Raw genomic sequence first — 115,343 nt, forward strand, 5'->3', positions numbered from 1 at the left:
CAAAAGACAGTGCCCATTCCTGATTCTGTAAGACAGAAGCTCATGCCTTACGTGGAAGAGAATGCAGTTGAGGGGAAGAAGGGATAAATTCAGCCACGGTGAAAGCTTGTATTGTACAGGGAAGAGTTATGGTTATACGGATAAGATTAAAAGGATCGTCTTTGGAAAGGAGACGATCCTTTTTAAATATTGTTCAGCAATTACAGAAAGCGGATTTGTGTCTTTTCAGAAGTATCCCCTTTAGTGATAGATTCCGGTCTCTCTCAATTTAGAGGAGGAGTTTGGAAGCATTGATAGAAGAGGTCACTGTAAATTTTGTTATCCATGATACAATAGATGAAAAGTTTAAATATGGAGAGGATATTATGCTGACTGATTATCATGTACATATGGCGGAAACCGGAGAATTTACAACCGATTACTTGAAGGAGTATTTACAGAAAGCAAAGGAGAAGGGAATTGAAGAATTAGGGATATCTGAACATGCTTATTTTTTTCATGAGACGAGTGATATTATTTCCAACCCCTGGATTGACAACCGTCGAGGGTTAAATTTTAAAGATTATCAGCAGTTCTTTGATCAGGCCAGGGCTGAAGGGCTGAACATAAAAATGGGGATTGAAATGGATTATAGACCCGGAAAGGAAAAAGAGATGGAGGCCTTTATTAATGCCCGTCCCTTTGACTATGTGATCGGCTCAGTTCACTGGATTGGCGACTGGGGAATTGACCTTGCGATTCATCGGGAAGAATATGAAAAACGGGATATTAATAAAGCTTATGAGCAGTATTTTGATCAAATCGTTACATTAGCCGAATCTGAGCTATTTGACTTTGTTGGACATATCGATTTAATTAAAATTTTCTCTTATAAGCCAGACGATCAGAATTTTGTTGAAAAGCAGTATGACCGGGCTGTGGAGGCTTTAGCCAAATCAGGCACATGTATTGAAATCAGTACAGCCGGGCTTCGTAAGCCTGTAGGAGAAATCTACCCGGACCCTATTTTGCTGCAAAAGTGCTATGAAGCCGGTGTTGGCATTGTGACATGCTCCGACGCACATGCACCAAAGCATGTGGGTTATGCCTTTGATCAGTCCCTTGAATTGGCCCGATCGATCGGGTATAAGGAAATTCAGGTGTTTAACCAGCGGAGGAGAGAGACGTATCCTTTAGGTTAATTGACCGGTAGACAAAAATCTGGTCATAAGAAAAGTCATACACCATGAGTATGACTTTTCTTTATAGATCCAGGTTTTTGGAATGCAGCCTGGTAATTGTGATTTAGTTGTACATCCTAAATATCATGCCATCCTACAAATCAATTGGCTTTACCTGGTGAATATCGGATACTTCCTGTAATTTTTGGAGGACATCTTCATCTATTTGTCGATCAACGGTTAGCATCATAATAGCATCTCCACCTACGTCGGAACGTCCGACCTGCATGGTTGCAATGTTGACGTCAAACTTTGCGAGCAGGCTTCCGACACGTCCGATGGCACCTGGCTGGTCTGTGTGACGGATGAGCAAAAGGTGACCTTGTGGAACGACGTCTACGCTGTAGGCATCTACTTTAACGATTCGTGTGCCAAGGCCGTTCAATAAGGTTCCTGCCACTTTGGAAGCGCCGGATTTTGTACGGGTTTCAACGGTAAGCAGATTGGTAAACCCTTTGGTGGATGTGGTCTTCTGTTCATTGATGGTAATCCCTTTTTTCTCTGCAAAATAAGGGGCATTCACATCATTTACGTGATCACCAAGGTGGCGTTTTAAAATGCCTTTTACGGTGTTGCGGGTTAATGGTGTCACATCCAGATCTGCTAAATCGCCGGAATAGTAGATACTGACTTCTTCAATCGGCTCCTGGGCAAGATGAGCGCTGAAGGTTCCCAGTTTCTCAGACAGATTAAAGTATGGTTCAATTCGTTTCATGACCTCAGCAGGTAAGGATGGCAGATTAACAGGGTTTTTGGCTGCACCGCCGTTTAGAATCTGAATAACATCACGGCTGACATCGATGGCTACGTTTTCCTGGGCTTCCACCGTACTTGCCCCTAGATGCGGGGTAGCCACTACTTCAGGGAGCTCAACTAATTTATAATTCTGAATAGGTTCTTCCTCGAAAACATCAAGGGCAGCTCCAGCAACTTTTTTCTCTAAAATAGCTTCGTACAGAGCATCCTCGTCAATGATACCTCCTCGGGCGCAGTTAATGATTCGTACACCTGGTTTCATTTGGTTAAAGGCATCCCGACTAATTAAATGCTTGGTTGCCGGCATTAAAGGTGTGTGTACCGTAATGAAGTCGGCCTGCTGAATCACTTCTTCCAACGTTCCACACTGTATGCCCATTTTTTCTGCCTTTTCTTCTGTTAAATAAGGATCATAGGCAATGACATTTAACCGCTGTCCTTTGGCCCGATAGGCAACCTCGGCTCCTATTCGTCCAAAACCTACAACGCCCAGGGTTTTTCCTTTTAGCTCCACACCTACGTATGCTTTGCGGTTCCATTCATGCTGTTTTAAAGAATGATAGGCCTGAGGAATTCTTCGTGCCAGCGACATGAGCATGGCCATGGTATGTTCAGCGGCAGAATTTGTATTCCCATCTGGTGCGTTTACTACGATTACCCCATGCTCAGTAGCGGCGTCCAGGTCGATGTTGTCAACTCCGACACCAGCACGGCCAATCGCCTTCAGATTTTTTGCTCTTTCTATTATGTCTTTGGTTACCTTCGTCTGGCTTCGTACAAGTAATGCATCATATTTTTCAATGGTCTCCAGAAGCTCTTCATGAGACAGACCGGTATGAACGTCAATTTTCAGATGTTCTTCCTGCTTAAGAGGCTGAATTCCTTCTTCACTTAACGGATCACTGACTAAAATATGGAACGTCATTTTAATTCCTCCTGTTTTCATGTTCTGTATAAACCGTTTGGGCCGCGGCTACACCTTTTCCAAGCTCGATTTGTTTTCCGGTTTTATATAAGCCGAGTTCTAATAAGCTAATGGTTTGTAAAACATCGGCAGGAGAGGAATACCCCATATGACCGATACGAAAAATTTTTCCTTTCAGATGCTGTTGCCCTCCCGCAATGGATAATCCGAATTCCGTTTTTAAAATACTCCGGAGCTTTTCCGGGTCAAAATCATCAGGCTGTATGGCTGTCACTGTTGGTGATGCATCCTGGTCCAGAGTTAGTAGAGGTAAACCAAGCGCACGACAGGCAGCCCGTGTCATACTCTTCATGGTTTCATGTCGTTTTACAACGTTGTCAATGCCTTCTTCTTCCATAAGATTCAGTACCTGATTCAGTCCAAATAATAAGGATAAAGCCGGAGTAAAAGGAGTTGAATCCGCGAGTAATTTATCATGATAGGTTGTTAAATCTAAATAGAAACGGGGCTGCGGATTTTCCTTCATTGTCCTCAGTGCTCTTTCACTGACTGCAATCAAGGTCAGTCCTGCCGGCAGCATCATTGCCTTTTGAGAACCTGTAACGAGAACATCTATCCCCCAGTCATCCATTTTACTTTCGACACCGCCAATACAGGATACGCCGTCGACAACAAACAGCGCATTTGACGTTCTGTGTACGATTTCCCCGATCTGTCTGACAGGATTTAATACGCCTGTTGAAGTTTCGCAAAAGGTGGAAAACACAACTTTTATATTTGGATGCTGCCTCAGATATTCCTCAATTTCCGCCGGATCTGCGGCACTTCCCCAGGATACTTCGATGACATGGGTTTGATAATCATAGCTGTTGCATATTTTTTTGAATCGGTGCCCAAACGCGCCTGTAGCAATGACGAGGACTTCATCACCGGGCTTAGCACTGTTTACAACCGCAGCCTCAAGGCCGGCAGTACCGCTTCCGGCAACAATCATAATCTCCTGTTCGGTTCCAAAGACGGGCTTCAGCCTTGGGCGCAGTTTCTGAATTAATTCCTTTGCTTCACGTCCACGGTGACCAATCATCGGCTGAGTCATTGCATGCTGCACACTAGGTGGAATTGGTGTTGGTCCGGGGATTCGTAAAAATGCTTGATCCTGTAGCATGTGTAAACACTCCTTTATGGGATTGTTTTTTTTTCATATAAAAAACCTTTCACCCCTTAATTAAGAAGGGGCGAAAGGTTATTCTTCCGCGGTACCACCCTTATTCACTGCTTCCAAACACTCCTGAAGCAGTCTTCATTGGTCCTCATGCGTAACGTGCATGTACCGGGCAGACCTACTGGCGATTCAACCTGCCAACTCCGAAGGGCTATCCATCACTCTCACCACTGGTTTACACCACCCACCAGCTCTCTGACGTATGAGCAATCATGGACTTGTCTTCTTCACCGTATTAACGTATAACCGTATTAAATGAATTTTAATCTATCATAGCAGACTTATAACGAATGTCAACCTGCAAATTTGCTTTAGCGCTTTAAAGCGTGTGGGGACAGTCCCGAAAATTTTGTAACAAAATGATAGGCTGATTCGTAGTCAGGTTGAAGGGGGAGAGAGGATGTCGCATAAAAATCTTGATGATATTTACCGTTCACATATGCCTGAAATATTTCGCTATTTGCTCTCTCTTACCCGTGATGGTTATTGGGCAGAGGACCTGGTACAGGAGACTTTTGTCAGGGCTTACCTACATATTGAAGAGCTTGATCCTCCCAGAATAAAACCTTGGTTATTTAAGGTTGCTTATCACGTATTTATTGATGCTGTACGGAAAAATAAGCGTCAGATTGTGAAAGATCAGCCGTTTTTCCAGCAAATAAAAGGAAATGCATCCACCGAAGAAGAGGCTATTACCCGGAATCAACTCCAGGAGCTGGAAGAAGTGCTTAAAACCTTACCAGAAAAGCAAAAGCACGCAGTTTTATTAGCTGATTTCCATGATCTATCTTATAAAGAATCAGCGAGTATCATGGAGGTTTCCATTTCGTATTTTAAAGTATTGTTATTTCGAGGCCGTCAAACTCTTCGTCGTTTAAAAGAAAGGAGTGATTCAGCGGATGAGAGATGATTTCAAGGAAAAGCTTAAGGCTTATTCAGAAGGGAAGCTATCAGAAGAAGAAACGCTGGAGGTAGAAAAAGAATTAGAAAAGATGGAAGTCTACCAATCCTATTTAGATGAGCAGCTGGATGACGAAACAGAAAATCGATTCCAGCCAAATGATCAAAAAATCATTCGAAAAGGAAAATGGAAGGCAAGAATCAGCAATGCTGTAACGGCAATTTCTATACTTATACTTATTGCATTTTGCAGCAGTCTGGTAAACAGTATTTTTTATTCCTGGGGTGAACCAGATCGTATTGAAGTATATAACGACGTAATTGAATCTGCTATTGCTGTAACCAATCCCAATATTGAGGTTGGCAGTAGAGGCTCAAATACAGGCTTTTTCTTTTTTAATAATAAAAGTGATCTCAAAAAAAGAATAGGGAATAAGAATGAAAAGGTGGGAAGCTTTGAAATGAATTTCTTTTATGGATTCCCTTTCTCTCCAACTATTGAAAAAGATATCGAGCAAAATTCAATGTTCATTTATCCTGTGGCTGAAAACAAGAATATTTCTGATGATCATGAATGGGAGCGACTCAATCATTTACCAGAGGGAACAGTAGCAGAAGCTTATATCTCTCTGGACCAGCTCTATTCAACAAAAAAACTTTTATCATTGCTTGAAAATTACCAGACCGTAAAGCCTGCTTGGTTCGCCGTTGATACCGGAATTGAGAAAGAGGAAGCAAAACAGAGAGGACCAACTCCCACCGATTCTATTGGTTTTCCAAGTTTGCCGATTTGGCATCCTGAAGATTTAGAAATCACTTCAAGGGAAACCGAGGATAAAGGCTTTTACAGTAATGTGACGATTGAGGAGGGGACGTACCCTAATGTTTCAGATTATGGAAGTGCAGAGCTGCGAAATGAAAATTTTATTCGCACACTGGAGATTATGAATGAGCATAAGCGGATTTCGAACCGAGTCGCCCAATCTTCAGACCTTAGACTAAATAAACGGATGGATTATGTAAAAAATCATGGGGTCCACATTTATGGAGTTGTGATAACAGGGCCTTCCAAAGAAATTTTAGCATTAAGGGGTGAAGATTGGATTTCCAGTCTTTCTATTGGAGAAGTAAGATTGTGGAATTAAAGAGAAGTTCAAGATTTATAAATTTATGTAAAATGTATCTTTTGCATTTTCTAAATTATGTTAAAATAACAAGAGTTGGATAACATATATTTCCTATTGGAGGTAAACATGGAATCAAGTTCAGTACTAGAACTAAGAAATGTAACAAAAAAGCTTGGAAACAAAAATGTAGTTGATGATTTATCTTTTTCCATCCAATCAGGCGAAGTGTTTGGATTGCTTGGTCCGAATGGGGCGGGAAAAACGACAACCATTCGGATGATTGCCGGGTTAATTTCGAAATCAAATGGAAAAGTATTCATTAATGGGGTAGACGCTGATGAGAATTTCAAACAGGTCATGTCTGAAATGGGCGCGATTGTCGAAAATCCGGAAATGTATAAGTTTTTAACGGGTTATCAGAATCTGCTTCATTTTGCCAGAATGGCCCAGGTTTCAATTACAAAAGAACGTATCAAAGAGGTTATTAAGTTAGTAGATTTAGAGAAAAACATTCATCGGAAGGTCAAAACTTACTCGCTCGGAATGAGGCAGAGGCTTGGGGTTGCTCAGGCGATTCTGCATAAGCCTTCCCTGCTCATTTTTGACGAGCCTACAAATGGATTGGATCCACAAGGAATTTATGAATTTCGTACTTATTTAAAAAAGCTGACGGAACAAGGAGTTGCCGTGATGGTATCAAGCCATTTGTTAGCTGAAATGCAGCAGATGTGCGATCGTGTCGCCATTATTCAGGAAGGCAAGCTTATTGACATCAGTTCTGTTCATGAGTTAAGGGAGGACCATGGTGCAGACACACTGGTCCAATTTGAAGTCGATCAGCCAGAACTGGCAAAGGAAAAACTAACGGATTTTGAATTTGAAATTGTTGACGGATATCTGCAATGCCCCGCAAAACGCAGTGATATACCGTCTATTAATAAAAAATTGGTACAAGCCAATATTCAGGTTTTTGGAATTTCCAGCAAAAACCCATCACTTGAGGAGAAGTTTTTAGCCATAACGAAGGGAGGAGAGGAAGTATGATGAAATTGTTCTCCCTTGTTTATAATGAAAATATAAAAGTGTTTAAACGCATTCGTACGTGGATTATGTTTGGTATTATGGCTTTCGCTGTTCTTCTTATGGCTTTCTTAATGCACCAGGGCGGACAGAACCAGGATTGGGAGCAGCGTGCGCAGGATGAAATTCAAAGGTATGAAGATCAGATTGAGGCAATAAATGAATCCATGCAGCAGGCTGAAAATCAGGAGAATTCCGAACAGGCACAGCAGGTCATGCCCAACGCCGAGGAGGAAATTTCCAGTATTCAGGGTCAAATTGACAGACTTGAGTCCCATCTGGAGGAAGGAAAAAACCCTTATGAACGGAATGTATGGACTTTTATGTCTGATTCGACAGGCTTAATTGCCCTTATATCCTTATTTGTGGTGATTGTCGCAGCAGATATTGTCGCAAGTGAATTTTCCTGGGGAACTATAAAAATGCTGATGATTCGTCCTTTTACCCGGGGAGAAATTTTATTATCCAAATTTACCACAGTGGTTCTTTTTCAAATCATTATTCTGGCGCTTCTGTTAATGACTTCCTGGCTTATCGGGGGAATGTATTTCGGCTTTGCACCACTTGATTATGAAAGTATAACTTTTACAAATTCAGGGCAGATGGAAGCGGAAACGGTTAGTATTGAAGTATTGAAAATTTACGGAGTGGAATTTATCAGGTTATTAGTGATTGCATCGCTGGCCTTTATGATCTCCACTATTATGAGAAGTAACACATTTGCGATTGGAATTGGCGTTTTTATTTTGCTGTCTGGAAATATTATAACCGGTTTGTTAAGGCAGTACGAATGGGGGAAATATGTGCTGTTTCCGAACTTGAATTTGACTCAATATATCCATAATTTGTCCCCGCCATTTGAAGGAATGACTCTTCCTTTTTCCATAGGGGTAAATGCAGTTTATTTTGTCATTTTCATGGGACTCACCTGGTATATATTTAAAAAACGGGATATTGCCGGGTAAAAAGTGTGGAAGAGCCAGGTTCCGAATGGAAGCCTGGCTTTTTAGTTTGTGACTGAGGCCTGCAAAAATGTTTAGAGAGGTTCGAATGTTTTACAATCTGTTTCTTTCTGATGATTGGCTTCTTTCCCGCTGTGGCTTACGACGTAAATTGCCTCGGCTGTACATTTATTGCCTACTGCCCAATATTTACAGTTTTTCACTTCGCAAATACGTCCTGAGCCAAGCTTTCCACCCCCTGTTTTTATAAGGATACCTCTCGTTTGAAAAAATCATTCAGATTCAGAAAGGATGATTTTGACCAGGTTGGAGAGGGTCATTTAGTTACCGGGATGTGTTTGTCAACGCAGAGGATTTAGCTGGAAACGAAATGATAAGGCCAAAACTAAAAAATCACGAACTTGTTTATCATAAAATCATAAAATGTGAATAAAATTTTTAAAAACTGTTGAACCATTGTCCATTCCCTGTTATAATTTCAAATATCAGTTCAACAACGAATGTTTTCGACAAAATTTGCGGGTGTAGTTTAGTGGTAAAACCTCAGCCTTCCAAGCTGATGTCGTGGGTTCGATTCCCATCACCCGCTCCAGCAATTATAATACATGTTACCAACGCAGTGTTTCGTTTGGCTCGCCACGAAGCATTGCGTTTTTTAATGGAATCATATATTTTAATCCTTCTGGTTAGTATGGAAACGGGATTGCGTCTTCATTTATGCTGATTTGCTGTTTTTTTAAAGTGAATCAGTCACGTTTTTGCTTTTATCTGTCGTTTTTCTGATTTTATCCGTCGCTAGGAGCGAAAACCAAGTCAGTATCGACGCTCAATCGATCGGCTGAGTTTTACATCGATTGGTTCTGACGGGGAATCGGTCACATAAGGACGTTTATCAACCGAATCTGGAGTTTTATCAGTCACCTCGAGCAAAAATCAAATCAGTTTCGGCCGTCAATCCTTCAGTTGATTTTTTATCGACCAAAGTGGGCTGGGAATCAGTAGAATATCCCGGTTTATCAATCGAATTCCTGGTTTTTTCAGTCTGAATTCTTGTTTTTAAGTCTGCCAGTTCGTCCCCCGTTAAACCATCCCTGTCTGACTTGAATTTCCGCCACTTGCCTTGTATCCTTGGATTGTTAAGCAAAAAGTTCGATTCTTAGTAGATGAGGTGTTTGGATTTTATGCAAAAGTTGCGATCTCAACTGCGAAATATTGATGGAAAAAGCTATAAAGGTTATAAATCCTTGCAGGGAAGCTATCAATTTCAGCAATATAAACTTGCAATTGACTATGTTCAGGGGGATCCGTTTGCTTCCCCGTCAAAAATCAGACTGATTATTCCTGATAAGGATTTTCCAATTAAAAAAGAGTGGATTCAGGGAAAACAGCGGAAAATATACACTGAGGATGTGATTGCCCGCCATGTTGCCCGGGCGATTCGGAAAAATCAGGCCACTGTACGGGGTTCCGGAAAAAGTGGACTTTTAAGCATTGATGTGCCCGGACAGGAAATTCTGGAGCGGACGGCTGTAACCACAGATGGGTCTCACACAACCATTTGTCTTTCAGTAGGTTTGCCTGCAAATGGCCGTCGTATTAATGGTCGGGAAGCCGAGAAATTATTTTTTCAAATCATTCCGGACATTTTAAAGCAATCGGTATTTTCGATTAAAGATCACGATATTGAGGCTGTTGTCCAATTGGCGGATCAGCAGGAAGCGATTCGTAAAAAGATGAAAGAGAATAATTGGATTGCCTTTGTTGCGGATGGGGCGATTTTGCCTCGTGAAAGCGGCATTAGCAATCGTCCGTTGAAAAAGGCTGTACCTTTTCAGAGTCCAGAGGAAAATCGGGTTTCCATCGAATTGCCGCATCGTGATGAACCTTTAACAGGAATGGCCCTGAAGCAGGGAATTACGGTCATTGTTGGTGGTGGCTATCACGGAAAAAGTACGCTGCTTACGGCCATTGAACGTGGCGTTTATCACCATATTAAGGAAGATGGGCGTGAATATGTTCTTACCGACCCAAATGCAGTGAAGGTTAGAGCTGAGGATGGTCGTAAGGTAACCAATGTGAACATCTCTCCTTTTATTAACAATCTCCCACATGGGGAAGATACTGGAGAATTCAGCACGGAAAATGCCAGTGGAAGTACATCACAGGCGACAAATGTGATGGAGGCTCTTGAAGCAGGGGCTTCCACCTTATTAATTGATGAGGATACGAGTGCAACCAATTTCATGATTCGTGATCAGCGGATGCAGGAACTGGTTGTGAAGGAAAAAGAGCCGATTACACCGTTTATTGATAAAATCAGTCAGCTGCGGGATGAGCTTAACGTTTCCACGGTGCTCGTGATGGGTGGATCCGGTGACTATTTTGATGCTGCGGATCAGGTGATTATGCTTGATGAGTATATTCCGCATAATGTGACACAAAAAGCGAAGGACATTGCGAGTCAGTTTCCAAGTGAACGAAAGCATGGAGATGAGTCATTTGGGACGATTTCAGACCGGATCTTTTTACCTGAAAGTTTAGATAGTCGTAAAGGGAAAAAGTCCAAAGTACAGGCAAAAGGTCTTGATAAAATTTTGATGGGCAAAGTGGATATTGATCTCCAGCAGGTTGAACAGCTGGTAGACGTTTCCCAGACCCGTATGATTGCACAGATTCTGCATCATTTAGAGCAAAAAGGCTGGCTGAAACAGAAAAAATCTTTGAGTGAGCTGTTGGATGAAATTGAAAAACAAATGGACACAAGAGGACTTCCTTCATTTACCCCAAGACCACATGAACATCCAGGGGAACTCGCAAGACCAAGAAGATTCGAAATAGCCGCCACACTTAATCGATTACGTACAGCCAAGGGACTGTCCCCACATGCTTTAAAGCGCTAAAGGGAAAGGAGGGGAATGGTTTGTTTGATGAATTGAAACAGGATGTGATTGAACAGAGCAGGGTGATAGGGATTGATAAAATAGGCTTTGCTTCAGTTGATGTATTTTCCACCCTTAAGGAACGTCTGAAGCAACAGCAGGAAAATCAATACCAGTCCGGCTTTGAAAAGGGTACCATTGAGGAGAGAACCACCCCTCGTAAATTAATGCCTGAAGCCCAGTCGATCATTTCGATTGCGCTAGCCTATCCATCCAAACTGGAGAACGCTCCCCGCAGCACGAAAGGAGACCGGCGCGGACAGTTTTGCCGGGCCTCATGGGGAACGGACTATCACGATATTTTACGGGACCGGCTTGAACAGCTGGGGCAGTTTTTAAAAGAAAAACATCCGGATGCCCAATATAAAATTATGGTGGATACCGGAGAATTGGCCGATAAAGAGGTTGCTGTACGCGCAGGACTCGGATTCACCGGGAAAAATACAGTTCTGATTACCCCTGAATTTGGCTCCTATGTTTATATAGGTGAAATGATAACGAACATCCCGTTTGAGCCGGATCAACCCCTGGAAGAGGACTGTGGGGATTGCAACCTTTGTGTAGATACCTGTCCGACAGGTGCCTTGATTCAGGGTGGACAGCTGAATGCTCAGAAATGTATCGCCTTTTTAACACAGACTAAGGACTATCTCCCTGATGAATATCGGGCTAAAATTGGTAACCGCCTATATGGATGTGATACGTGCCAGGTGGTTTGTCCGAAAAATAAGGGGAAGAACTTCCACTTCCATGAAGAAATGGAACCGGACCCTGACGTGGTCAAACCTCGTCTTAAGCCACTATTACGTATTTCAAATCGAGAATTTAAAGAAACATTCGGACCGATGGCAGGCTCATGGCGGGGGAAAAAGCCCATTCAACGTAACGCCATTATCGCTCTTGCGAATTATAAGGATCAGACAGCCGTTGATGAACTCATTCATGGCATGAAGCATGATCCACGGCCAATGATACGTGGTACCGCGGCCTGGGCTTTAGGAAAAATAGGCTCTGAGGCTGGAAAGGTAGCCATTCAGGAAGCGCAGGAAAAAGAATCCGATGAATCTGCATTAGCAGAAATGGAAAAAGGGCTGAACTATTTCAGAGCCCCGCAAAGCTGAGAATGAATGATGGCCGCATGTGCACATGCGGCCATTTTTAAAATTTTCTTAAATGAGAATAGAAGCTGTTTGTCGAAATCCTTAAATGATATTCATTTTTTCCATTAAGCACTTACAAATTTAAAGGGGGATATGATGAACAATCAATTGCTGTATTATGATGAAATGATGACGAATCTTGGTCCTGTCACATTGATGATGAAGGATGAGGCATTGCTGGCGATACAGTACGGAAAGCTCAATCAGTTGAGGGCATCTTTTCAGAAGTGGCTCGGCAGGCATTTTGAACAGCCTGTTTTTGAACGTAACCCAACGAAGCTTTTGAAGGTAACGCAGCAGCTTGAAGAGTACTTCAATGGAACACGCACAAAATTTGATCTTTCCTATGAAATATACGGTACTCCATTCCAGAAACAGATCTGGAAGGCTTTGAGTGAAATTCCGTATGGAGAAGTTCGTACATATAAGGAAATAGCTCAGCTCGTTCAGTCGCCTAAAGCGCAGCGGGCGGTAGGCGGTGCCGTTAATCGGAATCCTCTGCCCATTTTACTTCCCTGTCATAGAGTCGTGGGCAGTAATGGGGCCATGACGGGATATGCCGGCGGGATCGGAAAAAAGGAATTTTTGCTTAGTTTGGAAGGGTATTCAGTCGTCACACAATAGTCTTATTCAGGTTTCATGCTTCTCCCTTTCGTTACATACATTGAAACGGAAGGGAGGCTTTTTTATGGACGATTCTTTTCTTCAAAATGAGTGGGAACATATTATTCGGGAAAACACGGATTTTGAATGGTGGAGGAAAAAAATAGAGGCTTTCAGGGGAAGGGGAGTTCAGGTGCTGCAGGTTACAGGTGAGGGACGTCCCTATCATCAGATGAACCGGAATCATCGCCGTGAAATTCAATATCATCTTCATTTGTGTTATTTACTTAAACAAAATGGCAAAACATATCTGGAGGAAGAAATCATACCTGGAAGTCTCCTTTTTGATGGTGAAGCCTTAGCCCGACACGAAATTAGTCCGGCCCCAACGGACAATCATACTGAGCCAATCGTTCCTTCTTTTGAATCTGATACGAGATCAGAACAGCGATCCTTTTCCTATGACCGCAGAGCAGCTGTCCGCTATGCGGAGCGCTGGTGGAATGACTATAATCCGGACTATCAAAAGTTTGAGGTGGATTGTACGAATTACATTTCCCAGTGTCTGCGTGCTGGAGGAGCACCGATGTGGGGATCACCCAATCGTTCGAGGGGCTGGTGGTACTCAGGGAACAACTGGAGCTACAGCTGGTCGGTTGCCCATGCTTTTCGCTGGTATTTAAGTGGATCAGATCAGGGATTAACGGCAAAAGAGATGGAAAATGCAACGGATCTTATGCCTGGCGATGTCATTTGCTACGATTTTGAGGGGGATGGCAAATGGAACCACACAACCATCGTCGTAGCTAAAGATGGCAATGGAGAGCCCCTCGTTAATGCCCATACAGCTAATAGCCGTAATCGGTACTGGCGTTATGAAGACTCGCCCGCCTGGACGCCGAAATGTCAGTACAAGTTTTTCCGTATAGGGGAGTAACCTATGATATAATAACTACTGTATGAAGCAATAACAGAGGTGATAAATGTTGGGAATACATGTCGTCTTATATCAACCAGAAATCCCAGCCAATACAGGGAATATTTCACGTACCTGCCTCGGCACGAATACCACTTTGCATCTGATTCGACCTCTCGGGTTTTCGACAGATGATAAAATGGTACGTCGTGCAGGGCTGGACTATTGGTACAATGTTGATATCAAATACCATGATTCCATTGATGAGCTATATAACAAGTATCCGAATGGAACCTATTATTATATAGAAAACTTTGGAACTAAATATTATACTGATTTTGATTACAGCAATCGGGATGAGGACATCCTTTTTGTTTTTGGAAAAGAATCTTCCGGGATTCCAAAGGATTTGCTTGAGGGAAAAGAGGATCACTGTCTTCGCATTCATATGAATGATCAGATACGCTCCCTCAATCTATCAAATACAGCAGCCATTATTATTTTTGAAGCTCTCCGTCAGCAGGGATTTCCCAATATGAACTAAAAAAGCCGCCATCCAATAAGGTGGATGGCGACTGACAATCCTTTTAATTTTTGGAATTATAGCCGGCAGTGAAAATGGAAGTAAGGAAAGCAACTGTGACTCCTAAGATAAGTATAATCTTCATGAAAATTCCTCCTTTTTTAGCATCAGCATCTCGTATGTAAATGTAAGCTATTTCTTATTATACCAAATTATACGTGTTTTTAAATATCCTTTCTTAACTTGCACAGATAATTCATGATTTGACAACAAATTTCCCTTTCTTTTCAAAACCAAAAACGTGCACCATGTTTAACAATTTACATAGATTTTATAGTGGAGGTGTTCATAATGAATGTTGTCGTGATTGGAGCAGGAGCAGTCGGGGGTTATTTTGGCGGAAAGCTTGCCAAAAACGGGGAATCTGTTTATTTTTTAGTCCGATCCCAAAGGTATGAACAGCTGAAACAGCGGGGGATGAACATTAAAAGTATCCATGGTGACTTTTCCTTTGAGCCCAATCTCATCAGGGAACCAGAGGAAATAGCAAACCCTGATTTAGTCATTATCGGGTTAAAAAATTATCATCTTGAAGGCGCAATGCCGCAAATTGAAAAGCTTGTTGTGCAGGGGGCTAAACTACTGCCGTTATTAAATGGAGTGGAGCATCTGGACGTACTTATTGAAAAGTTCGGCAGAGAAAAGGTCCTGGGTGGACTTTGTTACATAGAATCAACTTTAAATGACAAAGGGGATATTATTCAGAAAAGTCCCATTCAGGAAATTATTTTTGGCCCTTTAACAGCACAGGATTCTGCTTTCCTCAAGAAAATTGAGAAGATGCTGATGGATGCTGAGTTACAAGTTACGTATACGGATGATATTTTGGAAGAAGTGTGGAAAAAGTTTATTTTCATCACCTCTTTAAGCGGGATTACATCAGCTGTTCGGGCACCAATTGGAGTAGCCCTTGATGATGAGGTGACACAGAAATTTTTACGAAGTCTTATAACTGAAGTTTATGAAATTTCCCGAGCAAGAAAAATTGGATTACCAGACGATACCGTTGATGCTGTATTGGAAAAGTTAAAAATGATCTCGCCAGAATTAACCTCTTCTATGCACAGGGATTTGCAAAAAGGACTGCCGATGGAATTAGACAGTATGCATGGGTATCTGTTAGAGCAGGGTGAAAAGTATCAAATTAATCTCCCTTGTTTAAGGGCAGTTTATGCGTTACTACATCCCTATAAAAACGGTCAGAATTGAGTTGCTGCGGCAGCTCAATTTTTTGTTATACAGGTACAACCCCCTGACCAACCACTCCCCGCTATTCTATTATGGCCAAAAAGCGGACCAATTCACGTATTTTGCTTATGCGTCGGAGGTTAACGATCCCTTCTGCTTTTCCATATCTCTTGACATTCTTTTCTGCAGGTTTTATACTTTAGTTCGAATTAAAGATAAATGAATTAATAACAATTGAATGTGAGACATGGATATAAGCTGTGATATAAATAGATTTTTAATAAATGGAAATAATAGTTTGGAATTCATTATGGAATGGAGCGGGCGTTATGGCAAAGGCTACAAAGGGAGTTCATCATATTACGGCAATTGCCGGTGATCCTCAGGAAAATATGGATTTTTATGCGGGAATATTAGGCTTGAGATTTGTAAAAAAGACGGTTAATTTCGATGATCCTGGAACCTATCACTTTTATTTTGGTGATGAAAATGGATCACCCGGAACGATTATGACGTTTTTTCCGGTACAGGATGCTCTTAAAGGCAGAGTAGGCAGTGGCCAGGTGGGAGTGACTTCATTCGTAGTGCCACCTGATTCTCTGTCTTTTTGGGAAAAACGGTTAGCTAAATTTGATATCCATACAAAGAAAACAGATCGGTTTGGAGAGCGTTCATTGGAATTTGAAGATGTTCACGGCCTTCGTTTAGAACTTGTAGAGCGTGAGGAAGGCCCATTGAACGATTGGAGTTTTGGCGAAGTGACTCCGGATGTTGCCATTAAGGGATTTGGAGGGGCCACACTTTATTCCCGCCAGCCTGGGAAAACGGCAGAACTGTTAACCGAATTAATGGGGCTGGAAAAGACAGGCGAGGAAGAAGATATCATTCGCCTACAAGCTGATGGTGATATAGGGAATGTGATTGATATAAAACAATCAGCGGTTATTAGAGGTCTGCAAGGAGCAGGGACCATACATCATATTGCTTTTCGGGCGGATGATGACGATGACCAGCTGGAATGGCAGTCCCTTTTGCAGGAAAATGGCTATCAGGTAACCCCTGTCCAGGATCGTAATTATTTTAATTCTGTGTATTTTCGTGAGCATGGTCATATTTTATTTGAAATAGCCACTGATTCTCCTGGTTTCATGATTGATGAGAAGAAGGATCAGTTAGGGGAATCTCTGCACCTGCCTGAATGGTATGAACCTCATCGGGAACGTATTGAGAATATTTTATTACCAGTAGAAGTCCGAAAGCTGGATTAATTGAAGAGGAGGAACACTTTTGAAGCATATTTTTAATAAAGGATCAAATCCAGAGAAACCAACATTTTTACTACTTCACGGAACCGGTGGAACAGAGCAGGACTTATTACCGCTGGCCGGTATGATTGACGATGATGCCTCTGTTCTGAGTGTACGGGGGAATGTTTCCGAGAATGGAATGCCAAGATTTTTCCGTCGATTAGCTGAAGGTGTATTTGATGAGGAGGATCTTATCAATCGTACAAAAGAGCTGCATGAGTTTTTAGATGAAGCCGCTGAAAAATATGAGTTTGATCGAAATAACGTTGTAGCTATAGGCTATTCAAATGGTGCGAATATTGCCGGCAGCCTATTATTCCATTATCGACATTCGTTAAGAGGAGCTATGCTGCATCATCCGATGGTGCCGAGAAGAGGTATTGAGCTGCCGGATTTAACCGAAGTTCCGGTGTTTATTGGTGCCGGGAGTAATGATCCCATTTGCTCTCCCGAAGAATCCAATGAGCTTCAATCCCTTTTAGAAAAGGCAGGAGCTGATGTGGAACTGCACTGGGAAAATTATGGACACCAGTTAACCAGAGGTGAAGTGGAAAAGGCAGCAGAGTGGTATAGGAAACACTTTAGTTAAGACAATAATAAATGATTTTGGTCTAATTTAAGGAGGTGGTTCCGGAAATTAGATTAAATGTGAAAGAAAGGTGTTTAAATGATGGGACTTTTTAGCAGACTATTTAATAAATCAGAACAAAAGGAGTCGAGTCAAATGGCAGATGTAAATTTAGCAGTTATTTATTACAGTTCAACCGGAATTAATTATCAGATGGCTAAATGGGCTGAAGAAGCAGGAAAAGAGGCAGGTGCAAACGTAAAAGTTGTCAAAGTTCCTGAGCTTGCTCCTGAGGAAGCGATTGCGTCCAACCCGGCCTGGAAAGAGCACTATGAAGCTACAAAAGACGTTCCAGAAGCAACTTCAGATGATATCGAGTGGGCAGATGCTATGCTATTCAGTATGCCTACACGTTTTGGTAACCTTCCTGCTCAAATGAAGCAATTCCTTGATACTCAAGGGGGTCTTTGGGCAAATGGTAAAACAGTTAATAAGGTTGTAAGCGGGATGACTTCCGCACAAAATCCACATGGCGGTCAGGAAGCAACTGTCCAGTCCCTTTATACATCCATGGCACACTGGGGAGCGATCATTGTCCCTCCAGGATATACAGATCAATCCATTTTTGCAGGTGGCGGAAATCCTTATGGTACAAGCGCTACTCAAGGTGAAGATGGGAAAATTGCCGGAGACGGAGTAGAAGGCGCCGTTAAGCATCAGACGAAGCGACTTGTAGATGTGGCTACCCGGGTGAAAAACGGCCAGTAATATATGTACTTAATGAAGGGAAAGAGCTGACCTGTTGGGTTGGCTCTTTTTTATCACGCATTAACTGGCCGTAACCCCCCTACTTGTTTTGAAGGTAACTTAACAAGATTAAGTGGGGGAAAAGGCCAGTAAATCCCTGATAAGTTCAACTAACCATCAGTGGAGGTGAAGAACCCCCCCACTGATGGAAGTTTCACTTTATAATTCATGATTAGCTCGTCCTCGACATATATTTGTAAAAATCGTACAAAACATCGTAAATGGACTTCACTAAATAGGAGGGCGATGCATGAGCATCTTAAACAAAATTGAGGAGCATCGGAGAGAAGAGGAAGAACTCCGATGGGAAGGTACGTTTAGGGAATACCTGGAACTTTTAAAAGAAAAGCCTTATTTAGCACAGTCTGCACATTCAAGAATTTATCAAATGATTAAAGAAGCAGGCATTGAAGAAAAGGATGGGCATAACGAATACAAGTTTTTTAGTGATGAGCTTTTTGGTCTGGAGGAAGCGCTGGAAAAACTGGTCGAGGAATACTTCCATCCGGCAGCAGAACGGCTGGATGTCCGTAAGCGGATTTTATTATTAATGGGACCGGTAAGCGGCGGAAAGTCAACCATCGTTTCATTGCTTAAGAGAGGCCTGGAGCGTTTTTCCTATACGGATTATGGTGCGGTATATGCGATTAAAGGCTGTCCCATGCATGAGGATCCTCTGCACCTGATTCCGCAGCATTTACGTGATGATTTCTATGAGGAATACGGCATACGAATTGAGGGCAATCTATCCCCGCTTAACATGATGCGGCTTGAAGAGGAATATGGAGGCAGGATTGAGGATGTGAAGGTAGAGCGGGTCTTTTTATCCGAAAATAAACGTCGGGGTATTGGTACCTTTAGCCCATCGGATCCGAAATCACAGGATATTGCTGACTTAACGGGTTCCATTGATTTTTCGACCATCGCAGAGTATGGGTCTGAATCAGATCCCCGTGCCTACCGTTTCGATGGGGAGTTAAATGTGGCCAACCGCGGTTTAATGGAATTTCAGGAAATCTTAAAGTGTGATGAGAAGTTTTTATGGCACCTTTTATCTCTTACTCAGGAAGGTAACTTTAAGGCCGGACGCTTTGCTTTGATCAGTGCTGATGAGCTGATTGTTGCCCATACGAATGAAGCGGAGTACCGTTCATTTATTGCCAACAAAAAGAATGAAGCCTTACACTCCCGGATGATTGTCATGCCGGTCCCTTATAACCTAAAAGTCAGTGATGAAGAACGGATTTATCAGAAAATGGTGAAGGAAAGTGATATGAAGAATGTCCATATTGCGCCACATACCTTAAAAATAACAGCCATTTTCACCATCCTGACGCGGTTAAAGGAGTCAAATCGGCAGGATATTGATCTCTTAAAGAAGCTCTATTTATATGATGGGCAAAATGTAGAAGGATTCAGTGAAGTGGATATTGATGAGTTCAAAAAGGAATTTCCGGATGAAGGAATGGAAGGCATTGATCCCCGTTTTATTATGAATCGGATTTCTTCTGCCATCATCAGAAAGGATACCAACTCCATTAATGCCCTTGATGTGCTGCGTTCTCTAAAAGAGGGATTAGACGATCATCCTTCGATTACGAAAGAAGACAAAGAGCGTTATTTATCCTTCATTTCCGTTGCCCGAAAGGAATACGATGAGATTGCGAAAAATGAAGTGCAAAAGGCGTTCGTCTACTCATATGAAGAATCTGCGAAAACGCTGATGGATAATTATCTTGATAATGTTGAGGCCTACTGTAATAAAACGAAAATTAAAGATCCTCTAACTGGCGAAGAAATGCCGCCGGATGAAAAGCTGATGCGTTCTATTGAGGAGCAGATTGGAGTATCGGAAAATGCCAAGCGCGGTTTCCGTGAAGAGATTTTAATCCGTATTTCGGCTTATGCCCGTAAAGGTAAACGTTTTGATTATCAGTCCCATGAAAGGCTGCGTGAAGCCATCCAGAAGAAGCTGTTTGCTGATTTAAAGGATGTCGTCAAGATTACCACTTCGACCAAAACCCCTGATGAGCAGCAGTTGAAGAAAATCAATGAGGTGATTGCCACCCTCATTGATGAATATGGATATGATTCAACGTCGGCCAATGAATTGCTGCGCTATGTCGGCAGTCTTTTAAACCGCTAAGAAAAGCCGTTTCAATGGTGAGTCCATTGGAACGGCTTTTTTTATCTCTGTATGGCTGATAAAACTGCAGATTTTCTGGAATCAGTTTTTAATAGCGGGAATAAAACCCAAGAAATAACCATAAGTATGTACAAACATTAAAGGTTCCGGAGTTTACATGTTCTAAGGATTTATTTTATGTTGCATTCCTTTTGTCTTAAGACGAAACAAGCCTATATATAATTTTCAGGGGCCTTCTGAAAAACAGTGTTTACAAAATATTAAGGGGGAGAATTTGAAATGAAAAAAATTGCTGTTTTTTTAGTGGTATTGCTATCACTGGCAATGCTGGCAGCTTGTGGTACCGGTAATTCATCAGGCAACGGAGATGGTGGTGATACAGATAGTGGTTCAAATGGTGATTCAGAAGTTTATCAGGTTGCAACAGATGCCAACTTCCAGCCATTTGAATATAAGAATCCTGAGACAGGGGATATGGAAGGGTTCGATATTGATTTACTCAATGCGATCGCAGAGGAAGCTGGATTTGAAGTGAATTATAATACCATGGAGTTCGATGGATTACTGGGTTCCATGCGTACTGGCAAGCATGACATTGGGATTGCCGGCATCTCCATTACTGAAGATCGCAAAGAGGAAATAGATTTCTCGGATAAATACTATGACTCTGGTTTAATTTTGGCTGTTCCCAAGGATTCGGAACTGGAATCCATAGAGGATATTGACGGACACACAGTAGGGGCACGTCAGGGATCCACAAGTGAAGACTATCTTAAAGAGAATACGAATGCCGATGTGAATTCGTTCCCTGAGATTGTAACAGCCTATCAGGATTTGCAGGCTGGTCGTCTGGATGCGGTGCTTTATGATTTACCAAACGTTCAATATTACATCAATCAAAATGCATCCGATGAACTGAAAACAGTAGGAGATGTTCTGCAGGGGCAGCCATATGGCATAGCGTTTCCAAAAGGATCTGATCTGGTTGAGCCTGTAAACGAAGCATTAGCGACGATTAAGGAAAACGGGACCTATGCAGAAATCTATAAGAAATGGTTTGGTACGGAGCCGCCACAGGAATAAACATCTTTAATAAACCATATTGTATAGAGCAATCAAGCGTAACAAGCAAAGCTTGTTACGCTGTTTTTTAAATTAAGGGGGAGATTTTTAGAATGATAGATGCTATTATGGATACACCGTATATAAAATCCTTACCCTTTCTCTGGGAAGGATTGCAATTAACTGTAGCCATTACCCTTATCGGGCTTTTTCTGGGTATGATATTAGGAGCTTTGGCCGGACTGGGGAAGCTATCAAAAATAAAGTTTATTCGGGGTTTCTGGACTGTTTATATTGAAATGATCCGGGGCACGCCGATTATGGCACAGGCTTTATTTATCTATTTTGGTCTGGCAGAATTACAGTTGAATTCCTTTGCTACAGGTGTTATTGCTATTGCATTAAACGCGGGTGCCTACATTGGTGAGATTGTCCGCGGTGCAGTATATTCCATTGATAGTGGACAGACAGAGGCAGGGCGGTCTTTAGGGTTAACAGAGAGACAGACGATGCGTTATATTGTCTGGCCACAGGCGTTTAAGCGTATGATTCCTCCATTGGGAAATCAGTTTGTTATCAGCTTAAAGGATACATCGGTATTTTCCGTTATCGCTGTTCCTGATTTAATTTATCAGGCTCGACAGTACTATAACGCTACCTTTGAGCAGTTTGAAACGCTTGTCATGGTCTGTATATTTTATCTTATTATAACGATTCCTGCTGCTCTTTATTTACGAAGAATAGAAAGGAAGATGGATGTCTAAATGATAACAGTAAAAGATTTGCATAAATCGTTCGGTGATTTGGAAGTTTTAAAGGGAATTGATGCCCAGGTTGAAGAGAGTGAAGTGGTCTGTGTGATTGGCCCTTCAGGATCCGGGAAAAGTACCTTCTTGCGTTGTCTCAACCTGCTGGAGGATATCACCTCAGGTACAGTAACGATTGACGGAGATGAACTAACTGCTGCTGGTACCGATATAAATGCCCTTCGAACAAAAGTGGGGATGGTTTTCCAACATTTCAATCTGTTTCCGCATAAAACAGTGCTGGAAAATGTGACGCTGGGCCCCATTAAAGTAAAAGGATTATCTGAAAAAGAGGCAGAAGAAACCGGACGGGCCCTGCTTGAAAAAGTTGGATTATCTGACAAAGCCCATGATTATCCGGACAGTCTTTCAGGCGGTCAAAAACAGCGTGTAGCCATCGCCCGTGCTCTTGCCATGGAGCCAAAAGTGATGCTTTTTGATGAGCCTACATCTGCCCTTGATCCTGAGCTGGTAGGGGATGTCCTGCAGGTTATGAAGGATTTGGCAAAGGAAGGTATGACTATGGTCGTCGTTACCCATGAGATGGGCTTTGCCCGTGAGGTTGGAGATCGGGTCATCTTTATGGATGAAGGCATCATCCAGGAGGAAGGAAATCCGGAAGATATTTTTGATAACCCGCAAAACCCTCGTACACAGTCTTTCTTGAGTAAAATTTTATAATCACATAATGAAAAAGATTTTATATAATATTGTAAGCGGAGTGTATTCTATAAATATAAGGAGTACATTTCGCTTTTTCTTTATTAATATATGTATGTTTGTTAATATGAACATATGATCATATATCAAGAGGTGAAAACAATGGGGCACAATCATAATCATGATCACGGACATAGCCATGGACATGGTCATCACCATAATGCAAATAAAAAAGCGTTACTGATCAGCTTTTGTCTGATTGCCGCTTTTATGGTTGTGGAAGTCATAGGCGGGTTTTTGACAAATAGTTTAGCGCTTATATCTGATGCAGGGCATATGTTAAGCGATGCCGCATCCCTTGGATTGAGTCTTGTCGCTTTTAAGATGGGAGAAAAAGCTGCTAATGCCAGTAAAACGTATGGATATAAACGTTTTGAAATTTTAGCCGCTTTTATTAACGGTATTACCTTGCTGGCTATTTCCCTATATATATTCTGGGAAGCGTATCACCGTTTTCTGAACCCCCCTAATGTAGGATCGGGTATGCTGATTATTGCTTCTATTGGCCTGGTTGTTAATGTTGTAGTTGCCTGGATTCTTATGAGGGGAGATACAGAAGAAAACCTGAATTTACGCAGTGCTTTTTTACACGTACTAGGTGATTTGCTTGGTTCTGCTGGAGCCATGGTTGCCGGTCTATTGATTATTTTCTTTAACTGGAATATAGCAGACCCTATCGCCAGTGTGATAGTGGCTATACTGGTTCTTATCAGCGGTTGGAGAGTGACCAGGGATTCTGTTCATGTGTTGATGGAGGGAAAACCATCTCATATTGAAATGGATGTTGTTGAGGAAACATTGTGCAATATATCAGGAGTTAAGGAAGTTCATGATTTGCACGTTTGGGCTATCACTTCAGATTTTCCAACTTTAACCTGTCATTTGATTGTTAAGGATGACGTAAACCGTGACTCGATTTTAGAAAAAGCATCAAATCTTTTACATGACAAGTTCGAACTGCATCATACGACGATACAGATAGAAGGAGCCAATGCCAAATTCCATAAAAAAGAAGATAATTGTAATTAAAGAGGCGATAAATATGGAAAAAAATAAAAATGAGGGTTATAAAGAACTGGATGAGGATACACTCTTTATTGTTTCTCAAACATTTAAAGCATTATCCGATCCAACAAGACTACGGATTTTATACTTGTTATTTCAAAACGAATATTCTGTTAATCAGATTGCAGACACGCTCCAGCTAAAGCAATCCAATGTTTCACATCAGCTTCGGTATTTGAAAGGACTGCGATTAGTAAAGTTTCGCAGAGAGGGAACGACCATTTATTATTCTCATGATGATCAGCATGTGATGAAGATGCTCGACCAGACAATCCATCATGCTTTACACCAATAAATGATGTCTTAGACTTAAAAATGCTCACTCATTCCATAAACTTTCGAAAAACTTGAAATTTCTTTACTCACAGACTTTTCTGTACAGGATTTTTTTTATATACTAAATGAGTATGGTACATGATTAGGACCTTGCACCTGGCTCAACAAATTCATGGAATATAAATGAATGAGTTGAGTCAGAAGCGGTGTAATCCTATAATAAAAAGAGTAATGTATACGTTTACGAAATTCTAATGGGGGTAGTGAAAAGTGTCAAACAAAGGGTCAGAAAGTATTTGGGATCAGTTTCACGGCCCAAACATGGGTTACGTTGAAGAGCAATATGAACAATTTTTGGAAGACCCTGATTTGGTAGATCCGTCATTAAAGGATATCTTTCGTGAATATGGAGCACCTGAATGGATATCCCCTGGCGGAACCACACAACCAGGAGAAGCACAGGAATTATCAGATGGTGACGTACAAAAAATCTCTGCGACTATGAAGCTAGTAGAGGCCATTCGTCGCCATGGACATTTAGAAGCGAATATTTATCCAGTAGGCAGGAAAAAAGATCGCTATTCTCCACTTGTTGATCCAAAGACTTATGGTTTGTCGGATGAGGATTTGCGTTCGATTCCGGCAAGATGGGTATGGAAAAACGCACCATCCAATGTGAACAATGCTTTGGATGTTGTTAAAACGCTAAAATTGCGGTATGCCGGTAAAATCTCTTTCGAATTTTACCATGTACATGATGATCAGGAACGAGAGTGGCTTCAGCAAAATGTTGAAACCGGTAATTTCAATGTCACTCTTAATCCTGACGAAAAAAAGGAATTGCTGCAAAACATAGCTGAAGTAGAAGGGTTTGAGCAATTTCTCGGAAAAACATTTGTAGGGCAAAAGCGCTTTTCTATAGAAGGTTTGGATGTTATGGTTCCAATGCTTAATCGTCTCGTTCATGAAGCAAACAATGATTCAGTTGAGCATGTACTTATGGGAATGGCTCACCGCGGTCGTCTTAATGTATTAGCCCATGTTCTTGGGAAGCCATACGATTTAATTTTTTCCGAATTCCATTCCTCACCTGATAAAGAGCTGATTCCATCTGAAGGTTCAACCGGAATCAACTATGGATGGACAGGTGACGTAAAATACCATTTTGGTGCTGATCGTGATATTAAAGGAAAGGATGAGAAAAGCACACATGTAACGCTTGCACATAACCCATCTCATCTGGAATTTGTAAACCCTATTGTGGAAGGGTATACACGTGCAGCACAGGACGACCGCACACATAGTGGCTATGCTGAGCCTGATCTTAATAAGGCGTTTACCATTTCCATACATGGAGATGCAGCCTTTATCGGTGAAGGTGTGGTTGCTGAAACATTAAATCTTTCCCGTTTAAGGGGCTATCACACAGGTGGAACGATTCATATTATTGCTAATAATCTCGTCGGCTTTACGACAAACAATACTGATGGTCGCTCCACAACCTATGCAAGTGATTTGGCAAAAGGATTTGAAATCCCGGTTGTTCATGTTAATGCGGACGATCCTGAAGCTTGTTTAACAGCTGTTAATCTCGTCTACGAATATCGTAAAAAGTTTCATAAAGATATTTTAATTGACTTAGTTGGCTATCGTCGCTATGGACATAACGAAATGGATGAACCAAGATCCACTCAGCCATTTTTATATCAGAATATTGATGAGCATGACTCAGCACTTCACGTTTATGCCCAAAGTCTGGTGGAAGAAGGTGTGATTTCAGAAGAAGAGTTTAATCAGTTGAAGAAGGATGTTTCGAAAAAGTTCAAGTCCATTTATGAAAGTATGAAGGAGGACGAACAGGATGAACCTGAAGAGGCTGAGGTACCTGAGGCTCTGACAAATGGACTCGAAGAAATTGAAACAGCTGTACCTTTGGAAACCCTAGAAGAACTTAATGAGAACTTGCTTAAACGTCCTGAAGGATTTAACGTCTTTAAAAAGTTAGAGCGAATTCTTAAGAAGCGCGCAAAAGGATTTGAGGAAGGGAAAATTGACTGGTCATTAGGGGAAGCCTTGGCCTTTGCCACTATTTTAAAGGACGGAACCCCGATTCGTATCACTGGTCAGGATACAGAACGCGGAACATTTGCACATCGTCACGCGGTTCTGCATGATGTTGAAACAGAAGATACGTACAGTCCATTTCATGATTTAGCAGGTGTTCATGCATCCTTTGATGTTTATAACAGCCCTCTATCCGAAGTGGGGGTGCTTGGATTTGAGTACGGATATAGTGTTCAATCCCCGGAAACTTTAGTGTTCTGGGAAGCACAGTTTGGCGATTTTGCCAATACCGGTCAGGTGATTCTTGATCAATTTATTGCTGCCGGACGTGCCAAATGGGGACAAAAATCAAATATGGTGCTACTCCTTCCGCATGGCTATGAAGGACAGGGACCAGAGCATTCCAGTGCACGCTTGGAACGCTTCTTACAGTTATCTGCTGAAAATAACTTTACGGTTGCGAATGTAACGTCATCAGCACAATTTTTCCACTTGCTGCGTAGGCAGGCTGCAATTGGCGGCAAAGATTCGGCACGTCCATTGGTTGTCATGACACCTAAGAGTCTTTTAAGAAATCCAAGAGTCGCTGCTGCACCAAGTGAGTTTACGGAAGGGAAGTTCAACCCGGTTGTTGAACAGAAAAACCTCGGGACGAAGAAAACAAAAGTGAAACGTGTCGTTCTGGGCAGTGGGAAGATTATGGTCGACTTGGATGAAGCACTTGATGAAAGAAAAGGGGAAGATTTCGATTGGCTTCATGTATTACGTGTTGAACAAATCTATCCATTCCCTGCGGAACAAATCAAGGATATTTTAGCTCGTTATAAAAATGCAGAGGAAATTGTATGGGTTCAGGAAGAGCCTAGAAATGCCGGCAGCTGGGACTTCGTTAAGGAGGAGCTGCAGACATTAGTGAAGGACAGTCAGACGGTGAAGTATATTGGCCGTCCTAGACGTTCAGCGCCTTCCGTAGGTGAACCTAATATTCATAAAGCAGAACAAAGTAAGATTATAAACCAGACGCTTAAGCTTTCTAAAGGAGGAGATTCCCAGTGAAAGAGATAACAATTCCTGAACTAGCTGAATCCATCACAGAAGGTACGATTTCAGAATGGCTTGTTAAAGAAGGGGACAAAGTCGAAAAGGGTGATCCAGTTGTAGAACTGGAAACGGATAAAGTAAATGTTGAAGTGAACACGGAATTTGAGGGTGTTTTAACAGAAATCGTTGCCGGTGAAGGAGAAGATGTTGAAATCGGCGATGTGATTGCCAAAGTAGACGAAAATGGAACAGCAGGTGGTGGAGTGTCAGCTGGGGAAACGAAGCCGGAAGAAAAAGAAACAGAAGCACCTGCAGAAGAGAAAAAAGCAGAGTCAGAACCAGCTCCTGCTGCTAAAGAAGAGCCGGCAGCAGCCAGTGATGAACAGGATCCAAACACGGCACCTGTGGCTTCACCAGCAACAAGAAAGCGTGCTCGTGAGCTTGGTATTGATTTAAATGAGCTGTATCCTAAAGATCCATTAGGCCGTGTACGTGTAGAAGACGTAGAACAGGCTGCAAGAGAAAAAGTGGAAAGCAGTAAAAAAGCAAAGGATTCCGGTAAGTCTTCCAAAGACGCGGAGAAAACAGAATTTGATAAACCTGTTGAGCGTGTCCGGATGTCCCGTCGTCGTCAAACCATTGCCAAGCGTCTTGTAGATGTTCAGCATACGGCTGCTATGCTCACAACCTTTAATGAAGTTGATATGACCGCCGTGATGAACCTTCGTAAAGAACGCAAGGAAACATTCCAGGAAAAGCATGGGGTGAAGCTGGGATTCATGTCCTTCTTTACAAAAGCAGTCGTTGGTGCACTTAAAGAATTCCCGCTTCTGAATGCAGAAATTCAGGGAGACGAAATTGTTAAGAAGAATTTCTATGATATTGGCATGGCCGTATCTACAGAAGATGGTCTTGTGGTACCGGTTGTAAGAGATGCCGATCGTCTGGACTTTGCCGGTATTGAGAATAAAGTTGGCGAGTTGGCGAAAAAAGCCCGGGATAAAAAGCTTGCCGTGGATGACATGCAAGGTGGAACCTTTACGATTACAAATGGAGGTACATTTGGATCCTTACTATCCACGCCAATCCTGAACTCACCACAGGTTGGTATTCTCGGTATGCACAAAATTCAAAAACGTCCAATGGTTATGCCTGACGACAGCATCGAGGTTCGTCCTATGATGTATCTTGCCCTTTCCTACGATCACCGTATTGTAGATGGTCGTGAAGCCGTTCAATTCCTTGTAAGAATAAAAGAGATGCTGGAAGATCCGTATAGTCTCTTGCTGGAAGGATAATAGAATAAGATTATAAAAAAGGCACTCAATTCATGACTTGGGTGCCTTTTTGAATTTAGATGGATTTGGCTTTAGTCTAGTGAAGGCCATAACCAGCTCGTGAGTTTTTTATAATGGTCTTCATCTTAATAAAGTAATGTAAAGACAATGGAATCTCATCAACTGCACTATATTTTCAAAAAATTCAATTTTTAGTGAAGAGAAGTCCAATTTCTGCATAAGATAACATTAATAAATCTTATGGGGGGAAATTCATGAGTGATGATAAGAGAAGCTTTGTGATATCAGAAGAAGATTGGTCTCTCCATAAAAAAGGATATGATGATCAGCAAAGGCACCAGGAGAAAGTCAGAGAAGCCATAAAAAACCGGTTGCCTGATTTGGTGACAGAAGAAAGTGTGATTATGTCAAAAGGAAAAGATGTCGTGAAAATCCCTGTTCGTTCTTTAAATGAATATAAAATCAGGTATAACTTTGATAAAAATAAACATGCCGGCCAGGGGCAGGGAGACAGCAAAGTAGGAGATGTTGTAGCTAAGGACGGCAAGCCTGAGCAAGGGCAGGCAGGTAATGGTCAACAGCCAGGGGATCAGCCCGGTGAGGATTATTATGAAACCGAAGTATCCTTTGAAGAACTGGAAGAGGCTTTCTTTCAGCATCTGGAGTTGCCTAATCTGGAAGAAAAAGAGAAGGATGACATTGTAACCACAGATACTGAATTTAGAGATCTTCGTAAAACAGGTCTCACCGGAAATATTGATAAGAAGAGAAGTCTAAAAGAGGCGCTGAAGCGAAATGCCCAGGAAGGAGAGGCATCTTTTTCACCCATTTACCCCGACGATCTTCGCTTTAAAACCTGGGAGGACATCGAAAAGCCAGATTCGAAAGCTGTTATCATAGCCCTGATGGATACCTCAGGAAGCATGGGAATGTGGGAGAAATATATGGCCAGGAGTTTTTTCTTCTGGACGACGCGTTTTCTTCGCAGAAATTATGATACGGTTGATATTGAATTTATTGCCCATCATACAGAAGCTAAAGTAGTTTCAGAGGATGAATTTTTTTCAAAAGGTGAAAGCGGGGGAACCATTTGTTCATCAGCCTATCGCAAAGCTTTGGAGGTTATAGAAGATCGATATAGCCCATCACGTTATAATATTTATCCTATTCATTTTTCTGATGGAGACAACTTAACTTCTGATAATCGAAACTGTGTGAGCCTTGTTGAACAGTTGATGGAGAAGTCCAGCATGTTCTGTTATGGAGAGGTGAATCAGTATAACCGGCATTCCACATTGATGTCTGCTTATCACAAGTTTGAGGATCCGAAGTTTAAACACTATGTTTTGAAGCGAAGAGCAGATGTTTTCCATGCCATGAAGGAGTTTTTCAGAAAAGAAGACACAGAAGCAGGCTAGGGGATGGGAGGCTTTCCCGTCCTCTTTTTTGTATAAAATGGCGATTTCCTTTGTTAAAGAAGGTGCTTTAGAAGAAGCCCGCTTGAATGATATGTTAAAATGACAGTAAATGAACGGGAAAGGAGTCTGAATGTGAAAAAGGGATTAATGGTAACCCTCATTTTCTTTATGACTACTCTGCTGACAGGCTGTAATTTGTTTAATGAAGTGAATGACTCCCTGGATTATGCTAGTGAAGCGACAGAATATATTCATACACTAAGTGAGTTTAATTCCGATCTGCCGCAGCTTATGGAAGAGGCAGCAAATAATCCTGAAGTTGAGCAGCAGCTGAATGAACGCTTGAATAATATAGAAGAGCAGATTAATGAATTTACACAGCTTGAACCACCAGCTGTAGCTGAAGATCTTCATCAGCAATTCATTAAGCATAGTGAAAACTTAAATCAAACCATCCAGCAGGTCACCGAACAAGGGGATGTTGCGATTGAACAGCTGCAAAATTCCGAGATTGTGGATACCATTCGTGATATCACGAGTTTATTAAACCAGCTTGAAAACTTAGGCTTATGAAAGTTGCCGTAGCTTTTCAGTATTAGAAAACTCATGTATAATACATTTAGACTTACGCATATATTATAAAAGACCGTTGGCGATTCACCAACGGCCGTACAATAGCCCAATTGGGGGCGACTCACACGTTAGAGCGTCAAAATGGTAACTACCCTAACTTGCTTGCCAGGCTTACAGGGTGGTTACTTTTTTATTTCAGACAGTATCGTCGCGACGAATGTTCCAAAAGAAATCATTAACATCAGCGATTCGAATACTGTTATAAGCATCACCCCCTTTCATAAAGGGAGTGAGCCACCACCCAAACCAGCCTTATTGTACAAGAGTATTGTAACAAAAAATTGGAATCATAAGAAAAGGTTGAAACGTTTTCGTTCTTTTTTCGTATATAGAGATAGGAAAGGAGAACTATCCATGAAGAAAATTGCATCTATATGTATGATTCTTGTTCTTATAGTATTATTTCCGATACAGGTCTTTGCTGTTGATTTTACCATCGAAAAGACTAGAATTGATGCGTACTTACAGCAAGATGGAACTGTAGAAGTTACGGAATCCCATACGTATCAATTTGATGATGATTTTAATGGGATTACCCGGACGATTATTCCTAAAGAAGGTTCAACCGTTGAAAAGTTTTCAGCATCTGAGAATGGTTCTTCACTGGAATTTGAACTTGAGGATGGAAATACATACAAGGTATATCGTGAAGGCGATTCCGGAGAAACGATTACATTTGATCTTACTTATACCATTCAGGATGGGATGGAAATATACAATGATGTAGCCCAATTTTACTGGCCATTTTTTGATAAAAGTAACGAATCTGATTATGAGGAGCTCGATGTATTTATTCATCCGCCTCAAACCACATCAAATGTGATTGCTCTTGGTTATGACGAGGCACAGCAGACTGCTGAAACAGCAAATGATGGAGTTGTTCATTTTGATATGGGCAGAGTTAAGAGTGACAGAAATGGAGATATTCGTGTTGCTTATCCTCAGGAGCTTTTTCCGGCAGCATCGTTAACAGACAATCAATCCGTGCGAGAGGATATTTTAGCCGAACAGCAGAGACTGAAAGATGAACGAGCAGCTTTTCAAGATAGACAGGAAAAGATATCAGATTTTGCTCCTTACATTCTTGGGGCTTTTGCCATCCTGTTTCTGGTACTCATCTGGTCAGCCTGGCGTAGTCATCAGGTCAAAAAGATAGAAGCAGAGCGTATGTATCCTGAACACACATTGGTTCCAAAAGAAGTGATGAGTACACCTGCTACGATACTTTATATGCAATCCATGCCACAGAATGCCTATTTGGTTACGGCAGCACTACTGGATCTTGTTCGTAAAAAGTATGTAAAGCAGGAAGATCAAAATACTTTCACGGTTCAGCAACGAAACACAGAACATTCCCATGAGGCATTTTTAATCAGCTGGCTGTTTGATAAAATCGGGAAAAATGGAACCTTCCACACAGAGGATTTAGAAGCCTATACAAATGAAAAGTCGAATCATAAAATCTTCCATGAAGATATGCAAACCTGGTCAGGAATGGTTGCCAATGAGATGGAAGGCCATAATTTGAAGGAGAAAAAGACAAAGCAGAAATGGGCGACAGGATTAGTCGCTCTGTTAATGATTCCGTTTGCCATTATTTCAGGTATCCACCAGCTGTTTGTATGGATGTTTGCAGCGATTACCTTATTCATTTCCCTCGAAGCATTCGCTTTGTTTTATTCACCAAAAACAGTGAAAGGGATTGCTATTCAAAATAAGTGGAAGGCCTTTCAAAGAAACTATCCTGACACCGATGTTAGTAAGGTAAAGAAATGGAAGGATAACGATCAGTTAAGAGCTATCATTTACGCAATTGGATTAAATGATAAGAAAATGAATAAGAAAAGTGAACAAATGATCAATCATTTGCCTGCAGCACAGGATTCCAGCCATAATATATCGGGTCTTCTTGTACTATCGGCTTCTGTTCAGCAAAGTTTCAGCCAAGCTGAACAAACGGTCTCTGCTACTACAGGAAGTGCCGGTACTGGAGCAGGAGCAGGCGGTGGCGGTGGTGGATCTGGAGCTTTTTAAGTAAATATAAATACCTTTGGGAATCCCCTGGATATCGATGTGGAATATCCAGTTTTTTTGTGCATTAAGCGTGTAATCATGGGTGACAATCAAATTCAACTTTCAACCACTTTTTTGTTTAATTTACAAAAATCGGCATAAACTAAGGGTGATCTTTAAGAAAGGAGTGTTACCTGTGAATGTAAAAAGGGTTCTCGTCGCTTTTGGCATTATGCTACTTTTATTCACAGTGCAAAACGTGAATGTTTCAGCACAGACGGATACATACACGGTTCAACCGGGAGATACCTTATGGAAAATATCAGTAAGGTATGAAGTCGGGCTCTCAGAAATTATTAATGCCAACCCCCAATTCAGTAACCCTGATTTAATTTATCCAGGAGATAAAGTTTCTATCCCGCTTGGAGAAGGTACTCAATCGGTTGAAGAGGAAGTAGCCAGAATTACAAATGATTATCGTTCCCAAAATGGGCTAAGTCCTCTGAAGTTTGATTGGGAACTGGCAAGGGTTGCCCGATATAAGTCAGAAGATATGAGGGATAAGGGATATTTTTCCCATACTTCTCCAACCTATGGCTCTCCATTTACGATGATGCAGAATTTCGGAATCTCCTACACCAGGGCAGCAGAAAATATTGCAGCCGGACAGCGAACCGCGCAAGAAGTAGTGCGTTCCTGGATGAACAGTCCCGGCCATCGGAAAAATATACTGGATCCCAATGTAACCCATATAGGGGTAGGTTATGCCAAAGGCGGGAGCTATGGACATTACTGGACTCAGATGTTTATAAAGAAATAATACTTAATAAGAAAAAAGTCCCTGTTATAAAACGGGGACTTTTTTCTTATTTTATACAAACTAAAATTGCTTTATTGGTTCGTAATGACGATGATTTCAGCAAAGGGGCATTGCAGTTGCACTTATTCTCCTTTAAAAAAATTGTGGAAACATGTATGGGCTTTCCGTTATAATGTTTAAATGTGTGAAGATTTTCGGTAAATCGCTTTCAATCGTTAGAATTTCAAGACAGTATTCAATCATCATAATAGGATATTTCGACAAGAAAGTCTTACTGTATGAAAGTCTTCCTGTATTCAAACAATAAAACCAGCAGGAACAAGGAGGTATAAATTGTGGATGTTGTAGGAATCTTATTTGGAATTTTAGCTATTTTAATAGTCATAGGAATCGCCTTTTTAATGTCTAATGAACGGACAAGTATTAATTTTAAAGGTATTCTGGTTATGATTTTGTCACAGCTGATCATTACCTACTTTTTATTTAAGACCGATATTGGTCAGGATATCATTTTAGCTATATCCAATGGCTTCAACAAGCTGATTGAATTTGGTATGGCAGGTGTTAACTTTATTGCTGGAGGATTAGGCGGGTTTGAAAATGCATTTTTCTTTAATGTTCTGTTGATTATTGTCTTTTTCTCTACGTTATTAGCGGTATTAACCCACCTGAAAATCCTGCCGTTAATCATTAAGTATCTTGGCTGGGGGATTTCGAAAATCACTGGTCTGCCAAAAGTTGAGTCTTTTAACGCTGTAAACAGTATCTTTTTTGGACAGTCAGAGGCATTGCTGGCCATTAAATCACAGTTTCATCATTTAGATAGCAATCGTTTATATATTGTAAGTGCATCAGCCATGGGATCTGTTTCGGCTTCCATTGTAGGAGCCTATATGCAGATGATTCCAGCAGAATATGTGTTAGTGGCTCTTCCTTTGAATATGTTCAGTGCCCTAATTGTTTCTTCTATCATCGCGCCTGTTGAGGTAAAGGATGAGGACGATGAGGTAGATATTAAAGATGTATCAGAAGCCAAAAGCTTTTTCGAAGCGATGGGGAATGGTGCATTAGATGGTGGACGTATTGCTCTGATTGTTGCAGCAATGTTAATTGCCTTTATTGCTGCTCTGGAATTCGTGAACTGGATTATTCAATTTGCCTTTGCAGGTGTAACTCTGCAGCAAATCCTTGGCTATATTATAGCTCCTCTTGGAATTCTGATGGGTATTGCGCCAAGTGAGGTTATAGAAGCAGGAAGTATAATGGGTACAAAAATTGTCACCAATGAATTTGTTGCGATGGAGCAATTTACCAATATCATGGGTGGCATGAGTGAGAAAACTGTCGGAATTGTATCTGTATTCCTGACCAGCTTTGCGAACTTCTCATCCATCGGCATTATCGCAGGTACTGTTCAGGGAATTGATCCTGAAAAAGGAAAAACAGTTTCCAAATATGGAATGAAGCTATTGATTGGTGCAACTCTTGCTTCAATTTTATCTGCAACCATTGCCGGACTAATTATTTCTCTTCCATTCTAAAGAGAAAGCTCTGAATGGGTCTATAATTGGAATCTTAAGGATTGCGACTTTTACAAATGTAAGTTTATGTGAATATGGTAAGAGGTTTTAATACCCCCCCAATCCCTGCATGGAAAGCGCCTGGGATTGGGGGGGTGTTATTTATTAGGGGAATCTTGAAATGGATAATTTCAGGATAGGTCTTTCTTTTATCACGCATTAACTGACCGTAAAACCCCCACTTATGGAAGTTTCACTTTATCACGCATTAACTGGCCGTAATACCCCCCTTCAAGTTTTGAGGGTACACCCACAAGGCTAAGTGGGGATAAACGGCCAGTAAATTCCTGATAAGTTCAACTAACCATCAGTGGGGGATGGAAAACCCCCCACTGATGGAAGTTTCACTTTATAAGAGATTTCTTTTACGATAGAATAAGTGATAAGAATGGTTTACAATCGTTTGAATTGTACATATAGAAAGGACGACAGCATCAAATGAAAAATCAATCAATTGTTTTTACCGGGGGCGGAACAGCTGGTCATGTAGTCGTCAATTTAGCACTGATTCCGGAGTTTATAAATGATGGCTGGGATGTTCACTACATCGGTTCGCATCAGGGAATTGAACGGGAGCTTATCAGTGGTATGGACGGAATTACGTACCACGCTATTTCTACGGGAAAACTCCGTCGATACCTTGATAAGGAAAATTTTAAAGATCCATTTCGGGTTTTAAAAGGAACCTGGCAATCGTTACGAATTTTATCGAAAGTGAAACCACATGCGGTTTTTTCAAAGGGTGGGTTTGTTTCGGTTCCGGTTGTAACCGCCGCCAAACTAAAAGGGGTGCCTGCGATTATCCACGAATCGGATTACACCCCGGGACTTGCGAATAAGCTTGCTTTCCCATTTGCCAGAAAAGTGCTGGCTACGTTTCCGGAAACGATGAAATATTTACCGGAAAAGAAAGCAGAATGGGTCGGAGCGATTATTCGTGAGGAACTGTTTGAGGGAGATGAAACAAAGGGTCTGAGGCAATGTGATTTCGTTAAGGATAAACCGGTTATTCTCATCATGGGTGGAAGTTCTGGATCACAGAAATTAAACGACATTATCCGGAATCATCTGGATACGTTATTGGACAGATTTCAAATCATTCACATCTGCGGGAAAGGAAAAGTGGATTCTTCCATTCATCGATTTGGGTATGAGCAGTTTGAGTATGTACAGGATGAGTTGAAAGACCTGATGGCTGCAGCTGATTTAGTGGTCTCTAGAGCTGGCTCCAATTCTATTTATGAATTTTTGGCTCTTAAAAAGCCGATGCTTCTAATTCCCTTATCCCGGCAGGCAAGCAGAGGGGATCAGATTTTAAATGCGAATTCCTTTAGAAAACAAGGGTTTGCCCGCGTCATTGAGGAAGAGGAATTACACGAAGAACGGTTCCTGAATGAGCTTGAACAATTGTGGGCAGAAAAGGAAACTATTATCGACAAAATGAAGGCCTATAAAAGTGAGAAAACGAAGGAACAGGTTATACAAATGCTTAAGCACATCAAGTGAACAGTTTTTCAGGGAGGAGATAAAATGACAGCTATCCATTGCCATTACTGCAGCAGAAAGATTCGTGACCGGGATGAGCTGGTTACGGCATCAAAGTGGTTTCGGTTGAAGGCTTTTCATTACCAATGTTATCAGGACTTAGAGCAGGAAGCAGTATTGGTTAGCAATGTCTGGGTTCCTGTAAACGGAATGTCAGGTAATATCTCCTCTGGTTTGATGCTGCTATTATCGATTTCGATGCTGACGGCAAATACATGGGGATTTATAGGGGATGCTATAGGTGTTATTGCCCTATATCAGGTGATTTTACGAATTCTCTCCTTATTGATTATTGAAATTCGGCTGCCTAACTATGTTGAAAATAAAAAACCTCTGGATAGAGGATAATAGAAGTCCTTGAGTTTGCGTTTCTTTTCTGAAAAAATTATGATCAAATTAGAAGCTAAGAAAGGAGATGTTGGCATGAGCCTAACCAGTACTTCAACATTAAATAATGGTGTTAAAATTCCGTGGGTAGGTTTAGGTGTTTATAAAGTTGATAAGGGTGAAGTTGCTCTGGACACCGTGAAATCTGCTCTTGATCTTGGTTACCGCAGTATTGATACAGCATCTTTTTATGAAAATGAAAAAGAGGTAGGCCAGGCGATTCGTAATAGTGGATTGAGTCGGGAAGATATCTTTGTTACGAGTAAAGTGTGGAACACAGAACAGGGATATGAAGAAACATTAAAAGCCTTTGATGATAGTCTGAATAAGCTTGGGCTGGACTATCTGGATCTGTATTTAATTCATTGGCCTGTACCAGGTAAATTTAAGGATACATGGCGAGCGCTTGAAGAGGTTTATGAGCAGGGTAAAGTGCGCGCGATTGGTGTGAGTAACTTCCAGATTCATCATTTAGAAGACTTAATGAAGGATGCCAAAATTAAACCTATGGTCGATCAGGTCGAATTTCACCCGCAGCTTTATCAAAAGGATTTATTAGATTTCTGCAAGGAAAATGAAATTCAGCTTGAGGCTTGGGGACCTTTAGGCAGAAGTCGTTACCTGGATGATCCTGTCTTAAATGAGCTTGCAGATAAATACGGGAAAAGTCCCGCACAAGTGATGCTTCGCTGGCATCATCAGCATGAGATTGTCATTATACCAAAGTCGACAAAGCCTCATCGCCAAAAAGAAAATGCGGACATATTTGAATTTGAGCTATCGGAAGAAGATATGAGAAAAATTGATGAGTTAAATCAGGATAAGCGAACAGGCAAGCATCCTGATGAATTTCCTTATTAAGATCAAAGACATCAGCTCCAATTAAGGGCTGATGTCTTTTTATGTAGAAATTTCCCGGGAAATATACAAGACTTAGTAGCCGTTGACAACAAGATCCAGTTTTCCGGTATGAGGATCAATGACCAATCCATGCACAGGTATCGTTTCCGGAATCAGTGGATGATTGTTTAGAATATCGACACTATTTTTTACATTATCCTCTACATTTGTAAAGCCTTTTAAGAATTCCTTTGCATCTGTATTTTGATTATTTTCAAATGCTTCAATCTGCTCCCTGGATATTCCTCTGGTCTCCAGTTTTTTAACTAAATCATCCGGGTTTACCTTTCCCATGCCGCAATCATGATGACCAATCACCATTACTTCATCGGCATTTAAGGCATGAATACCGACTAAAATACTTTTTACCGCACCGTCTGTAGGGGATGAAACCATAGCTCCGGCATTTTTTACTAACTTCACATCTCCATTTTTGATATTAAGTGCCTGGGGTAGAAGCTCGACCAGTCTGGTATCCATGCAACTTAAAATCACAACTTTTTTATCAGGCAAACCATCCGTTTCATAAGGCTCATATTGCTTGTCCTGCACAAAACGATTATTAAATTCAAGAATTTCATCTAATAACATAGTAAATCCTCCTTATCGTTTTCATACTTATTAAGGTACTATGAAAAACCATTGCTTTAAAGTCTTATTCTTAAAATACCCCCAAAGGACTCATTGAAAACCCTGATTATACTTTTACATACAGAAAAAGCAGGAGTAACATCGGCTCATGTGATCAATAAGTTTTACTAAATATGAAATGCTGGAAAGGGAAATGGGAATAGTAAGGAAGAGTATAAAGAAAAAAGGAAGCATATATACGATGAAAATGCAGCTGATTGAGGCTTATATCCCTAAAAAGCATTATGAAGAGACCAATCGTGCTTTACAGGAGTTTCCCCATCTTTCTTACAGGACATTTAAAGAAGATGCGGACATGATGCTCGTCCGTATCATCACGGAAAGCGGCCATGTTGAAGATATTTTAAACTATCTGGAAAATGAAACAAATGTGGATGAAGGCTTTGAAACGATATTACTACCGGTTCAAACCTATATCTCGAAGCAAACGTTAGAAGATAAGAATAACGAAAAAGAAAATGAGGAAGATTCAAAGCTGGTGAGAGCAAGTCGTCAGGAATTGCTTCAAACGATTGAAAAGAACAGTTCGGTTACTCTGAACTATACATTGCTCATTATTCTATCAGCCATTGTGGCCACAGTGGGATTTATTAAAGATAGTGAAGCTGTTGTTATTGGAGCGATGGTGATTGCACCGATGATTGGTCCGATAATTTCTGTAGCATTTTCTGCTATACTTGGGGATTACCCAAGGGTAGGGCGTGCATCTCTGACCTTTATACTTGGTTTTGCAATTGTTATTGGCATTTCGATAGGGTTTAGTTATCTGTTTGAAATGGGTACAGAAAACAATCAATACATTGCCCGAACGGAGGTAACCCTGTCTGATTTTTTTCTTGCGCTTGCTTCTGGTGCAGCAGGTGCATTATCCATTTTAAACCGTCTTTCTGGTAATCTTGTGGGTGTGATGGTTGCAGTTGCTCTGCTTCCACCTACGATTGCTATTGGCATATCAATCGGACAGGCACTGTGGATGGATACACTCGGTGCGTTATTGCTCGTGACCGTAAACACAACTTGTATCCTGCTGTCAGCGATTACCATTTTTTCAATCAGCGGGATCCGTCCTGTCCGATGGCGTGAGGTACAAAAGGCTAATGTGTCCAGAACATTTTCATTTATTTTTGTCGGAACTATTGTAGGAATTCTCGTTCTGGTTATCCTGGTTGGTCAGGGGATAAAATTTGAATAATCCCCTGCTCTCAGGAGATGCGGCAGAAAGGATTTTCTAACAATAAGATGAACTGGTTATTGAGGAAGGTCAAAGTCTGTTACAATAAAGGAATCAAGATACTTATTACAAAAGAGGTGTAGCTGCATGACATTAAAGATTACGAAAGAAGCTGCTAATTGGTACATAGATGAAATGGATCTGGAACAAGGAGATTATCTTCAATTTTTTGTTAAGCTTTATGGGGGAATTCCTACCATATTTCCAAGTTACTTTTTAGGTGTAGCTGAAGGCATAGACGGAGAAATAGCCATTCAGGAAGATATGGAAGGCATTCATTTTTACATCAACAATCAGGATAAATGGTTACTGGACAATCATGATTTAACGATAGAACTGGATGATGATGAACCTAAATTTATATTTGAGGAGCGGTAATCATACACCTTTCAAACTCTTGTTTGAAAGGTGTTTTTTTAGTGACCTGGGAAAATATGAATTATTAGCGAAACTTTCTTCAACTCCGTCTTTCTTCCTATTTTTATTTTTAATGGAAATTTCTTTCTTTTTTACTGTTGACTTAACTTTTTGAAAACTATATAATTTATTAGCAATTAAAATTTTTAGGAAAAGGAGGTCACGAGAGATGATTAGGAAAATGAAAATGGATGTCTGTCATTTAAGTATGCGACAACAGCGTTATGATTTCAGTACTTTACGAACTCAATATAACCGTAAAACCGTGACCTCTTTATTATCGTGTATAAAGGGATAGGATATTTTTTGTCTTTTTTGGATGTACAGGATGGGTAAATAATATCAGGTCACGGAAGGTCCGTGATTTTTTTATGCAGCTTATTTTAAAGTGAGCAGAAACACAAATGTTCAGATGATGTCAGGATTCTGAATATTTGTCTGCGCATACGTCACGGCGTATGCGCATTTTTCATTTTAAATACCTGTTTCATTTATCACGATAATGGGTTTTATGCAGGAAGGAAGTGGAGAAATGATTAAGTTTCGATTACAGCTATTTATGAAACGAGAAGGAGGCAGACTGATGATTCAATTGTCCTTTCAATTGTTAGGCAAGGAACGAAAGAGGATAGAAAGTGGATAGCGGAAATGGCTAAACTCTTTAGTAAACAACAATGAAGGGATGAGTGAAATGTTTAGTGTATTTAAGAAATTATCCTGGTATTTTAAAGAGCAGTGGCTCCGGTACACAGTTGCTATTATTGCGCTAATGATGGTGAATCTGCTTGAACTATTGCCGCCTAAGATTATTGGGCTGGCCATTGATGAAATTCAGTATCAGACCTTAACCAATGGCCGTTTAGCTGAGTTAATCCTATGGTTAATGGGAGTTATTCTAATGAGTTATCTGCTATCATTTTTTTGGGATTATACGTTATTCGGCCGTTCCATATTGCTGGAAAGAAGGCTGCGGTCCAATCTAATGGGTCATTTCCTGAGAATGACCCCACGATTTTTTGGTCATTATCGCACCGGAGATCTGATGGCCAGGTCAACCAATGATTTGAAGGCGATTATGATGACCGCAGGCTACGGCATTTTAACGTTGGTGGATTCAACCGTTTTTATGAGTTTTATTATTGTGATGATGTTTTTTACAATCAGTGCCAAGCTTACCTTGGCTGCTCTGATTCCTTTGCCAATTATGGCGTACATCATCCATAAATATGGAAGACGAATTCATACCCGATTCAGAAAGGCTCAGCAATCCTTTAGTGATTTGAATAATTATACGCTGGAATCCGTAAAAGGGGTTCGTGTGACAAGGGCCTTTGTACAGGAACGGGAGGATGAAAAGCGATTTGCCGACATGACTGAGGATGTTTATCAGAAAAATGCGGATGTAGCCAAAGTGGATGCATTTTTTGAACCAACCATTAATGTACTTGTAGGGCTGTCCTACACGATTGGAATTGGTTATGGAGCTGTTATGGTGTTTAATCAGCAAATTTCCTTTGGTGATCTGGTCAGTTTTAACGTGTATTTAGGGATGCTGATTTGGCCTATGATTGCAGTGGGTGATTTGATTAATGTTATGCAGAGAGGAAATGCTTCCATTGATCGTGTGGAAAATATCCTGGACCAGGAGCCCGATGTCCATGATCCTCCGAAGCCAAAGGTTATCGATGTACCTGAAAAAATTGAATTCAAAGATGTTTCATTTCAATATCCGGATACAGAAAGTCACCAAATCCGTAATATGAACCTGACAATCAATCGTGGACAGACCATTGGTATTGTTGGAAAAACAGGCTCAGGAAAAACTACCTTAATGAAACAGCTCCTCCGTCAATATGAGCCGCCAGAGGGACAGGTGCTGATTAATGGAATCGACATACAGGACTTCAGCCTGGACCAGACAAGGGCATGGATAGGCTACGTGCCACAGGATCATATGTTATTTTCTAAAACGATCAGAGAGAACCTGTTGTTTGGCAGTGAGCCAAAAACAGATGACGAAATTTATCAAATGCTGGAGCAGGTAGACTTGAAGGAGGACTTAAACCAATTCCCTCAGGGGCTGGATACCCTTGTAGGGGAAAGCGGGGTCACATTATCAGGTGGCCAAAAGCAACGGGTTTCGTTAGCACGGGCCTTACTTATGGACCCGGAAATTTTAATTCTGGATGATACGCTATCTGCTGTTGATGGGAAAACAGAAGCTACGATTATTTCACATTTAAAAGACGAACGTAAGGGAAAAACAACCATCATATCAGCTCACCGCTTATCCGCGGTTAAGCATGCTGAAGAGATCATTGTACTGGATCAGGGAAGGATTATAGAACGAGGGACCCATGAAGATCTTATCAAGCAAAACGGCTGGTATAAAACTCAATATGAGATTCAGCAGATGGGGGAGGTGTAAGGAATGAAAGGTTCTACGGAAAAACGACTCTTTCAATATGCAATGACAAGTAAGAAGACGATTACCATTGGGATCATCTGTTTAATCATTTCAGTAGGTTTGGAGCTTACAGGGCCATTTATAGCAAAAATCGTTATTGATGAACATATTGTAGGCATTTCAAATCCAGACATGGAGCCCGTCATTAAATGGCTGAGTCTGTATATGGGGCTTCTTCTCTTTGCTGCTTTTTTTCAATACTTTAAAACGTACTTATTACAGATCTCAGCTAACAAAATTATTCAGAGAATGCGTAATGACGTGTTTGGTCATATCCAGGAATTGCAAATGGACTACTATGTTAATCGACCAGCAGGAAAAACGGTAGCCAGAGTGACAAACGATACAGAAGCGATAAAAGAACTTTATATGAAGGTTCTTGAAACCTTTGTAGATGGTTTTGTCTATATGGCGGGAATATATGTCGCTTTATTCCTGCTAGATGTCCGATTGGCTGCCATCTGCCTAATTCTCATTCCGCTTATTTATATATGGATGCGTCTCTTTAAGGTTTACGCCGGAAAGTATAACCGGGTGATCCGCTCAACCGTCAGTGAAATTAATGCCAATATTAATGAACTGATTCAGGGAATGCCTGTTATACAGGCCTTTCGTCGTACAAAAACTGCAAAGAATGAATTTGAAGAGTTAAATGAGCGAAATTACCGTTATCAAATAAAAATGAATACATTGACGGCTCTGACATCATTTAACCTCGTTAAAATTTTACGGGGTGTCGCTTTTATGAGTATTATATGGTACTTCGGCAGTCACTCCATGTCAGGAACAGCAATGGTTTCAGCTGGGGTTCTATATGCATTCGTTGATTATATTACAAGGCTGTTCGAACCTGTAAACCAGATTGTCAGCCAACTGCCGCAACTGGAGCATTCTCGTGTAGCGGGGGCAAGAGTATTTGAATTAATAGATATACCGGGAGAAAAAGTTGAGGATAAGCCGATGCCGCCACATTCGGGGGATGTGAGATTTCGCGATGTATCTTTTGCTTATAAAGATGATGAATATGTTTTAAGGAATATTGATTTTTATGTGAAGGCGGGTCAGACTGCTGCATTTGTCGGGCATACCGGTTCAGGGAAAAGTTCGATTATGAATTTATTATTCCGATTCTATGACCCTCAGTATGGAAGGATTGAAATTGATGGCAATGATACAACGTCATTTTCACGGCAGCAAGTCCGTCGTTCAATAGGAATTGTGCTGCAGGATCCGTTCATATTTACCGGTACGATTCTTTCCAATGTAACCTTGAATGATCCTTCCATTAGCAGGCATAGAGCAATTGAGGCTTTAAAAGCTGTTGGGGCTGATACATTTATTGAGAAGCTCCCTAATCAGTATGATGAACCTGTCCGGGAGAATGGAAGTGAATTTTCAACTGGACAGAGGCAGCTGCTTTCCTTTGCGAGAGCATTGGCATTCGATCCGGCTATTTTAATTTTGGATGAAGCAACAGCAAATGTTGATACAGAAACGGAAGGCCTGATTCAGGAGGCCATGAAGGTGGTACAAAAAGGGCGAACAACGTTAATTATTGCCCATCGTTTATCCACCATTCAGCATGCAGACCAAATTTTTGCTCTGGAACGTGGTAAAATAGTAGAGAAGGGAACTCATGAAGAACTGATTCAGCACCGTGGGAAATATTATGAAATGTACCAGATGCAGCATGGAAATCAAATGTTACCATCGATATCCTAAGTCAAATTTGTCATGCAAAGGGGCATTCGCATGGATGATGAGAAACAGAAGCCTGAGACGTTAGATGAGAAGGATTTATACGAAGAGCTTGAACCTGAAGAGGTTTATGAGATTTTACAGGAAGAACGCAAAAAAGCCTATCAAAGGGAAAAGCAGGAGGAAAAGCCAAAACGTCCATTTCCGAAATGGGCGTTTTGGATCATTGCTGTTTTCATGCTGATAAGTGCTTTGCAATTTTTACCAAAGACTTTTTCCTTATCCATTATTGACTTTCTTCAGACATCTGCTAAATTATCTACAATGGATGAAATAGATACGTACCAGGAATCCGTGGTTGTTGTAGAAACCGGAGAAAGCAAAGGTACAGGATTCTCTGTTTCACCAGACGGCTACATCTTAACCAATCATCATGTCATTGATGAAGGCCCTCACTTAAATGTTGGATTTCCCAATGCAGGAGTATTTGAGGCGGATATTGTAAAAGCCTATCCTGAAATTGATCTGGCCCTATTAAAAGTGGATGGGGAAAACCTCCCTTATTTGGAGTTAGCGCCATCCGCATCATGGAAAGCCCAGGATCATATTTATTTTATAGGAAACCCTCTTAATTTTAATGGGATTGCGAATGAAGGAAAGATACTTGGACGAACGTCATCATCCAGTATTGAGGGTGATGCTATAATGCTGCAGGCCCCTGTATACAATGGGAATAGCGGAAGTCCTGTCATTTCAATGGACGGGAAGGTGATTGGAGTCGTTTATGCAACTACAAATAATACCAATTATGGTAAAGTAGGACTGGCGATACCGATCGAAAAGTTTTATCAGCAGAAAGAAGCACAATACTTTCTTAAATAAATAAAAGATTACGGTCATTTAGTAACGGTGTTTATCGAATATTTTATTAGGTCTGGAGGTGATAAAGGTTGATCGAACGCGTATTCAACAGGAAAAGAAACATCTCCTTGGAAGACCAGGTACTATCTGCTCAAAAAGGAGATGAACAAACACGAAATGACCTTCTTAAAAAGTATCAACCTTTTATCGCCAAGACGGTTTCCCAAGTTTGTAAAAAATATATCGACCCTAAGTCAGATGATGAGTTCAGCATCGGTCTAATTGCCTTTGATCAGGCCATACAGACCTACTCCACTGACAAAGGAAGTTCCTTTCTCTCCTTTGCCAAGGTTGTTGTGAAAAGAAAGGTAATTGACTATTTACGCAGTGAACAACGAAAGCAGACGGATTTGTCCATTGATCAGGACTATGAAGATGAAGAACAAATGGAAAATCAACTGGAAGTTCAGGTTGCCACGAATGAATACATTCAGCAATCAGAAGCATGGCAAAGACGTGAAGAAATTTTGGAATTCCAGAATCAGTTAAGGGAGTATAAGATTTCGTTTGATGAATTAACCAACCACTCACCCAAACATGCAGATGCCCGACAGTCAGCGATTGAAGTTGCTAAGATTATTTTTTCTGAAGAACCTTTAAGGAACTATGTTTTTGAAAAGAAACGGTTACCGATGAAGGATCTGGTCGATTATGTTGAAGTAAGTCGAAAAACCCTTGAGCGAAACCGGAAGTATATTCTGGCTATGTTTATCATCCTGTCCGGTGATTACATTTACTTAAAAGATTATTTAAAGGGGGTGGATCTATGAAAAAGGGCCTGATTGTACAAAGAAAACGCAGACATGTCATTGTAATGGGGGCTGATGGCAGCTTTCATAAAACACGTACTAAGGAACATTATGAAATTGGAGAAGAAATTGAGTTTAACGATCGCTCTATTCCTTTTTTGGATTCGATCCAAGCACTCGTTAACATCCGTCGTGTGTCGGCGGCAGCTATCATTTTATTGCTAATTTTTGTGCCTGTCATGATGATGAATCAGCCCCAGGAAGCCTATGCCTATGTTAATGTAGATATTAACCCGAGCATTGAGCTGTCCGTTAATGAAGATCTTGAAGTAACGGATTTGACCCCAATTAATCAGGAAGCCAGGCAGGTTTTGGATCAGTTAAAGGGTTGGAAAGGTCAGTCTGTAGAATTGGTTACTCACATGATTATTAACCAGACTCGGACAATGGGATATCTGAGTACTAATCACGATATCTTTATTGGAATCAGTTATCTGAAAGACCATAAAAAGGAAAATCGGGATATCTCTGCAATGATTCGTTCCTATGTCAGTGATCAAAAGGACGATGAGGTAACATTAAATACATTTGAGGTTCCGGAGCAGATCCATCAGAAAGCTCAGAAAGAAGAGGTATCGATGAATGAACTCTATGCACAGGAAATTGCCAAAAAGCAGAGTGAAACCTCGAACACATCAGACAGTGAAAATGAGCAAAGCGATCCAATGGAATCAGCAAATACCAGTGATCATGAAGAAAATAAGAGAGACGATCAGCAGAATAACCGAGAATCTCAAAGCAATAAAGTCCATCAAAAATTAATTGAAAGGTTTATTGAGGAAAAAGACTTCATTCCTCCTGGTCTTAAGAAGAAGATGGACGACGAATCCACGGATAAAGGAACAGATAAGGAATCAAGAGCTTCTGATTCAGAAAACCACAAGGAAAAGGATTCAGATTCCAAGCCAAAGGACCACGGGGAAATCGATTCAGAGGAAAATGAAGATTTCATACCACCAGGCCTTAGAAAAAATGATAAAAAGGTCCCACCTGGTCATCAAAAAAATCCTCCTGGTTTAGAAAAAAAAGAGGAGAAGAATCATCGTGGTCCCCCACATCAGCATAACAATGAGGAGGATCAGGAATGGACTCCCCCTGGATTAAGATAACGGAATATAGGTATAAAGTCCTATTATTTTCATCCGACATCCTTACTACATTTTAGTAGGGATGTTTTTTTATTTTTATTTTTATAATATTTATCTTCCACTAGTATTATTTGCGTTATATAATAATGGGGAATTTAAAAAAAGGGGAGTGCGAGATGGAACAAACACAATCAAGCAAAAAGAGGGTTATTCTTATTACCTCTATTGTACTCGTTGTAGTGATTGGCGCTATAGTGGCTTTTGCTTACAATAAAGTTACGCAAAACCCGCTGGTTCAGTATGCCAATGCAGAGAAGAAAACCTTTAATGAGGTGTGGGACTACTATGAAGAGTATTATGGAGATTCACAGAAATTAAGTGAACGATTACTTGAAGAAGCCTATGAGTCTTCATCTGAATTTACTGCCAGTGTCGAAGTGCCTGCTCAACTGACAATGGTTCAGCCGCAACTGGCTATGGTTCAGCAGCTGATCGATTCAGCAGCTCTATCTACGGATGTTAAGGTGAATCCGGATTCCAATGAAACCTATGCTGGTCTGGATGTTACGATGCAGGGTGAAAGTTTATTGAATGGTCATTTATATCAGAACGAAGAGAATACTTCCCTTCAGGTACCGGATTTGTATGATCAATATTTTTCCGTAAACAACAAATCATTAGGAGAGGAACTCGAAAAGCAGGGGATTCAGGACTTCCCTTATGACGAGGTACCTAACTTTACAGAAATTATGAAAAATTCGATGACACCTGAAGAAGTCAAGGAAATGGCAAAGGAATATTTGGGATTAGTCACTGATCAGCTCTCTGAAGAAAAGGTCAATGTAACGGAGAACGAAGAGTACAAGGATTCTACTTACACAAAGCTTGCGGTTCATTTCACAGAGGATGAAGTTCGTCAGATTTTAACGGATATCCTGACCAAAATGAAGGATGACGAACGCTTCAAATACCAGTTTGGTTCGACAGAGCTTCAAAAGGAAGAAGTTGACCGTCTGATAGGAGAAGTAGAGAATTTAAGTCTGCCTGATGGATTGGATTATGAAGCTTATATGTCAGGAGATACGGTGGCTTACCGTAATCTTTCCTTTAATGCTGCCGATCAGGCTGAAGTAACCATCAATATGGATACAATTGTGAAGGATAACAATGAATATGAATTTAACATTGGTGTTGAAGGTGTTCCGGATAATGGAGAAGGAGAATTCCTCGTTCAGTATACAGAGGATGGAAAACCTGATGGGGATGCCTATAATGTACACCATGTCTTTAATATTACGGCATCTGATGCTATGCAGGATATAGATGCTTCGATTGAGGCTGATTCTGTACTCAAAGAAAATACATGGGAGAGTCAATTTCACTTAGTTGTTAATCAGCCGCAAATGACCCAGATTCCTGATATCAGCGGTCATATCAATACTAGCAGTACGAACGAAGAAAACGGTGGAAACAGCGATTTTGAATTTGGGCTTGATTTCTCTATGGAGGATCCAAATGCCGGAAACATCACAGGTGGAGTAACGATTAACGGAGAAACAGAATATTCCTTTACGGATGATTTGGAATTTCCAACCGTTGATGAAAATAATTCGGTTAATGTTGTAGAACTGTCCGATTCAGAGTGGCAGCAAATCGGTATGGAAATACAGCAAAATGCAATGGAGCATTATCAATCCCTATTAGGTGGTGGATTTGGCAGCGGAATGATGCCTGGTAATTTCTAAAAATTTGGATTAAAATTAGAATATTGAATTAGTATCTAAAGGAGCGGGTTGTATTGATCTGGACATTGTTTCGATATAAATGGAAAAGGATCATGAAGCAACCTGCTCTTTTTTTATCTATTATGTTTTTTCCTTTTTTATTTATCGGCTTCTTTTTATTTTTCATTGCTCAAACCATAGATGAAAGTACAGATAAAATTCACGTTGCTATTGTTGATGAAGATCAGACATTCGAAACGAAAACGTTAGCGAATCAGTTACAGGCGGAGGATGCTCTGTCTGAGGTGCTGCGGATGAAATCATTAGATGAGGAACAGGCCAAACAGGAACTTGCTGCCAATAAAATAACAGCTGTCATCTATATACCTGAGGGATTCACTGCTGACCTCAGAACAGGAATAAATACACCTATTCAAGTGACGACGAATAACCAGAATCTATTCTCATCCAGTATGGTCAGACTGCTTTTAAATAGTGGAGCACAATATATATCAGCGGCTCAGAGTGGTATAAATACACTGTATGATTTATATATACAGGATTTGCCGCCGGAAGAAGACCCGCAGAGTATGCTGCAGCAGATGATTGTGAACTATACACTGTTTGCGCTTAATCGCAATGACTTATTTGAAACTGAACAAGTGGAGTCAGGGGCACATATAGGATGGGAGAATCATGGTGTTATTGCTTTTTTATTAACCAGTATACTTATTTCTGCACTATTTCTTCAGATTTTTACACACAGAGAAAGTAGTCAGGGATTGGAAGACCGTATGCGAACGCTTGGATCAACTTCCTTCACTTTTATGTGGAGTCAGTATATGTATTATGCCGGGTTTCTATTTGTAAATGTGAGTATACTCAATGGTGTCGTTTTTGTTCTGACCGATCTCGACTGGCTTCTTCATGGCTTAACCCTTATCACATGGCTGATTGTCAGTCTTATTACAGCTCTTTTCCTCTGTTTCCTGGAATGGTACCTGGCCAACCAGACTACCCGGACCAATATTTTTTTATTGCTGGTTTCTGCCGGACTCCTAATAAGTGGTGTCTGGATTCCCGTTATCTATTTGCCTGACTGGATTGAGCAAATTCTTTCCATCTCACCATTTCATCATATATACCAGGCATTTGCAGGAATGATCAATTTTGGGGAAAATCCCTTTGACCACTGGGGTTATCTGCTTGCAGGGTGGCTCGTTTTTACAGTTGTACTTATGACTGGAATATGGAGAAGGGAGCAGAAAAATGGGTACATATCTTTTCCTTTTAAATAAGCTAATTCATCAGAATAAATGGCGATTCTTTTTTATTATCTGTTTTCCCTTCTTTTTATGGTTTATTGTGCTTCCCTTCGTAACAGATACACTGGATGAAAGTGATATTCCCATCGGCTGGGTGACGAAAGAGGATTCGGAAACCTTAACAACCATTGCTGAAAGAATCCAGGAACACCCCAGAATAACCATTATTCAAATGACGGAAGAGGAAGCCTATCGGGGTGTGAAGCGTAAAGATATTGAGGCAGCATTTATTCTCAGTGACAATTTTCAGGAACAGATTAAGGCTGGTAAAGTAGATGAGTTAATCACCTGGATTCGTTCAGAAGAGTCTTTTTTTGATTCTTTTGTTAAAGAAAAAGTCGCATCGGAGGTTATGCGATTCGCCTTAAGCAGCAAAGCAGCCAATGATGTGATGATGTATAAAGGATTAACAGACAAGCAGCATTGGCAAACGGCTTATCAGCATGCAGAGCAGTATTGGGAACCGGAACCCTTGTTTCAAATGAAATTCACGCCATACTCATCTGAAGAAGCTGCTTCCGGGAATGAAAGTTCTGTTCTGCCAAAAGGATATGCGGCTCTTTTTGGCTTCTGGATGTGGTATGCATGGATGATTTTTGCTGTTTTACTGCTCTCATTATATAAGTGGAAGAAACAGGGAATTTTAGCCAGACTTCGCATACACCATGGGAGTCTCGTTCCTTTTTATACGCGTTTTTATTTTCTCACTGGCGGATTTGTTCTATTTCTCTTTTTGGCGTTAAGTTATCTTTCAAGTCGGTCACTGGAGGCATACGGTTATTCCTATACAGACTTATTATTCCCTTCTGTTATAATTCTGGCTCTCATTTTGATTTTAACCATTAGTATTACATATATAGTAAGGAAACCGTCTGTATTTTTGCTGATTTGTATGTTGTTTTCCATGATGTCTTTATTCTTTTCATTTCTGACATTTGTCTCAAATGAACCAAATACCTGGAGGATTATTTTTCCTCATACATGGCTTTATCAATTAATGTCTCAATAAAGTTGCTCTGGTAACGATTATGAAAAGGTGCGGATGTAATGTGATTGAAATAGAGCAAGTGGATTATTCTATAAAGAAAGAGGTCATTCTAAAGGATGTGTCGGCAACCATCCAGCAGGGAGAATCCATTGGTGTTATAGGTCCCAATGGTGCCGGAAAATCAACCTTTTTGAAAATTATCGCCTCCATTGTAAAACCTTCCAGTGGTAAGATTTATTATCAAGTAAATGCTTATGAGGAAAAAATAAAAGAACTAAGGAAAAATATAGGGTATATTCCACAGGATATTGCTTTATTTGAAGATTTAACTGTATATGAACAAATTACATTTTGGCAAAAGGCTGCGAGGCAAAAGGTTTCGCGAAACAATGTGAGCCAGGTGGTGGAGGCTCTTCACTTGAATGAAGTAAAGGATCAAAAAATAAAAGCATTATCCGGTGGATGGAAGCGAAAGATAAATGTAGGAATTGGGCTCCTGCACCAACCTGAATTTATCTTATTGGATGAACCAACGGCAGGTGTCGATCTTGCTGCAAAGGACGATTTGATTCAGTGGCTAAAGCTGTTACATAATGAAAGGAAAACCTTGTTAATCATTAGCCATGACTGGGATGTTTTAAATCGTCTGTGTGATAAGTTGATGATTTTTCAGCAGGGACGATTGTTATTTTTTGATGAAGTTTCAAGACTGAATGAATTTGAACAGCAGGCTATAAGGAATGGATCCTCTGAAGAATTGAGGAAAATATTAAGGCTAAGATAGTTGAGACAATAGGAGTGTTTGAACATGGAAGGACAAGTGGCTATTGTTACTGGTGCATCCAGAGGAATTGGAAAGGAAATCGCAAGGCAACTCGCTGAACGGGGAGTTAAACTGTCTATTTTGGGCAGTTCAGAACAAATTCATAAAACCCGAAAAGAGTTAACCGATCAGGAGCTGGAAAATATTCTCTCTTTTAAGGCAGATGTTGCAAAAGAATATGAAGTTGAACACGTAGTTGAAGCAACGAAAAACGCTTATGGAAGAGTCGATATGTTAGTCAACAATGCGGGAGTAGGACTGTTTAAACAAGTCGAGGATGTAACCCTTGAAGAGTGGAAAAAGACCTTTGAAGTTAATGTGCAGGGTGTGTTTCTGTGCACAAAAGCAGTACTTCCTTCTATGAAAAGACAGCATTCAGGAACGATTATCACAGTTTCATCAGATGTTGCAAGATATACAATTCCAAACGGCTCACTCTATACGGCCACAAAATATGCCGTTCAGGGCTTCATGGGTTCTATTTCCCAGGAAGTACGGGAGCACAGGATTCGTGTGGGAACCGTGAATCCCGGAATGGTGGATACATATTTTGCCGATAGCAGACAGGGTGACCCATCCAAAGAAGACTGGCTCAAAGTTCAGGATATTGCTCAGGCGGTTCTTTACATGGCCGAGGCACCCGACCATATGATGATTGATGAATTGCACCTTCATCCATTTGCGCAGGATTATCCACGTTCGTAATTTTAGAGCAGGTGTCTGAAGTGAAAAATGTAAAATAAAGAGAGGGGATATCCCCTCTCTTTATACATAATAAACAGGTGTATCCTGTGTGATGGCGTGTTCTAAATAATGAATCAGATTCTGATGGGAGCCAACAATCGTTGTTTCATCATACCCATAATGATAGGCATGTAAGAACGTTTCAATTTTTTTCGATAAAAAGTCGTCATCGGTTCTTACCATTAAGACGAGCAGGTCATCCCATTGCCCCCACAAAGTAAAATACATCGCTTTATCGTAATCGACCATATTCATCACAAATTCCCCCCGTAAAAAAGGGTTCGGTTTTAGTGTGACACAATAACCACCTTCACTTACATGGCCTTTTTTGGATATAGAACCAATTATGGTTTTGGAAAATCCTGAATCACATAAACTCCGGAAGTGCACAAATAATAAGTTTGTACCATCCAAAAAAGGAGGCCATTCCATTGAATAAAATAAAGTTAATGGGAGCAACTTTGCTGACAGCTGTAACCATTACCGGATGTCAGGGTGGCGATGAAACCGGTCTTGGCAATAATGGAGATAATGGACTTCAGCCAGTAAGATATAACAACACAACAGATATCGCTCCTAACCGAGAGCGTATCAATATGGATGGTCGTGATTTAGGTCCCCAATACAACAATGATAATAATGAGAACATTGATAACGGAAATCAGGACAATATTAATGGTCAGTTTAATAATAACGACAATAACGACACAGCCCGTAATATGAATAACACTAATGATAATAACAATGGCAACAACAATAATACAAACGATCATGACCAATTCGATGTAGCGGACCGGGCAGCAGACAGAATTACTGATGAAATTCAGGAAGTGGACCAGGCATACGTTTTTGCCGGTAATGAAAATGCTTATGTAGCGGTAGCCTTAGAAGGAAACCAGAACGAACAGGTTTCTGATCAGCTGAAACGCCGCGTATCCAAGGTTGTAAAAGCAACAGATGAGGATATTAACGATGTATTTGTTTCCGCAAACCCTGAATTCTTTAACCAGGCAGGAGATTATGCTGACCAGATCGAAAATGGGGACCCAATTGAAGGACTATTTAAAGAAATGGGAGATATGTTCCAACGTATTTTCCCAACAGATAATGATCAATAATGATAAAGCGAAGGGCTATACGCCCTTCGCTTTTTCTTACCCAAATTTCGCCAATTTCATAAAAAACTTCGAAAGCTAAGACTCCCTTCTTCATATACTGTAGCAATCATCGATTAAGGGAGAGGTTTCATGTTGAAGACGGAATATACAAGTTTAGAGAGGGCAATCGATGAAATTACAGAGATAGCGGAAGGGTTTGGCCTGGATTTTTATCCGATGCGGTATGAAATTTGTCCAACAGATATTATTTATACGTTTGGTGCTTACGGTATGCCCACGCGTTTCTCACATTGGAGCTTTGGAAAACAGTTCCATAAAATGAAGCTGCAGGAGGAACTGGGCTTAAGCAAAATTTATGAATTAGTCATTAATTCCAATCCATGCTATGCATTTTTATTAAATTCGAATAGTTTAATTCAAAACAAGCTGATTGTTGCTCATGTTTTAGGGCATAGTGATTTTTTTAAAAATAACTTACGGTACCAAAATACTGGGGAAGATATGGTGGAAAGTATGGCGGCAACTGCTGATCGTATACAGGCGTATGAAAAGCAATATGGGAAGAAGGATGTGGAAGCTTTTTTGGATGCGGTATTAGCGATTAATGAGCATATTGACCCGTCCTTACTTAGATCAGAAGGTGAAACAGACGAATCTCCGGAGCATGTTTTCCAGCCTAGACAAAGAATAGAAAATGACTATGATGATTTGTTTGGGATTGATCCCAATGAAGAGTCTTTTAAAGAAGAAGCAGAAAGTCGTTATAAGAAAATCCCGGAGAAACCGGAAAAGGACCTGCTATTATTTATTGAAGGTCACAGCAGGGAGCTTGACGATTGGCAGCGTGATATTCTAACCATGATGCGTGAAGAAATGAAATATTTCTGGCCCCAGCTGGAAACGAAAATCATGAACGAAGGCTGGGCTTCCTACTGGCACTCCCGAATTTTACGTGAATTAGATTTGTCCAGTGATGAAACCGTTGAATTTGCCAAACTTCATTCAGGGGTTACGGCACCCTCTAGTACATCTATAAATCCTTATCGCTTAGGGATCAAAATATTCGAGGATATTGAACAGAGATATAATCATCCAACCGAAGAAATGAAACATCGGGGCGTTAAGCCAGGTTCAGGCCGGGATAAACTATTTGAAGTCCGGGAGATTGAGTCGGATATTTCCTTTATTCGTAACTATTTAACAAAAGAAATTGTGGAAGAGGAGGATTTATACCTTTTCCAAAAGCAAGGAAGAGAGTATAAAGTCGTGGATAAGGACTGGACAGAGGTCAGGGATCAGCTGATTGCTATGCGGGTAAACGGAGGCTTTCCTTATATTACCGTAGAAGATGGGGACTATTTACGTAATGGTGAGCTTTACCTCCTTCATCATTATGAAGGAGTCGAATTGGATCTTAATTACCTGGAAAAAACGATGCCTTATATTTATCAGCTATGGGGCCGTACCATACACATGGAAACCATCGTAGACGATCGCATCACTGTATTCAGCTGTGAAGGCGAAAAAGTCAAGAAGCGCTATATATGAAGAAAAGCGGAAGCGCCCGTTTGCCCAGTTCCAGGGCCTTCCGCTTTTCTGTGTCCAGCTGCGGCTCCCAGGCCCAAGCGGTCATAAGCAGAATACCCTGCATGGCCAAAAAGCGGCCACTCCGGATATTCTGCTTATGCCGTCGGACCTAAACAGTCGCCTCCGCTTTTCCTGGCACCTAACTTGATTTTCTCCAGTTTTCTTCCTGATCTTTTGTGGTTTTTCTGATATTTGTGATCCACGCTTTATCCTCATCCATCATTTTCTTGGCTGCATAGATTGTAAAAAACTGAACGATAATAATTGGAATTCCCATCAAGCCGGACAGAACTTCCAACGGTGGTAATCCACCAATACGCATTAATACCAGGGCAAAAATAGTAACCACGGCGGCAACGATGAGACGTAAATATTTTGATGGCTCAGACTTACTCATATTCCGCAGACCTGTGTATGATGCAATGGTATAGGTTGTTGAATCAAGGGTTGTGGTCATAAATATGATAGCCACAATCATGAATACGGTTATAGTTACGGTTGATAATGGCAAGGAGGATAAAATGGCCGGTATGGCTGCCATTGCATCCTCTGTCACAATGTCCAGCACGGCAACTTCACCGGTTAAATACCGATGTACACCCAGTCCGCCCAGTACACCAGTAGCGACCCAGGAAATAAGCATAGGTGCAAAGAAATATGTCAAAATCATCTCTTTAATCGTTCGGCCCCGGGAAATTTTTGCGGCAAACACACTGTGCAGCATCGCCCATGTAGCACTGTATGCAAACCAGAATACGACATTACTTTCAATATACGTCGTTCCTTCTAAATCCAATGCATTTGTGTAGAAGGACAAGTCTATATAATGAGAGAGTAAAAACCCGACACTTTCCGTGAAATAATTCAGGATAAAAACTCCCGGACCTATCATCATAATAAACAGGGCAAGCGCACCCGCAAGATAGATATTTAATGTACTTAACCGTTTAATTCCTTTTTCAATTCCCAGATAAGCACTTAAGGAAAACAAGACGACCCATACAATGGTTACCGTTAATGTAAGGCCGTATGACTGTTCAATATTCAATAATGCAGCTAAATTGTATGTGATAATCGGGGCCCCAAGCCCAAGGGTTACAGCAGCTCCGGCCAAAATACTTACGAGAAAGATGATATCCAGAATTTTTCCGCCAAGCCCATCGGTAAACTTATCTCCAAAAATACTCCGGCAGGCCTCTGAAATCCTCATTAACGGTTTTTTTCTTACGTGAATGATGTATCCAATTGCAGGTGCTGCCATTACGAAAATCGCAAATACCTGTATGCTCCACATGAACATACTGTAAGCATTTCCCCACAATAAGGCTTCTGAAGAACGAGGATCAACACCACTCGGTGGATCGATTGCAACCTGTGTCCATTCAATCATTCCGGTACGCATAATCGTCGAACCAAGCCCCATAGCAATCAGAATTGAGGCATATTCAAATAAAGAAAAACGGGGCTTTTCCATCGGATCTCCTAGCACTACATTTCCATACTTGGAAAAAGCAAAATAGAAACCAGCAGCGGCCAGGATGATGGCATACCAGATGTAGCCCGATTTAAACACACGGACAACCTGATCAAAAATCTGATTTAATAGTTTAAGAGATTCGTCTTCATATAAAGCAAAGGGAATAGAAATCAAAACCATAATAACGATTGATGGAATAAAAATTCGATGATCAATGAGCTTAAGGTTTTTGGTCTTTTTATTTTCCATATCCATACCCCCATTACTGTGTTGAATGATTATACAAACAAACTCGTATGGGCGTACATATAAAAAATATTAGACAGACGAATCTCTCATTAAAGAGAGGGAAAAATTCACTTATTTTCCTTAGGGCCGTTTGGGGTAGCTTCCTAATTTGACTAACAGCACCACCCCTCATATAAATATGCACGCCCATCATACAAGTCAAAATTTTCCCGCAATTGATATTTTAACATATATTTAAAAAGAACTGCCTGTAATCTGCAGTTAAAGCCACCACAGATGATTCTGGAAATACATACCAATTATGTGAGGTGCTTTCATTACGTTACACATGTTTACATTCTGCTAACATTTCAATTACTTATGGTGAAGCGTCCTGTTTTACTGGTATAATGATTTTTGTCACTGTTTAAATTACGCTAAAGTAGGTGTTCCTATGGCAAAAATCATCGTATTCATCACCACCTTTGTGACCATGAATACCCTTTTTCTTTTACCTGTTTTTGCTCAGACGAGTCCTTCTGCTCCAGTTGTCTCCAGTCAGTCAGCAGTTATGATTGACGCTGATAATGGAAGCATTCTGTATGAAAAAAATAGTACGACTCCTATGTATCCGGCAAGCCTGACCAAAATTGCAACAGCTATTTATGCGATAGAAAACGGGGACCTGGAAGACAGGGTAACCGTTAGTGAAAATGCCGTTGATATAGAAGGAACGACCGTTTTTCTGGAAGCAGGGGAGCAGTTGACTTTAAAAAAGCTGATTCAGGGACTCTTAATTAATTCCGGAAATGATGCGGGCATTGCCATTGCCGAGCATTTAAGCGGAAGCGTTGATCAATTCGCAGAGGATATGAACAACTATCTGAAAAATAAAATAGGAGTGGAACAGACCCACTTTAAGAATCCTCATGGACTCTTTCACCCTGATCACACGACAACAGCTAAGGATCTCTCCATGATAACAAAGTATGCCTTGAAAAATCGTGAGTTTCGTGACATTTTTGGAACCGTAGAAATGGAATGGCATGGAAAGTCATGGGACACGACGCTTATTTCCCATCACAAAATGCTTAAAGGGGAAATTCCTTTTGAGGGTGTGGCTGGCGGAAAGACAGGCTATGTTGATCAGTCCGGACATACGCTGGCTACGCTAGCCAAACGGGAACATCTTAATCTGATTGTCATTACAATGCAAAGTCAATATAAACGAGATGCCTATCAGGATACCGCCAGTCTATTAAACTATGGCTTTGATCATTTTGAAACTTCCTCAATTAAAGGTCGTTCCAAGGTTGAGTTCAAAAACAAGGAGTTTATCATTCCGGAAAACCTTACCTATACACACCTGAAGAATCAGGACAAGGTTACGAAACAAATGACAAAACAAGGAAAGCTCGAACTTTATAATCAAAACGGAGAACGAATGAATTCCTATCAGTTAGTGGAGGCAGGTTCAGATCACGGTGATAAAAAGAAAGAGCCTGTAAAAAAAGAGGAAACATCAAAATCTGGCATATACGTCACCAGTTTAATGGCTGGGGTAATCATTGCTGGGTTTATCGGTTTCGTGTATCGTAAAAAACAAATCCAAAAAAAATCATATAAATCATTTATGTAAGAAGATGAACAGGGAAGAGCCATGGTTTTTAGGCTCTTCCCTGTTGAATTCCTGTAAGGAGTTTTATCACGCATGAACTGACCGTAAATACCCCACTGATGGAAGTTTCGCTTTATTTTACAATTAATACCGGACAATTGGCACGCTTAGCCACTTTATGACTGACACTGCCCAGCACCATTTCCTGAAATGCATTCAGTCCGCGGCTGCCTACAATCACGACATCAAATTCATTTTCATTCGCATAGTCAACAATTACCGGTCCAGGTTCACCGTATAGGACTGTTGTTTTATAGGAAATTCCTGCTTCCTGTAAATCTTGTTCAATACCTGTTACTTTATCCTCCTGAACGTTTGTAACCCCAACTTTATTCCAATTGTGAAGGGTATCCGACTTGACCTGATGACTTTCTTTTACGTAGACAACATCCACCAGCGAATCAGAGGAGAGCTTCGCCAAACTTATCGCGTGATTAATGGTACGCAATGCGTGTTCGGATCCGTCTGTGGCTAATAGTATTTTTTTGTACAAGACTTTTCATCCTTTCTAATGGGAACTCAATTTGCGGCTTAATTTCGCCCTGAGCTCAGAACTTAATTGATTTAATCCAATGACATAGACATTTATTTTTTGGTGCTCTAAGCTGGCTACAATTTTATCCAAAGCTGCGATGGCTGAATCATCCCATAACCGAGCTTTTGTTAAGTCAAAAATAGCCTCCTGTGCTCCTTCCATATCATAGTCAAACTCGTCGACCAGTTCTGAGACTGACGCAAAGAAAATTTCTCCCTGGAACGTGTAATACATACGGTTATGTTTGAGTTCCTTTGTCACCTTGACTTTCGAAATCTTCGCTACAAAGAAAATAGCACTCAATAATACACCTGTTAAGACGCCGATAGCTAAATTATGAGTCATCACAACCGTTAAGACTGTGACAATCATCACCAGATTATCGGTAAACGGTACGATTTTCAACGTTTTAATGGATCCCCAGTCAAAGGTGCCAATGGAGACCATAATCATTACCCCTACCAGTGCAGCCACAGGAATTTGCGCCACAATATCTCCCATAAATACAATAAGAAAAATTAAGACGAGCCCGGCAGTCAGGGCTGAAAGTCTCCCTCTGCCACCTGAGCTGACATTAATCACGGACTGTCCAATCATGGCACAACCGGCCATACCGCCAAAGAATCCTGTCACAATATTGGCGATCCCCTGACCATTCGATTCTCTGTTTTTATCACTGGACGTTCCTGTATATTCATCCACAATACTTGCTGTTAACAGGGACTCCACCAGACCAACGATAGCCAGAGCAAGGGAATAAGGCAAAATAATCATCAATGTTTCCAGACTGAAAGGAACATTGGGAAAGAAAAAGGTCGGAAATGCTTTTGTGATTTCCCCCATATCTCCTACAGTGGCAACACTTAAATTTGTTGTCATTACGATGGCCGTGATGACAATGATGGCGATTAAAGGAGAAGGGACAGCCTTTGTCAGCATAGGAAATAGATAAATAATACCAAGGGCTCCCAGAACCAGGGCATACATCACCCAGGTTGCCCCTTCAAAGTGCTCTAACTGTGCAGTGAAAATTAAAATGGCCAGAGCATTTACAAACCCGACCATGACCGATCTTGGGATGAATTTCATCAGTCTGGCTAATTTAGTTAATCCAAATATAATCTGAATGATACCGGTAAGAATAGTAGCGGCCAAAAGGTAATCCAGTCCCCATTCTGCAACTAAATCCACCATAAGTAGAGCCATTGCACCAGTGGCACCGGAAATCATTCCCGGACGTCCTCCTGTAAAAGCAATAACTACAGCGATCATGAAGGAGGCGTATAAACCAACCATCGGATCAACCCCCGCAATAATAGCAAAGGCAATGGCTTCAGGAATCAAGGCAAGAGCAACAACAATACCGGAGATGACATCTCCTTTGATGTTGCCAAACCAGGCTTCTCGTGTTGTTAAAGTTTTTTGCATTATTGAATTTCTCCTTTAGTCATTTTCTATGTTTATTTTTGTCAATCCTGCTTTAATCATGTGAGGTTTTTGATTAAATGAGATTATCGAATTGTAATTCCTTTCCATCTATAATTTTGAAATGTTTGTAAACCATAATAAAAAACATTCAAAAAGGAGTTTTGGTACATGATGAAAAAAAGGATATATATCATTAGTTTTATCAGCATCCTGTTTCTCCTGTTAGCTGCTTGTAATACAGAGGATAATGCTTTAAACAATGGAAATAATGATGACAATATTTCAAGTATTGCAACAGACTCATCCAGTAAGGATTACCCTCATACAACGCCTATCCGTATTCAGGATGCGAAGTACGAATTTAAACGTGTAGAAATGAGGCAGCAGCACGGTGATGGTCAGCAGCAAAGGAAGGACAATCAGCAGACAGAACAAAACCGACAGCAACAGGACAATCAACAGGCGCAACAACAGAATCAAAATATACCACAGCAGAATCAGAACAATCAACAGCAAAATCAAAAGAATCAGGGAAATGAACAAAATAATACGAATCAGGCCCAGCAGTCCGGAGATATCAAGGAATTTGAATCCCGTGTAATCGAACTGACCAATCAGGAAAGAAGAAATCAAGGATTACCTGAATTAAAGGCTGATGCAAACTTAAGTCAGGTAGCGCGGAAGAAATCGGCTGATATGCAGTCAAAAGGGTATTTCTCTCATACCAGTCCTACTTATGGTTCCCCTTTTGACATGATGAGGGACTTTGGCATTGATTACCAGACAGCAGGTGAAAACATCGCAAAGGGACAGTCAAGCCCTGAGCAGGTGGTAGAATCCTGGATGAACAGTCAAGGTCATCGGGAAAATATTTTAAGCAATAAATTCACACACATTGGTGTAGGCTATATCGAAAACGGTCATTACTGGACACAGATGTTTATAAGTAAATAACACATTAGAGAGCGCTGAGTCTGCCAGTGCTCTCTTTTTTTAAGGCGGAGATTGATCTGATTTGCGGGAATAATGGCTTGAATGGTCCTTAATTCATATACACGGCAAAATCGTTATTTAAAAAATGTCATAATTTTTATTAGATTTAAGCAGAATTATCATGGTAAACTCATAGTATAGAGATAATCATAATCATTAGAGGGGAGCAATGCCTTAAATGGAAGAGGAAGAAAAAAGGGTTTCGAAATTGTATCGAAGGATCTTGACTTCCGATGAAACACAAGGCCTGATTACTTTTCAACGCTTAGACAGAAATACTCAGGAAAAAGTAAAGAGAAAAATGGTACAAAATGGTTCCAACTCTGCTTATAAAGTATTAAGAAGAATAAATAACTTACAGGAGATTGATTAAGTTCAATCTCTTTTTCATTGTATGACAAACATACTACAAGTGTTTTATGAAATAATAAATCATAGCCACTAATTTCTGAAACTTTGGAGGACCCATTATGCTTATAGCTATTATCCTTCTGATTCTGACGTCACTATTTCTCTCGGGAAGTGAAACAGCATTAACTGCCGTAAACAAAATGAAAGTAAAGTCCCGGGCAGAAAATGATGACGTGAAATCAAAAAAACTATACAAGCTTATTTCCCATCCTGATGAACTTCTGACCGGTATTTTAATTGGGAATAATATTGCGAACATAGCTCTTCCAACCCTTGTAACAATGCTGGCACTGGATATTGGAATTAATGTTGGACTTGCCACTGGAATTTTAACGGTTGTTATTATTATTTTCGCAGAAGTCATTCCCAAGTCTATTGCGGCCACATTTTCTGATAAAATTGCATATATGGTGGCGCCGGTTATTGCCTTAATATTAACCATTCTAAAACCATTCACATTTGTATTATCTAAATTAACAGGTTTGTTGATTAAAATCCTGTCCAGAGGAGAAAAGCAGGAAGCAAGCTTCTCAAGGGAGGAATTTAAAACGATGATGGATATCGCCTCTAACGAAGGAACGCTGGAGAACGAAGAGTCCTACCGTATTAAAGGTGTTATAGACTTTTATAGCAAGGATGTTCGTGATGCCTTAAAGACACCAAGAATGGAAATTGTGGGAATTTCATCTGACAGTACCTTTGAGGAAACCAGAGATATTCTTTTGAATCACAATCATACTCGTTATCCAGTATATCAGGATACAATGGATAATATTGTGGGGGTTTTTCACTCCAAGCAGTTTTTAGGCTGGGCTCTGTCCGAACAAAATCAGACGCTTGCAGACTTTACGGATAATCAGCCCCTTTTTGTTGCGGAAACAACTTCGATTGAAAAAGTTTTTAAAATGATGCAAAAGAAAAAGCGGCACCTGGCGATTGTCATTGATGAGTACGGAGGTACAACCGGAATTATTACCCATGAGGATATCATTGAAGCAATGCTTGGACAGGAAATAGAGGACGAAACCGATGATGATGAAGAAATTTTAATTGATGAGTTAACCGATTCACATATGATATGCAGTGGTAAATTAGTCATTTCCAGACTGAATGATGTATTTCAGACTCGGATTCCGGAAGAGGAAGATATTCTGGCTGGTTTTCTCTATAAAGAGTTTGGTCATATCCCGTCGGAGGGTGAGGTGCTTGAATTTCAGCATCTCGAGTTTGAGGTATTAGAAATGGAAGATAATAAAATTCATAAGGTGAAAATAAGTAAAAATATCGTTTAATGGAAATGTAGGGTGAGGAGCGATTGATTTGTATTTTACTTATATACTCAGATGCGGGGATAATTCCCTTTATACAGGATATACAAGCCGGTTAAAGCATCGTTTAAAAATGCATCAGGAAGGGAAGGGGGCAAAATACACCCGGGGAAGAGGGCCTTTAAGCCTTGTGTATGCAGAGCCTCATCAGCAGAAATCAGCTGCCATGAAACGTGAATATCAGATCAAACAGATGAAAAAGGAGGATAAGGAAAGACTGATTCAAAGTCAATGTATAATTGTCAGTGTCCCAAGTAGCAACCAGGAGCTTGTTCCAAATGAAAAGGGCACATTCATAGAAAAATAAAACGAGTGCTAACAACCCATTCCGTGACCAATCGTTACGGAATGGTTTTTTTATCACGCATGAACTGGCCGTAAAACCCACACTTCAAGTCTGGAGGGTAACCCAACTAGACGAAGTGTGGGGTAAACGGCCAGTAAATTCCTGATAAGTTCAACTAACCATCAGTGGGGCATGGAGACTCCCCGCTGATGGAAGTTTCACTTTATGGTTTTAGGTCAAGGTTATCCTTTCATAACTTATAGTGATAGACCACTATATACAGAACTGTGAGGGAAGGATATGAAATCAGGAAAAGTTCTCACACTTGTTTTACAATGTTTTATTACAGTTATGCAGGCTTTACTGGGATTAAGAATCTTATTTAAACTGGTGAGTGCTTCCGAGGGATCGTTCGTACAATGGGTATATTTGTTAAGTGACCCTTTAGTCATCCCTTTTTCCGGTAGCTTTCCTCCTACAATGGTATCCGCAATGTTTTATGTTGATGTAGCAGCCATATTAGCTATGATTTTGTACACACTCGTTGGTTATCTGTTACTAAGGATAGTGGCCGGATCCCGAAAAAAGGATAGGAGTAAGTATTTATCCTGAATGAATGAAGCCTGCCATTGAACGGCCACTCGAGCAGTAGAATTATTTTTACATTCCGTAAAAAAGATGTATAATAAATTATCAAAACAAGTATTACTAAATAACTTTTCTATAAATGGGGGATAAATATGACACTACCAAAAGCACTAACGATTGCCGGTTCTGATAGTAGTGGCGGAGCAGGAATTCAGGCAGATTTAAAAACATTTCAGGAGCATGGCGTGTATGGAATGTCTGCATTGACGGTTATTGTGGCTATGAATCCACATAATCACTGGTCTCATGATACGTATCCAATCAATGCGGATACAGTACGTGCGCAGCTTTCGACCATTTTAGAAGGGGTAGGCGTCGATGTTATGAAGACAGGAATGCTCCCTACAGTGGAAATTATTGAAATAGCGGCTAAGGCTATTAAGGAGCACAACCTCAATCAGGCTGTCATCGATCCCGTTATGGTGTGCAAAGGGGCAGATGAAGTCATTTATCCTGAGCTTGCCGAGGCCCTTAGAGATGTTTTAACCCCTGTAGCGAAGATTGTGACCCCTAACCTATGGGAGGCCGGTCAGTTAAGCGGAATGGGGGCATTAACGACCGTAGAACAAATGAAGGAAGCAGCGGCAAAAATCCATGACTTAGGTGCAGAAAATGTATTGATTAAAGGTGGAAATAAACTGGAACATGAGAAGGCGCTTGATGTTTTCTTTGATGGTAAGGACCATGAAATTTTAGAAAGCGAAAAAATTGACACACCATATACACATGGAGCAGGATGTACGTATTCCTCCGCTATTACGGCTCAGCTGGCAAAGGGAGCAAGTGTGAAAGAAGCTGTCTATGGAGCAAAAAGGTTTATTACAGCAGCGATTCGCCACTCCTTTAAGTTAAATCAGTATGTGGGCCCTGTGAATCACGGTGCTCAGCGCTTCCATGGTGAATAGAAACATAGCAGCCCTGCTCTTAATCGAGCAGGGCTGTTTTTTTTGATTGTCTAGAAATTTATAAAATACAGACTATGTGGATAAGAAATCATGAGAGGTCACGTCCGGTTCCAGCGCCCAGCGACTTGCGTGACTTCCTTCACCTCCGTACGATAAGTCAACATCGACTCACAAGGTTCGTCGTGTTTCCTTTTCCGCGTGTTACCCCTGTAAGAAATAAGTGGGGGATGAACCCTCACTAATTGAAGTTTCACTTTATCTCCTCCGGCTCAGTCCAGTCCGTACGTCGCTAATAAGAAAAGCGGAGGCGACTGTTCAGGTCATGCGGGATAAGACGAAGACATGTAGTGGCATGGGTTTGGCCACGGAATGGCTTTGGCTTATATCCGCCTTTGTTCTAAAAACAGCGGTTTCATAGTTTCAATGGAACGGTTATAATTGGGATAAGGGGTGAAGGAAAATGAAACAATATGAGCTATGCCCTAAATTTGAAAAAGCGATGAATTTACTAAATAAACGGTGGACAGGTCTCATTATTTATCAGCTTTTATTTGGGTCTCAGCGATTTTCTGAAATAGAATCAGCGCTTCCTGTAAGTGGCAGACTTCTATCTGAAAGATTAAAAGAACTGGAAGAAGAGGGAATTGTGACCCGAAAGGCCTATGCAGAAGTCCCTGTTCGCGTGGAATATACGTTAACGGCAAAGGGGCGGGAACTGGAACCAGTCATCAAAGCCATTCAAGATTGGTCTGGTAAGTGGATAAGCCATATTGATACAAAAGAAGCGAATTATAATTAAAAAGGGTCCAATTTTATGGATCTTTTTTATTTTTGATAAACCATAATTTTCTAGTTTTGGCTTTATAGAAATGGTAAAATAAAGAAAGAAATTCATCAAATAGTTGGGGGAGTAGGAAGCCGTGAAACCTAAGTCACATTTGCCTTTCCGGCTTAATATTTTATTTTTTGCGATATTTTTGCTGTTTTCCTTTTTAATTGTACAATTGGGAATTGTGCAGATTCTCACGGGGGAAGAGGCGCAGGAGGTTCTTGATGAAACAGAGAACACGGTCACCAATATTCCTGTTCCCAGAGGAAAATTGTATGATCGGGATGGGAATATATTAGTAGATAATAAATCCCGGTATGCCATCACGTACACACCACCTAAAAATGTTCAGCCGGAGAAGAAGTTGGAGATTGCTCAAACCCTCTCGAATTATATCGAGATGGAGGAGCGTCAAATCACGGAGAGAGATATGAAGGATTATTGGATTCTGACCCATCGTGAGGAGGCCTATGCCCGTTTATCCAAAACTGAAAAGCAGCGTATGGATGATGAAGAGCAGTACCAGACCGTTTTAGACCGAATTACCAAATATAATTTGGAAAGCTTATCCGAAAAAGAATTAGAAGTTGCTGCGATTAAACGTGAGCTTGATGAAGCCATCGAGCTGACCCCTCATATTGTTAAAAATAAGGGTGTTACCAAAGAGGAATATGCTACGGTAGCTGAGCACATCAATGAAATGCCTGGCATAAATGTTTCTACGGACTGGGCTCGGACATTTCCTCAAGGAGAAACATTTGTAAATTTTATCGGAGGAATTTCAGATCATGAAGACGGGATTCCCAGAGATAATGTAGATTATTATCTGACCAGAAATTATAACCGTAATGAGCGTGTCGGCGAAAGCTTTCTGGAACAGCAGTATGAGGAGTTCCTTGCTGGACAGAAGGAGCAGTACCGTCATGTTACAGACCAAAATAATAATGTGATTCGGTCGGAATTAATCCAGAAAGGAAAACAAGGGAAGGACCTCGTTTTATCTGTGGATATGGAACTGCAAAAAAAAGTAGATCAAATTGTTAAAGAAGAGCTTGAAAAGATTATTCATAAACCAGCCAATCGTCACTTAAATAAAGGTCTTGTGGTTATGATGAAACCTAAAACAGGTGAAATTCTTACGATGACAGGCATTCGTTATCATCGGGCTACAGAAGATAAACCTGCTTTTTTTGCGGATGAGTCCTATCGTACGGTATATGATGCACATTTACCAGGTTCTGCAGTGAAGGGAGCTTCAGTGTTAGCCGGCTTTCAATCAGGGGTGATTACGAAAAATACGGTTTTTGTCGACCGACCTATTAAAATTGCCAGTACGGATACGAAACGTTCCTGGACGGATTTAGGTCCGGTTAACTATTTAACAGCACTTGAGCGATCATCAAACGTTTTTATGTTCTTTATTGCTATGCGCATGGGAGGAGATTATTCCTACGTACCGAACGATAATCTTAACTTTAATACCGAGGCATTTACGGAAATGCGAAATTATTTTAAACAATTTGGATTAGGGGTTGAAACCGGGATTGACCTCCCATATGAAGCAACAGGTCTTGAAGGAGATAAAGAAACTGGTGGTCTCCTCATGGACTATGCGATTGGACAATATGAGCCTTTTACTACATTGCAATTAGCGCAATATGTTTCTACGATTGCAAACGATGGATACCGTGTTAAGCCGCATTTAGTCAATGAAATCCGTTATCCAGGTACTGAGGAACAGTTAGGACCGATTTATAAGACCATAGGCCCTGAAATTATAAATAAAATTGAAATGGATGATGAGTATATACAGGCCGTCCAAAACGGTTTTTACCGGGTATTCAATGGTAGTAATGGTACGGCTGCAGGCACCTTCAGAAATCTTCCTTATGTAGCCGCCGGAAAAACAGGAACAGCAGAGAAGCCCCTTTTTGATGAAGATGGGAATCGGGTGGCTAATACAGAAAACTTAACATTGGTAGGATATGCACCATATGATGATCCTGAAGTTGCTTTTGCCATTGTTGTTCCTCAGGTTGGCAGAAGTGCCGGGGAAGGGATTAACAGGAATATAGGAAAAAGGATATTAGATGCCTACTTTCAACAACAAGAAAATGAAGAGTAACAAGAATGGTATCTGATTAAACAGGTGCCTTTTTCCATTTATCACAATTTGTCAAAAAATTTCTAAAAATGATGTTGAAACGGAGATATAAGTTATTGTAAGATAAAATTAATATCAGATTAGGTGATTTTTTGGCTTTTGATGTAAAAAAAATACAAATAGAAGGAATAAAGAATCATGTAAGTGATTTATTCAAAAAAGAGGTGTTCGTATGTTTAAACATCTGTCCGATCAGGCTCTTGAAGAGGCTCATAAAAATGCAGTAGGGTTGAAACTGGATAAGGATTTCATAGCGATTCTTGAAAGAGAAATGAAAAACCGCGGTTTATCCTATGAAATAACTTCAGGTAAGACGACATATTTTAAGCAACCATTGATCCCTTAAAATCCCCGCACACTGCTTCTGAAAAAACGATCTCTACGCCTATGAACGAATATTCCATTACATTATATTGGTATTATAATCGTCTGAAGATGAATCAGCAGTTGTGTAGGACTGTTGATCCATCTTTTTTGTGGCTAAGAAATCATGAGAGGCGACATCCGGCTCCAGCGCTCAGCCGTTTAACATGACTTCCTTCATATAAACTGCATAATTTCCTCCATGTTTGAAAATAGTAAAAGTGGAGGTGAAATTGTGAGACACTTAATGGCGCTTGGAATTAAGTTTGTCGTTATTTGTACAGTAATATTATCGCTTTACACTGTTTTCCAGAATACAGGCTTGCTTAGTTTGTTTGGAATCAGTGTGTTACTAGTCGGTCTGGGGTATTTGCTGGGCGATTTATTAATCCTGAGAAGATTTGGAAACCTGACAGCAACTTTATCTGACTTTGCATTATCTTTTCTAGTCTTATTTTTCTATGGTATGATTAATGATATTCCGACATGGGAATCAGGTAATATGGCTTTATTCAGCGCTTTTTTTATTACAATGTCGGAAGGATTATTCCATTTTTATATGCAAAACCATGTTTTTGGTGAAGCGGAGTATACGGATGTCAGCCGAACGACAAGACGAATAAATTCCCGTCAAATGCAGACCGAAACCTCAGATGAAGTGTTCCCTTACGATGTGAGGAGAAAAAAACGTCGGAAAAAACGACAATAACAAGAGACCAGGATTGTTGAAGGCAGAATCATAAGAGAATAAATCTCTAAAACTCCTTCAAACATCCTGGTCTTTTCGGTTTAATTTTGTTTTGCAAGCTCTCTGCGTTGTTTCAGATCAGGTAAAATCTTATAAATAATCATCATGCCCAGTAATCCGCAGGCCAATATTAGAAACGACATTATTTCTTTAGTAAAAATGGCACCGAGCGAAACAAATACAGAACTAAGCATCATGGATCCGTTAAAGACCATACCGTAAACAGCCATATAGGAGCTTCGTTTTTCATCACTTGGAATGCTGGCCATGTAATCCGACTGTATAGGGACCCGCATTAATTCTCCAATTGTAGCGACAATCATAAATATAAACAACATCCATATATTGTTGACGTAGCTGATCCCGACATATCCAACGGTAAAGATAAGAATGGATGAAAGAAAAGCTCTGTCTTCTTTTAGAGTTGTCACCCATTTCGTAATAAATACTGTAAGCAACACAACAATAATAGTATTTTCAGACTTTAGAAATCCAACCATTTCCACACCTGTCACATCCATAAAAAGCAAAGATTGCTCAGGCATATCCTCATTTAATCGAACCCCAATGTAGTTTTCCATTTGATTTTCGATGGACTGAATAAAAAGCCCCGCCAGGACAAAATAAAGAAACACCTTATCAAAAGCCACTTCTTTGTAGCTTTTGGCAATATTTCTTAAAACGCGTTTTTCTCTCGTTTGCTCCTGTCCCTCCATGGTCTCTTTAATGAAAAAGATGACTAAGATATTGGATATAATTCCCGTAACCGAAAGAATAATCAACAGTTCATATAAATAATGATCAAACATGAGTGCTCCGATAATACCACCAATAGCAAATGCAAGGTTAAAGCTCCAGTATAATAATGCGTAAACCCCTTTACGCTGATCAGGCTTGGTAATATCAATAATCATCGCATCTGCTGCCGGACCATCCAGCCCAAAGGAGGCCATAATCAAGAGAGTCATTATAAATGTTATCTCGGGCGAAACAAGTACAGGAGAATTTGCTATGGCCATGACAATAAAAGCAAACATACGTATGATTCCTGCAACAACCATTAATTTTTTTCTGCCCATCCGATCTGAGTAGTAGCCGCCATATAAGCCTGTTATGAGTCCGATGAATACATTAAGTAATAGAAGGATACCGGTTATTTTTGCGCCAAAGTGCTCGGCAAAATAGATAGCCATAAATGGAAAAATAGCGCCGGACACGATATCCGTGAAAAATATCTGGATAATTCGAACTTTTATATTAGAATGATAGTCTCTGAATCTGGTCATAGGTTCCCTCCGTTCCTGGTGATTGTTATATAATAGTGATATAGCTGTCAGGCTTTCCTAATCATATACGAAACCGATAAAAATGAACACGGTCTCCAGGATGAAATTTTTTGTTTATCCCTCCGATTAGAGGTGGATATGGATTCATACCCTGGACTTGTTTCCCGAAATATTAAGATTATGTAAAGATTTTAAGTCGAAATTGAAAGGTTCATAGACGATTCGGTAAGATTAAGGCAGTAAAAATATACGAAGCAGACTGTTTTTCAAGGGCTGCTGATTGCTCGTGTCTGCAGTAATTCAAAGAAACAGATACAGAAATAGATTAAGGAGGAGCATAAGTGAATGTAGGCAGATATCTGGAGATACTCGCAGTTTCGTTTAGATTGGGGCTTACCTCTTTTGGAGGACCGGTCGCTCACCTTGGTTATTTTCAGGATGAATATGTGAAACGCAGGAAATGGCTGGATGACCGTACATATGCGGATTTAATTGCCCTTTGTCAGTTTCTTCCCGGCCCTGCCAGCAGTCAGGTGGGAATTTCAATTGGAATGGTCCGGGGAGGGGTGCTTGGTGGCCTATTAGCCTGGATTGGATTTACCCTTCCTTCTGTAGTCGCACTTATAGTATTTGCATTATATGTTCAGCAGGTAGATACAGGTGGTTCCGTTTGGATTGAAGGATTAAAGCTGGTTGCGGTTGCTGTTGTTGCTCATGCCATTTTAAATATGGGAAAAAAACTTACCCCTGACCGGCCAAAAATTGCAATTGCGGTTATAGCGGCGATTGCGGTGCTCTTTTATCAAACGGCTTTCGCACAAATTGCTGTTATTGTGTTAGCAGGAATTGTGGGGTATCTATCGTTTAAGCATTCAGACCTTCCTGAAGGTGCTGATATTCAGTTAAATTTAAGGAAAAGCTTTGGAATCATAAGTCTGATTCTTTTCTTTGGCTTATTAATCTTTTTACCTGTCATGTCAGGTTTCTTTTCTAATATATATGTTCAGCTCGTTGATATCTTTTATCGCATAGGCTCGATTGTCTTTGGAGGGGGGCATGTTGTTTTACCTCTATTAGAAAGAGAGGTTGTACCCCCGGGATTGATTTCAGAGGAAGTATTTTTAGCGGGCTACGGTGCAGCGCAGGCTGTTCCAGGACCTTTATTTACCTTTTCGAGTTTTATAGGGACCAGTATTGAAGGCATATCAGGCGGTCTTGTGGCTGTACTTGCCATGTTCTTTCCTTCCTTTTTGCTTCTCATTGGTGTTTTGCCATTTTGGAATACCATCAGGAAAAAGAAATCTATTCGTGCAGCCCTGCTGGGAGTGAATGCTGCCGTTGTAGGAATATTAATTGCAGCGCTGTATGATCCGATTTGGACCAGTGCTGTTGATCAAACGAAGGACTTTGCCGTGGTTTTAGCTTCTTTTGCCTTCCTTTATTTTTGGAAGGTACCTGCGTGGCTAATTGTTATATTTACAGTTCTCTTTAACGTTTTGTTATCTGGATTACTATAGGGGTGATGTTATGAGAGTAAAGGGGTTTAATCATATTACAATCAACATTTCAGATCTGCAGCGTTCACTGCAGTTTTATCAAAATGTATTAGGTATGGATTTGGTTCATAGAGGCCGCACAGATGCTTATTTAGAGTGGGGAGACGCGTGGGTATGTCTTCTGGAGAATAAAAAATTACATCGATCAGAAAAAAAGAAACTCGGGGTCGATCATTTTGCATTTTCCATTGATGACGAGGATTTTTTTGCTGCGGTTCATCAATTAGAACATTATCACGTAAATATAGTAAGAGGTCCGGTTAAGCGAGGAAAAGGGTGGACCATTAATTTTCTGGATCCGGATGGAATTGAAATGGAACTGCATACATCTGATTTACAGGAACGGATGACGGTTTGGGAGTAAGGAGGAAAAAGATGCGACTGGTTTCCATTTGTCCAAGTAATACAGAAATTGTAGAGTATTTAGGCCTTACTGACCATCTGGCAGGAGTGGATGATTTCTCGGACTGGCCGGAAGTGGTTCAGCGATTACCGAAGCTCGGACCTGATTTAGACATTGACATGGATAAGGTTGAAGCATTAAAACCTGACTTAGTACTGGCATCCTTAAGTGTTCCGGGTATGGAAAAAAATGTGGAGGAGCTGAAGCGAAGAAATCTTCCACACATTGTTTTAGATCCCGACTCATTGGAAGAGATTGGAGAGAATTTACTATTTGCCGGCCGTTACTTAGGTGTTTCATCTAAGGCGAAGGAAATCTATCAATTTTACAAAAACCGAATAGAGGAATATCGTTCTTTAGCTAATCAAATCACAAATAAAAAAAGAGTTTACTGGGAATGGTGGCCAAAGCCTGTTTTTACCCCCGGAAGGATGAACTGGCTCACGGAAATCAGCCAACTGGCAGGAGCCTGCAATGTTTTTGCTTCGGAAGATCAGGCGAGTGTACAAACGGATTGGGAGAAGGTCAGACAACAGAATCCTGATACGATTATAATGGTCTGGGTAGGTGTCATAACGGAGAAGATGAACCCTGAACTTGTTCGCCGGCGGCCTGGATGGGAGCAAATGAAGGCTGTAAAACATAACGAAATTCTAGTGTTAGATGAAAGTCTATTTTGCAGGCCATCCCCGCGTTTGATAGAAGGACTGGAAAAGCTCGCTTCCCAGTTACATCCGGAAATTTTCCCGGCATATACCGGGAAAGATCCTCTGCTAAAATCATGAATAATTCCAGGGATACTCTTCTCAAATATTTATAAATCATTTATAATAGATACAATTTTCAAATAACCGTTATGGTTGGGGGAATTTTACATATGCAGGCAAACTCTGCTGAGAATACGACTAAACTGTCTTCCGAATTAAGTGCTGCTATTAAATCAGGTCTTGCAAAAGGATTTCCCATCTGCTTAGGGTATATTCCAATTGCCATTGCCTATGGTGTGCTTGCTGCCCAATCGATGACCCTTTTTCAACTGACAGCTATGAGTGTCCTTGTCTTTGCAGGAGCTTCACAGTTTATGGGGGCCAAGATGATTGGGGCGGGAAATGGTCTTGTAGAAATCGTTGTGGCCACTTTTGTTTTGAACTTCCGGCATTTTGTCATGAGTTTATCCTTTATGAATAAAGCCCGGCCTGTCCCTTTTAGCTGGAAGGTACCATTGTCACTTGGGTTAACAGATGAAACATTTGCGGTTTCCTCTTTACACGGAGAGGAAGCCAAAAAGCCATATGGCAAGGTGTTCTTTGCCACATTAATGCTTTTGGCTTATTCTGCATGGGTTGGAGGTTCATTCGTAGGAGGTTTGTTAGGGGAACTCATTCCTGAGCAATTAAGTCAGAGCATGAATATCGCCCTTTATGCGATGTTTATTGGCTTGCTGGTCCCTTCTGTGAAAAAGGAATGGAGAGTAGGACTGATTGCTATTATAAGCATGATTATCAATTATGCTCTCATTACTTTGAATATGGCAGAAGGGTGGGCGATTGTACTGTCGACGATTATTGGCGGTTCACTCGGGATTTTTCTGCTTAAAGGAGATGACGATAAGTGATCTGGGCCATTATTATCGGAATGTCAATCGTAACTATTGTACCAAGAATAATACCTGTATTTTTAGTGGATAAAGCCTCTTATCCGAGTTGGATTAATCGCTGGCTTGATGCTATTCCGTATGCCGCTTTAGGCGCACTTATTTTCCCGGGTATTATGACTGTAATTCCGGACCAGCCTGTTATCGGCCTTATCGGTGGAGTTATGGCCATTGTTATTGCATTTTTTGAAGTAAATGTGATTTTTGCGGTTATTGGCGCAATTGTAACAGTGTACTTACTAACAATGTGATCCCTCCGCTTATCTATTTGTTTGGCACATTCATTTTTGGTATGAGAGTCATTTTGGTTAATGCATTTCTTCTGTTTGGTCTTCATTCCTATTATGAAGGCCATTTCAACCCATTTTTTCTGGAGAGGCCAGGACAAAATTTTTTATCTAAAGGTAAATCCGAATTGTGATAGACAAAACTAATTCGCATGGTCATAAAACGAATAAAAGGATACCTTAGCGGAGGAAATATACGTAGACTCCTGCGGGAGGAAGGCCTAGGTGAGACCCCGCAGTGCGATAGCGCGAGGAGGCTCACCAGCCGCCCGCGGCAAAGAAGACACTACGATAACGACCTTTAGAGAGTTTGAGTAGATGTCGCATTTGTGCCCTTGGGTGAAAGCGAAGTATATTTCCGGAGCGGTGGTTCCTGCACCTTGGCTTCGCTTAAACCACCAGAACTGATTATAGTCGCCTCCGCTTTTCTTAATCACATTCTTTCTGTTCCTTTCATAGTTTATAGGGACACTTCACTATAGAGGGGAATGGATTGTATGTACAGACAAAATGATAATGGATTTAGCCAATTTGATGGATTTTTTGATATGTTTCAGCAGCAGTCCCCGGGTCAGGGACCACCATTTGGTCAAGGCCCTTTTCAGGGACCTGGTCAAGGGCCACCGTTTGGACAGGGGCCGGGCCAGGGAGCAGGACCACCGTTTGGTCAGGGCCAGGGCCAATTGCCTCAGGTACCTCCTTCTCTGCCAGATTTGTCTCAGGAAGGATTTTCCGGTCAGTTTGGCTCAGGTTATCAAGGACAGTTTGGAGACGGCCCCTCAGTTCAAGCCGTTGACCCTGGCTCTTTTCAGGGATGTTTAAGAAGATTGACATTGGTGCGCATGACAAATGGCCGAAGATTCTGGTTTTATCCAACCTATATCGGAAGAACGTCGGTAGCTGGTTACAGGTGGTTCCCGCGTCGAAATCAGTGGGCTTACACAGGATTTGATACAGATCGTGTTGAATCCTTTCAATGCTATTAACAGTAATCCAGCTGTAGATTTGTTCTACAGCTGGATTCGTTTAAATGGGGGATTGAAATGTATACTGTGCGAAAGGCTTCCTTTCATGATGCAGCTGGTATTGCTCATGTTCATGTAGATAGCTGGAGAAGTACATATAAAGATCTGGTCCGCAAACAGGACTTGGATCAGGAAACATCTTATGAAAATCGAAAAGCATTTTGGGAAACGATTTTGAAAAAGCATTATAAAAATCAGATTCTTTACGTTGGGGTTAATGAACAGAATCAGGTGATTGGTTTTATTTCAGGTGGTGCTGAACGATCAAAGAAGTTTGACTATGATGGGGAGATTTATGCCGTCTATATTCTGGAGCAATATCAGGGCTTCGGACTTGGGAAAGCATTGTTGAATGCCTTTATGAAGGAAGCCCTGCAGCTTGGCTATCAATCAGTATTAGTATGGGTATTAACAGCTAACCCATCCGGTAAATTTTATGAATATTTTGGGGCTAAGCCTATTGAAGCTGAAGAAATAACGATTGGTGAAGGTACATATGAGGAAACAGCTTTTGGCTGGCCGCAGATTAATAAAAATCCATCTGCCTAGTGGGACTGGGTCTGAAAAGTTGAAACCCATAGCATGGTCTATCTCATGCTATGGGTTATTTATCACGTATTAACTGGCCGTAATACCCCCACTGATGGAGTTTCACTTTGTGTTGGTATAGGAAAATTTGTGGAATAAGGAGAGGTGACGTTTGGCTCCAGCGCCCAGCCGCCTAATCAGATTTCCCTCACTTATAAGGTTCAATATGAATATGGGTATGGTGAATATGAAAGGCCTCGGCTAAATATTCTTCAACCTGATCTGTTATTTGGTGACTTTCTTCGACTGTTAATTCAGGGTGAACTAAAATCGTCGCATCAACCAGAATCTGGTTTCCATGTAACCGTGCTTTGATATCCTTCACTTCCTGAACTCCTTCAACTTTAGCCATACCTTTTTTAATTTGTTTAATTTCCTTACTGTCAAAACCATCTGTAAGCGTAAGGGATGCATCTTTAAAAATGTCAAAGGCCGTTTTACAGATGATAAGACCAACAATAATACCAGCTATAGGGTCCATCCAGGATAAACCGAAGTGACTTCCGATAATCCCTCCGAAGGCACCAATACTGACCAGGGCGTCTGATAGGTTGTCCTGTGACTGTGCATACAAGGAGCTGCTTTTAATCTTTTTAGCCAAAAATAAATTATACCGATAGACACCAAACATAATAGTCGCACTAAATAACGCTGTATAACCAGCAAGCATATTGGGGGTTTCCAGCTCATGTTCTGAGAGTTTTGTAAATGAATTGAAAACAACTTCGATGCCGACTGTGATCATCACAAAAGCAGCGACTAACGACGCAATAGATTCAGCGCGGAAATGTCCATAGTGGTGATCCTGGTCCGGGGGCTTTCTGGATATTTTCAGACCTATTAATACAGCGATGGAGGCGACCACGTCTGTAGCATTATTCAGTCCATCAGCCCTTAAAGCCTGGGATCCGGCAATATAAGCAATGATGAGTTTAAGAGAGGATAAAAATAAATAAGATGAAATGCTGAGCCAGGCACCTTTCTCTCCCCGTTTTAAATCGTAATATTCCTGCATGATTCTTTCCTCCGATTAGGGTGCATTCGTAATATATAGCGTAACAGACCAAATAGTAAAGGTCTAGAATGAATTGCCTGCATCCGTATGTACGCCTATATTTTGTTCGAAATTCGTTGAGTTAAACGGTATATTCAGATAGGTATGAGAAGAAATTGATTTTCACTAAATTTCAGAAGTTTATGACATCCGTTTAAAAGGGAAAAGACTTTTAAACATATTCTATACAATAAGCAAGCATTTACCTTTATAACTTTCTTAATGAAAATAAGATTTATGGAATAAAAATTCATTTTAGATTATTGAAAATTTTCCGAATTTCTTAGATAATAGTAAAAAGGGAACAAGGGGGGATGTTCCGTGAAAAAGCAGAAGCAGTCCTATATCTTAGTGAAATATGAAAATTGTTCACCACAGCCGTTTAAGGCAAAAAAAGAAATCTCCTATGAAATTAAATTGGCATCACGATTAATCCTGGATGAATTAACGTTTAGTCATAATAAAGCCGTTATTGAAAAGCAGATCAATTCGGCGATTGATTCAGACAATCGCAGCGAATTTTATGAATTAAGCAAAAAGTACCAGCCGTTTATAAAAGAATAAGAGAACAGGGTATTTTGTTAAATCCTTTGTCATTTTGTATGACAAAGGATTTTTTAAAGGAGTTTGTCAAAGATTGGCGAATCTAAAGAGTAATAGGAAAGAGATGGAGGGTGAAAATGGAAGGGAAAACGTTTAATCATAGCTATTTTCAGCGAAAGCAAAACCGGATATTACTGCAAATACTCACATTTGGAGTTGTTTTAGGCTTAGGTGCTGAAATTGCCGTTGGGGCTCCGTTGCCGAACATGATTGCACTTGGAGGAATAGGGGGACTTATTGTTGCACTCATTTTAATATTACATATTAGGCATTGGCTCCCTCATGCTATTCCTTATTTATCCATTACGGGGATTTCCATTGTTTCAATGGTCATTATACATAGTTCGGATTATGTGACCAATATGCTGTTTGTGTTTTTCTTACTTGCGGTCGCTGCTATCGCCCTGTCACTAAGAGTTTTAACAACAGGAGCCATCATGGGACTTGGAGTGATGGTTTATTTTATTATCCTGAAGGGCGATGTTGTAGGCTTTGATGGTCGGGCGATTGTTATGACATTAGTGTTCTATACTTTAGTCTTTACACTGCTCTATATTCAGGTTCTTATTGCAAAAGAACTATTGAAGGGTGTACAGGATTCCCTGGATCAATCCAATAAGTTGCTGGCCGACCGTGAACAGCAAAACAACCAAATTAAAAAAACAGCTAAAACCGTACACCAATCGATTCGGAATATTAATGAAAGCAGCCAAAAACAGTCGCAGGCCATGCGTGAAATGAATCAGTCCTTTAAGGAAGTTGGAGGAGCCTCAGAATCACAGGTTGAGTCTGTGTCCAATATTACAGCTTTGACAAGCGAATCAAATAATAAGGTATCTCAAATGATGAAGTCTTTTGAATATCTTGGTCAGACTGGTGAAGAGGTTTTGTCCTCATCAAATACTGGTGAAGCATCTCTTAAAAAGCTGGGCGAAACGATGGAAGGATTCCAGCAATCATTTCAGACGATGCAGCAGAATATGAATGTCCTGACGGAAAAAATAAGGGAAGCGACAGGATTTACCGGTCAGATACAGGATATAGCAGAACAGACGAATCTGTTAGCCCTTAATGCGAGCATTGAAGCGGCTAGGGCCGGAGATGCAGGCAAAGGTTTTGCAGTGGTTGCAGAAGAAATCCGTAAACTTGCGGAAGTGTCCAATACGACAGCTAAGCAAATTGACGAAACATTAAAAGCTGTGGAAGAAGACGCCAGCCAGACCCATCATCATGTAAAACTAAATGATGACAAGTTAATGGAAAGTCTCTCCATAACAAGGGATGTGACAGATTCATTAATTGAAATCGGTAAAAATATTCATATATTTATTGATCAGTTGCGTGAGTTTGGACAGGAAGCAAAAATTATCCAGGACTCCTCAGATGGGATCGATCAATCGGTCAATGAATTAGCTTCGTTAATAGAAGAATCAACAGCGACGATGGAACAGATGCAGACGACCGTCCAGGAGCATTTAGAACGCCAGGAACATCTATTGAAAGCTGTGGAACAGACAAGCCGTGCGATGTCCAAGCTGGAGGAGCACCAGCAGAGTTAATCTAATCATCAATCAAATTCATGCTATACGACTCTATATCAAAATGTTATATTTGAAATAAATCGACAACATTTTGGTTAGAGGGGAAATAAGATGAAAATTAAGTATTCAGCAGCCGTTATTATGCTGGTTGTGATGACTCTTACTGCCTGCCAGAACCAGGAAGTGAGTCAGGATCAGGAAAAACAGTCAGCAAATACAGAACAGAATCAGCAGGAGAATCAAAATGAAGAGAAGAGTTCTGAGAACGAACAAGATCAAGATACAGAAACGAATAAAGGGGAGTCCGGTGAACAAACTTCAGAGGACTCTGAGATGAATGAAGGTAGTAAAGGATCAGATCAGGAAACAGAGGATAAAAAGAACGCCAATGATAAAAATGAAAAGCCGGATGAAAATGGGATTGTTACCCTCTCGGATCCAACGGCAATTGACCTGGTAGTCAATAAACAAAGGAAGTTACCGGACGGTTTCGTGCCACCAGACCTGGTTGAACCGGATGTTCGTTTTTCATTTGACGAATGGAGAGAGAAAAGACAGATGCGGCAAGTGGCAGCAGGGCCATTAGAAAAATTGTTTAAAGGTGCCAAGCAGGCAGGCATAAACCTGTTCGCCGTTTCTGGTTATCGTTCCTATCAGCGGCAGGAAACGATTTATAATTATAATGTGGAAACAAAGGGATTAGAGCATGCCAATAAATATTCTGCTAAGCCAGGCCATAGTGAACACCAGACGGGATTAACGATGGATGTTTCCTCTCCGGCAGTGTCTTATGATTTAGTGGAAGGGTTCAGAGATACAGCTGCAGGAGAATGGCTTGCCAAACATGCTCACGAATACGGCTTTATTATTCGATATCCAAAAGGTAAAGCGGACATTACCGGTTACAGCTACGAACCTTGGCATATACGTTATGTTGGAAAGGAACTTGCTAAAGATATTTACGAGCAGCAAGTTACGCTGGAGGAGTTCTTTGGATTACAGCCTGGAGCAGGGACCGATGAAAAGTAAAGATATCAATTATAAATCCAAATCTAAAGCTGCAGATTTGGATTTTTTTATTAATTTTCTGTAAAAATTAAAAATTCAGGATACTTATATAAAACTTTCTGCTATGCTTAGGAAAACAGTAATGGGGGTGTAAAGCGTGAAAAAGAAAAAGGTCATTCGAAGCTGGATGCTCTATGATTGGGCAAACTCAGCTTTTGCGACAACGATGATGGCTGCGGTTTTGCCTGTATTTTATTCTGACTACTATGCATCGAACCTGTCGGATCAGACGGCTACAAGCTACTGGGCGTATACACAGTCTATTGCTGTTCTGATTGTTGCTATCCTGGCCCCTGTTTTAGGAGCTATTAGTGATTACTCACAGGCAAAGAAGAAGTTTTTACGCTTTTTTGCTTATATGGGAATCCTTGCAAGTATCTTGTTTGCAGTTGTAGGTGAAGGACAGTACTTATTTGCTTCCATATTAATGGTTATTGCCTCTGTAGGGTTCTCAGGGGGAAATGTGTTTTATGACGCATTTTTGCCGGAAATTGCTGACAAAGAACAGATTGATAAGGTCTCCACATCAGGGTTTGCTTTTGGTTACATAGGTGGGGGAGTTTTACTTGCGATCAATATCCTAATGATTCAAAAATATGAATGGTTTGGGTTTCCGGATATAGCTGCTGCAACAAAAACAGCCTTAATATCCGTGGGAATCTGGTGGTTTGTCTTTTCACTCCCCCTGTTTAAAAACCTGAAGGAGGAGAAGAGACAAAAACGAAAAAGGGATGAGTCTTTTATTGTAATAGGCTTTCGTCGTGTCGGGCATACATTTCGTTCTCTGCGTCATTTTAAGCAATTATTTATATTTCTAATCGCTTTTTGGCTGTTCAATGATGGGATATCGACCATCATCCGAATGGCGACCATTTATGGCAGAGAGATCGGAATTGGACAAAGTGATTTAATTATTGCTCTGTTAATGACTCAATTTGTCGGCATTCCCTGTACCTTTCTTTTTGGCTGGTTTTCGAAAAAAATTCATCCTAAACAGGCACTGACCCTTGCCTTGCTGGTTTATGTAGCGATTGTTATACTGGGCTATTTTATGACCTCTGCTCTGCATTTCTATCTGCTGGCCATTTGCGTCGGGTTCGTTCAGGGTGGTGCGCAGGCTCTTAGCCGCTCCATATTTGGAAGAATGGTCCCCCGGCAAAAGGAAGCCGAATTTTATGGGTTTTATGGGATTTCCTCCAAATTTGCAGCCATTGTAGGCCCCTTTGTATTTGGGCTCGTAGGACAACTGACAGGATCCAGTCGGCTCGGTATTTTGGCTTTGTTAGTATTCTTTATTGTCGGCATTCTTTTACTGCAAATGGTTAATATCGAAAAAGGAGAGCGGGAGGCTGAGGAAGCATCTTTATAACAAGAAAGCCGCGACACTAATCGGTCGCGGCTTTTGCTCTTATAAAATCGGACGGCTATAGCGGTTTTCCAACTGTTGATTTACCGGCTTCCCTGTATCGTAGGATATATTATCAATAAGTTCAGCTACTGTTTGTTTATTTTGAGATGTAGGGTGTTCCCAGTACTTAATAATGGCAAACAAGGTTTCCAGTCCTTCCTTTTTCCCTTTATTATATAAGTCGATAAAGCTTTCAGTACTAGGTTCGTTTGTTGCCGGATGGTACCATGTGGAATGGTCCTCATTGAGGTAATCCCTATCTTTCTTGATTGGCTGATGAGAAAAGGGAGAAATCATGGAACCCAGAATCCTGTTTTTCCAGCTGTATGGATCAAACAGTACTTTTAATGCGCGTTTCATATCCCGGTAGGCAAGCTGAATAAAATCATCCGGGAGTTTATCTGTGTGCTCGGAAAAATGGTGCATGATGGTGTTCTGTAAAAGTCTGCTTACTTCCTTATCAAGGGTTGGACCTACATCTATTTCTTTATAAACGGGAACCTTCCATGTATCAAGATTTCGGTATTTTCGCATCATCAATGTATCAATAATCACTTCAAGCTCCTGATGCTTATTCTTTTCATAGCCTGCACGATAATGTATATAAGGGTGTGTATTCCGGTCTAATATATGGTGTGAAACAAATCCCAGAATGTAGGCTTTGGTTGAATTTGATTTAGAAATACCTGACTGAAGAATATCCATAAGAAATGGACCGCATTTTTCAGTATGCAAAAGCTTCCCCATATCATTTATTTCCCCATTATGTTTCCATGGCCAAAAATTGTGATAGAAAAATGGATCTGGCCCCTGGGCACCTAAGTTCATATAGCCCTGTACGTCTTGAAGATGGACTGGATCATTCAAGGAAACCATAATATCCTCACAAAACATAATATGCGTCCATATGTTAGGCATAAGATGACCCGCCTTTCTATCTGTATTTCCCAGCTTCCTTTACCTCTGATTTGGAAGCGAGTAAATGTAATGTTCCAAGAATAAAAACTTACTATCTGACAGTGCTGGTATTTACATGTATATTATAAAGGACATATCGCAAAAAAAGAGAGGTTTATCTGACATTTTTTTGTCTACAAGTAGGCAATTTTCAAAACATTTGGTATGGTAAAAGAGTAAACGAGTTAATAAAGGGGTATAAGGAGGAGAACTATATGGACTATCGCATTGAAAAAGATACCATAGGAGAAATGAAGGTTCCAGCAGACAAGTATTGGGGTGCCCAGACACAGCGAAGTAAACAGAACTTTCCAATTGGCGGCGAAAAAATGCCAAAGGAAATTGTAAGTGCTTTCGCCATTTTGAAGAAAAGCGCAGCGAAGGCAAACGAAGAGCTTGGCCTTTTAGAGAAGGAAAAAGCAGACGCGATTACATATGCTGCAGATAAAGTGATTGAAGGAGAACTGGAGGAACATTTCCCACTTGTCGTATGGCAAACAGGAAGTGGCACACAGTCGAATATGAATACCAATGAAGTAATTGCCTATGTAGGAAATCAGTGGCTGGAAGAGCAGGGAAGTGAATGGAGGCTTCACCCGAATGATGATGTGAACAAATCCCAAAGTTCAAATGATACGTTCCCAACAGCCATGCATATTGCTGCCGTTTTAAAATTAGAGGATCTGGTACTGCCAGCTCTGAAAAAATTAAAACGCACACTTGCAGATAAATCAAAGGCTTATGAGGACCTTGTCAAAATTGGTCGTACTCATTTACAGGATGCTACCCCATTGACCTTAGGACAGGAAATCAGTGGCTGGCATCGAATGCTGGAAAAAACCGAGGATATGATTCATAACAGTTTATCATCCATCTATGAGCTGGCAATTGGTGGCACAGCAGTAGGTACCGGCTTAAACGCTCATCCGGATTTTTCCGAAAAGGTATGTGGATATATCAATCAGTTTACCAACAAGACATTCATTTCTGCTCCTAATAAATTCCATGCTTTAACGAGTCATGATGAATTGGTATATGCTCATGGTGCATTAAAGGCATTAGCGGCTGATTTAATGAAAATTGCCAATGATGTGCGCTGGCTGGCAAGCGGTCCTCGTTGTGGAATTGGTGAAATTACGATTCCTGCCAATGAACCAGGAAGCTCCATTATGCCAGGAAAGGTTAACCCAACACAGAGTGAGGCTGTAACGATGGTAGCCACGCAAGTGATGGGAAATGATGCAACCATTGGATTTGCTGCCAGTCAGGGGAATTTCGAACTGAACGTATTCAAACCGGTTATTGCCCATAACTTCCTGCAATCCAGTCAATTACTGGCAGACAGCATGGTATCCTTTAATGACCGTTGTGTAGCTGGCCTGGAGCCAAATGAAGAGAAAATTAATGAGTATTTAAAGGATTCTCTCATGCTCGTAACTGCATTAAATCCTCATATCGGCTATGAAAATGCAGCTAAAATAGCCAAAAATGCATTTGAGAAAAACCTGACTCTTAAAGAATCAGCACTGGAATTAGAACTGTTAACCGAAGAACAATTCGATGAATACGTAGACCCCAAACAAATGACAAAACCAAATGCATAGAAAAGCGGAGGCGACCGGTTAGGTCCGACGGCATAAGCAGAATATCCGGAGTGGCCGCTTTTGGGCCATGGAGGGTATTCTGCTTATGACCGCTTGGACCTGGGAGCCGCAGCTGGACAAAAGAAAAGCGGAGGCGACCGGTTAGGTCCGACGGCATAAGCAGAATATCCGGAGTGGCCGCTTTTGGGCAGCCATGGAGGGTATTATGCTTATGACTGCTTTAGCCTGGGAGCCGTAGCTTGACAATAGAAAAGTGAAAACGGCCATTTAGCCTGGCAGCTATTTTGGAAATTACCCGTCAATACGTAAAAAAATTACCAATCAAAAATACTCATATGTTTATCACCTCCTGTTCACAATAATAAGCACAGGAGGTGATAAACAATGGCAAACAACAACAGCAACAATTCTAACCAATTAGTAGTACCTGGAGCTGATCAGGCAATTAACCAGATGAAAACTGAGATTGCTTCAGAATTTGGTGTAAACCTTGGTGCTGATACTACCTCTCGTGCAAACGGTTCTGTTGGTGGTGAAATCACTAAGCGCCTTGTAACGTTTGCTCAACAACAAATGGGTGGCCAATCTGGACAACAATAAATAAGGATGGAATAAACAGAGGAGGGATCCCTGATCTCTCCTCTATACATACAAAGAAAATTCTTTAACGGATTCCAATTTTTATACCTTTTGGCCTCTTGTTAACTATGTAAAATGGGGTGAGGCATCGTGTACGTTTGTCCAGTCTGTAATGGTCTCTCAAAAATGGAGAAAACCTGTGAAGTTTGCCGGGGACCTATGTTGGACCGGGGACGAATTGTTGATTATTATGATGATTACAGTCCGTATTGGGAGGAAGAAGATGCCAAAATGGTTGACGGCGTGTTAGAATCGAAGGCCAACCATTTATGCGTTCATGTTTACCATTGTTTATCATGTGATTCGGAAGTTGAAGTTTCGGTAAAAGAGGTCAAAAGATAAAGAACAAAGGTCGGAACCACGATTGTTCCGACACTTTTTTTGATATTAGCCTTCTTTATGATCCGAGGGTGTGGAGTCCGGAAAATCCTCATCATTTTCAGGTAATTTGCGGGCCGCTTCAATTTGAATACGGTTATGGGTCCGGTTTACCCGGCCGCCCGCCATCCCCTCATTAATCATTCGATCAACATCCACATCATATTCTTCCCGGCTATCCTTGAACTGTTCATGACCATTTGGATCAGGCATCATTATTCCCCTTTCCTTCATCCTAAGCTTGTTATGAACCATTAGTTGCGTACGCTTACTTTTTGTTTTTATGGTAAGCTGTATACTCGGTATTTTTTACATCAACGTTGATAAACATGAATGCTTTACAGGAAATTTGTTTATACATGAAGAGGAGGTGTATTATACTTTACGTACAGTCAGTATTCAAAAGTAGGAGAGAGATAGCTACATGAATATATGGATAACTTTTTTATTTATGATTATTGTTGGTGCTGTTATTGGTGGAATGACAAATTCCCTGGCAATCAGAATGCTTTTTCGACCTTATAAGCCTAAATATATTGGCTCTGTAAAAATTCCTTTTACTCCAGGTCTGATTCCGAAACGACAGTCTGAATTGGCCAGACAAATGGGAAATACGGTAGTTAAACATTTATTAACACCAGAAGGCATGAAAAGGAAAATCCAAAATCCACAGTTTTATCAGCAGGTGGTCAGCTGGATTAAGCAGGAAATTGAACGTTTGGGAATGAGTGATAAGACAGTTCAGGACCTTCTTCAACAGCTTAATTTAGGACTATCAGATAAGGAATTAAGAAAGTCCTCGACATCATTTATCAAAAAACAGATAAATCAATGGCTCAGAGCAAATGAACATCAGACATTTCGCGCCCTTCTGCCTGCAGAAGTTCTGAAAAAGAGTGAAAAATATATCCCGGAATTCAGCACTTACTTAATAGAAAAAGTGGATCAGTATATCAGCAGTGAGCAGGGCAGACAAAAAATCGGACGTATGGCTGAGGGTTATCTTGGAGGTTCCGGTTTTTTCGGGCATATGGTATCTTCTTTTCTTGGAGAAGAAGGCCTGGCCGACCGCATTCAGCCAGCCATTTCCCAATATTTAAAATCTGAGGACGCCCATCAGATGGTAAGAGGTTTAATTAAGCAGGAATGGGAAAAACTGCAGGATAAGGAAGTTCGTGAAATGGAATCGCATTTTATTACGGATCGGTTGAAATCGGACATAGCTGACAAGCTGGCAGGGATGATTCCTCTGAATGAACTGTTACATACACGGGTGAAAACGATTGTGACTCAATATCAGGATGTTATCGAAAATCGGCTTATCCCACATCTTGTTACAATGCTGCAGAACTATTTGGAAAAGAATATTGAATGGCTTATGAGCAGGCTTCATTTACAGGAACTGGTCAAGGATGAGGTGGAAAACTTTGAGGTCCATCGACTGGAGTCCATGGTTTTAGGAATTTCCAGACGGGAATTAAAGATGATTACTTATTTAGGAGCAGTCCTGGGAGGCGTTATCGGCTTCATACAGGCCATAATTGTCATCGTACTTACATAGTTCATGCTATACATGAGGATGAATGTTTGTTAAAGTTAAAAAGTATAAGATTTTTAGGAGGTTAATAATGGCGAATTTATATGATGTAGCCTATGATTTAGAAAATACTTTAAGGTCCAGTGATGAATTTCAGGGACTGAAACAAGCTTATGAGGCTGTAATGAGTGATGAGTCTTCTAAAAGAATGTTCGAGGACTTTAGAAATACACAAATGGAACTTCAGCAAAAGCAAATGCAGGGTGAAGATATTACAGATGAAGAAGTAGAAAAAGCAAGAAAAACTGTTGAACTCGTTCAGCAGGACAATAAAATTTCTTCTTTAATGGAAAAGGAACAGCATCTGAATAATGTCATCAATGATATCAGTCAGATTATCACCAAGCCATTGGAAGAATTATATGGACAGGACGATCAGTAATAAAACAAAAAGCCATCCCGGAGTCTGAGCTCTGGGATGGCTTTTGTTTGTAGAGTAAATTAAAAAATTGAGATCGGTTGCTAAAAATGCTGGAATGGCGCCGTCCAGCTCCAGCTGGACAAACGGGCGCTTCCGCTTTTGTTCTTAGCGATGAAATAGGACAAGGTGGCCGTTTGGTGATACACAACGGTGGGTATGCTCCTGATAGTCCTTTTCCTCTAATATCTGATGTCCAATTCGCTTGGCTTCTTTATCATCCTGTGCTTCCAAAGTTTCATCAAGTAAATTACTTCCATCTTTTTTAAATACGGTTAAATAATAAGTCCCCATCGTTTTTCCCTCCTCATATGTCCGCTTTCATGAATGACGATTCAGTAATATATATTCTTAAGAAAATGTAAAAATCCTGCTTCTATCCAATATTATATTGTAAATATTTGAAACCTTATCTATAATAATGTCGTACTACATGACTAAGTGTATGTAAAGAGAGGAGAACGTTCATGACATTGGAATTAAAGGGAGTGACCAGAAAATTTGGCTCTTTTACTGCAGTTGATGATTTATCCCTTGAAATCCCCGAGAGTCAGATTTTTGGGTTTTTAGGAGCAAACGGTGCGGGAAAAACCACTACTTTCCGTATGATATTGGGGCTGTTGCAGCAAACAGAAGGGTCTATCAAATGGAATGGAGATTCTATTCATTATAATAAAAGTCATTTAATTGGTTATTTACCAGAGGAGCGAGGATTATATCCTAAGCAGAAGGTAGAAACACAGCTTGTCTATTTAGGCCGGCTGCGGGGGATGGATAAATCCGAGGCTTTGAGACAGCTGGATTACTGGCTGGAACGTTTTAAGGTACCTGAATACAGAGGGAAAAAGGTTGAGGAGCTATCGAAAGGAAATCAGCAAAAAATCCAATTTATCAGTGCAGTCATACATAATCCAAAACTGCTGATACTAGATGAACCCTTTTCAGGCCTTGACCCTGTAAATGTTGAACTCCTGAAACAGGCTGTCATTGATCTTAAGAAGCAGGGGACTTCGATTGTTTTTTCATCTCATCGAATGGAGCATGTAGAAGAACTCTGTGAACACCTTTGTATTATGCATCACGGACGTCCAGTTGTTCACGGGGACTTACGTCAGATTAAACGGGATTTCGGCAGGAAAAACGTTAGGGTTCGTGCAGATTTTGATGTATCCTTCATTCAGGATATCCCGGGTGTCGTACGTTTCAGGAATCTTACAGAGGGCTGTGAGGTTCAGGTTGAAAATGAAAGTGTGTCCCAGAGAATATTTGAATCGATTCAGGATAAAGGGTTTGTACGCACGTTTGATATAGAAGAGCCCTCTTTAAATGATATTTTTATTGAGAAAGTGGGTGCTTCCTATGAGTAAGTTCTGGACAATTTTAAGCTACACATATACCAGCCATTTAAAAAGCAAGTCTTTTATCATTATCACACTCATATCGCTGCTTCTGATTGCAGGATTGACGAATTTTCAGAGGATTGTTGATTTGTTTGATGATGGAGAAGAAGGAAGTACCGAGAAAATAGCCGTAATCGATGAAACAAATCAGATATACAGTCAGCTTGAGTCCTCGATAACGAATATAGATGACGGAATTGAAGTTACAGCTTTCTCAGGAACAGAAAAAGAGGCTAAAGAAGCTGTGAGAGACCATGAGTTTCTAGGCTATGCCCATGTGTCTTTAAATGATCAGGACCTTCCTGCTGCCTCCTTTTATGCGATGAGTGTAGCGGATACAAGCCATGCTGTGGATGCATTACAACAGGCTCTGAGTCAGGTGAAAACGGGAATCATTACCCAACAGGCAGGGATTGATCAATCAACCGTACAGCAAATCTTTGCCCCCGTATCGATTGAAACGGAATCTTTAAAAACCGAGGCAAAATCTGCTGAGGAAATGAATCAGGCCCGTGGTCTGGTGTACTTTATGATTTTTCTGATTTATTTCGCTGTTCTCTTATATGGAAATATGATTGCGAGCGAGGTAGCCGTAGAAAAATCTTCAAGAGTCATGGAGATTCTTGTTTCCAGTGTTTCACCTGTTACACAGATGTTTGCGAAAATCATCGGAATTGCCTTGCTTGGTTTAACACAATTCGGCTTAATTATTTTAGTGGGCTACGCATCGTTAAAGGCGAATCAAAATGAGCTGGTCGGAGGAATCTTTGAATATCTTGGTTTAGGAGAAGCTCCTGTCAGCACCATTGTATATGCAGTGGTGTTCTTCCTCTTGGGCTATCTGCTCTATGCTATGCTTGCCGCTATGCTTGGATCCCTGGTCAGCCGGACGGAAGAGGTCAACCAGATTATTACGCCTATGATGTTTCTCATTATTGCAGCCTTTATGATTGCTATGTATGGGTTGAACGATCCGACAGCATCATTTGTAACGGTAACATCGTATATTCCTTTCTTTACACCGATTATTATGTTTGTCCGTGTGGGAATGTTAAATATACCGATTTGGGAGGTTGCCTTATCGATTGGGATTTTAATCCTGACCATTTTTATTTTTGCTAACATCGCTGCAAAAGTATATAAAGGCGGCGTCTTAATGTATGGGGCAACAACATCTCTAAAAGACATCAGAAAAGCTCTTCAATTAACGAAAAAAGATTAATACACCGTAACCTGATCATAGAATTTTTCAGTCATTATCTATGGTTTTCTGCTACAATAAACGTATTGCAATCAGTAGAAATCACAACCAGGAGGAGCTTTTATGAGTTCTATAATAAATATAGCCGTTCGATTTTCCATGGTTCTGCATTTTTTATGGTTTACCCTGTTTTTTGCCTATATATTTGGGTTTATTGGTCTGGAAAGTGCATTTTTACACCCGGCTGTCTGGTTAACAGGCCCGGTATTTGGGGCCATAATATCGATCATCGCATTTATTAAAAAAACGGCACTGGTACCTGCGATTCTGTCAATGATCTTTTCTGCAGGCACATTTTTGCTCTGGTCGTTAATTTTGGGAATTAATCAATTTTAAAATTTGATGTATTGCCTTGTGCAATACATCTTTTTTAGTTTCACTTTATAAAATACAGATTTGTGGATTAGTAATCAGGAAAGGCCACGTTCGCACTTGAATCATTATCGAACGTGCATTCGCTTTCTGATTCTGGTAAAATATAGGTGAATATAGAATGATAGGAAGGAGTACCATTGATGCGAAAACCCCTTCGTTTTTTACATACAGCGGATCTGCATTTAGACAGCCCTTTTAAGGGAATGTCCAATATACCCGATCGATTGTTTCAGCAAATTACGGACAGTACCTTTGAGGCCTTTGAACGTATTATTGAAGCGGCTATTAGCCATCAGGCAGACTTTGTATTGATGGCTGGGGATTTATTTGATGAAGAGGCTCGAAGCTTAAAGGCACAGATGAAAATAAAACAGGGTCTGGAAAAATTACATCAGTATCATATCGATGTTTATATAAGCTTTGGTAATCATGATCACTTAGGTGGAAGCTTTTTTAATATGGATTATCCTGATAATACTCATTTTTTTCTAAGCGAAGAGGTTACCTCCATCCCTTTTTATAAAGATGGGGCTCACGTTGCTAATATTTACGGATTCAGCTATGAAAAAAGAGGCGTATATGAGGAAAAAGCTCAGGAATATACAATAACCGGCGAATCGGTTTATCATATTGGAATGCTCCACGGAAGTCTTTCGACGAATCAGGAGCATGACCTTTATGCTCCATTTCATCTCAGCGATTTTCGGGATTCTCACATGGATTATTGGGCTCTGGGTCATATCCATAAACGGGAGGAACTCATATCGTCGCCACCAGTGGTGTATCCGGGAAATATCCAGGGAAGGCATATCAATGAAACAGGGGAAAAGGGCTGTTATATCATAGATTTAGCTGATAATCACTGTGAAAAAACCTTTGTCCCGGTCCAGACGTTTCGATTTGAACGGATGGATTTGGATTTCACGCACTGTACAAGTATTAGTGAGATTGAAAAGCACCTGCAGGACCAAAAGGATAGGATTCGGGAAACGCTCGGATCATCAATCATTCGATTTTCGATTAAGCTTGATAGCACCGCCATTCCTTCTGTAAACCAGAAAGATGTCCATGAGCTTCAGGAAATTTTAAACGAGATGGAGGAGCTGGAGCAGACGTGGGTCTGGATTGAAAAAATCAAAGTACAGAAAACACAGCCATGGAACAAGGAAGAGCTTAAAGAGAATCATCATTTTATTGGAGAACTTGTCCGGATGATTGAACATGATCAACAAGCCTGGGTTGAATCTCTTTCAGAAATAACAGATCATCGTGAAATACGAAAACTTTTAGAGCCGATGACAGATGAAGAGCTGTCTGAAATCAAAGATGAGGCAGAAGAGCTGCTGCTGGAAGAATTAATGAAAGAGTGATGATGATGTGGATTGAAAAGATACATATTTATGGATTCGGAAAATGGCAGGATCAGGTATTTGAATTTAATGAACAACTAACCTCTGTACAAGGACCCAATGAATCAGGGAAGACATCCTTAAAGCAGTTTATTTTATATGTGTTATTTGATTTACCCTCATCAAGAAGAAAGAGATATATTCCGAAGCAAGGCAGTACCTACGGCGGACGTCTGTTTTTGAATACTGAAAAACATGGCTATGTCATTGTGGAACGAATGATGGACAAGCGGAAAAATCAGGCCATTTGTATTTTAGAGGATGGCCGTCAGGAAAAGGAAGATTTCCTGACAGCAACGATTCTGAATGGCATGAACCGGCATACATTTGAACAGATTTTTTCTTTTAATGATCAGGACCTTCAACGGCTGCATCTTATTAAGGAAGAGGATCTGGGAAATGTTTTATTTGGAATTGGACTGTCTGGTTCCGATAAAATGACCCGGCTTGAGAAGGATTTGTCCAGACAAATGGAGCAGTTATTCAAAAAACGGGGGAAAAAGCCGGTTATTAATGAGCAGCTACGTCAATTAAAGGACGTAAAAGCGAATATCAGGGAATTAGAGAATGATGAAGACAAATATAATCATTTACAGGAAGAAATCAAACAGCATGAAGAGGCGAAGCATAACAAAGAACAGGAGCTGGAGGATAAGAAGCAAAGAGTAGAATGGCTGTATAAGCATTTGCGCGTGAAGGAGGCTATCCAGGAATATCAACAGCTTACTCTGAAAATAGGTAGTTTCAAAGATGTGGAGACTTTTCCACATAAGGGGCTGGAACGACATCGTCAATTAAAAGAGTGGATGCTTCCATTGGAAAGTGACATCCATAGGTTAGAGAAGCGTATAGAATCCAGGGAAGAGCATATAAATACGCTGCATGATCAGCTGCTTCAGGAATCAGTATTTCAGGAGCTGACAAACATTGATGAGCTTTGGAATGAGTATCAATATGTAAAGAAGCAGATAGCCGATAAGGAAACAGCATTAAAGGAAGTGGAACAGTCGATTCATCACCAGCTTTCCCAGTTAGGCTATCAGCCGGGAGAGATATCTTTTGCTGATTATCATCTATCCGCTTTTTCAGAGGATAAATGGCGTTCTTTAGCTAAGGATTATGAACAGCTTCAGACAGAGGAAGAAAGGCAGAAAATCAAGGAAAAGCGTCTCCTGGATGAGCAACAATCACTAGAGAAAAAAGTGGCAGAATATCAAAACCTGCTATTGCCGAGAGAAGAATACGAGAAAATGAAAGAGCAGGTGAACCAGCATCAGGAAGCTAAATGGAAACAACAATGGGTAAAAGAGCAACAGGTGACCCAACAGGAAGAGAGCCGGACCCTTGAACATACCATCCAGCGATTTCAACGGACGGGAACCTCTTCAGTACTTGTCAGTATACTGATCCTCATTATATCAGGGATTCATGCTTTTCTTACGGAGAGTATTGCCGGCTATATATGGGGAACCGTCTTCCTCTTAATAGGTATTCTGATAAAAGTGGGCACCGGAAAAACTGCCCGGGACTTAAAAAAGCGTCTTAACCAAAACGACGAAAGCACAGAAAGCTTAAGTCACCCGGTTTTCTCTGAAGATCAGCTCCAGCAGCTTAAACTCCGTATAGATGAGCATGAGCACGATTTAGCTGAATGGAAGGACTGGAGAGCTAAACTCAGGGATCATAACAAGGAGCTTGAGCAATGCAGGCAGGACCAGGACCTTCTGCGGCAAAAAGATGATCGAATAAGGAAACAGATTCATGAAGAACGTGAATCCTATCCCTTTTTACAGAATATTGAGATTGCCTATTGGCCTTCTTTATATTACAAGGTGATAAAGCTTCAGGATGAGGAAAGACAGAGAGAAAATGTCAAGGAAAGCCTTGCCGACATCAAAGGTCAGCAGCATAAACTGGAAAAGCATGCAAACGAAATCGCCGGGCAATGCAGTCACAAAATGACAAAAACAGACCAAATATGGAAGGAATTAGCTCAGCTAAAGGAGAATGAATATAAAAAGAGAGATCTTTTGAAACGGCTAAAAGAAGAGAGGGAGCAGGATCAAACGGAACTTAAGGAACTAAAGAATCAATTGGCTCCTTATATAAAAGAGCAAAAGGACCTCTTTGCCAAAGCTGGAGAAACAGATGAAGAATCGTTTATGGCAAAGGGGACATTGGTGGAAGAAAAACAACAGCTTCGCATAAAACAGGAGGAATGGCTCAACCATATTAAAATGGTTTTTGATTCGGAAGCAGAAAAGGTTGTGCAGCAGTCCTTCGATTGGGATAATATACAACGGGAATTAGAGGAGAAGCAGCGGAGTATAAAATTACTTACAGAATCTATCGAAAGAAACATTCAGGACATTGCTGATTTAAATGCTCAACGTCAGCAGCTGGAAAAGAATGAACAGTTATCCTCTCTGCGTCATCAATTTGCATTCCAGAAAAATAAATTAAGGGAACAGGTAAAGCAATGGATGGTCTATAAAGCAGCTGAGTCCTTTCTGAAAAAAACCAAGCAGATTTACCAGAATGAATATTTACCTGAAGTAATAGAAAAAGCTTCGTCGTATTTTAGGAGACTTACAGAAGGAAGGTATCTTCAAATGATACCGCCTACTGATGATGATACGTTTAAAGCAGAGTCTGCTGACCATATACTTTATGATGTATCTGAATTATCTACTGGTACGGCGGCACAGGCCTATGTTTCCTTAAGATTAGCTCTTAGTGAAGTGATGAATGACCATCATGGTGTTCCATTTTTAGTAGATGATGCATTTGTCCATTATGATGATTTCAGGAAAAAGGAAATGTTAGCGATTATTCATGAAATCAGTCAGAGACAGCAAATGATTTATTTCACATTTAACCGAAATGACGACCGTGATCAGGGCAATATTGTAGTAAATCTGCAAAATCCGGAAATTTCATTGCTATAAATTCGCACAACCAATGGAATCGTGGTAAAATATTTTCAGAAATAGGCTTGGCTGAAGGCTTGGAGGGTTTCAAGTTGGGTAAACATGAAACAAATAGAGAAGATTGGGAAAAACATGAAGAAACATTAGAAAAATTTATCCAGGTGATTGCAAAAAATATGAGTTTGTATGGGATCACAACATCGGTGGGCCGTTTGTATGGGACCCTTTATTTTTCTAATGAACCTATGACACTGGATAATATGCGTGATGCTTTAAAAATGAGTAAGACCAGCATGTCTACTGGTGTACGTGCATTATCCGAAATGAAGATGGTGGAGCCGTCCTTTAAAAAGGGAATGCGTAAAGATTTATATAAATCGGAAGAGGATTGGTATAAGTCCTTTACTTCTCTCTTCGGAAATCGCTGGCGCCATCATACTGAAACGAATATTGAGGAAGCTGAGGAAACCATACATGAATTGGAAAAACTTAAGCAGCAGACCGATGAAGAAGAGCTTAAGGAGACCATCAATTATGATATAGAAAAGCTTGAATATGCTAAAAATTATTATTCCTGGCTTATGAAATTCATTCGTGTGGTCGAAACAGGTGAAATCTTTGAATATGTTCCAAGAGAAAAAAACGACGGGACGAATGAATAATAAGTTCAACTAACCATCAGTGGGGGATGGAGAACCCCCCCACTGATGGAAGTTTCACTTTATAAATTGGGAGAGGGATTGTATTGTTAAAAGAAATTGGCTATGTCGAAGTTGGTCAGCCATTTGAAGGATTTTTACTGATAAAATCAGCCACAAAAGGTGTTGCCAGTAATGGTAAACCTTTTTTAACGCTGATTTTGCAGGACAGCTCAGGTGAAATAGAAGCTAAACTCTGGGAAGCTACAGAAGAGGATGAAAAGACGTTTACACAAGAGCAAATCGTGAAGGTTGCAGGGGACATCAGCCAGTTTCGGGGAAAGCCTCAGCTCAGAATCCAGCAGATTCGTCCTTCCCAGCCGACTGATGGAGTTCGGCTGCAGGATTTTCTCGCAAAAGCACCTGTTGAAGTAAACCAGTTGGAAGAACGATTAACAGAAGCTATATTTGAAATGGAAAACCCGAATATACAAAGAATTGTACGGTACTTTATCAAGAAGTATGAAAAAGAATTATTCCTGTTCCCGGCAGCTGTAAAAAATCATCATGAATATGTTTCAGGCCTGGCCCATCATATTTGTTCCATGCTGAATATCGCGAGAGATCTAAAACATCAATATGATGATATTAATCAGGACTTACTTTATGCGGGCATCATTCTGCATGACTTAGGAAAGATTACCGAATTATCAGGCCCGGCAGCTCCTAATTACACTACGGAAGGAAAACTATTAGGCCATATTTCTATTATGGCTGAAGAAATAGGGAAGGCTGCTGAAGAATTAAGTATTGAAGGGGAAGAAGTCTTATTATTGAAACATATGATTTTGTCCCATCACAGTAAAGGGGAGTGGGGAAGTCCCAAACCCCCTCTGATAAGAGAAGCAGAAGTCCTTCATTTAATAGATTTAATTGATGCAAAGATGAATATGATGAACCGGGCACTTCAGAAGACAAAACCAGGTGAATTTACGGAACGAATTTTTGCTTTGGATAATCGGAGCTTTTACCGCCCTGTTTTTGAAAAAAAGGATTAGTTCTATTTTTTCTTGTACAGGCATAGGTTTGTACAAAAGGCAGATGAAGAAGGGGAGATTCATGTCATGATGATTGGTCCATTTCCATGGTGGATTGCGGTTATCATTGGTCTGATTATTTTTAGCGGATATATGGCTTTCCGTGCGATTCGATCTGAAATGAGATTAGAGCAGGAATTTATTGAAAAAGAAGGTAAGGTTTATATGGACCGGATTGAGGAAGAGAGAAAACATAAGGAAGAGACAAATCAATCAGGAAAAGGCGAGGATGAAGTACAGTCCATAAGCTGAAAAAGCCTTGCTAAACCATTTATGGTTAGCAAGGCTTTTTCATAAAGTCTGTTAAAAAACGAACACATTTGCCGTCATGAGCAAATGTGTTCGTTTTTTTGGTATCTCATTACTTATTCATTACTCTTACTTTCTTCGTTATCGGAGCTGGAGCTGTTTTCTTTATTGTCGCCACTTCCACTATTTTGACTATCTCCGTTGTTTCCACTTTCTTTATTCAGATTAAACATGCCCTTATATTCGTCAATTTTGACATCAATATTTGCATCCGTAATCATTTGTCGAAGGTTTTCCTGTGCTTTTTGTAATTGTTCTTGATCTGATTGTAATTTCTCTTTGGCCAGTGTATTCTTTATATCCTCTTTCATATCTTCCAGTGGGTCAATTTCTTCTTCAACATCACGCTTATCTGTCACTTTGATTACGTGCCAGCCATGTGTTGTTTGTACAGGCTCGCTGATTTCTCCCGGCTCAAGGTCAAATGCAGCGTCCTTAAATGGAGCTACATACTGGTCGGTAATTTTAATGAAACCGTAAGATCCGCCTTTTTCAGCTGAGCCTGGATCCTGGGAATTTTCCTTCGCTAATTCAGCAAAATCCGCTCCGTTATTGAGTTTGTCAATAAGTTCCTGCGCTTTCTTCTTTTCCTTAACCAGAATATGACTGACTTCCACTTCATATTGCATACGGTTGTAACGCTTTTGTACGGCATCATCTGAAACTTCTATGCCATCAATTAACGCTTGTTCCTGAAGCTTCATTTGTTTTACATATTCACGATAATCCTCTTCATTTTGGAAATTTTGCTGTTGTAGATACATTGAAAAAGAATCGCCATATTGTTCCTTTTCTTGTTCAATTTGGGTATCAACCTGATCTTCAACATCATATTTGTCTTCAAGAATCTGTGTAATCACCATATTGTTTAGAACACTTTGACCTGCTTTTGATTTTAATTCTTCATAAAATTCATCTTTTGTAATGTTACCGGTTTCCGATTCTACTACAACCTCTCCATCCTGAGAGCAGGCAGCAAGGGCTAGTACAAATACAGCCATGATGGATGCAATGGCAAGTTTTTTCATGTTAACACTCCTAATCCTTGTTCATTAATAATTGTCTTTCAACAATATAACATATTTTTTCATTAATACATAGTTAAAATACCATTTCGGAATTTATACATTGTGGGCAAAATTTTTTATTTATAGGGAAGTGCCTACTCAAAATGATCATCAGATACATAGGGTGGAAGTGTAAATATTTAAGGAGGTGCTCATATGGGTTACGGAGGATATGGATACGGCAGCGGTTTTGCGTTAATTGTTGTGCTGTTTATTCTGTTGATTATTGTTGGTGCGGCCTGGTACTAAAACAAAAATATAAAGTGAGACTTCAATCGGTGGGGGAATTTTAACCCCCCACTGATTGTTAGCGAACTTATCAGGCCCCAAACGAGCAGATACTTCATCATCCGGCGATCGAATTACGAAAGTCCGAAGAGGGATAAAAAAGGGGGAAGCCTGACTTGGCTTCCCCCTTTTCATGGTGTTTAATTTGTTATAACGTAAATGTCTGATGCTTTCCCTGATAAAGGCCTGTCTGATTCCACCAGATCTGAACCGGTCGCCTCCGCTTTTCCTGTCCAGCTGCGGCACCTAGGTCAAGGCGGATATAAGCCAAAGCCATTCCGTGGCCAAACCATGCCACTCCATGTCATTGTCTTATCCCGCACGACCTGAACAGTCGCCTCCGCTTTTCTAGCCTAAATATAATACTTCTATATAGGAGGAGATAAGCAGGATCGTGATGGAGATGTTTATCGTTTTGAATACTTTATGGGATTTATCATTAGACATTTCGGTTTTTAAGCATAACGAATACGTTAGTGAATTGAAGATATATAAAGTAAATAATGCAAATGGTACATAAAATAACAGCATATTTCTCCCTCCCGTGCGTACCTATTGTCTAACTGTGGCACCCTGGGTAAAAGCTTGTCATTCTGTGGATTATGCTTTTACTGTCTGCTTTGCCTGGTGCCTGCACTTTTAAAATTACTTTATCAAAAAATATGATGATTGAACAGATATAATGATAAGGAAATGGAAAAGCACCCTTTGCCAGGGTGCTATTTTTGAATCAGTATATCATACCCATCTTTCGCATTTTCAATTTTGCATTTTTTCGGAGCTTTTAAAAACTGCTTACAATAATAATAGTCCTTCAATGATAATCCGATATTAAAAGCTGTGAATAAGAGTATATAAGGATAATAGTCTGCAAGAACAAACCCGGCAATTAATGCTGGAATGGTAAGGAAAAGGGTAGGTCCAAGCCACATAAATATTGAAACTTTTTTAGATAAGGAGGACTTTGGCTTAACCATAAGTGCTGGCACGAACCGCAGTAATACGCTCCAGTTAATCTTTGTTCGTTTATAGCAGAGAATTAATGGGATAACATGTGCCATTTGATGAACAGTAGGTAAAGTGAATAAAATAATTAATAAAGGTATAAATCCATGATCTTTTATTAGGACATCCTGATGATAAATCGAATAAGGTAAAAAGAGAATGATAAATGAGAAGAAGGCAAGAAAACTTGACATTAAATAAAGTCTGCCTAATCCAAATTCTCTTGAAACGTTAACGGTTTTCCAGCAATTGTTCATTGCGGGTCCCCCCTTACTACATGCTGTATTTTTTCTGAGTTCTTTATCCTCAAGGAATAATACTCGCTTTTTGAACCAAAATCAATACCTTTTTCATCATAAATATAAAAATTTTAAACAGGCATTCATTACATGCAGTAAAAAACAATGGTAATGTAGGAAAACTCACTGAAAACGTGTTTTCTGGTTTCTGAAATCCTGTGGTATGGAAGGAGGATTACACAACTGAAAATATTCTATGTCTCAAAAGAAATAAAGTGTAAACATATACCCATGTGATGTTATTTCACGGTGTCATTTTTATCTGTTACGGTCTCTTTTACAACATTTTGGATGGAACGATTGAAGATATCCATATATTCATCTCCATAAATATCCCGAATGACAGCAATCAAATCCTGAAATTCCGGAAATTTTCCATAGAGTTCCTGCAGCTTCAAGGAACCGTTTACAATTCGGTTGTTATCAACATTATGGGTATCAAGGATTTCCTCTAGTAGATGATTTCCTTTTTGGGTGAGCTCCACATACGTATTTCTTTTATCATTCTCTTTCTTTGAAAAGGTCAGCAGCCCGCGCTCTTCCAGCTTTTTTGAAAAGTTAAACGCTGTTGATACGTGCATAACTCCGAATTTGGATATTTCAGAGATGCTTGATCCTTTGAGATGATAGGCAATTAATAAAATATGGTGTTCATTTATATTTAAGCCAAATGGTTTCACCCAATCCTGCCAGTCTTTTTCTATTGCCTTCCATAATGCTTTGCTAAGCTGTGTCATTTTATGGCTGTATATAATCGCTTCTTCTATGGAATAACGCTCGCTACTCATTCTATCACTCCCTATTATAATATCGCTTTGGTTCTATTATGCCAGTAATAAGGAGATTAATAAAGTTTATTTTTCGAAATATTTTTTAATCATAGCAAAAAGCATCAGATTAAGTCGGAACAGAATCTGATGCTTCCCCCTTTTATTCCAAAAGAGACTCGTTATTCAGTTGTACAGCCCGGAATTCATAGCTGCTGATGGGGTTTTGGTTAAGCTGATTTTTCAGGATGAGCCGGTAAAATTCCCGCAATTGCTGATCTTTAATATAAATATATTGATGATCATGATTTAACTCAATGGAACCCTTTGTAATCGTGGAGTTATTGGTTTCGATATCTGCTCTCACATGCTTCTCCAGGTCGTCATCAATGTAGAGAATCATTTCTCTGCGGACGGGATTATACCATGCATATCCTTTATTATCTCCACTGGACGTATGAACCAGATCATAAATTTCCGTTTTGGGATCAATTACAAAGCTTTCGTTTTGATTTGCTGAATGTGTAGCTGTTTCATGCTCCGTCATCTTTTCCCCGGTAAAAACGCCGCTTATAAATAATACGGCACCTATGGATACAGCAAGAATACCTTTATACCAGGTTTTAAATTCCCTCTTTCGTTGGCGCTGGACTTCTGAAGACAGCTGGTTCCAAATTGATTTCTGCTGGGTTTCAGGAACCTCAACTTCTTCATTTAGAGTATGGGTCCAGAAGGAGAATAATTCCTGGCAATCCTGGCATTCATTTAGATGCTCCTGAACTTTAATTTCTTCATTTTCGGGCAGCTCCTGCTCAATAAAATCAATGATCTTTTCTTCTGACAAGTGGTTAGGCATCATGGCGATCACCTCTTTGTAAATCCTGTGGTGATAGGTAATATTTCTTTAAATTTTTGATTCCATAACGGATCAGGGATTTTACCGTTCCTAACGGGCGATCTAACCTTTCTGCTGTTTCTTTATGAGACAGGGATTCAATATAGTTTAAGTAAATAGCCTGTCGTTGTGCCGGGGGCAGGTGCTGAAGGGCATCCTTTAATTGTTTTTTGTCTTCATTGGCTAATGCAATGTCTTCTACACTTTGTTCAGTGCTTTCCTTCTGATAGAGTAATTGCTCTTTTAAGACGACTCTGTCTTTCTTGCGGATGTAATCGATGGCCCTGCTTTTTGCCCGAACCGCCAGCCAGGATTTAACGCTTCCGCGGGTGGGATGATAGCTATTAGCTTTACGATAGTATTCCAGAAATAAATCGTGACACAAATCAGCTGTGTCATCACGATCTTTAAGGATGGAATAAACAATTTTGTAGATAAACTGGAAATAACGTTCATATAAAATTTTAAAGTCGTCCAGTGACCCCTTTTCAACCGCTTTTAATAATTCCTCATCCGTTTTCTCTTTCTCCAGCATCCATTTCACATCCTATCCACATGGGTTAAATATCTCCTTTATTATTTATAAAAGGCATTTCAAATGTTTGTCAACTCTTTAGTGCTTTAAAGCATGTGGGGACAGTCCCAAAAAATTTAAAAAAAGTTAAATCCAATACCAAATCGGTGACGTATTAATAAAAAAATTTACAGGGAGGAATGGATGATGTTCAAACGTAAGTCTTTTATTTTGCTGACATTATTTACTCTTTTACTATCGATGGTCATGCCGTATAAAGCGAGTGCGGCTGAAGGGGTGACCCTATATACACCACTGACCGGGCTGTCCCTTACCCCTGGAGAAACGGCAAATTATGAGGTTGAAATCATTAATGAATCAAACCAGGTGAAAAATTTAGAGCTGGCTGTCAGTGATTTGCCGAAAAAATGGAGCTATACGATGACAGCTGACGGCTACGGTGTGGATCATTTATCTGTAAAGCCTAATTCAACTAAGAGCTTTCAGCTGGATATTGAGGTTCCGCTAAAAGTTGAAAAAGGGGCCTATAATTTTGATGTTACAGCCACTTCTGAAACAGGAGCAGTCACTACTTTACCTATGACCGTCAACATCACAGAACAAGGGGTATTCAAAACAGAATTAACCTCTGATCAGACAAATATGGAAGGAGACTCAGAGTCAACATTTACATACGATGTGGAACTGTTAAATCGTACAGCAAGTGAACAGCGCTACTCTTTAAAAGCTGATGCACCAAGCGGATGGCAGGTGAATTTTAAAGCGAATGGGAAAGATGTAACGAGTGTCACGGTTGGATCCAATCAAAGCTCAAATATTACCGTGGAGGTTGTCCCTTCTAAACAGGCAAGTAAGGGTACCTACGAAATTCCGGTTACAGCACAGGCAGGTCAGGCAAATGCGAAGCTTACCCTGGAATCTGTGATAACCGGTACTTATGGACTTGAGCTTACAACCCCTGACGGAAGATTAAGCTCTGACATACAAGCAGGGGATACAGATGTTATAACACTCGAAGTAAAAAATACAGGCACGAGTAAGCTGGAAAATGTAGAGTTATCAGCTGCGAATACCCCATCGGAATGGGATGTTACCTTTGAACCTGGGACGATCAGCGAAATCCCGGCTGGACAGTCGGTTAAAGTAGATGCAACCGTTAAGGCCAGTGATAAGGCGATTGCCGGGGATTATGTGGTGGAAATGAAAGCATCCACCCCTGAAGCAACCGCAAATTCACAGTTTCGCATGAGTGTGAAGACGTCGATGGTATGGGGCTTTGCAGGTCTGGCTATTATTATTGCTGTCGTTGTGGGTATAATCTTCCTCGTCAGAAAATATGGGAGGAGATAAAGATGGCAGAGACTATGATTCAATTAAAAAATATCACCAAGCAATATAAAGAGAATAAAGCTGTTAAACAATTAGATCTTTCCATTCATAAGGGTGAGGTTTTTGGATTATTAGGACCAAATGGTGCAGGTAAATCCACAACGATTTATATGATATTAGGTCTGACTGAGCCTACAGAAGGGGAAGTATACGTCAGTGGCATCCATGCAACAAACAAACCTATAGAAGTTAAGAAAAAGGTGGGCTTTCTTCCGGACAATGTTGGATTTTATGAGGATATGACTGGGATGGAAAATTTAATTCTAACCGGGAAATTAAATGGTTTGGGCCGTGTGGAAGCCAAAAAAAGGGCGACTCATTGGCTGGAACAGGTTCGTATGGATCACGCGGCTGCTAAAAAAGTTGGAGAATATTCCCGTGGGATGAGACAGAGATTAGGGCTTGCCGACATCCTGATGAAGGATCCGGAAGTGGTTATTATGGATGAGCCAACTTTGGGAATTGACCCAAAAGGGATTAACGAGCTATTGGAGTTAATCCGTAACCTTAGTGTCGATCATGGGTTAACTATTCTGCTCTCCTCTCACCAGCTGCATCAGGTACAGCAGATTTGTGATCGTGTTGGTATCTTTGTAAAAGGCGAACTGCTTTCCTATGGGGATATAGAGGACTTACAAAAAACACTGTTAGATGACACATTATTCTTATATAAAGCAAAAGTAAAGGGTCCAAGTCATCAGCTTGTTGAAAAGCTCAGTATGGAACCCAGTGTAGAGTCTATTGATTGGGATGAAGAAGCCTATTACATTAGACTAAATAAAGAAGATCAAGGGGAGCTGGCCAAATTTTTCATCTCCAATCAATACGATTTGCTGTCCCTGAAGCGAATGTCTTATGGGCTGGATGATATTTACCAGCGCTATTTCGAGGGAGGTGAAATCAGTGATTGAAGCTATTAAGGATAAAGAGAAGTGGATTCAGCGGATTCAGGATTTTGCCAACAGCTCAATTTGGATATTAACCCGGAAGGAAATCGCAGACCATATTAAAAGCTATCGTTTCAACATATTAATGGCCATTATTTTACTCACATGTGTGGGATCCTTGTATACGGCCTTCTCCTCTATTCGGGATGTAGCGTCTAATTTGGAAAATAATCAAAGCCTTTTTCTATATCTAAGAGTATTCACGATTACAGGCGAAAATGGAACACTGCCATCTTTTGTGACGTTTATCAGTTTTCTTGGCCCTCTGCTGGGGATAAGTCTTGGTTTTGATGCGGTAAATAGTGAGAGAAATAAAAATACATTACTTCGGATTATGTCCCAGCCTATACCACGAGACTACATTATTTTGTCCAAGTTCCTGGGTTCGCTCGCCGTGATTGCCGGATTTATCTTTTCGCTGGGACTCTTAGTGATAGGAATCGGAATTCTATCAATGGGAATTCCCCCAACGTTTGGTGAGGTCATTCGAATATTAACCTACTTAATTATGATTATCATCTATATCGGATTTTGGCTTTCGCTATCCATTCTTTTTTCAATACGTTTTAAGCAGGCGGCCACATCGGCGCTGGCAGGAATTGCAATCTGGTTATTCTTCAGTATTTTCTATCCCATTATTGTCAACCTGATTGTGAATGCTTCTGTCCCGGATCAGTTATTTCAGGGAGCCGGCTCTGTAGGTGCCCAGGCTGAAAGTCAGCAGCTGTTAACAACATTGATGAGATTTTCACCTAATTATTTGTTTTCAGAAATTACGACCATCCTACTCATTCCAAGTTTCAGGACGTTAGGTCCTATCTCCATGGAACAGCTGGCAGGCAGTGTTTCTGCTCCCCTGGGATTAGGGCAGAGCTTAACAATTATCTGGCCACAGGTAATTGGAATTTTGTCAGCAGGAATGATTTGTTTTGCCATTGCCTACTTTATCTTTTTATTTCAGGAAATTCGTTCATAATAGAAGAAACCCGGAATATTCCGGGTTTCTTCTATTATGATAGTAATAGGGCCTTTTGTACTGGCCGCTAAAATTATCACATCTGCCTCGAAATGGTCGGCATTAATCATCGACGTTTAACTGACGGAAAGATTCCCTTAACTGAATGTGGAAGTCAATCATTTGATTAAGATAATCGGATAGCTCATTCAGGTCTGAAGTCTTACGGTTTGGATGCTCATGGAGCTCCTGCTGAATCGTTTCTAGGGCGTCCATCTGATGTGCGGATGCATCGAGCCACTTGTTGATATAGTTGTTCATAAATGTTTTAAATATTTGATGATTTGCTTCATATAAATCCTTGCGCACACCTTTTCTCCATACACGTGTAACCAGATTCGCACCAGACAAACTTCTGATGCTCGTGCTCATAGAGGTTTTGCTTTTACCCAGGGCTGCTCCCATTTCATCAAGTGTCTGTGGTTTATTCTTTAGATACAAATAAACGAATAGTCTAGCTTCAAGTGGGGCCATTCCGAACATTTCTATAGTCTTGGCAAATTCAATAATAATTTTATTTGATATGTCCTCTACAGTAGTTACGTTCATACAATCCCCCTATATGTACTGCTATATAAAGGTTACACGAAAACAACAATCAATAAAACCAATGGATAGGGTAGAAAAATGGCGAAAAAAAGAGATACTAAAAGAATAAGTTCGCACATGTTTATACAGAATAAACTGTACATAAAAAACATACAAAATCATCGGTATTTAATATTTGAAATTTATGTACCTTTTGCTTTATAGTATTAAGAGTGGTCGATGCAATGCAATGCAATGGTAGCAATTAAATGTAAATCATTACCAAATTGAACGAATTTAGTTTGGTGAGATATTCCTGTTAAATCCATAGGAGTGTGTGCAGGACAGTACTTCTCTCTGATAGCAGAAAAAAAGATGTGCGATTTAATAGATTTTAAATAAATAATCTTTGAAAAATTAATCTATTATTTGTTTCAGAGAGGATCAAAAATGAATTAAGGAGTTAAGAGAGGTGAAACGATGAGTAAGATTAAAGTGGACCGATTAACAAAAGTTTTCGGTAAACGTCCGAAACAAGCCGTGAAATACCTCGATGAAAACAAATCGAAAGACGAAATTCTCGAGATGACAGGTATGACGGTTGGTGTCAATCAGGCATCGTTTGAAGTTGAGGACGGTGAAGTATTCGTTATTATGGGTTTATCCGGTAGTGGTAAATCTACACTTGTCCGTATGTTGAACAGGCTCATTGAACCAACTTCAGGGGATATATGGCTTGGAGATGAAAATGTTACGGAAATGAACAAAGAACAATTGCGTAACTTACGCAGAAAGAAAATGAGCATGGTTTTCCAAAACTTTGCCCTTCTCCCACATAAAACCATCCAAAAAAACACAGAGTATGGTCTTGAAATTCAGGGTATTGATAAAGAGACTCGTGCCCAGAAAGCACAGGAAGCACTCGAACTTGTTGGTTTAGGAAATTATCTTGATAAATACCCAAATGAACTTTCTGGTGGTATGCAGCAGCGTGTTGGACTTGCAAGAGCGCTCGCTAATGATCCTGAAATTCTATTAATGGACGAAGCATTCAGTGCATTGGATCCATTGATTCGTAAAGATATGCAGGATGAACTGCTGGATCTTCAGCAAAGTATGAGTAAAACGATTATCTTTATTACACACGACTTGGATGAGGCGCTTCGAATAGGTGACCGTATTGCATTGATGAAAGATGGAAGCATCGTTCAAGTTGGTACAGCTGAGGAGATTCTAATGGACCCTGCTAACGATTATGTTGAACGCTTCGTTGAGGATGTTGATTTATCTAAGGTCCTTACAGCTTCACATATTATGAAACGTGCAGAAAGTATCGCTGTGGACAGAGGTCCAAAAGTAGCCTTGAAGCTCATGAGAGAATATGGTATTTCCACTCTATATGTTGTGGACAAAAAGAAAAAATTACTAGGCTATGTAACAGCAGATGATGCAGCAGCAGCAGCGAAAGAACAAAAAGGTCTGGAAGAAATTTTAACTTCCGATATTCCAACAGTGCATCCAGATACATTGCTTGCTGATGTGTTTGTACCATTGTCTGATGATAAGGCACCACTGTCTGTTGTCGATGATGAAGGTCGACTTGTGGGAATTATTGTACGTGGATCTGTTATTGGCGCACTAGCTGGAGATAATGAGGCATTAAACGGAGATGGGGGTGTTGGAGCCAATGGATGAGACTCAACTATTTCCCAAACTCCCATTAGCAGAATGGGTTGAATGGTTTGAAGAATTTTTAAAGACATATCTTTCTGGATTTTTTGATGGCGTTACAAATATTATTGAATTTGTAACAGAGAATTTTGTTCTATTATTAACATTGGTACCGCCTTTTGTATTAATCATTCTGGTCGCACTGCTTGCATGGTGGATTGTGAACTGGAAAATTGGTGCTTTTGCTCTTATAGGACTAGGTCTTATTAACAACTTAGGCTATTGGCCTGAATTAATTGATACTGTAGCACTTGTTATTATATCTGTTCTGATATCTATGCTTATAGGTATTCCAATTGGGATATGGATGTCACAGAAGAATTCGGTGCAGGCTGTCATAACACCAATTCTTGACTTCATGCAGACAATGCCGGCCTTTGTTTACTTAATTCCGGCAGTTGTTTTCTTCAGCCTTGGTATGGTACCAGGCGTTGTGGCAACGATTATCTTTTCGATGCCACCTACTGTAAGACTGACAAACCTTGGTATCCGTCAGGTTGATCAGGAGCTTATTGAAGCATCTAACGCTTATGGATCAACAACTGGACAGAGGCTGACTAAGGTACAGATTCCTCTGGCTATGCCAACGATTATGGCTGGTATTAACCAGACCATTATGCTATCCCTTTCAATGGTTGTTATTGCTTCCATGGTAGGGGCACCTGGTCTTGGAACCATTGTATACAGAGCTGTAACACAGGTTCAGGTTGGACTAGGATTTGAAGGTGGTTTATCCCTTGTTATTCTTGCGATGTTACTTGATCGTATCTCTCAAGGGGCAAATAAAAAATAAGATGTTCACGGGTAACTGCATCGCTAAATGATGCGGTTCCCCGAACATATATATTATTAAAACTTTAGGAGGAATACATCTTATGTTTAAGAAATTTAAATTTCTTGGTTTAACCGCAGCACTATTACTAGCACTTCTTTTAGCAGCATGTGGTGGCGGTGAAAACACCGATGATAGCAGCGATAACGCTGACAACGGAAATGCTGAAGAATCAAGCGGTGTAGAACTAGGTGAATCTGAATTAGAAATTCCGTATGTAGCATGGGCAGGTGCTCTTGCACGTACTCCATTAGTTCAACAGGTTCTTGAAGAGGTAGGATACACTGTAGAAACTACACAAGTGGAAGCAGGAGCTATGTGGTCAAGTGTTGCAAATGATGATGCGTCATTCATGACAGCTTCATGGCTGCCAGCTACCCACCAATCATACTGGGAGCAATATCAGGATGATGTAGAAGTTGCTGGTGAATTTGTAGCACAGGCACCACTTGCATTAACTGTTCCATCTTACATGGAAGATGTAAACTCTATTGAAGACCTTAAAGGTAATGAAGAATTAGGTGAAGCAACAGAGTGGCAAATTATAGGTATTGACCCAGGTGCCGGAATTATGCAGAATACACAAACAGCACTTGAAGAATATGGTCTGGAAAACTGGACACTGACTTCCAGTTCTGAAGCTGCCATGCTTTCTGAGCTGCAAACTAAGATTGAAAATGAAGAACCAATTATCGTACCACTTTGGAAGCCACACTGGGCATTTGCCGAAATGGATCTGAAAATGTTAGAAGATCCTAATGAAGTTTATGGTGGTGCTGGTGACCGCATCGAAGCTATCGCACATAAGAGCTTCAAGGAAGATTCACCTGCAGCTTACGAAGTGATTCAACGCCTAACAGAAGACTACAACACTGAAATGGAAAACGAATTGCTAGTAGCTATCAACGGTGGAGCTGAACCAGCTGATGCAGCAGCTCAATTCCTTGAAGACAATCCAGATCTTCTTGAAAAATGGACAAAAGATCTAGGTGAATAATCTATATTGAATAACTGTAAAAAGGCTGTCTCTACATTGAGACAGTCTTTTTATCACGTATTAACTGGCCGTAATACCCCCACTTCAAATTTTGAGGGTAACCCAACAAGACTAAGTGGAGGATAAACGGCTAGTAAAAACCTGATAAGTTCAACTAACCATCAGTGGGGGATGGGAAAACCCCCACTGATGGAAGTTTCACTTTATATAGGTGAAGCCAAGTGCAGAGATTTGGGGGTCAATCAGGATTCACTGATCATTGATTTTCTGTGATATATGAATGTTAATATAGGCTAATGATTTTTTTCCACATAAAAAAGTGTATGTCCTATACGAACATACACCGTTATCCTTATTCGTTTTCTTTTTTAGCTGCATTCATTTTTTCTTCTAATTCCTTCAGGCTGTCCTCTACATTTTTTAAATGCTCCTGGATATTTTCCTGATGTGGTTCAATCGTCTTTTTCCAATTTTCAATAGATTCTTTTACATCCTGAGAGAGTTCTTTTAGAAGAACCGCACCTTCTTTTGTTGTTTTAGTCAATTGATTTTTCAAATCCAGACCTTCGTTTTTTAATTCTTCAATCGTTTGTTTAAGCTTTACACTTTGTTCTCTTGCTCTTCTGCGTACGTCTTGTCCGGAAGATGGTGTTGTAAGTAAAGAGGTGGATGCACCGATGACACCACCAAAAATGAGGCCAAGTAATAATGATTTTCCTTTTGACATATCATTACCCCCTTTAGTAGTAAAAATCGATCGTTGATGGAAATGAGCGATTTAATCATTCAGTAATCAATCTGTATACAAAACAATAAAAGCGTAATCATTTCCTTATAGTTATTATTATAACGCTTTTCATTCATAATGTTTAGGAAAAACGTAAAAATAAGTGAAAAACAAAACTCCAGAGCATCACTGCATCTGGAGTTTTACGTAAATATTCTTAATGGAACAACCCTATAGATTTCTATGCCTTTTGCAATGTGATCGTGGACCGTTTCATGATGGACTGAAGTATTGGATAAACAACAAATATAATAATGGTATTGGCAATCGTTGCCGGGATAACGACTGAAGCAAAGAGTGCGCCAAAGCCTGCTCCCAGTTCAACACCCAGAATAAATAGTGCAACGGATAAGAAAATCGCTCCACTAATCATGGTACCGATGGCAGTCATGACTGGTGCTGAAATAACATCTTTCACTCCTTTGGATAGCAATACATAAAGTCCAAAGAATATAAAGGCAGTAATTGGTTTATCAATGAGATTTGAAATCTGTCCACCAGGCATTGTTGTTGTTAATGCGGTTAATAGTCCTGTAGCCACCGAAAGCACGAGTACATATTGAACCTTTGGAAACAAGAGTATCCCCAGGAACATCATCGCCAGTTGCAGGTCATGCTTCATTCCGAAAAGAACACCGGGCATTACCAGGTGCAATACAGTACCAATCCCGATAAATAGGGAAAGCAAAATTAAAACACGTGTATCCATTTTCATTTGTAAATCCTCTCCTCATCTAAACTATTCTCAACTAATGTCTTTCCAATCATATCCTGGTGATTGATTGCGAAAGAGTTATCATCATTATAACAGAACCGCGTTACCAGCTAAAGAAAAAGTTTCAGGGATTTATAAAATTTTTCAGAAAATTAATCGATATTTTTTGTAACCTCGTCTGCAATCTGTTGCAGATCATGCTCATCTGGATGTGTTTCCCATTTCAGGTCAAACCCGTCCTTATCATCATCATATCTCGGTATTAAATGTATATGTAAATGAAAAACAGTCTGACCGGCAAATTCTCCATTGTTTTGCAAAATGTTTAAGCCCTTAGGCTGGTATGTTTTTCTGAGAGCATTCGCTATTTTAGGAATTCTGGAAAATACCTTCTCAGCAACTTCCGGGTCTGTCTCAAAAATGTTCTCTGTATGGTTTTTGGGAATCACTAAGGTATGTCCCTTTGAAACTTGACTGATATCAAGAAAGGCATATACATCATCATCTTCGTAAATTTTTGCTGAGGGAATTTCACCATCTAAAATCTTACAAAAAATACAGTCTGCCATGATTATCCTCCTCATACTATTGTTTCCTTTATTGTAATAAAGGGAAAAAAACAATGCAATAAGAAAAGCGAAGGCGACCGGTTAGGCCCGACGGCATAAGCCGAATCTCCGGAGTGGCCGTATTTCGGCCATGGAGGAGATTCGGCTTATGACCGCTTGGGCCTGGGAGCCGTAGCTGGACAATAAGAAAAGCGAAGGCGACCGGTTAGGCCAGACGGCATAAGCCACAAAAAAGGCAGAGCAACATGTGCTCTGCCTTAAGGAACGGGGATGCATACTGTTGATGAGATGGGGAATACGTTCAGACTATACCTAGTCTGGACGCAATAGTCTACAGTAGCTTTACGGGAATCATCAAGTGTGAAAGAAAGTTGCCTTTCACGAACACCCCATTTCAAAAATGGTTCATTTTAACGTGAAAGAATAATGTCTTTCACCAACACCCCACTTTAAATGGTTTGACGTTCGAGACAATGTTTCACGACTGACTATCTGCCCCGTTCCTCAGTTATTATTGTGTTCAGCATAAACAGGAATTATTCATCTTTTGCAAATCAAAATGTTGATGGTAAAATTTAGATTAGGTATGTGATGGAAGGTGGAGGTAAATCAATGGATCAATTATTAAAGCTGGAGAATGTTCTCGGAGGATATACACAAAAGAATGTTTTAAAGGGGATATCCTTTGATGTACGCCCGCATGAAATTGTGGGATTAATCGGTCTTAACGGAGCCGGAAAAAGTACATCAATTAAACATATTATAGGACTCATGGAGCCAAAAAAAGGGACAATCTCCATTAATGAACAGACATTTCAGGAAAACCCTGAAGATTACCGGAAACAATTTGCTTATATTCCGGAAATGCCTGTTTTATATGAAGAACTGACTCTATATGAGCATCTGCGCCTGACTGCAATGGCCTATGATATACCAGAGGATGAGTTTGAAAAGAGAATCGAGCCCCTCCTGAAGGAATTTCGGTTAGAGAAAAAATTGAAATGGTTCCCTGTTCATTTTTCAAAAGGGATGAGACAGAAAGTGATGATTATGTGTGCCTTTCTCATTGAACCATCCCTCTACATTGTAGATGAGCCCTTCGTCGGACTGGATCCATTAGGGATACAATCCTATCTGCAAATGATGGATAATATGAAAAAACAGGGAGCAGGTGTGCTTATGTCCACACATATACTCTCCACGGCTGAGCGGTACTGTGACCGGTTTGTGATTCTGCATGATGGAGAGGTGCGGGCAAAGGGAACACTGTCAGAGCTTAGAAAGGAATTTCAAATGCCTGATGCTACCCTGGATGATTTGTATATTCAATTGACGAAGGAAGATCAGCATGTTTGATGCCAACGAATTATGGAAAAAAAGATTAGGGGCTCATCTGAAAGAAACAGGCCGGTACATGCGTCTCATTTTTAATGACCATTTAGCTTTTGCCTTGCTGTTTTTTATTGCTGCCTTTGCTTACTTTTATCAGCAATGGCTTGAGAATCTGCCGGAAAATTTCCCGGTTGCATGGATTATGGGAATTGTCTTAGGTTTGCTGGTCACCCATAGTCAGGTCCGAACCCTGTTGCAGGAAGCAGACACCGTTTTTCTTCTGCCTGCCGAGCATAAAATGGGAAGCTATTTTCGCAAGGCATTCTGGTACAGTTTTTTCACTCAGCTTTACTCTTTAGCACTGGGATATGCAGCATTAAGTCCTCTTTATTTAACTGCTTATTCGGACAGGGGAGGCGAATGGTTGATTTACCTTGCTGTCATTCTGATCATCCTCAAAGTCTGGAATCTGCTATTAGGCTGGTGGTTATTAAAAGAGCGGGATGTCCAATATCGCTGGATGGACACTATTTTACGTGCTGTTCTGAACATATTAATTGTGTGCTTCTTTATTCAGGGGGATGCCATACTTTATGTCAGTATGATGACGATCATATTGACGGGATACTTCCTGTTGCTGTATCAGGTTTACCGGAAAAAGCAGGGCGTTGCCTGGGATTTACTGATCGAAAAAGAGGAAGCGAGCATGCAGGCCTTCTACAGATTAGCAAACATGTTTACGGATGTACCGCATTTAAAGAAAAAGGCTAAAAAACGACATTCACTTGTCCGTATGCTCATTCAGCCCGTACCCTTTGAGCAGAGGGAGACCTTTACGTATTTATATCGGATAACATTTGTGAGAAGCAGTGATTATCTTGGAATGTATGTAAGATTACTTCTCATTGCAGCATTCTTTATATTCTGGATACCGATAATATGGTTCAAGCTGGTCTTTGCATTGTTATTCATCTATCTGAGTGGGTTTCAGCTTATTACGCTTTGGAATCACCATAAGACGATTGACTGGCTGGATCTGTATCCAATTCCCAAAGAAGTAAGAAAGCGCTCTTTACAGCAGTTTTTACGGTTTGTCATGCTCATAAAGACATTTATCTTAGGCTTTCTAATGCTTTGGGCTGCATCCTGGCAGGAAATGATTCTGTTTTGGGCTCTGGGTGGATTATTTACTCTCATATTTGTGAATACATATGTGAAGAGCAGGCTGGAACGAAAGCGGACAATATAGATCAAAAATGAGGGAATGATCACATGCAAGCCTATGAACAACAGGTTCTTAAGGAAGCTTTAAAATGGAAACGGAAAATGAAGAGAAAGTCTTCACTGGTACAAAAGGCATCGAAATCCGTACAGACTAAAATCAATCAGAAAATTCCGGATCAGGCTCATAAAGTGATTACGGAGAGCATTCGTAAAATGATAGAAGTATCTTTAACTAGCTCCGCATATATTTATAAAGTTGAAGTAAACCCGGAATGGGGATTCGAAAAAAGGGAACAGGAAATCAGAGAACGTCTGCAGAAGTATCGGAATACGGCTGCGGTTGAAGGTGCCGGTACAGGTGCTGGTGGTATTTTCTTAGGTATGGCAGATTTCCCCATGCTTTTAAGTATAAAGATGAAATTTTTATTTGATGTGGGGCAGCTATACGGGATGAATGTCAACAACTACGAAGAACGAATGTATTTGCTTCATCTATTTATGCTGGCTTTCTCAGGTGATCAAAGCCGGGCCCGTGTGTTACACAGAGTCGTTCATTGGGAACAGGAAAAGGAAAAATGGGCCGAAATTGACTGGAAGGAGCTGCAGCAGGAATATCGGGACACGATTGATTTTGTGAAAATGCTCCAGCTTATTCCCGGCTTTGGTGCCGTTGTTGGGGCGTGGGCGAATTCCCGATTATTAAACCAGCTGGGAGAAACAGCCATGAATGGATATCGACTCAGGCTGCTGGACGGGAAGAATAATTAGATGATAACGAAACAAACAAGAGCATCCAGGCTATGTGATGAACCCTGAGATGCTCTTGTTTTGTGTTTTTGAAAAATCGTTATCACGTATTAACTGGCCGTAATACCCCCCACTTCAAGTTTTGAGGGTAACCCAACAAGACTAAGTTGGGGATAAACGGCCAGTAAAAACCTGATAAGTTCAACTAACAAGAAAAGCGGAGGCGACCGGTTAGGTCATGCGGGATAAGACGAAGACATGGAGTTGCATGGGCTTGGCCACGGAATGGCTTTGGCTTATATCCGCCTTGACCTGGGAGCCGCAGCTGGCCAAATCAGTGGGGGATGGAGAACCCCCCCACTGATGGAAGTTTCACTTTATGAATGCTTTTCCTGATAGCTTCGATAAGCCTGCAGCAAAGTTTTGGCGTCCAGTGGAAGGGCCCTTTCATCGAAGTCAAATTTCGGATGGTGATGAGGGTAATTCTCTTTTTCTTTTTGAGCTCCAGTAAAATAAAAGGCACCCGGTTTTTCCAATAAA

117 protein-coding genes, 1 tRNA gene and 1 other annotated feature (2 of these 119 cut by a window edge) are annotated in these 115,343 nt (G+C 40.5%); of the genes, 92 read left to right on the forward strand and 26 right to left on the reverse strand.

Features of this window, described 5'->3' with window-relative positions; genetic code table 11:
• Positions 1–87 carry the 3' portion of an acyl-CoA thioesterase gene (locus ACZ5OK_RS03820; protein ID WP_343839373.1) on the forward strand. Its footprint begins 333 nt before the window's first position, so only the last 87 of its 420 coding nucleotides appear in the window; the start codon falls outside the window, past its left edge; its stop codon occupies positions 85–87.
• Between the two features lie 278 nt (positions 88–365).
• Positions 366–1,181: a histidinol-phosphatase HisJ family protein gene (locus tag ACZ5OK_RS03825; RefSeq protein ID WP_343840259.1), complete on the forward strand. Its 816-nt coding sequence runs from the start codon at positions 366–368 to the stop codon at positions 1,179–1,181.
• 133 nt (positions 1,182–1,314) lie between these two features.
• Here the strand turns inward: ACZ5OK_RS03825 and serA are convergent, their stop codons facing one another.
• Both serA and ACZ5OK_RS03835 read right to left on the reverse strand, forming a co-directional pair.
• Positions 1,315–2,901, reverse strand: a complete 1,587-nt coding sequence (gene serA / locus ACZ5OK_RS03830; protein WP_343840262.1) for a phosphoglycerate dehydrogenase — start codon at positions 2,899–2,901, stop codon at positions 1,315–1,317.
• Position 2,902: 1 nt separating this feature from the next.
• On the reverse strand, positions 2,903–4,066 hold the full coding sequence (locus tag ACZ5OK_RS03835; protein ID WP_343839376.1) for a pyridoxal-phosphate-dependent aminotransferase family protein: 1,164 nt from the start codon (positions 4,064–4,066) through the stop codon (positions 2,903–2,905).
• A gap of 63 nt (positions 4,067–4,129) precedes the next feature.
• Positions 4,130–4,363, reverse strand: a binding site (T-box leader).
• A gap of 160 nt (positions 4,364–4,523) precedes the next feature.
• Here ACZ5OK_RS03835 and ACZ5OK_RS03840 point away from each other — a divergent pair.
• From ACZ5OK_RS03840 to ACZ5OK_RS03855, 4 genes are all read left to right on the forward strand, one after another.
• The gene (locus ACZ5OK_RS03840) at positions 4,524–5,033 is read left to right on the forward strand and encodes a sigma-70 family RNA polymerase sigma factor (RefSeq protein WP_343839380.1); all 510 of its coding nucleotides are present in this window, start codon (positions 4,524–4,526) and stop codon (positions 5,031–5,033) included.
• A complete protein-coding gene (locus ACZ5OK_RS03845; protein WP_343839383.1) occupies positions 5,023–6,168 on the forward strand; it encodes an anti-sigma factor in 1,146 nt (381 codons plus the stop codon). The genes ACZ5OK_RS03840 and ACZ5OK_RS03845 overlap by 11 nt, the downstream gene beginning before the upstream one ends.
• A gap of 108 nt (positions 6,169–6,276) precedes the next feature.
• Positions 6,277–7,194, forward strand: coding sequence for an ABC transporter ATP-binding protein (locus tag ACZ5OK_RS03850; RefSeq protein WP_343839386.1), 918 nt, complete (start codon positions 6,277–6,279; stop codon positions 7,192–7,194).
• A complete protein-coding gene (locus ACZ5OK_RS03855; protein WP_343839389.1) occupies positions 7,191–8,195 on the forward strand; it encodes an ABC transporter permease subunit in 1,005 nt (334 codons plus the stop codon). The genes ACZ5OK_RS03850 and ACZ5OK_RS03855 overlap by 4 nt, the downstream gene beginning before the upstream one ends.
• A gap of 71 nt (positions 8,196–8,266) precedes the next feature.
• Here ACZ5OK_RS03855 and ACZ5OK_RS03860 read toward each other — a convergent pair whose 3' ends face one another.
• A complete protein-coding gene (locus ACZ5OK_RS03860) occupies positions 8,267–8,404 on the reverse strand; it encodes a DUF1540 domain-containing protein (protein WP_343840265.1) in 138 nt (45 codons plus the stop codon).
• Between the two features lie 306 nt (positions 8,405–8,710).
• On the opposite strand from ACZ5OK_RS03860, the gene ACZ5OK_RS03865 reads away from it, so the two are divergent.
• The 20 genes from ACZ5OK_RS03865 (at position 8,711) to ACZ5OK_RS03960 (ending at position 30,732) form a co-directional block, all read left to right on the forward strand.
• Positions 8,711–8,784 (forward strand) — tRNA-Gly (locus ACZ5OK_RS03865).
• Positions 8,785–9,373: 589 nt separating this feature from the next.
• Positions 9,374–11,092 (forward strand): ABC-ATPase domain-containing protein, encoded by a 1,719-nt coding sequence (locus ACZ5OK_RS03870; RefSeq protein ID WP_343839391.1) that lies wholly within the window; start codon positions 9,374–9,376, stop codon positions 11,090–11,092.
• Positions 11,093–11,112: 20 nt separating this feature from the next.
• Positions 11,113–12,252, forward strand: coding sequence for a tRNA epoxyqueuosine(34) reductase QueG (gene queG, locus ACZ5OK_RS03875; protein WP_343839394.1), 1,140 nt, complete (start codon positions 11,113–11,115; stop codon positions 12,250–12,252).
• Between the two features lie 132 nt (positions 12,253–12,384).
• On the forward strand, positions 12,385–12,915 hold the full coding sequence (locus ACZ5OK_RS03880) for a methylated-DNA--[protein]-cysteine S-methyltransferase (protein ID WP_464758456.1): 531 nt from the start codon (positions 12,385–12,387) through the stop codon (positions 12,913–12,915).
• A gap of 64 nt (positions 12,916–12,979) precedes the next feature.
• Complete coding sequence (locus ACZ5OK_RS03885; protein WP_343839399.1) at positions 12,980–13,831, forward strand: amidase domain-containing protein; 852 nt, start codon at positions 12,980–12,982, stop codon at positions 13,829–13,831.
• A 49-nt stretch (positions 13,832–13,880) separates the two neighbouring features.
• On the forward strand, positions 13,881–14,354 hold the full coding sequence (locus tag ACZ5OK_RS03890) for a tRNA (cytidine(34)-2'-O)-methyltransferase (RefSeq protein ID WP_343839402.1): 474 nt from the start codon (positions 13,881–13,883) through the stop codon (positions 14,352–14,354).
• Positions 14,355–14,684: 330 nt separating this feature from the next.
• Positions 14,685–15,602, forward strand: a complete 918-nt coding sequence (locus tag ACZ5OK_RS03895) for a ketopantoate reductase family protein (RefSeq protein ID WP_343839405.1) — start codon at positions 14,685–14,687, stop codon at positions 15,600–15,602.
• 308 nt (positions 15,603–15,910) lie between these two features.
• Entirely contained in the window at positions 15,911–16,849 is a 939-nt protein-coding gene (locus ACZ5OK_RS03900; RefSeq protein WP_343839408.1) for a ring-cleaving dioxygenase, read from the forward strand.
• A 19-nt stretch (positions 16,850–16,868) separates the two neighbouring features.
• Complete coding sequence (locus ACZ5OK_RS03905) at positions 16,869–17,477, forward strand: alpha/beta hydrolase (protein WP_343839411.1); 609 nt, start codon at positions 16,869–16,871, stop codon at positions 17,475–17,477.
• 81 nt (positions 17,478–17,558) lie between these two features.
• Positions 17,559–18,224, forward strand: coding sequence for an NAD(P)H:quinone oxidoreductase (wrbA, locus tag ACZ5OK_RS03910; protein ID WP_343839414.1), 666 nt, complete (start codon positions 17,559–17,561; stop codon positions 18,222–18,224).
• A gap of 289 nt (positions 18,225–18,513) precedes the next feature.
• The gene (locus ACZ5OK_RS03915; protein ID WP_343839417.1) at positions 18,514–20,409 is read left to right on the forward strand and encodes a PrkA family serine protein kinase; all 1,896 of its coding nucleotides are present in this window, start codon (positions 18,514–18,516) and stop codon (positions 20,407–20,409) included.
• Between the two features lie 279 nt (positions 20,410–20,688).
• A complete protein-coding gene (locus ACZ5OK_RS03920) occupies positions 20,689–21,492 on the forward strand; it encodes a transporter substrate-binding domain-containing protein (RefSeq protein WP_343839420.1) in 804 nt (267 codons plus the stop codon).
• 92 nt (positions 21,493–21,584) lie between these two features.
• Complete coding sequence (locus tag ACZ5OK_RS03925; protein WP_343839422.1) at positions 21,585–22,235, forward strand: amino acid ABC transporter permease; 651 nt, start codon at positions 21,585–21,587, stop codon at positions 22,233–22,235.
• On the forward strand, positions 22,236–22,958 hold the full coding sequence (locus ACZ5OK_RS03930; RefSeq protein WP_343839423.1) for an amino acid ABC transporter ATP-binding protein: 723 nt from the start codon (positions 22,236–22,238) through the stop codon (positions 22,956–22,958).
• Between the two features lie 141 nt (positions 22,959–23,099).
• The gene (locus ACZ5OK_RS03935) at positions 23,100–24,026 is read left to right on the forward strand and encodes a cation diffusion facilitator family transporter (protein WP_343839424.1); all 927 of its coding nucleotides are present in this window, start codon (positions 23,100–23,102) and stop codon (positions 24,024–24,026) included.
• 13 nt (positions 24,027–24,039) lie between these two features.
• The gene (locus ACZ5OK_RS03940) at positions 24,040–24,357 is read left to right on the forward strand and encodes an ArsR/SmtB family transcription factor (RefSeq protein WP_343839426.1); all 318 of its coding nucleotides are present in this window, start codon (positions 24,040–24,042) and stop codon (positions 24,355–24,357) included.
• 251 nt (positions 24,358–24,608) lie between these two features.
• Complete coding sequence (locus ACZ5OK_RS03945) at positions 24,609–27,458, forward strand: 2-oxoglutarate dehydrogenase E1 component (protein ID WP_343839427.1); 2,850 nt, start codon at positions 24,609–24,611, stop codon at positions 27,456–27,458.
• On the forward strand, positions 27,455–28,741 hold the full coding sequence (odhB, locus tag ACZ5OK_RS03950) for a 2-oxoglutarate dehydrogenase complex dihydrolipoyllysine-residue succinyltransferase (protein WP_343839429.1): 1,287 nt from the start codon (positions 27,455–27,457) through the stop codon (positions 28,739–28,741). The genes ACZ5OK_RS03945 and odhB overlap by 4 nt, the downstream gene beginning before the upstream one ends.
• A 254-nt stretch (positions 28,742–28,995) precedes the next feature.
• Complete coding sequence (yhbH, locus tag ACZ5OK_RS03955) at positions 28,996–30,159, forward strand: sporulation protein YhbH (protein ID WP_343839432.1); 1,164 nt, start codon at positions 28,996–28,998, stop codon at positions 30,157–30,159.
• A 132-nt stretch (positions 30,160–30,291) separates the two neighbouring features.
• Positions 30,292–30,732: a DUF6376 family protein gene (locus tag ACZ5OK_RS03960; RefSeq protein ID WP_343839434.1), complete on the forward strand. Its 441-nt coding sequence runs from the start codon at positions 30,292–30,294 to the stop codon at positions 30,730–30,732.
• 182 nt (positions 30,733–30,914) lie between these two features.
• Here the strand turns inward: ACZ5OK_RS03960 and ACZ5OK_RS03965 are convergent, their stop codons facing one another.
• The gene (locus tag ACZ5OK_RS03965) at positions 30,915–31,001 is read right to left on the reverse strand and encodes a putative holin-like toxin (protein ID WP_370521838.1); all 87 of its coding nucleotides are present in this window, start codon (positions 30,999–31,001) and stop codon (positions 30,915–30,917) included.
• 145 nt (positions 31,002–31,146) lie between these two features.
• Here ACZ5OK_RS03965 and ACZ5OK_RS03970 point away from each other — a divergent pair, with 145 nt between their 5' ends.
• The 6 genes from ACZ5OK_RS03970 (at position 31,147) to ACZ5OK_RS03995 (ending at position 37,998) form a co-directional block, all read left to right on the forward strand.
• Positions 31,147–32,826 carry a DUF2207 domain-containing protein gene (locus ACZ5OK_RS03970; RefSeq protein WP_343839437.1) on the forward strand — a complete coding sequence of 560 codons (1,680 nt, stop codon included), beginning with the start codon at positions 31,147–31,149 and terminating at the stop codon, positions 32,824–32,826.
• A 211-nt stretch (positions 32,827–33,037) separates the two neighbouring features.
• Positions 33,038–33,625 (forward strand): SafA/ExsA family spore coat assembly protein, encoded by a 588-nt coding sequence (safA, locus tag ACZ5OK_RS03975; RefSeq protein WP_044161518.1) that lies wholly within the window; start codon positions 33,038–33,040, stop codon positions 33,623–33,625.
• A gap of 335 nt (positions 33,626–33,960) precedes the next feature.
• Positions 33,961–35,166: a NupC/NupG family nucleoside CNT transporter gene (locus ACZ5OK_RS03980; RefSeq protein ID WP_343839440.1), complete on the forward strand. Its 1,206-nt coding sequence runs from the start codon at positions 33,961–33,963 to the stop codon at positions 35,164–35,166.
• A 477-nt stretch (positions 35,167–35,643) separates the two neighbouring features.
• The gene (locus ACZ5OK_RS03985; protein WP_343839443.1) at positions 35,644–36,711 is read left to right on the forward strand and encodes an undecaprenyldiphospho-muramoylpentapeptide beta-N-acetylglucosaminyltransferase; all 1,068 of its coding nucleotides are present in this window, start codon (positions 35,644–35,646) and stop codon (positions 36,709–36,711) included.
• A gap of 24 nt (positions 36,712–36,735) precedes the next feature.
• The gene (locus ACZ5OK_RS03990; RefSeq protein ID WP_343839446.1) at positions 36,736–37,098 is read left to right on the forward strand and encodes a hypothetical protein; all 363 of its coding nucleotides are present in this window, start codon (positions 36,736–36,738) and stop codon (positions 37,096–37,098) included.
• A gap of 39 nt (positions 37,099–37,137) precedes the next feature.
• Positions 37,138–37,998 (forward strand): aldo/keto reductase, encoded by an 861-nt coding sequence (locus ACZ5OK_RS03995; protein ID WP_464758464.1) that lies wholly within the window; start codon positions 37,138–37,140, stop codon positions 37,996–37,998.
• A 72-nt stretch (positions 37,999–38,070) separates the two neighbouring features.
• Here the strand turns inward: ACZ5OK_RS03995 and ACZ5OK_RS04000 are convergent, their stop codons facing one another.
• On the reverse strand, positions 38,071–38,628 hold the full coding sequence (locus tag ACZ5OK_RS04000) for a beta-class carbonic anhydrase (RefSeq protein ID WP_343839451.1): 558 nt from the start codon (positions 38,626–38,628) through the stop codon (positions 38,071–38,073).
• A 241-nt stretch (positions 38,629–38,869) separates the two neighbouring features.
• Between ACZ5OK_RS04000 and ACZ5OK_RS04005 the strand changes: the two genes are divergently transcribed.
• The 13 genes from ACZ5OK_RS04005 to ACZ5OK_RS04065 all read left to right on the forward strand — a co-directional run bounded on the left by ACZ5OK_RS04005 (position 38,870) and on the right by ACZ5OK_RS04065 (position 52,884).
• Entirely contained in the window at positions 38,870–39,880 is a 1,011-nt protein-coding gene (locus tag ACZ5OK_RS04005) for a TIGR00341 family protein (protein WP_343839454.1), read from the forward strand.
• Positions 39,881–40,006: 126 nt separating this feature from the next.
• On the forward strand, positions 40,007–40,297 hold the full coding sequence (locus ACZ5OK_RS04010) for a HesB/YadR/YfhF family protein (RefSeq protein WP_343839457.1): 291 nt from the start codon (positions 40,007–40,009) through the stop codon (positions 40,295–40,297).
• A gap of 208 nt (positions 40,298–40,505) precedes the next feature.
• Positions 40,506–40,634 (forward strand): hypothetical protein, encoded by a 129-nt coding sequence (locus ACZ5OK_RS04015; RefSeq protein ID WP_343839460.1) that lies wholly within the window; start codon positions 40,506–40,508, stop codon positions 40,632–40,634.
• A gap of 393 nt (positions 40,635–41,027) precedes the next feature.
• A complete protein-coding gene (locus tag ACZ5OK_RS04020; RefSeq protein ID WP_343840269.1) occupies positions 41,028–42,764 on the forward strand; it encodes an ABC transporter ATP-binding protein in 1,737 nt (578 codons plus the stop codon).
• A gap of 3 nt (positions 42,765–42,767) precedes the next feature.
• Complete coding sequence (locus ACZ5OK_RS04025) at positions 42,768–44,525, forward strand: ABC transporter ATP-binding protein (protein WP_343839463.1); 1,758 nt, start codon at positions 42,768–42,770, stop codon at positions 44,523–44,525.
• A 30-nt stretch (positions 44,526–44,555) separates the two neighbouring features.
• Entirely contained in the window at positions 44,556–45,383 is an 828-nt protein-coding gene (locus ACZ5OK_RS04030) for a S1C family serine protease (RefSeq protein ID WP_343839466.1), read from the forward strand.
• 68 nt (positions 45,384–45,451) lie between these two features.
• On the forward strand, positions 45,452–46,192 hold the full coding sequence (gene sigI / locus ACZ5OK_RS04035) for an RNA polymerase sigma factor SigI (RefSeq protein ID WP_343839468.1): 741 nt from the start codon (positions 45,452–45,454) through the stop codon (positions 46,190–46,192).
• Positions 46,189–47,340, forward strand: a complete 1,152-nt coding sequence (locus tag ACZ5OK_RS04040) for an anti-sigma factor domain-containing protein (protein WP_343839471.1) — start codon at positions 46,189–46,191, stop codon at positions 47,338–47,340. Before sigI ends, ACZ5OK_RS04040 begins: the two co-directional genes overlap by 4 nt.
• Positions 47,341–47,495: 155 nt before the next feature.
• A complete protein-coding gene (locus ACZ5OK_RS04045) occupies positions 47,496–49,064 on the forward strand; it encodes a DUF6583 family protein (RefSeq protein ID WP_343839473.1) in 1,569 nt (522 codons plus the stop codon).
• A gap of 122 nt (positions 49,065–49,186) precedes the next feature.
• Positions 49,187–50,341: an ABC transporter permease gene (locus ACZ5OK_RS04050; RefSeq protein ID WP_343839476.1), complete on the forward strand. Its 1,155-nt coding sequence runs from the start codon at positions 49,187–49,189 to the stop codon at positions 50,339–50,341.
• Positions 50,313–51,377 (forward strand): ABC transporter permease, encoded by a 1,065-nt coding sequence (locus tag ACZ5OK_RS04055; RefSeq protein ID WP_343839478.1) that lies wholly within the window; start codon positions 50,313–50,315, stop codon positions 51,375–51,377. Before ACZ5OK_RS04050 ends, ACZ5OK_RS04055 begins: the two co-directional genes overlap by 29 nt.
• A gap of 40 nt (positions 51,378–51,417) precedes the next feature.
• Positions 51,418–52,140, forward strand: coding sequence for an ABC transporter ATP-binding protein (locus ACZ5OK_RS04060; RefSeq protein WP_343839480.1), 723 nt, complete (start codon positions 51,418–51,420; stop codon positions 52,138–52,140).
• 24 nt (positions 52,141–52,164) lie between these two features.
• Positions 52,165–52,884, forward strand: a complete 720-nt coding sequence (locus ACZ5OK_RS04065; protein ID WP_343839482.1) for an SDR family oxidoreductase — start codon at positions 52,165–52,167, stop codon at positions 52,882–52,884.
• A 60-nt stretch (positions 52,885–52,944) separates the two neighbouring features.
• Here the strand turns inward: ACZ5OK_RS04065 and ACZ5OK_RS04070 are convergent, their stop codons facing one another.
• Complete coding sequence (locus tag ACZ5OK_RS04070) at positions 52,945–53,178, reverse strand: YhdB family protein (protein ID WP_044161153.1); 234 nt, start codon at positions 53,176–53,178, stop codon at positions 52,945–52,947.
• A gap of 176 nt (positions 53,179–53,354) precedes the next feature.
• Here ACZ5OK_RS04070 and ACZ5OK_RS04075 point away from each other — a divergent pair, with 176 nt between their 5' ends.
• Together ACZ5OK_RS04075 and ACZ5OK_RS04080 are read left to right on the forward strand one after the other, a co-directional pair.
• The gene (locus ACZ5OK_RS04075) at positions 53,355–54,041 is read left to right on the forward strand and encodes a YhcN/YlaJ family sporulation lipoprotein (protein WP_343839487.1); all 687 of its coding nucleotides are present in this window, start codon (positions 53,355–53,357) and stop codon (positions 54,039–54,041) included.
• 129 nt (positions 54,042–54,170) lie between these two features.
• Positions 54,171–55,589, forward strand: a complete 1,419-nt coding sequence (locus ACZ5OK_RS04080) for a SpoVR family protein (protein ID WP_343839490.1) — start codon at positions 54,171–54,173, stop codon at positions 55,587–55,589.
• Between the two features lie 178 nt (positions 55,590–55,767).
• Here ACZ5OK_RS04080 and ACZ5OK_RS04085 read toward each other — a convergent pair whose 3' ends face one another.
• The gene (locus ACZ5OK_RS04085) at positions 55,768–57,354 is read right to left on the reverse strand and encodes a BCCT family transporter (RefSeq protein WP_343839492.1); all 1,587 of its coding nucleotides are present in this window, start codon (positions 57,352–57,354) and stop codon (positions 55,768–55,770) included.
• 433 nt (positions 57,355–57,787) lie between these two features.
• Between ACZ5OK_RS04085 and ACZ5OK_RS04090 the strand changes: the two genes are divergently transcribed.
• The gene (locus ACZ5OK_RS04090; RefSeq protein ID WP_343839494.1) at positions 57,788–58,972 is read left to right on the forward strand and encodes a D-alanyl-D-alanine carboxypeptidase family protein; all 1,185 of its coding nucleotides are present in this window, start codon (positions 57,788–57,790) and stop codon (positions 58,970–58,972) included.
• 112 nt (positions 58,973–59,084) lie between these two features.
• On the opposite strand, the gene ACZ5OK_RS04095 is transcribed toward ACZ5OK_RS04090, so the two are convergent.
• Entirely contained in the window at positions 59,085–59,504 is a 420-nt protein-coding gene (locus tag ACZ5OK_RS04095) for a universal stress protein (RefSeq protein ID WP_343839496.1), read from the reverse strand.
• Positions 59,505–59,519: 15 nt separating this feature from the next.
• Positions 59,520–60,974, reverse strand: coding sequence for a SulP family inorganic anion transporter (locus ACZ5OK_RS04100; RefSeq protein ID WP_343839498.1), 1,455 nt, complete (start codon positions 60,972–60,974; stop codon positions 59,520–59,522).
• Between the two features lie 168 nt (positions 60,975–61,142).
• Between ACZ5OK_RS04100 and ACZ5OK_RS04105 the strand changes: the two genes are divergently transcribed.
• The 10 genes from ACZ5OK_RS04105 (at position 61,143) to ACZ5OK_RS04150 (ending at position 69,610) form a co-directional block, all read left to right on the forward strand.
• Positions 61,143–61,928, forward strand: a complete 786-nt coding sequence (locus ACZ5OK_RS04105; protein ID WP_343839500.1) for a CAP domain-containing protein — start codon at positions 61,143–61,145, stop codon at positions 61,926–61,928.
• A gap of 217 nt (positions 61,929–62,145) precedes the next feature.
• Complete coding sequence (locus ACZ5OK_RS04110) at positions 62,146–62,340, forward strand: hypothetical protein (protein ID WP_044161138.1); 195 nt, start codon at positions 62,146–62,148, stop codon at positions 62,338–62,340.
• 97 nt (positions 62,341–62,437) lie between these two features.
• Complete coding sequence (locus ACZ5OK_RS04115; RefSeq protein ID WP_343839503.1) at positions 62,438–63,670, forward strand: hemolysin family protein; 1,233 nt, start codon at positions 62,438–62,440, stop codon at positions 63,668–63,670.
• A 28-nt stretch (positions 63,671–63,698) separates the two neighbouring features.
• On the forward strand, positions 63,699–64,013 hold the full coding sequence (locus ACZ5OK_RS04120; protein ID WP_343839505.1) for a GIY-YIG nuclease family protein: 315 nt from the start codon (positions 63,699–63,701) through the stop codon (positions 64,011–64,013).
• Positions 64,014–64,292: 279 nt separating this feature from the next.
• Positions 64,293–64,604 (forward strand): hypothetical protein, encoded by a 312-nt coding sequence (locus ACZ5OK_RS04125; protein ID WP_343839507.1) that lies wholly within the window; start codon positions 64,293–64,295, stop codon positions 64,602–64,604.
• Positions 64,605–64,732: 128 nt separating this feature from the next.
• Entirely contained in the window at positions 64,733–65,545 is an 813-nt protein-coding gene (locus ACZ5OK_RS04130; protein WP_343839509.1) for a bifunctional hydroxymethylpyrimidine kinase/phosphomethylpyrimidine kinase, read from the forward strand.
• Positions 65,546–66,005: 460 nt separating this feature from the next.
• Positions 66,006–66,344: a winged helix-turn-helix transcriptional regulator gene (locus tag ACZ5OK_RS04135; RefSeq protein ID WP_343839512.1), complete on the forward strand. Its 339-nt coding sequence runs from the start codon at positions 66,006–66,008 to the stop codon at positions 66,342–66,344.
• Between the two features lie 121 nt (positions 66,345–66,465).
• On the forward strand, positions 66,466–68,499 hold the full coding sequence (locus ACZ5OK_RS04140; protein ID WP_343839515.1) for a peptidoglycan D,D-transpeptidase FtsI family protein: 2,034 nt from the start codon (positions 66,466–66,468) through the stop codon (positions 68,497–68,499).
• A 211-nt stretch (positions 68,500–68,710) separates the two neighbouring features.
• A complete protein-coding gene (sda, locus tag ACZ5OK_RS04145) occupies positions 68,711–68,884 on the forward strand; it encodes a sporulation histidine kinase inhibitor Sda (RefSeq protein WP_343839518.1) in 174 nt (57 codons plus the stop codon).
• A 252-nt stretch (positions 68,885–69,136) separates the two neighbouring features.
• Positions 69,137–69,610 carry a DUF2512 family protein gene (locus tag ACZ5OK_RS04150; protein ID WP_343839521.1) on the forward strand — a complete coding sequence of 158 codons (474 nt, stop codon included), beginning with the start codon at positions 69,137–69,139 and terminating at the stop codon, positions 69,608–69,610.
• Between the two features lie 80 nt (positions 69,611–69,690).
• Here the strand turns inward: ACZ5OK_RS04150 and ACZ5OK_RS04155 are convergent, their stop codons facing one another.
• The gene (locus tag ACZ5OK_RS04155) at positions 69,691–70,935 is read right to left on the reverse strand and encodes an MDR family MFS transporter (RefSeq protein WP_343839523.1); all 1,245 of its coding nucleotides are present in this window, start codon (positions 70,933–70,935) and stop codon (positions 69,691–69,693) included.
• 341 nt (positions 70,936–71,276) lie between these two features.
• Here ACZ5OK_RS04155 and chrA point away from each other — a divergent pair, with 341 nt between their 5' ends.
• The 7 genes from chrA to ACZ5OK_RS04190 all read left to right on the forward strand — a co-directional run bounded on the left by chrA (position 71,277) and on the right by ACZ5OK_RS04190 (position 76,409).
• On the forward strand, positions 71,277–72,452 hold the full coding sequence (gene chrA, locus ACZ5OK_RS04160; protein ID WP_343839525.1) for a chromate efflux transporter: 1,176 nt from the start codon (positions 71,277–71,279) through the stop codon (positions 72,450–72,452).
• 10 nt (positions 72,453–72,462) lie between these two features.
• Positions 72,463–72,855 (forward strand): VOC family protein, encoded by a 393-nt coding sequence (locus tag ACZ5OK_RS04165; protein ID WP_343839527.1) that lies wholly within the window; start codon positions 72,463–72,465, stop codon positions 72,853–72,855.
• An 11-nt stretch (positions 72,856–72,866) separates the two neighbouring features.
• Positions 72,867–73,679 (forward strand): cobalamin-binding protein, encoded by an 813-nt coding sequence (locus ACZ5OK_RS04170; RefSeq protein ID WP_343839529.1) that lies wholly within the window; start codon positions 72,867–72,869, stop codon positions 73,677–73,679.
• A 92-nt stretch (positions 73,680–73,771) separates the two neighbouring features.
• Complete coding sequence (locus ACZ5OK_RS04175) at positions 73,772–74,509, forward strand: AzlC family ABC transporter permease (protein ID WP_343839531.1); 738 nt, start codon at positions 73,772–73,774, stop codon at positions 74,507–74,509.
• Positions 74,506–74,799 (forward strand): AzlD domain-containing protein, encoded by a 294-nt coding sequence (locus ACZ5OK_RS04180; RefSeq protein WP_343839534.1) that lies wholly within the window; start codon positions 74,506–74,508, stop codon positions 74,797–74,799. Before ACZ5OK_RS04175 ends, ACZ5OK_RS04180 begins: the two co-directional genes overlap by 4 nt.
• 533 nt (positions 74,800–75,332) lie before the next feature.
• A complete protein-coding gene (locus ACZ5OK_RS04185; protein ID WP_343839536.1) occupies positions 75,333–75,821 on the forward strand; it encodes a hypothetical protein in 489 nt (162 codons plus the stop codon).
• Between the two features lie 57 nt (positions 75,822–75,878).
• A complete protein-coding gene (locus ACZ5OK_RS04190) occupies positions 75,879–76,409 on the forward strand; it encodes a GNAT family N-acetyltransferase (protein WP_343839537.1) in 531 nt (176 codons plus the stop codon).
• A 187-nt stretch (positions 76,410–76,596) separates the two neighbouring features.
• Here ACZ5OK_RS04190 and ACZ5OK_RS04195 read toward each other — a convergent pair whose 3' ends face one another.
• Positions 76,597–77,463 (reverse strand): cation diffusion facilitator family transporter, encoded by an 867-nt coding sequence (locus ACZ5OK_RS04195; RefSeq protein ID WP_343839540.1) that lies wholly within the window; start codon positions 77,461–77,463, stop codon positions 76,597–76,599.
• Between the two features lie 360 nt (positions 77,464–77,823).
• Here ACZ5OK_RS04195 and ACZ5OK_RS04200 point away from each other — a divergent pair, with 360 nt between their 5' ends.
• From ACZ5OK_RS04200 to ACZ5OK_RS04215, 4 genes are all read left to right on the forward strand, one after another.
• Positions 77,824–78,066: an IDEAL domain-containing protein gene (locus ACZ5OK_RS04200; RefSeq protein WP_343839543.1), complete on the forward strand. Its 243-nt coding sequence runs from the start codon at positions 77,824–77,826 to the stop codon at positions 78,064–78,066.
• Positions 78,067–78,182: 116 nt separating this feature from the next.
• The gene (locus tag ACZ5OK_RS04205) at positions 78,183–79,664 is read left to right on the forward strand and encodes a methyl-accepting chemotaxis protein (RefSeq protein WP_343839547.1); all 1,482 of its coding nucleotides are present in this window, start codon (positions 78,183–78,185) and stop codon (positions 79,662–79,664) included.
• Between the two features lie 93 nt (positions 79,665–79,757).
• On the forward strand, positions 79,758–80,675 hold the full coding sequence (locus tag ACZ5OK_RS04210; protein WP_343839549.1) for a M15 family metallopeptidase: 918 nt from the start codon (positions 79,758–79,760) through the stop codon (positions 80,673–80,675).
• A gap of 166 nt (positions 80,676–80,841) precedes the next feature.
• Entirely contained in the window at positions 80,842–82,083 is a 1,242-nt protein-coding gene (locus tag ACZ5OK_RS04215) for an MFS transporter (protein ID WP_343840271.1), read from the forward strand.
• A 39-nt stretch (positions 82,084–82,122) separates the two neighbouring features.
• Here ACZ5OK_RS04215 and ACZ5OK_RS04220 read toward each other — a convergent pair whose 3' ends face one another.
• Entirely contained in the window at positions 82,123–83,040 is a 918-nt protein-coding gene (locus ACZ5OK_RS04220) for a zinc dependent phospholipase C family protein (protein WP_343839550.1), read from the reverse strand.
• 254 nt (positions 83,041–83,294) lie between these two features.
• Between ACZ5OK_RS04220 and fumC the strand changes: the two genes are divergently transcribed.
• From fumC to ACZ5OK_RS04235, 3 genes are all read left to right on the forward strand, one after another.
• Positions 83,295–84,683 carry a class II fumarate hydratase gene (gene fumC, locus ACZ5OK_RS04225; RefSeq protein WP_343839553.1) on the forward strand — a complete coding sequence of 463 codons (1,389 nt, stop codon included), beginning with the start codon at positions 83,295–83,297 and terminating at the stop codon, positions 84,681–84,683.
• Between the two features lie 384 nt (positions 84,684–85,067).
• Complete coding sequence (locus ACZ5OK_RS04230) at positions 85,068–85,283, forward strand: alpha/beta-type small acid-soluble spore protein (protein ID WP_044161089.1); 216 nt, start codon at positions 85,068–85,070, stop codon at positions 85,281–85,283.
• A gap of 198 nt (positions 85,284–85,481) precedes the next feature.
• The gene (locus ACZ5OK_RS04235) at positions 85,482–85,664 is read left to right on the forward strand and encodes a hypothetical protein (protein WP_343839557.1); all 183 of its coding nucleotides are present in this window, start codon (positions 85,482–85,484) and stop codon (positions 85,662–85,664) included.
• A gap of 45 nt (positions 85,665–85,709) precedes the next feature.
• On the opposite strand, the gene ACZ5OK_RS04240 is transcribed toward ACZ5OK_RS04235, so the two are convergent.
• Positions 85,710–85,916, reverse strand: a complete 207-nt coding sequence (locus ACZ5OK_RS04240) for a hypothetical protein (protein WP_464758482.1) — start codon at positions 85,914–85,916, stop codon at positions 85,710–85,712.
• A 208-nt stretch (positions 85,917–86,124) separates the two neighbouring features.
• On the opposite strand from ACZ5OK_RS04240, the gene ACZ5OK_RS04245 reads away from it, so the two are divergent.
• Both ACZ5OK_RS04245 and ACZ5OK_RS04250 read left to right on the forward strand, forming a co-directional pair.
• Positions 86,125–87,261: a DUF445 domain-containing protein gene (locus ACZ5OK_RS04245; RefSeq protein WP_343839562.1), complete on the forward strand. Its 1,137-nt coding sequence runs from the start codon at positions 86,125–86,127 to the stop codon at positions 87,259–87,261.
• Between the two features lie 67 nt (positions 87,262–87,328).
• A complete protein-coding gene (locus ACZ5OK_RS04250) occupies positions 87,329–87,679 on the forward strand; it encodes a YlbF/YmcA family competence regulator (protein ID WP_343839563.1) in 351 nt (116 codons plus the stop codon).
• Positions 87,680–87,823: 144 nt separating this feature from the next.
• On the opposite strand, the gene ACZ5OK_RS04255 is transcribed toward ACZ5OK_RS04250, so the two are convergent.
• Entirely contained in the window at positions 87,824–88,009 is a 186-nt protein-coding gene (locus ACZ5OK_RS04255; RefSeq protein ID WP_343839564.1) for a YhzD family protein, read from the reverse strand.
• Between the two features lie 173 nt (positions 88,010–88,182).
• Between ACZ5OK_RS04255 and ACZ5OK_RS04260 the strand changes: the two genes are divergently transcribed.
• The 8 genes from ACZ5OK_RS04260 (at position 88,183) to ACZ5OK_RS04295 (ending at position 97,077) form a co-directional block, all read left to right on the forward strand.
• Positions 88,183–89,082 carry an ABC transporter ATP-binding protein gene (locus ACZ5OK_RS04260; RefSeq protein WP_343839565.1) on the forward strand — a complete coding sequence of 300 codons (900 nt, stop codon included), beginning with the start codon at positions 88,183–88,185 and terminating at the stop codon, positions 89,080–89,082.
• Complete coding sequence (locus ACZ5OK_RS04265; RefSeq protein WP_343839568.1) at positions 89,075–90,337, forward strand: ABC transporter permease; 1,263 nt, start codon at positions 89,075–89,077, stop codon at positions 90,335–90,337. The genes ACZ5OK_RS04260 and ACZ5OK_RS04265 overlap by 8 nt, the downstream gene beginning before the upstream one ends.
• A gap of 102 nt (positions 90,338–90,439) precedes the next feature.
• Positions 90,440–90,712, forward strand: coding sequence for a hypothetical protein (locus ACZ5OK_RS04270; RefSeq protein ID WP_343839571.1), 273 nt, complete (start codon positions 90,440–90,442; stop codon positions 90,710–90,712).
• 179 nt (positions 90,713–90,891) lie between these two features.
• On the forward strand, positions 90,892–92,121 hold the full coding sequence (locus ACZ5OK_RS04275; RefSeq protein ID WP_343839574.1) for a metallophosphoesterase family protein: 1,230 nt from the start codon (positions 90,892–90,894) through the stop codon (positions 92,119–92,121).
• Positions 92,121–95,108: an AAA family ATPase gene (locus tag ACZ5OK_RS04280; RefSeq protein WP_343839577.1), complete on the forward strand. Its 2,988-nt coding sequence runs from the start codon at positions 92,121–92,123 to the stop codon at positions 95,106–95,108. Before ACZ5OK_RS04275 ends, ACZ5OK_RS04280 begins: the two co-directional genes overlap by 1 nt.
• 74 nt (positions 95,109–95,182) lie before the next feature.
• Positions 95,183–95,752: a GbsR/MarR family transcriptional regulator gene (locus ACZ5OK_RS04285; protein ID WP_343839580.1), complete on the forward strand. Its 570-nt coding sequence runs from the start codon at positions 95,183–95,185 to the stop codon at positions 95,750–95,752.
• A gap of 83 nt (positions 95,753–95,835) precedes the next feature.
• Positions 95,836–96,786: a 3'-5' exoribonuclease YhaM gene (yhaM, locus tag ACZ5OK_RS04290; RefSeq protein ID WP_343839583.1), complete on the forward strand. Its 951-nt coding sequence runs from the start codon at positions 95,836–95,838 to the stop codon at positions 96,784–96,786.
• A 66-nt stretch (positions 96,787–96,852) separates the two neighbouring features.
• Positions 96,853–97,077, forward strand: a complete 225-nt coding sequence (locus tag ACZ5OK_RS04295; protein ID WP_464758488.1) for a sporulation YhaL family protein — start codon at positions 96,853–96,855, stop codon at positions 97,075–97,077.
• Positions 97,078–97,190: 113 nt separating this feature from the next.
• Here the strand turns inward: ACZ5OK_RS04295 and ACZ5OK_RS04300 are convergent, their stop codons facing one another.
• A complete protein-coding gene (locus ACZ5OK_RS04300; protein WP_343839589.1) occupies positions 97,191–98,162 on the reverse strand; it encodes a peptidylprolyl isomerase in 972 nt (323 codons plus the stop codon).
• A gap of 195 nt (positions 98,163–98,357) precedes the next feature.
• Here ACZ5OK_RS04300 and ACZ5OK_RS04305 point away from each other — a divergent pair, with 195 nt between their 5' ends.
• Positions 98,358–98,450 (forward strand): YjcZ family sporulation protein, encoded by a 93-nt coding sequence (locus ACZ5OK_RS04305; RefSeq protein WP_044161041.1) that lies wholly within the window; start codon positions 98,358–98,360, stop codon positions 98,448–98,450.
• Positions 98,451–98,637: 187 nt separating this feature from the next.
• On the opposite strand, the gene ACZ5OK_RS04310 is transcribed toward ACZ5OK_RS04305, so the two are convergent.
• From ACZ5OK_RS04310 to ACZ5OK_RS04335, 6 genes are all read right to left on the reverse strand, one after another.
• Positions 98,638–98,787, reverse strand: a complete 150-nt coding sequence (locus tag ACZ5OK_RS04310) for a hypothetical protein (RefSeq protein ID WP_343839593.1) — start codon at positions 98,785–98,787, stop codon at positions 98,638–98,640.
• A 50-nt stretch (positions 98,788–98,837) separates the two neighbouring features.
• Positions 98,838–99,020, reverse strand: a complete 183-nt coding sequence (locus tag ACZ5OK_RS04315; RefSeq protein WP_044161038.1) for a hypothetical protein — start codon at positions 99,018–99,020, stop codon at positions 98,838–98,840.
• Between the two features lie 188 nt (positions 99,021–99,208).
• On the reverse strand, positions 99,209–99,751 hold the full coding sequence (locus ACZ5OK_RS04320) for a DUF3267 domain-containing protein (protein ID WP_343839597.1): 543 nt from the start codon (positions 99,749–99,751) through the stop codon (positions 99,209–99,211).
• A gap of 281 nt (positions 99,752–100,032) precedes the next feature.
• Positions 100,033–100,581 (reverse strand): HTH-type transcriptional regulator Hpr, encoded by a 549-nt coding sequence (locus tag ACZ5OK_RS04325; protein WP_343839599.1) that lies wholly within the window; start codon positions 100,579–100,581, stop codon positions 100,033–100,035.
• Between the two features lie 142 nt (positions 100,582–100,723).
• The gene (locus tag ACZ5OK_RS04330; protein ID WP_343839601.1) at positions 100,724–101,404 is read right to left on the reverse strand and encodes an anti-sigma factor family protein; all 681 of its coding nucleotides are present in this window, start codon (positions 101,402–101,404) and stop codon (positions 100,724–100,726) included.
• 4 nt (positions 101,405–101,408) lie between these two features.
• Complete coding sequence (locus ACZ5OK_RS04335) at positions 101,409–101,990, reverse strand: RNA polymerase sigma factor (protein WP_343840274.1); 582 nt, start codon at positions 101,988–101,990, stop codon at positions 101,409–101,411.
• A gap of 183 nt (positions 101,991–102,173) precedes the next feature.
• Between ACZ5OK_RS04335 and ACZ5OK_RS04340 the strand changes: the two genes are divergently transcribed.
• Genes ACZ5OK_RS04340 through ACZ5OK_RS04350 form a run of 3 tightly spaced genes read left to right on the forward strand, consistent with a single transcriptional unit; the run spans position 102,174 to position 105,302 of the window.
• The gene (locus ACZ5OK_RS04340; RefSeq protein WP_464758493.1) at positions 102,174–103,340 is read left to right on the forward strand and encodes a COG1470 family protein; all 1,167 of its coding nucleotides are present in this window, start codon (positions 102,174–102,176) and stop codon (positions 103,338–103,340) included.
• Between the two features lie 2 nt (positions 103,341–103,342).
• Positions 103,343–104,290 carry an ABC transporter ATP-binding protein gene (locus ACZ5OK_RS04345; RefSeq protein WP_343839606.1) on the forward strand — a complete coding sequence of 316 codons (948 nt, stop codon included), beginning with the start codon at positions 103,343–103,345 and terminating at the stop codon, positions 104,288–104,290.
• Entirely contained in the window at positions 104,283–105,302 is a 1,020-nt protein-coding gene (locus tag ACZ5OK_RS04350) for an ABC transporter permease (RefSeq protein ID WP_343839607.1), read from the forward strand. The genes ACZ5OK_RS04345 and ACZ5OK_RS04350 overlap by 8 nt, the downstream gene beginning before the upstream one ends.
• Before the next feature lie 102 nt (positions 105,303–105,404).
• Here the strand turns inward: ACZ5OK_RS04350 and ACZ5OK_RS04355 are convergent, their stop codons facing one another.
• The gene (locus ACZ5OK_RS04355) at positions 105,405–105,890 is read right to left on the reverse strand and encodes a GbsR/MarR family transcriptional regulator (RefSeq protein WP_343839609.1); all 486 of its coding nucleotides are present in this window, start codon (positions 105,888–105,890) and stop codon (positions 105,405–105,407) included.
• 459 nt (positions 105,891–106,349) lie between these two features.
• On the opposite strand from ACZ5OK_RS04355, the gene ACZ5OK_RS04360 reads away from it, so the two are divergent.
• The 3 genes from ACZ5OK_RS04360 (at position 106,350) to ACZ5OK_RS04370 (ending at position 109,429) form a co-directional block, all read left to right on the forward strand.
• Positions 106,350–107,564, forward strand: coding sequence for a quaternary amine ABC transporter ATP-binding protein (locus ACZ5OK_RS04360; protein ID WP_044161015.1), 1,215 nt, complete (start codon positions 106,350–106,352; stop codon positions 107,562–107,564).
• A complete protein-coding gene (locus tag ACZ5OK_RS04365; RefSeq protein WP_343840276.1) occupies positions 107,557–108,393 on the forward strand; it encodes an ABC transporter permease in 837 nt (278 codons plus the stop codon). Before ACZ5OK_RS04360 ends, ACZ5OK_RS04365 begins: the two co-directional genes overlap by 8 nt.
• A gap of 82 nt (positions 108,394–108,475) precedes the next feature.
• Entirely contained in the window at positions 108,476–109,429 is a 954-nt protein-coding gene (locus ACZ5OK_RS04370; protein ID WP_343839611.1) for a glycine betaine ABC transporter substrate-binding protein, read from the forward strand.
• 352 nt (positions 109,430–109,781) lie between these two features.
• Here ACZ5OK_RS04370 and ACZ5OK_RS04375 read toward each other — a convergent pair whose 3' ends face one another.
• The 3 genes from ACZ5OK_RS04375 to ACZ5OK_RS04385 all read right to left on the reverse strand — a co-directional run bounded on the left by ACZ5OK_RS04375 (position 109,782) and on the right by ACZ5OK_RS04385 (position 111,500).
• On the reverse strand, positions 109,782–110,156 hold the full coding sequence (locus ACZ5OK_RS04375) for a YtxH domain-containing protein (protein WP_343839613.1): 375 nt from the start codon (positions 110,154–110,156) through the stop codon (positions 109,782–109,784).
• 241 nt (positions 110,157–110,397) lie between these two features.
• Positions 110,398–110,931: a tryptophan transporter gene (locus ACZ5OK_RS04380; RefSeq protein ID WP_343839616.1), complete on the reverse strand. Its 534-nt coding sequence runs from the start codon at positions 110,929–110,931 to the stop codon at positions 110,398–110,400.
• Positions 110,932–111,083: 152 nt separating this feature from the next.
• A complete protein-coding gene (locus ACZ5OK_RS04385; protein WP_343839618.1) occupies positions 111,084–111,500 on the reverse strand; it encodes an HIT family protein in 417 nt (138 codons plus the stop codon).
• 612 nt (positions 111,501–112,112) lie between these two features.
• Here ACZ5OK_RS04385 and ACZ5OK_RS04390 point away from each other — a divergent pair.
• From ACZ5OK_RS04390 to ACZ5OK_RS04400, 3 genes are read left to right on the forward strand one after another with little or no spacing between them, the layout of a single operon-like run.
• Entirely contained in the window at positions 112,113–112,856 is a 744-nt protein-coding gene (locus ACZ5OK_RS04390) for an ABC transporter ATP-binding protein (protein ID WP_343839620.1), read from the forward strand.
• The gene (locus ACZ5OK_RS04395; RefSeq protein WP_343839622.1) at positions 112,849–114,081 is read left to right on the forward strand and encodes an ABC transporter permease; all 1,233 of its coding nucleotides are present in this window, start codon (positions 112,849–112,851) and stop codon (positions 114,079–114,081) included. Before ACZ5OK_RS04390 ends, ACZ5OK_RS04395 begins: the two co-directional genes overlap by 8 nt.
• A gap of 23 nt (positions 114,082–114,104) precedes the next feature.
• Positions 114,105–114,824, forward strand: coding sequence for an EcsC family protein (locus ACZ5OK_RS04400; protein ID WP_343839624.1), 720 nt, complete (start codon positions 114,105–114,107; stop codon positions 114,822–114,824).
• Between the two features lie 356 nt (positions 114,825–115,180).
• Here the strand turns inward: ACZ5OK_RS04400 and ACZ5OK_RS04405 are convergent, their stop codons facing one another.
• Positions 115,181–115,343, reverse strand: partial view of a M20 metallopeptidase family protein gene (locus ACZ5OK_RS04405; protein WP_343839625.1) — the 3' portion only. Its footprint extends 1,013 nt past the window's final position; 163 of the gene's 1,176 nt are visible here — the last part of the coding sequence; its start codon lies off the right edge, out of view; its stop codon occupies positions 115,181–115,183.

The sequence above is a fragment of the Salinibacillus aidingensis genome (assembly GCF_055393355.1).

Coding starts and splice junctions, on each gene's coding strand:
- ACZ5OK_RS03825 (WP_343840259.1), top strand. CDS start 366: ATGCTGACTGATTATCATGTACATATGGCGGAAACCGGAGAATTTACA.
- serA (WP_343840262.1), bottom strand. CDS start 2,901: ATGACGTTCCATATTTTAGTCAGTGATCCGTTAAGTGAAGAAGGAATT.
- ACZ5OK_RS03835 (WP_343839376.1), bottom strand. CDS start 4,066: ATGCTACAGGATCAAGCATTTTTACGAATCCCCGGACCAACACCAATT.
- ACZ5OK_RS03840 (WP_343839380.1), top strand. CDS start 4,524: ATGTCGCATAAAAATCTTGATGATATTTACCGTTCACATATGCCTGAA.
- ACZ5OK_RS03845 (WP_343839383.1), top strand. CDS start 5,023: ATGAGAGATGATTTCAAGGAAAAGCTTAAGGCTTATTCAGAAGGGAAG.
- ACZ5OK_RS03850 (WP_343839386.1), top strand. CDS start 6,277: ATGGAATCAAGTTCAGTACTAGAACTAAGAAATGTAACAAAAAAGCTT.
- ACZ5OK_RS03855 (WP_343839389.1), top strand. CDS start 7,191: ATGATGAAATTGTTCTCCCTTGTTTATAATGAAAATATAAAAGTGTTT.
- ACZ5OK_RS03870 (WP_343839391.1), top strand. CDS start 9,374: ATGCAAAAGTTGCGATCTCAACTGCGAAATATTGATGGAAAAAGCTAT.
- ACZ5OK_RS03880 (WP_464758456.1), top strand. CDS start 12,385: ATGATGAACAATCAATTGCTGTATTATGATGAAATGATGACGAATCTT.
- ACZ5OK_RS03885 (WP_343839399.1), top strand. CDS start 12,980: ATGGACGATTCTTTTCTTCAAAATGAGTGGGAACATATTATTCGGGAA.
- ACZ5OK_RS03895 (WP_343839405.1), top strand. CDS start 14,685: ATGAATGTTGTCGTGATTGGAGCAGGAGCAGTCGGGGGTTATTTTGGC.
- ACZ5OK_RS03900 (WP_343839408.1), top strand. CDS start 15,911: ATGGCAAAGGCTACAAAGGGAGTTCATCATATTACGGCAATTGCCGGT.
- wrbA (WP_343839414.1), top strand. CDS start 17,559: ATGGGACTTTTTAGCAGACTATTTAATAAATCAGAACAAAAGGAGTCG.
- ACZ5OK_RS03915 (WP_343839417.1), top strand. CDS start 18,514: ATGAGCATCTTAAACAAAATTGAGGAGCATCGGAGAGAAGAGGAAGAA.
- ACZ5OK_RS03920 (WP_343839420.1), top strand. CDS start 20,689: ATGAAAAAAATTGCTGTTTTTTTAGTGGTATTGCTATCACTGGCAATG.
- ACZ5OK_RS03925 (WP_343839422.1), top strand. CDS start 21,585: ATGATAGATGCTATTATGGATACACCGTATATAAAATCCTTACCCTTT.
- ACZ5OK_RS03930 (WP_343839423.1), top strand. CDS start 22,236: ATGATAACAGTAAAAGATTTGCATAAATCGTTCGGTGATTTGGAAGTT.
- ACZ5OK_RS03935 (WP_343839424.1), top strand. CDS start 23,100: ATGGGGCACAATCATAATCATGATCACGGACATAGCCATGGACATGGT.
- ACZ5OK_RS03940 (WP_343839426.1), top strand. CDS start 24,040: ATGGAAAAAAATAAAAATGAGGGTTATAAAGAACTGGATGAGGATACA.
- yhbH (WP_343839432.1), top strand. CDS start 28,996: ATGAGTGATGATAAGAGAAGCTTTGTGATATCAGAAGAAGATTGGTCT.
- ACZ5OK_RS03965 (WP_370521838.1), bottom strand. CDS start 31,001: ATGCTTATAACAGTATTCGAATCGCTGATGTTAATGATTTCTTTTGGA.
- ACZ5OK_RS03970 (WP_343839437.1), top strand. CDS start 31,147: ATGAAGAAAATTGCATCTATATGTATGATTCTTGTTCTTATAGTATTA.
- safA (WP_044161518.1), top strand. CDS start 33,038: ATGCTACTTTTATTCACAGTGCAAAACGTGAATGTTTCAGCACAGACG.
- ACZ5OK_RS03985 (WP_343839443.1), top strand. CDS start 35,644: ATGAAAAATCAATCAATTGTTTTTACCGGGGGCGGAACAGCTGGTCAT.
- ACZ5OK_RS03990 (WP_343839446.1), top strand. CDS start 36,736: ATGACAGCTATCCATTGCCATTACTGCAGCAGAAAGATTCGTGACCGG.
- ACZ5OK_RS03995 (WP_464758464.1), top strand. CDS start 37,138: ATGATCAAATTAGAAGCTAAGAAAGGAGATGTTGGCATGAGCCTAACC.
- ACZ5OK_RS04000 (WP_343839451.1), bottom strand. CDS start 38,628: ATGTTATTAGATGAAATTCTTGAATTTAATAATCGTTTTGTGCAGGAC.
- ACZ5OK_RS04005 (WP_343839454.1), top strand. CDS start 38,870: ATGAAAATGCAGCTGATTGAGGCTTATATCCCTAAAAAGCATTATGAA.
- ACZ5OK_RS04010 (WP_343839457.1), top strand. CDS start 40,007: ATGACATTAAAGATTACGAAAGAAGCTGCTAATTGGTACATAGATGAA.
- ACZ5OK_RS04015 (WP_343839460.1), top strand. CDS start 40,506: ATGATTAGGAAAATGAAAATGGATGTCTGTCATTTAAGTATGCGACAA.
- ACZ5OK_RS04020 (WP_343840269.1), top strand. CDS start 41,028: ATGTTTAGTGTATTTAAGAAATTATCCTGGTATTTTAAAGAGCAGTGG.
- ACZ5OK_RS04025 (WP_343839463.1), top strand. CDS start 42,768: ATGAAAGGTTCTACGGAAAAACGACTCTTTCAATATGCAATGACAAGT.
- ACZ5OK_RS04030 (WP_343839466.1), top strand. CDS start 44,556: ATGGATGATGAGAAACAGAAGCCTGAGACGTTAGATGAGAAGGATTTA.
- ACZ5OK_RS04040 (WP_343839471.1), top strand. CDS start 46,189: ATGAAAAAGGGCCTGATTGTACAAAGAAAACGCAGACATGTCATTGTA.
- ACZ5OK_RS04045 (WP_343839473.1), top strand. CDS start 47,496: ATGGAACAAACACAATCAAGCAAAAAGAGGGTTATTCTTATTACCTCT.
- ACZ5OK_RS04050 (WP_343839476.1), top strand. CDS start 49,187: ATGTTTTTTCCTTTTTTATTTATCGGCTTCTTTTTATTTTTCATTGCT.
- ACZ5OK_RS04055 (WP_343839478.1), top strand. CDS start 50,313: ATGGGTACATATCTTTTCCTTTTAAATAAGCTAATTCATCAGAATAAA.
- ACZ5OK_RS04065 (WP_343839482.1), top strand. CDS start 52,165: ATGGAAGGACAAGTGGCTATTGTTACTGGTGCATCCAGAGGAATTGGA.
- ACZ5OK_RS04070 (WP_044161153.1), bottom strand. CDS start 53,178: ATGAATATGGTCGATTACGATAAAGCGATGTATTTTACTTTGTGGGGG.
- ACZ5OK_RS04080 (WP_343839490.1), top strand. CDS start 54,171: ATGTTGAAGACGGAATATACAAGTTTAGAGAGGGCAATCGATGAAATT.
- ACZ5OK_RS04085 (WP_343839492.1), bottom strand. CDS start 57,354: ATGGAAAATAAAAAGACCAAAAACCTTAAGCTCATTGATCATCGAATT.
- ACZ5OK_RS04090 (WP_343839494.1), top strand. CDS start 57,788: ATGGCAAAAATCATCGTATTCATCACCACCTTTGTGACCATGAATACC.
- ACZ5OK_RS04100 (WP_343839498.1), bottom strand. CDS start 60,974: ATGCAAAAAACTTTAACAACACGAGAAGCCTGGTTTGGCAACATCAAA.
- ACZ5OK_RS04105 (WP_343839500.1), top strand. CDS start 61,143: ATGATGAAAAAAAGGATATATATCATTAGTTTTATCAGCATCCTGTTT.
- ACZ5OK_RS04110 (WP_044161138.1), top strand. CDS start 62,146: ATGGAAGAGGAAGAAAAAAGGGTTTCGAAATTGTATCGAAGGATCTTG.
- ACZ5OK_RS04115 (WP_343839503.1), top strand. CDS start 62,438: ATGCTTATAGCTATTATCCTTCTGATTCTGACGTCACTATTTCTCTCG.
- ACZ5OK_RS04125 (WP_343839507.1), top strand. CDS start 64,293: ATGAAATCAGGAAAAGTTCTCACACTTGTTTTACAATGTTTTATTACA.
- ACZ5OK_RS04130 (WP_343839509.1), top strand. CDS start 64,733: ATGACACTACCAAAAGCACTAACGATTGCCGGTTCTGATAGTAGTGGC.
- ACZ5OK_RS04135 (WP_343839512.1), top strand. CDS start 66,006: ATGAAACAATATGAGCTATGCCCTAAATTTGAAAAAGCGATGAATTTA.
- sda (WP_343839518.1), top strand. CDS start 68,711: ATGTTTAAACATCTGTCCGATCAGGCTCTTGAAGAGGCTCATAAAAAT.
- ACZ5OK_RS04155 (WP_343839523.1), bottom strand. CDS start 70,935: ATGACCAGATTCAGAGACTATCATTCTAATATAAAAGTTCGAATTATC.
- ACZ5OK_RS04165 (WP_343839527.1), top strand. CDS start 72,463: ATGAGAGTAAAGGGGTTTAATCATATTACAATCAACATTTCAGATCTG.
- ACZ5OK_RS04170 (WP_343839529.1), top strand. CDS start 72,867: ATGCGACTGGTTTCCATTTGTCCAAGTAATACAGAAATTGTAGAGTAT.
- ACZ5OK_RS04175 (WP_343839531.1), top strand. CDS start 73,772: ATGCAGGCAAACTCTGCTGAGAATACGACTAAACTGTCTTCCGAATTA.
- ACZ5OK_RS04185 (WP_343839536.1), top strand. CDS start 75,333: ATGTACAGACAAAATGATAATGGATTTAGCCAATTTGATGGATTTTTT.
- ACZ5OK_RS04190 (WP_343839537.1), top strand. CDS start 75,879: ATGTATACTGTGCGAAAGGCTTCCTTTCATGATGCAGCTGGTATTGCT.
- ACZ5OK_RS04195 (WP_343839540.1), bottom strand. CDS start 77,463: ATGCAGGAATATTACGATTTAAAACGGGGAGAGAAAGGTGCCTGGCTC.
- ACZ5OK_RS04205 (WP_343839547.1), top strand. CDS start 78,183: ATGGAAGGGAAAACGTTTAATCATAGCTATTTTCAGCGAAAGCAAAAC.
- ACZ5OK_RS04210 (WP_343839549.1), top strand. CDS start 79,758: ATGAAAATTAAGTATTCAGCAGCCGTTATTATGCTGGTTGTGATGACT.
- ACZ5OK_RS04215 (WP_343840271.1), top strand. CDS start 80,842: ATGCTCTATGATTGGGCAAACTCAGCTTTTGCGACAACGATGATGGCT.
- ACZ5OK_RS04220 (WP_343839550.1), bottom strand. CDS start 83,040: ATGCCTAACATATGGACGCATATTATGTTTTGTGAGGATATTATGGTT.
- fumC (WP_343839553.1), top strand. CDS start 83,295: ATGGACTATCGCATTGAAAAAGATACCATAGGAGAAATGAAGGTTCCA.
- ACZ5OK_RS04230 (WP_044161089.1), top strand. CDS start 85,068: ATGGCAAACAACAACAGCAACAATTCTAACCAATTAGTAGTACCTGGA.
- ACZ5OK_RS04235 (WP_343839557.1), top strand. CDS start 85,482: ATGTTGGACCGGGGACGAATTGTTGATTATTATGATGATTACAGTCCG.
- ACZ5OK_RS04240 (WP_464758482.1), bottom strand. CDS start 85,916: ATGATGCCTGATCCAAATGGTCATGAACAGTTCAAGGATAGCCGGGAA.
- ACZ5OK_RS04245 (WP_343839562.1), top strand. CDS start 86,125: ATGAATATATGGATAACTTTTTTATTTATGATTATTGTTGGTGCTGTT.
- ACZ5OK_RS04250 (WP_343839563.1), top strand. CDS start 87,329: ATGGCGAATTTATATGATGTAGCCTATGATTTAGAAAATACTTTAAGG.
- ACZ5OK_RS04255 (WP_343839564.1), bottom strand. CDS start 88,009: ATGGGGACTTATTATTTAACCGTATTTAAAAAAGATGGAAGTAATTTA.
- ACZ5OK_RS04260 (WP_343839565.1), top strand. CDS start 88,183: ATGACATTGGAATTAAAGGGAGTGACCAGAAAATTTGGCTCTTTTACT.
- ACZ5OK_RS04265 (WP_343839568.1), top strand. CDS start 89,075: ATGAGTAAGTTCTGGACAATTTTAAGCTACACATATACCAGCCATTTA.
- ACZ5OK_RS04270 (WP_343839571.1), top strand. CDS start 90,440: ATGAGTTCTATAATAAATATAGCCGTTCGATTTTCCATGGTTCTGCAT.
- ACZ5OK_RS04275 (WP_343839574.1), top strand. CDS start 90,892: ATGCGAAAACCCCTTCGTTTTTTACATACAGCGGATCTGCATTTAGAC.
- ACZ5OK_RS04280 (WP_343839577.1), top strand. CDS start 92,121: ATGATGATGTGGATTGAAAAGATACATATTTATGGATTCGGAAAATGG.
- ACZ5OK_RS04295 (WP_464758488.1), top strand. CDS start 96,853: ATGATGATTGGTCCATTTCCATGGTGGATTGCGGTTATCATTGGTCTG.
- ACZ5OK_RS04300 (WP_343839589.1), bottom strand. CDS start 98,162: ATGAAAAAACTTGCCATTGCATCCATCATGGCTGTATTTGTACTAGCC.
- ACZ5OK_RS04305 (WP_044161041.1), top strand. CDS start 98,358: ATGGGTTACGGAGGATATGGATACGGCAGCGGTTTTGCGTTAATTGTT.
- ACZ5OK_RS04315 (WP_044161038.1), bottom strand. CDS start 99,020: ATGCTGTTATTTTATGTACCATTTGCATTATTTACTTTATATATCTTC.
- ACZ5OK_RS04320 (WP_343839597.1), bottom strand. CDS start 99,751: ATGAACAATTGCTGGAAAACCGTTAACGTTTCAAGAGAATTTGGATTA.
- ACZ5OK_RS04325 (WP_343839599.1), bottom strand. CDS start 100,581: ATGAGTAGCGAGCGTTATTCCATAGAAGAAGCGATTATATACAGCCAT.
- ACZ5OK_RS04335 (WP_343840274.1), bottom strand. CDS start 101,990: ATGCTGGAGAAAGAGAAAACGGATGAGGAATTATTAAAAGCGGTTGAA.
- ACZ5OK_RS04340 (WP_464758493.1), top strand. CDS start 102,174: ATGATGTTCAAACGTAAGTCTTTTATTTTGCTGACATTATTTACTCTT.
- ACZ5OK_RS04345 (WP_343839606.1), top strand. CDS start 103,343: ATGGCAGAGACTATGATTCAATTAAAAAATATCACCAAGCAATATAAA.
- ACZ5OK_RS04355 (WP_343839609.1), bottom strand. CDS start 105,890: ATGAACGTAACTACTGTAGAGGACATATCAAATAAAATTATTATTGAA.
- ACZ5OK_RS04360 (WP_044161015.1), top strand. CDS start 106,350: ATGAGTAAGATTAAAGTGGACCGATTAACAAAAGTTTTCGGTAAACGT.
- ACZ5OK_RS04365 (WP_343840276.1), top strand. CDS start 107,557: ATGGATGAGACTCAACTATTTCCCAAACTCCCATTAGCAGAATGGGTT.
- ACZ5OK_RS04370 (WP_343839611.1), top strand. CDS start 108,476: ATGTTTAAGAAATTTAAATTTCTTGGTTTAACCGCAGCACTATTACTA.
- ACZ5OK_RS04375 (WP_343839613.1), bottom strand. CDS start 110,156: ATGTCAAAAGGAAAATCATTATTACTTGGCCTCATTTTTGGTGGTGTC.
- ACZ5OK_RS04380 (WP_343839616.1), bottom strand. CDS start 110,931: ATGAAAATGGATACACGTGTTTTAATTTTGCTTTCCCTATTTATCGGG.
- ACZ5OK_RS04385 (WP_343839618.1), bottom strand. CDS start 111,500: ATGGCAGACTGTATTTTTTGTAAGATTTTAGATGGTGAAATTCCCTCA.
- ACZ5OK_RS04390 (WP_343839620.1), top strand. CDS start 112,113: ATGGATCAATTATTAAAGCTGGAGAATGTTCTCGGAGGATATACACAA.
- ACZ5OK_RS04395 (WP_343839622.1), top strand. CDS start 112,849: ATGTTTGATGCCAACGAATTATGGAAAAAAAGATTAGGGGCTCATCTG.
- ACZ5OK_RS04400 (WP_343839624.1), top strand. CDS start 114,105: ATGCAAGCCTATGAACAACAGGTTCTTAAGGAAGCTTTAAAATGGAAA.